This is a genomic window from Streptomyces sp. NPDC033845 (genome assembly GCF_055576225.1).
In genome coordinates this window covers 1-99811 of record NZ_JBVIRI010000023.1, presented here as the reverse complement: position 1 = coordinate 99811, position 99811 = coordinate 1, and the positions used below count along the sequence as shown (strand labels likewise).

The window sequence follows — 99811 nt, the reverse complement described above, 5'->3', positions numbered from 1 at the left end:
AATGGACAGGTCCACCCCGTCCAGGACCTTGTGCTCCCCGTATGCCTTGCGCAGACCGGTAGCCGTGATGGCCGTCATGACAATCCTCCTCTGAACGGGCCGACTTGTACACCGTTCAAGTGTGACGATAGGGGTGACTTGCACGCCGTGCAAGTCCGTTCTTGAACTTTGTGCAATCCGAAATCCTGATCTATCGTGGGCCGCATGCCGCGTGACACGTTGACCCGCGAACAGATCGTTCGGGCTGCTATCGAGCTACTGGATGCCGAGGGCCTCGAAGGGCTGAACATGCGCAGCCTGGGCAAGCGGCTCGGCTCCGCCGCCACCGCGGTCTATTGGCACGTGAAGAACAAGGACAATCTCGTCATCCTCGCCGGGGACGAGGTCTGGAACGAGATCGAACTACCCGACCTGGACGCCGTGGACTGGCGTACCGCGGCCGCCTCGATGGCCAACGACCTCTACGCGATGATCTCCCGGCATCCGTGGCTGGTGATGGCCTTCGCCTCCCAGCCGCTCTACGGCCCCAACAAGGCCCGCCACGACGACCACAGCCTCGGGGTCTACGAGAAGGCCGGCTTCACCGGCGCGGAGGCCGACCAGGCCACGGCCGCGGTCTTCATGTTCGTCCTGGGCAGCACGCTCGGCATGTCGGCCTCGGTCTCGGTGAACAGAAGGCTGAGTCAGGGGGGCGGGAACGCCCAGGCCCTCATCGAGGAGGCCATGGCCCAGGCGACCGAGATCGCCTCGCGGTTCCCGCGGCTGCGCGCCCGTATCGGCGCCTATGCCGGCACCGACTACGCCGCAGCTCCGGAGAAAAGCTTCGAGTTCGGCCTCCAGTCCGTCCTGGACGGTCTGGAGGAGCGGCTCTCGACCCGTCTGCATCGCTGACTCCCCTGCTGTGGCCGGGCTTCCGGTGGATTCCGGTTCCCGTTCCCTCGTTCTGAACACCACGTTAGGGGGCGGGCATATCGGACCGTTATCGGCGGGCTATCCGGTCGTTCCGGAAAGCCGGAAATCCCCGCCGGCACACGGCCGACGGGGAATCCTCACGGGCGGAAAGCGGAAGGAACGGGAAAGCCGTCAGACGGAACGGACCGCCAGGGAGCGGACCCCGGTGAACTCGGGCGAGCCGAAGAAGGTCGGGGACTCCACCCGGAGGTCCGGATAGCGGTCCAGCAGCAGGTTGAAGGTGATCCGGGTCTCCACCCGGGCCATGGCCGCGCCGATGCAGTAGTGCGAGCCCCGGCCGTACCCCACGTGCTGGTTGGGCGCCCGGGTCACGTCGAAGACGTCCGGGTCCCGGAACTGGCGCGGGTCGCGGTTGGCGGCGCCCAGCTGGAGGGCGACCAGCTGGTTCTTGGGGATCTTCACCCCGCCGAGCTCCACGTCCGCCTCGGTGGCCCGGTAGGAGACCGTGGCCGGGGTGAAGTAGCGCATGACCTCCTCGAACATGCCGGGGACCAGGGACCGGTCGGCCCGCACCTTGGCCGCCTGCTCCGGGAAGGTCTCCAGGCAGAGCATGGTGTTGCCGATCAGGATCGGGCTGGTGAGGTGGCCGGCGCCGAGTACGGCCACCGCGAAGTTGATGATCTCGTCGTGCGCCATCGGGGTGCCGTCGAGGTACTCGAACTCGACCATCAGGCTGAGCAGGTCCTGCTTCGGTTCCTTGCGGCGCTCGTCGATGATGTCGCTGAGGAAGTCGCGGAGCGGCAGCAGCGGGTTGAGCAGCGAGTCGAAGTACTCCTCGCCGCCCGCGCCCACGGTGCTCATCTCCACCGGGGTGTCCATCGTCTGGTCCACGGCCTTGAACATGTGGCGGTCCTCGGGCGGGGTGCCCAGCAGCTCGCTGAAGAGGATCCCCGAGAGGTCGTCGATGAAGTCGCCGAGCAGGTCGAAGCGGTCCCGGCCGGCCAGTCTGTCGAGGAGCTGCCCGCCGAGCCGGGTGATGCGCAGTTCCAGGTCGTCCATGGCCTTGGGGCTGAAGGCCTTGCCGACCTGCCGGCGCATGTGGATGTGCTCCGGGCCGTTCATCTGGGCCATGTCGCCCTTGATGAGCTTGGCCTGCTCCTCGTCGATGTCGAACAGTCTGGTCGAGTCGGCCGAGTACGAAGCGGAGTCGTTGAGGACCGCCAGGACCTCCGGGTAGCCGGTGACCTGCCAGACCCCGAGGGCCTCGTCGAACACCACCTTCTCTTCCGGCAGCTGTCCCCGCAGCCAGTACTTCTCCGGGCCGAAACCCCACCGGTCGGCGAACTCGGTCATTCGAATTTCCCTTTGCTAGAGGTTGCTTGAGTCCATGCCGAGGGGGTGCCCGGCGGATTCCGCCGGGCACCCCCGGGGCGGCCTACCGGTAGAGGACGTTGAAGGAGCGGACGCCCAGCATGTCGGTGGACGGGAAGAAGGTGACCGGGTTGTCCGGGTCGCTGGCGAACTTCGGGAAGCGGTCCAGGATCGAGTTGATCGCGATCTTCCCCTCCAGCCGCGCCAGCCGGGTGCCCAGGCAGTAGTGCACCCCGTAGCCGAAGGAGATGCTCGCGTTGGGGGTGCGGGCCGGGTCGAACACGTTCGGGCGGTCGAACTTCTTCGGGTCGCGGTTGGCGGCGCTCACCCACGGGAGGATCATCTGCTCGGCCGGGATGGTGACCCCGCCGATCTCGACCTCGCGGGTGGTCACCCGGGACAGGGTGGCGGCCGGCGGGAGCAGCCGCAGCGCCTCCTCGATGGCACCCGGGACCAGCGAGCGGTCCTGGCGGACCCGCTCGAAGACCTCCGGCTCGGTGTCCAGGCAGGCCATCGTGTTGCCGACCATCATGGTGCTGGTGATGTGACCGGTGATCAGCAGCACGTTGGCGATGTTGACGACCTCGTTGTCGGTGAGGGTCTCGCCGTCCTGCTCGGCCTGGATCAGATAGGTCAGCAGATCCTCGCGGGGCTGCTTGCGGCGCTGGGCCACCTGGTCGGCCATGTAGTCGAGCATCGGCTTCAGCCGGGCCTCGGCCGCGTGGATCTGGTCCTCGATGCCGTCACCGCCGGCCACGAAGTCCAGGCCGGCCATGTTCTCGATGATGTCGAAGGCGACGCCCTTGAACAGGTCCCGGTCGCTGAGCGGGACGCCCAGCATCTCGGCGATCACGATGACGGGCAGCGGGTAGGCGAGGTCCGCCACCAGCTCGAAGCTGCCCTTGTCGTGGACCTCGTCGATCAGCTCGTCGGTGATCTTCTGGATGCGGTCCTCAAGGCCGTTGATCACACGTGGGGTGAAGGCGTGGCCGATCAGCTTCCGGTACTTGTTCTGCTCGGGTGGGTCCATCTGCGAGATGTCCCCCTCCTGGAACTTCGGGTCGACCTGCACCGCCGCGTACTTGGCGGTGGCCGCGGAGAACGTCTCGTGGTCCGCGAGGATCTGCTCGACCTCGTCGTACCCGTAGGCGCACCACGCGCCGATCTCCTCGTCGAACTCGACGGCCCCGGCCGGGCGGACGCCGCGCAGCCACTGACGGGTGGGGTGGACGTTCCACCGCTCGATGACCTCAGACACTGATGCTTCCTCTTCCTCTCTGGATTCCGGGAGTTGCCGAGATCGCGCTACTGGGAGACGGCCATGGCGTCCTGCAGGCTCTTGGGCCGCAGGTCCGTCCACCGGTCCTCGACGTAGCCGAGGGCCTCCGCACGGCCCGCCGGGCCGAAGACGGAGCGCCAGCCGGCCGGGACCTCGGCGAAGGCGGGCCACAGCGAGTGCTGGTCCTCGCCGTTCACGACGACGTGGAAGCGGCCGCTCTCATCGTCGAACGGGTTGCTACTCATACCTGAACTCCATTTCCATCCGACTGCTTTACGGAAACTTCTCGGCCGACGATCCGGCAAATCTCGGCAGCGGGTTCCGGAAGCACCATTTCGTGGTGGGTGGTCTCGATGTCGAACTGCTTGACGGTGCCCGTGATGAACGGCTTCCACAGGTCGCCGAACCGTGCCTCCGGGTTGGGCACGGCATTGAAGAAGAGCGCGTCCCCGTGGAACACCGGGGAATCGAATCCCGGGATCAGCGAGGTGTGGTTGAGGATGACCCGCACCGCGTTGTCCAGGAAGGACTCGTACTCCTCCGAGCCGGCCTGGCCGGTGAGCTGCTCCTGGAAGTACTCCCGGAGCGCCCCCGCGGTGGGGGTGGCCTGGGTGACCAGGTAGGTGCTGGGCACGCTGTCCAGCATGGCCAGGACGGCCACCTCGTGCCCGAGCCGCTGGAGTTCGGCGGCGATCGCCTGGGCGAACGTGCCGCCGATGGAATAGCCGGCCAGGTGGAAGGGGCCTTCCGGCTGGATCCGGAGGATCTCCCCGACATAGTCGAGGATCATCTCGTCGATCGAACCCGGGAGTTCGGTCCGGCCGTCGAATCCCTTGGCCTGGATTCCATGGATGGTCTGGTATTCCGGAAGGCGTCCGGCGAATCCCAGATAGGGCCAGCATATTCCGCCGCCCGGGTGGACGAACCAGAGCGTGGAACCGTCCGACCCCTCTCCGCCCTTGATGGAGAGGACCGGGCCGAAGGGGTCCCCGGTGCCGCCGGACGAGCCCTCGGCCTCCAGATAGCCGGCCAGGTCGGCCACCGTCGGGGAGTCGAACACCGCCCGCAGCGGCAGGTTGACGCCCAGCACCACCCGGATCCGGGAGATCAGCTTGGAGGCCAGCAGCGAGTGGCCGCCGCGGACGAAGAAGCTGTCGTCGATGGTGACCGAGTCCAGCTTCAGCACCTCGGCGAACAGACCGCAGAGGATCTCCTCGCGCGGGGTGCGCGGGGCGCGGCCGGCCGACTCCCCGGCGTAGTCCGGGGCGGGCAGGGCCCGCTTGTCCAGCTTTCCGCTCAGGGTCAGCGGCACCGCGTCGATGACCACCAGGGCGGCGGGCACCATGTGCTCCGGCAGCCGGTCCCGGAGCAGCGCCCGGACCTCGGCGAGCAGCGGTTCGGCCGCGACCGGGGTGCCCGCGGCTCCGCCGTCGGACTCCCCGGCGGCCGGCACCAGGTAGCCGACCAGCCGGCGGTCCCCGCGCTTGTCGTCCACGACGACCACGGCCCGGTCCACACCGGGGTGGGCGGTCAGGGCGGCCTCGATCTCGCCGAGCTCGATGCGGAACCCGCGGATCTTGACCTGGTCGTCTGCGCGGCCGTGGAAGACCAGTTCCCCGGTCTCCGTCCAGGCCACCACGTCACCGGTCCGGTACATCCGCTCGCCGGGCCGGCCGAACGGGCAGGCCACGAACCGTTCGGCGGTCACCGTCGGCTTGCCGAGGTAGCCGCGGGCCAGGCCGGGGCCGGCGATGTACAGCTCGCCGGGCACGCCCACCGGGACCGGCGCCAGCGCGGCGTCCAGCACGTACACCCGGGTGTTGTGGATGGGGGTGCCGATCGGGAAGACCTTCTCCCCGGCGGCCATCGGGGCGCCCATGGTGGCGCACACGGTGGTCTCGGTCGGACCGTAGACGTTCATCATCCGGCGGCCCGGGGCCCAGGCGGCGACCAGTTCGGGGGCCGGCGACTCGCCGCCGACCAGCAGGGAGACCACGCTGGTCAGCGAGTCGGTGGGGAGGGCGGCCAGCATCGCCGGGGGCAGCATCATGTGGGTGACCCGGTGCCGGTCGACGGTGTCGGCCAGCGGCAGGCCGGGGGCCAGCTCCGCCTTGTCGGCGACCACCAGGGCCGCTCCGGAGAGCAGCACGGTGAACATCTCGCAGACCGACACGTCGAAGCTGGGCGAGACCAGCTGGAGCATCCGGCTGTCGGCGGTGACGGCCATCCGCTCGGTGTGGGCGGCGACCAGCGAGGCGATGCCCCGGTGGGTGACCACGGTGCCCTTGGGGCGGCCGGTGGAGCCCGAGGTGTAGATGACGTACGCGGCGCTGTCGAGGGTCTGGTGGCGCCGGACCGGGGCCGGCCGGGCGGCCGCGGCGACGGCGGGCCCGTCCACCCTCAGGGTGGGCAGGCCGTGCTCCGCGAGGGCCCCTTCGAGAGCGGCCTCCGCGGCCTCGTCGACCACGGCGAGCCGGGCCCCGGAGTCCTGGATCATGTAGGCGATCCGCTCGGCCGGGTAGGTGTGGTCCACCGGCAGATAGGTGCCGCCGGCCTTGGAGACCCCGAGCAGGGCGGTGACCAGGTCCGGGGAGCGGAGGGTGGCCACGGCCACCACGGTCTCCGGTCCGGCGCCCGCCGCGCGCAGGGCGCCGGCCAGCCGGTCGGCCCGCTCGTCGAGCTCCCGGTAGGTGATCCGCTCCTCCTCGAAGAGGACGGCGACGGCGTCCGGGGTGCGGGCGGCCTGCCGTTCGAAGAGGTCGGCGACGGTGCCGTCGGCGGTCACCGAGGCGGTGCCGTTGAACCCGGCGAGCAGTCGCTCCCGTTCGGCGGGCGGGACGGTGTCGAGCGCGCCGAGGGGCACGTCGGGGTCGGCGGCCAGCTGGTTGAGCACCCGGGCGAAGCGGGCCGCGATGCCTTCGGCGGCGGCCGTCCCGAACAGGTCCTCCTGGTACTCCATGACCACGTGCAGGGAGTCGTCGGCGGCGGCCGCGATGCCCAGCGGGTAGTGGGTGCCGTTGCCGGTGCTGACCCCGGTGATCGCGATCCCGCCGTTGGCGGAGGTGTCGGCGAGGCCGTCCCGGTCCATCGGGAAGGACTCGAAGACCACCACGGTGTCGAAGAGGGTGCCCAGTCCGGTGGAGCGGGTGATCTCGGTGAGGCCGACGTGGTGGTGGTCCATCAGCGGGCCCTGACGGTCCTGGAGGCCGGTGAGGACCTGGCGCAGGGTGTGCCAGGGGGACAGTTCGGCGCGCACCGGGAGGGTGTTGATGAACAGGCCGACCATGGACTCCACGCCGGGCACGGCCGGCGGGCGGCCGGAGACGGTGGTGCCGAACACCACGTCCTGGCGGCCGGTGAGGCCGCCCAGCACGACCGCCCAGGTGCCCTGGACCAGGGTGTTCAGGGTGACGCCGAGGTCGGCGGCGCTGCGCACCAGCTCGCGGGCGGTCTCGGAGGACAGCGGGATCTCGATCTGGCCGACCCGTTCCGGGTCGACCTCGGAGCCGGCGCCGGGGGCGATGAGGGTGGGCTCCTCCACCCCGGCGAGCTCGGTGGCCCAGGCCCGGCCGGACTCCGCGGCGTCCTGCTCGGTCATCCAGGCGAGGAAGTCGCGGTACTTGCGGGCCCTGGGCAGGACGGCGGTGTCGCCGGCGGAGCCGTAGAGCCGCAGCAGCTCCTGCATCAGCACGCTCAGCGACCAGCCGTCGAGGAGGGCGTGGTGCGAGGTGAGGACCAGCTCGGCCTCCTCGGCGCCGGTGAGCGCCAGGGAGAGACGGAGCAGCGGCGGGCGGGTGGGGTCGAAGCGGGCGGCCTGGTCGGCGGCGAGGAACCGCTCCAGGGCCTCGGCCCGCTGGGCGGCCGCGAGGTCGCGGAGGTCGGTGAACTCCCAGGGGAGTGCGACCTCCTCGACGACCAGGGCGACCTGGTTGCCGGCGGCGTCGGAGACGAAGGCGGTGCGCAGGTTGGCGTACCGGTCGAGGAGGGCCTGGCCGGCGGCCCGCATCCGGGCCGGGTCGACCGGTCCGGACAGGTCGTAGACCACCTGGACGTGGTAGGCGTCGTAGGTGGAGTCGGCCATCAGGGACTCGAAGAGCAGGCCGGACTGGAGCGGGGTGAGCGGCCATACGTCGGTGAGGGACGGGTGGCGGCGCTCCCAGGCCTCCAGTTCGCTCTGCCGGACGGAGACGAGGGGGACGTCGGAGGGGGTGAGGCCGCCGGCGCCCGGCTGGGCGGCGTGCCGGGCCAGGCCTTCCAGGGCGGTCCGCCAGAGGGCTGCGAGTTCCTCGACCTCGGTGCGGGAGAGGACTCCGGCGGGGAATCCGAAGCGGACGCCGAGCTGGGGGCCCTCGGGGGTGTCGGTGACGGCCGCGTTGATCTCCAGGGTGGACATCACGGGCATGTCGGCGTCGGGGACGGCGATCAGCTCGGTGCTGCCGGGGGCAAGGGTCCAGCCCAGGCCGCGGAGCTCCTCGGGCATGTCGGTGGTGGAGAACCGGCCGAGGTAGTTGAAGGCGATCTGGCCGGTGCCGTGGTCGCGGAGCTGCTCGGCGGTGTCCTCGTTGAGGTAGCGGAGCAGGCTGTAGCCGAGGCCCTTGTCGGGGATGCGGAGCAGCTGTTCCTTGACGGCCTTGAGGACCCGGCCGGTGGCGGGGCCGCCGGCGAGGGCCTCGGCCAGGGTGTCGGGGTCGGCGATGCCGGTGTCGAGGCGGACCGGGAACATGCTGGTGAACCAGCCGATGGTGCGGGAGAGGTCGGCGCCGGGGACGGCGCCCTCCTCGCGGCCGTGGCCCTCCAGCTTGACGAGCAGCGAGGACTCCTCGATGCCGCGGCCGCGGCGCCACTGGGCGACGGCCAGCGCCAGGGCGCTGAGCAGTCCGTCGTTGACCCCGCCGCGGAAGGCGGCCGGGACCTCGGTCAGCAGGGCTTCGGTGACATGGCCGGGGACCTTGAGCCAGACGTGCTCGACGGTGGAGACCACGTCGACGGCGGGGTCGATGTCGCGGGAGCCGAGCAGCGGGTCCGGCCCTTCGACCTGGGACTTCCACAGGGCGAGTTCGGCGGTGCGGGAGGGGCTGGCGGCCTCGTCGGTGAGGGCCTTGGTCCAGCGGCGCACCGAGGTGCCGACGGCGGGGAGTTCGGGGGTGCGGCCCTCGCGGACGGCGCCCCAGGCCTCGGCGAGGTCGGGGAGCAGGATGCGCCAGGACACCCCGTCCACGACCAGGTGGTGGAGGATCACCAGGAGGCGGCCGGCGCCGGTGCCCGCGTCGAACCAGACGAACCGGGCCATGGTCCCGGCGGCCGGGTCGAGCAGGCCGGTGGCGGTGTCGAGTTCGGCGGTGGCGCGGGCCAGCCAGGCCTCGTCCCAGGCGCCGTCCCAGGCGATGCGGTGGATCAGGGCGGACACGTCGACGGTGCCGGGGGCGGCGACCTCCAGTCCGCCGTCCACCAGGGTGGAGCGGAGCAGGTCGTGCCGGTCCCAGACGGCGGCCAGGGTGGCGGTCAGTCCGGCCTCGTCGATGCCGGCCGGCAGGTCGGCGACCGTGGACATGGTGAACCGGTCGAATCCGCCGCCGAGTTCCATCAGATAGCGGGCCACCGGCAGCAGCGGCATGAAGCCGGTGCCGCCGCCCTCCAGTTCCTCCAGGACCACGGCCGCACCGATCCGGTCGGCCGCGATCAGGGCCAGCTCGGCCACGGTGCGGGACTGGAAGACCTCGCGGGGGCTGACCTCGACCCCGCGGGCCCGGGAGCGGGAGACCACCTGGATGGAGCGGATGCTGTCCCCGCCGATGGCGAAGAAGTCGTCGTCCACCCCGACCCGGTCCACCCCGAGGACCTCGGCGAACACGGCGGCCAGCACGGTCTCCGTCTCGTTGGACGGACCCCGGTAGGCCTCCCCCTTGAAGACGGGGTCGGGCAGGGCGTTGCGGTCGAGCTTGCCGTTGGGGGTCAGCGGCAGCCGGTCCAGGACCACGAAGGCGGACGGGACCATGTACTCGGGCAGCCGGGCGGAGACGAACTTGCGGAGCTCCGGCACCGTGACTCCGGCGGTCAGGTCCATGCTGTTCTTCTTGGCCGGGGCGTCCTCGTCGGCGCCTCGGGCCGGGACCACGTAGCCGACGAGCTGCTTGGCGTCGCCCTTGGCGGTGCGGACCAGGACGGCGGCCTGCTCGACCCCGGGGTGGGCGCCGAGCGCGGCCTCGATCTCCCCGGGCTCGATCCGCAGGCCGCGGATCTTGACCTGGGAGTCGCCGCGGCCGACGTACTCCAGCTCCCCGTCGGCGTTCCAGCGGGCCAGGTCCCCGGTGCGGTACATGCGGGAGCCGGCCGGGCCGAACGGGTCGGCGACGAACCGCTCCGCGGTGAGCGCGGGGTTGCCCCGGTAGCCGCGGCCCACGGTGGCGCCTGCGACGTAGAGCTCGCCGGGGACCCCCGGCGGGACGGGGGCCAGGCCGTCGCCCAGGACGTAGGCGCGGACGCCCGCCAGGGGTGCGCCGATGGGGGCGCCGGCGGTGCCCTCCCGGGGCCGGTCGGCGGGCAGGGCGTGGGTGGTGGCGTAGAAGGACTCGGTCTGGCCGTAGCCGTTGACCACGCGGACCCCGGGGAAGGCCTCCCGGGCGCGGTCGACCAGGGAGGCCGGGAGGGCCTCGCCGGCGAACACCAGCGTCTGGACCTCGGTGCGGCCGGCGATCTGGTCGACGAGTTCGGCGAAGACGGAGGGCACGGAGCTGATGACCCCGCCGGACCAGCTGTCGCGCTCGCCGAGCTCCAGGACGTCGCGGACCACCTCGACGCTGCCGCCGGAGGTGAGCGCGGTGAAGATCTCGAAGACGGAGACGTCGAAGTTGACGGAGGTGCCGGCCAGGATGCGGGCGTCCGGACCGGTGCCCAGGGCGGCGGCCAGGCCCGGCAGGGCGCTGGTCACGTTGCCGTGGGTCACCGCGACGCCCTTGGGGACGCCGGTGGATCCGGAGGTGTACATCACGTACGCCAGGTTGTCGGGGTGCGGGGCGCCGGCCACAGCGGCCGGGCCGGACCCTGTCAGGTCGCCTGTCAGGTCGAGTTCGGTGAGGAACAGGCGCGGTGCCGGGTGCTCGGGCAGGACCCGGGCGGCCTCCTCGTCGAGGAGGAGCAGTTCGGGGGCGGCCTGGTCGAGCATCAGGGAGAGCCGGGCGCTGGGGAAGCGCGGGTCGATGGGCAGGTAGGCGGCGCCGGACTTGAGGATGCCGAGCATGGCGGCGACCAGGTCCGCGGACCGGGAGAGGGCCAGGCCCACCACGGACTCGGTGCGGATCCCGCGGTCCCGCAGGGCGCGGGCGATCCGGGCGGCCCGCAGGTCCAGCTCCCGGTAGCTGAGGGTCTGCTCGCCGAAGACCACGGCGGTGGCGTCGGGGGTTTCCGCGGCCCGCTGCTCGAACAGTGCGGTGAGGGTGGCCGGCGCGGTGGGGGCGGCGGGCAGGGCGGGGGCGGAGTAGCCGGCGAGGAGTTCGGCCTCGCCGTCCACCAGGACGTCCACCGAGGCGATCCGGCGGGCCGGGTCGGTGACCAGCTGGCGGACCACGGCGGTGAAGCGGTCGGCGAGCTTGACGATGGTGGAGCGGTCGAACAGGTCCTTGGCGTACTCCAGGTAGCCGATGACTCCGACGCCGGGGATGTCCCCCATGTTGAAGAAGAGGTCGAACTTCGCCGTCTCGGTGAAGGAGGGCTCCCAGGTGACGGCCAGGCCGCGCATCGCGAAGTCCTCCCGGGTGATGTTCTGCCACGCGAACATCACCTGGAACAGCGGGTGGTAGGCGGTGGAGCGCTCCGGGTTGAGGATCTCCACCAGCCGCTCGAAGGGGGCTTCCTGGTTGTCGTAGGCGGTGAGGGCCTTGCCGCGGACCTGCTGGAGGACCTCCTCGAAGGAGGGGTTGCCGGACAGGTCGGCGCGCAGCACCCAGGTGTTGACGAAGAAGCCGACGAGGTCGGCGAGTTCGGCGTCGGTGCGGTTGGCGATCGGCGAGCCCATGGTGATGTCGTCGCCGCTGCCGAGCCGGCCGAGGAGGACCGACAGGGCGGACTGCAGGACCATGGAGGCGGTCGCGGAGTGGGTGCGGGCGAGTTCCTCGACGGCGGCCGACAGCTCCGGGTCGAGGCCGAACTCGACGACCTCGCCGCGGTGGCTGGGGGACGGCGGGCGGGGCCGGTCGGTGGGCAGCGGGAGCGGCTGCGGGACTCCGGCGAGCTCCTCCCGCCAGTAGCCGGCCTGGGCGCTGAGCAGGCTGTCCGGGTCCTCGGCCTCGCCGAGGAGCTCGCGCTGCCACAGCGTGTAGTCCACGTACTGGACGGGGAGTTCGGGCCAGTCGGGGGCGTGGCCGTCCAGCCGGGCGGCGTAGGCGGCGCCCAGGTCGCGGGCGAGCGGGGCCATCGACTCGCCGTCCACGGCAATGTGGTGGATGACCAGGACCAGCCGGTGCTCCTCGGCCCCGGAGCGCACCAGGGCGGCCCGGACGGGGATCTGGGTGGCCATGTCGAAGGGGTCCTCCAGGACCTCGGCGACGGCCTCGGCGACCCCGGTGGGGCGGACGTCGACCAGCGGGATGTCCAGGGACACCTCGGCGGTGGGCACCACCCGCTGGTGGGGGTGGCCGTCGGCGTCCTCGGCCATCAGGGTGCGCAGGGTCTCGTGCCGGGCGACGAGGTCGCGTACGGCGGCCCGCAGGGCCTCCGGGTTGAGCACGCCGGCCAGCCGCAGCACGAAGGAGTGGTTGTAGGTGGCGGAGGGGCCTTCGAAGCGGTCCACGAACCACAGCCGGCGCTGGGCGTAGGAGAGCGGGATCCGTTCGGGGCGGGACTCGGCCCGGCGCAGCGGCGGGCGGGCGGGGCCGCCGGCGGTGAGGTGGCGGCCGAGTTCGGCGACGGTGGGGGCGTCGAACACCAGCCGGACGCGGACCTCGGCGCCGAGCACGGCGCGGATCCGGTTGACCAGGCGGGTGGCGAGCAGCGAGTGGCCGTTGCGGGCGAAGAAGTCGTCGTCGATGCCGATCCGGTCGACGCCGAGGACCTCGGCGAACAGCCGGCACAGGACCTCCTCGTCGTGGTTGCGGGGGGCCCGGTAGGCGACTCCGGTAAACTCCGGTTCGGGCAGCGCGGCCCGGTCCACCTTGCCGTTGGGCAGCAGCGGGAACCGGTCGAGGGTGACGAACGCGGAGGGCACCAGGTGGTCGGGGAGCCGGGCGGAGGTGTATCCGCGCAGGTCCTCGGGGGCTTCGGTGCCGGCCGGGACCAGATAGGCGGCGAGGTACTTCGAGGGGGTGGCGCCGGGCTTGACCTGGCTCTCGCGGGCCACCACGAGGGCCTGGCCGACCAGGGGGTGGTCGGTGAGGACCGCCTCGACCTCGGCCGGTTCCACCCGGACTCCACGGATCTTGACCTGGCCGTCGCCGCGGCCCACGTACTCCAGGGTGCCGTCGGCGGTCCGGCGGGCCAGGTCCCCGGTGCGGTACATGCGGGAGCCGGCCGGGCCGTACGGGTCGGGGACGAAGCGTTCGGCGGTGAGGGCGGACCGGCCGCGGTAGCCGCGGCCCAGGGAGGCGCCCGCGACGTAGAGCTCTCCCGTGACGCCCGGCGGGACCGGGGTCAGGCCGGCGCCCAGGACGTACGCGCGGACGTTGCCCAGGGGGGTGCCGATCGGGGCGGCGGCGCCGCCGGTCCAGTCCTCCTCTGCGCCGAGCGAGAAGGCGGTGGCGTAGAAGGACTCGGTCTGGCCGTAGCCGTTGACCACGCGGACCCCGGGGAACGCCGCGCGGGCGCGGGCCACCAGGGCGGCGGGCAGGCCCTCGCCGGCGAAGACCAGGGCGCGGGGGCTGATCCGGCCGGGGAGGTCGTCGAGGAGTTCGGCGAACGCGGAGGGCACCGAGCTGATGACGTCGGCGGCCCACTCCTCGCGTTCGGCGAGGGCGAGGACGTCGCGGACCAGTTCCACGCTGCCGCCGGAGCTCAGCGCGGTGAAGATCTCGAACACCGACACGTCGAAGTTGACGGAGGCGCCGGCGAGGATCCGGGGGGCGGGTCCGGTGCCGAGGGCGTCGAGCAGCCCGGGCAGGGCGTTGGCGATGTTCCGGTGGGTGACGGCCACGCCCTTGGGGGTGCCGGTGGAGCCGGAGGTGTACATCACGTACGCCAGGTTGTCCGGGTGCGGTGCGGTGACGGCGGTCCCGGACTCCCCCGCGAGGTCGTCGAGGTCCGCGAGGTCGGCGAGGTCGGCGAGGTGCAGTCGGGGGATGCCGGTGGGCGGCAGGACCCCTTCGGCGGCCGGCTCGGTGAGGATCACCGAGGGCGCGGCGTCGGCCAGGATGAACTCCAGTCGGCGGCTGGGGTATTCGGGGTCGACGGGGACGTACCCGGCGCCGGACTTCAGGACCCCGAGCAGGGCGGCGACCAGGTCGGGGGTGCGGGGCAGGGCCACGGCGACCACCGCTTCGGCGCCCACTCCGCGGCCGGCCAGGGCGCGGGCGATGCGGTCGGAGCGCTCGTCGAGTTCCCGGTAGGTCAGCGTCCGGCCCTCGTGGACCACGGCGGGCGCGTCGGGGGTGGCCGCCGCGCGGGCGGCGAACAGCGCGGGGACGGTGGTGTCGGGGACCGGGACGGTGGTGTCGCCGAAGCCGTGCAGGATCTGCTCCCGCTCGGCGGGGGCGAGCACGTCCACCGCGCCGACCGGCATGTGCGGGGTGGCGACGAGCTGGGCGAGGACCCGTTCGAAGCGTTCCGCGAGGGTGTCGACGGCGGCCCGGTCCAGGACGCCCCGCTGGTACTGGAGGGACAGCTGGAGGTTGGGGTCGGCGTCGGCCATGACGGTCAGCGGGTAGTGGGTGCCGCTGAAGGGGGTGATGCCGGTGATGGCCACCCCGGAGGAGGCGTTGGCCTCGCTGAGGCCGACATGGTCCACCGGGTAGGACTCGAAGACCACGATGGTGTCGAAGAGGGTGCTGGTGCCGGCGGCCCGGTAGATCTCGGTGAGCCCGTAGTGGTGGTGGTCCAGGAGTGCGCCCTGCCGGTTCTGGAGGGCGTGCAGCAGTTCGGCGAAGGTGTCGCCGGGGGCGGCGGGCACCCGGACCGGCAGTGTGTTGATGAACAGGCCGACCATGGACTCCACGTCCGGGACGGCCGGCGGGCGGCCGGAGACGGTGGCGCCGAAGACCACGTCGGGGCGGCCGGTGAGCTGGCCCAGCAGGACCGCCCAGGCGCCCTGGACCAGGGTGTTCAGGGTGACGCCGAGGTCGGCGGCGGTGGCGGACAGGCCGAGGGAGAGCTCGGCGGACAGCGGGACCTCGACATGGCCGACGTCGTCGGTGCGGGTGTCGGCGCCCTTGTCGGGGACCAGCAGGGTGGGCTCGTCGAACCCGTCGAGCTCCTGGGACCAGGCGCGGGCGGCCGCGTCGGCGTCCTGCTCGGCCAGCCAGGACAGGAACTCGCGGAAGCCGCGGACCCGGGGCAGGCCGGAGGGGTCGCCGGCCGAACCGTACAGGCGCAGCAGGTCCTGCATCAGCCAGGGCACCGACCAGCCGTCGAACAGCACGTGGTGGGCGGTGAAGACCAGAGCGGAGCGGTCCGGGCCGCGGCTGACCAGGGTGATCCGGAGCAGCGGCGGGGCGACCGGGTCGAAGCGGGTGTTGCGGTCCTCGGCCAGGAACTCCTGGAACGCGGACTCGTCCCGGCCGGTCATGTCGAGGTGCCGCCAGGGCAGTTCGACCTCGTCGAGGACCAGCTGGACCAGGTCGCCGGCGTCGTCGGAGACGAAGGCGGTGCGCAGGTTGGCGTACCGGTCGAGGAGGGCCTGTCCGGCGGCCCGCATCCGGGCCGGGTCGACCGGTCCGGACAGGTGGTAGGCGAACTGCATCTGGTAGGCGTCGTAGGTGGCGTCCGAGAGCATGGACTCGAAGAGGAGTCCGTTCTGCAGCGGGGTGAGCGGCCAGACGTCGGCGAGCGAGGGGTAGCGGGCCTCCCAGCGCTCCAGTTCGTGCTGGCGGACGGCGACCAGCGGGACGTCGGAGGGGGTGAGGCCGCCGGCGTCGGGGCGGGCCGTGTGCCGGACCACGCCTTCCAGGGCGGTCTGCCAGAGCTCGGCGAGCTCCTCGACCGCGGTGCGGTCCAGGATGCCGGTGGGGAAGCCGAAGCGGGCGGTGAGCTGCCCGGACTCGGTGACCAGGGCGTTGATCTCCAGGGTGGACATCACGGGCATGTCGGCGTCGGGGACGGCGATCAGCTCGTTGGTGCCGGGGGCCTGGGTCCAGCCGAGGGCGCGGAGCTCCTCGGAGACGGCGGAGTTGAAGACGCCGAGGTAGTTGAAGGCGATCTGGCCGGTGGGGTGCGCGGCGAGTTCGGCGGCGGTGTCCTCGTTGAGGTAGCGGAGCAGGCCGTAGCCGAGGCCCTTGTCGGGGATGCGGAGCAGCTGTTCCTTGACGGCCTTGAGGACCCGGCCGGTGGCGGGGCCGCCGGCGAGGGCCTCGGCCAGGGTGTCGGGGTCGGCGATGCCGGTGTCGAGGCGGACCGGGAACATGCTGGTGAACCAGCCGATGGTGCGGGTCAGGTCGGCGCCGGGGACGGCGCCCTCCTCGCGGCCGTGGCCCTCCAGCTTGACGAGCAGCGAGGACTCCTCGATGCCGCGGCCGCGGCGCCACTGGGCGACGGCCAGCGCCAGGGCGCTGAGCAGTCCGTCGTTGACCCCGCCGCGGAAGGCGGCCGGGACCTCGGCGATCAGGGCGGAGGTGACGCTGGCGGGGAGCTTGACCCAGACGTAGTCGACGGTGGAGATGACGTCGACGGCGGGGTCCACGTCGCGGGAGCCGAGCAGCGGGTCCGGCCCTTCGACCTGGGACTTCCACAGGGCGAGTTCGGCGGTGCGGGAGGGGCTGGCGGCCTCGTCGGTGAGGGCCTTGGTCCAGCGGCGCACCGAGGTGCCGACGGCGGGGAGTTCGGGGGTGCGGCCCTCGCGGACGGCGCCCCAGGCCTCGGCGAGGTCGGGGAGCAGGATGCGCCAGGACACCCCGTCCACGACCAGGTGGTGGAGGCTGATGAGGAGGCGGCCGGCGCCCTGTCCGGCGTCGAACCAGACGAACTGGGCCATCACCCCGGTGTGCGGGTCGAGGCGGCCGGTGGCGGCGTCGAGTTCGGCGGTGGCGCGCTCGTACCAGGCCTCGTCCCAGTCGCCGTGCCATTCCACCCGGGTGAGCAGCGGTTCCGGGTCGAGGGTGCCGGGGGCGGCGACCTCCAGTCCGCCGTCCACCAGGGTGGAGCGGAGCAGGTCGTGCCGGTCCCAGACGGCGGCCAGGGTGGCGGTCAGTCCGGCCTCGTCGATGCCGGCCGGCAGGTCGGCGACCGTGGACATGGTGAACCGGTCGAATCCGCCGCCGAGTTCCATCAGATAGCGGGCCACCGGCAGCAGCGGCATGAAGCCGGTGCCGCCGCCCTCCAGTTCCTCCAGGACCACGGCCGCACCGATCCGGTCGGCCGCGATCAGGGCCAGCTCGGCCACGGTGCGGGACTGGAAGACCTCGCGGGGGCTGACCTCGACCCCGCGGGCCCGGGAGCGGGAGACCACCTGGATGGAACGGATGCTGTCCCCGCCGATGGCGAAGAAGTCGTCGTCCACCCCGACCCGGTCCACGCCCAGGACCTCGGCGAACACGGCGGCCAGCACGGTCTCCGTCTCGTTGGACGGACCCCGGTAGGCCTCCCCCTTGAAGACCGGCGCGGGCAGGGCGTTGCGGTCGAGCTTGCCGTTGGGGGCGAGCGGCAGCCGGTCCAGGACCACGAAGGCGGACGGGACCATGTACTCGGGCAGCCGGGCGGAGACGAACTTGCGGAGCTCGGCCATGGAGACGCCGGCGGTGAGGTCCACGTGCAGGTCGCCGATGCTGTCGACGGCCGTGCCCTCGCCGGTGCCGGCGAGGACGCCGACCGGGACCACGTAGCCGACGAGCTGCTTGGCGCCGCCGCGCTCGTGGACGGTGACCACGGCCTGGGAGACGCCGGGGTGCGCGGTCAGCGCGGCCTCGATCTCGCCGGGCTCGATCCGCAGGCCGCGGATCTTGACCTGGGAGTCGCCCCGGCCGGCGTACTCCAGCCGGCCGTCGGCGTTCCAGCGGGCCAGGTCCCCGGTGCGGTACATGCGGGAGCCGGCCGGGCCGAACGGGTCGGCGACGAACCGCTCCGCGGTGAGCGCGGGGCGGTCGTGGTAGCCGCGGCCGACCACGCCGGAGACATAGAGCTCGCCCACCACACCGGGCGGGACGGGGGTCAGGCCGGCGCCCAGGACGTAGGCGCGCATGTTGCCGAGCGGGTCGCCGATGGGCACGCTGCCGGCCGGGTCCCAGTCGTCGGAGCCGTCCACCGTGAAGGTGCCGGCGTAGAAGGACTCGGTCTGGCCGTAGCTGTTGACCACCCTGACCCCGGGGAAGGCCTCCCGGGCGCGGGCGATCAGCGAGGCGGGGAGGGCCTCGCCGGCGAACACCAGCGTCTCCACCTCGGTGCGGCCGGCGATCTGGTCGAGGACCTCGGCGAAGACGGAGGGCACGGAGCTGATGACGCTGCCGGACCAGCTGTCGCGCTCGGCGAGCTCCAGGACGTCGCGGACCACCTCGACGCTGCCGCCGGAGGTGAGCGCGGTGATGATCTCGAAGACGGAGACGTCGAAGTTGATGGAGGTGCTGGCCAGCATCCGGGAACCGGGGCCGAAGCCGACGACGGCCGCCAGCCGCATCACCCCGTTGACCACCCCGTGGTGGGTGATCGCCACGCCCTTGGGGGTGCCGGTGGAGCCCGAGGTGTACATCACGTACGCCAGGTTCTGCGGGTCCAGCGGGACGGTGGCCCGGGAGCCGTCGCCGCCGTCGCCGCCGTCCAGGGACAGGTCCTCCAGGAGCAGTACGGGCGCCTGGTGCTCGGGCAGTCCGGTGACGGTGGCGGAGTCGGTGAGCAGCAGCACCGGGGCGGCCTGGGACAGCACCTGGCTGAGCCGGCGGCTGGGGAAACGCGGGTCGACCGGCAGGTAGGCGGCACCGGACTTCATGATGCCGAGCATGGCGACGACCAGGTCGGCGGAGCGCGGCAGCGCCAGCCCGACCAGGGTCTCCGGGCGCACCCCGCGCTCCAGGAGGCCGCGGGCCAGCCGGTTCGCGCGCTCGTCCAGCTCGCGATAGGTGAGGGTGTCCGTGCCGAAGACCACGGCGACCGCGTCCGGGTCCATGGCGGCCTGCGCCTCGAACAGCTCGGGGACGGTGACCTTGGGGGTGGAGGCGGCGGTGTCGGCGAACCGGGCCAGCCGCTCGCGTTCGCCGGGCAGCAGCACGTCGGCGGCGGAGACCGGGGCGGCCGGGTCGGCGAGGACCTGGCGGAGGACGGCCAGCAGCCGGGCGCCGATGTTCTCCACGGTGGAGCGGTCGAACAGGTCGGTGGCGTACTCCAGGACGCAGCGCATGCTGTCGTCCGCGGAGTCCACGGCGAAGTTGAACTCCAGGTCGAACTTGGCGGTGTGGGTGGGGACGGCCTCCAGCGCGCCGGTCACCCCCGGCAGGTCCAGGACCAGGCGGTCGTTGCTCTGCCAGGTGAACATGACCTGGAACAGCGGGTTGTAGGCGGTGGAGCGCTCCGGGTTGAGGACCTCCACCAGCCGCTCGAAGGGGGCGTCCTGGTTGTCGTAGGCGGCGAGGGCCTTGTCCCGGACCCGCTCCAGGACCTCGTCGAAGGAGGGGGCGCCGGACAGGTCGGTGCGCAGCACCCAGGTGTTGACGAAGAAGCCGACCAGGTCGAGGAGGGCCTCGTCCACCCGGCCGGCGATGGTGGCGCCGAGCGGGATGTCCTCGCCGGCGCCCAGGTGGTGGAGCAGGACGGCGAGGGCGGCCTGCATCACCATCGGGGTGCTCGCGCCGTGCTTGGCGGCCAGCGCCTCGGCGGCGGCGACCAGCTCGGCGCCGACGGGGAAGTCGACCATGTCGCCGCGGTGGCTGATCATCGCGGGGCGGGGCCGGTCCAGGGGCAGCCGCAGCTGCTCGGGGGCGCCGGCCAGTTCCTCCCGCCAGTAGGCCAGCTGGGCGGATATGACGCTGTCGGGGTCGCTCTCGGCGCCGAGCATCTCGCGCTGCCAGAGGGTGTACTCCCCGTACTGGACCGGGAGTTCCTCCCAGTGGGGGGTGTCTCCGTGCACCCGGGCGGTGTAGGCCTCGGCCAGGTCGCGGGAGAGCGGCAGCATCGACTCGCCGTCGGCCGCGATGTGGTGGATGACCAGGACGAGGACGTGCTCGTCGGCGGAGGCCCGGACCAGGCGGGCCCGGACCGGGATCTCGGCGGCGAGGTCGAAGTGGTGGACGGTCTCCTCGGCGATCACCGCGTCCAGCTCGCCGGGCCCGGCGAGGACCAGCGGGACCTCCAGGTCCAGCCGGTCGGCCGGGACCACCTGCTGGGCCGGCACACCGTCCTCGTCGACGACGAAGACGGTGCGCAGGCTTTCGTGCCGGATGACCACGTCACGCAGGGCGGCGGAAAGCGCGTCCTGATCGAGCGTTCCGTTCAGACGCAGCAGGAACGGAACGTTGTAGGTCGCCGACGGCCCCTCGAACCGGTCGATGAACCACAGGCGCCGCTGGGCGAAGGACAAGGGGATCATTTAGCGTCTACTCCTCGATCAGTCGTCCTGCGCAGACGTGGCATGGGGGCAGCAGGACACCACTAGTGACGGCTGAGGGTCAGTCAGCCCGTCGTGTGACGTTCGATGACCGCGGCCATTCCCGCCACGGTCGGCAGCTCGTACAACTCCTGGGTGGTCACCCGGAATCCGAGTTTGTTGTCCACGAGTGCCAGGAGGCGGGTGGCCCGCAGTGAATTCCCGCCGAGTTCGAAGAACGAGTCGTCGCGTCCGATCTCGGGCCGGCCGAGGGCGTCGGACCAGACCAGGGCGAGATTGCGTTCCAGCTCGTTCGCGGGCGGCGCGTAGGCGCGGTTCGGCTTGCCTGGGGCCGCGTCGTGCAGCAGCTGGGCGGTGTCCACCTGGCCGTACACGTCCCGGGGGATGCGCGGCACCGGGACGATCCGCACCGGCACGTCCAAGCTTCCCACGTTTTCCGCGATCGCGGCACGAACTGAGTCCTGTTGTGCCAGGTCGGATATGTAGGCGACCAGGATTTCACTCACCCGCAACGTCTGCGGGACGAGTTCGTCCACCATCGCCGGGTTCTTCAGGTCGATTCCCGCCACCAGGTAGTGGTGGTCGGTGGAAACGGCGTGCAGGAAGAGGCGCAGACCGGTGTCGGGGTCGATGGAGCGGAATCCGCGGTGTTCGGCGGCGGCCGCGGACTGCGCCCTGTTCATTCCGACTCCGGACCACATGCTCCAGGCCAGGCAGTGGACGGTGCGGCCGCGTTCGTGCCGCCAGTGGTCGGCGAATCCGGTGAGGAAGCTGTTCGCCGCGGAATAGGCGCCGAAGGAATGCCCGCCGAATTCGCCGTTGACGGATCCGAACAGCACCAGGGAGGCGTTCGGGCGGCTCTCCAGGACGGTCGCGAGGGCCAGCGTGCCGGCCACCTTCGCACCGTAGTGCAGGTCGAAGGTCGCCCGGGTCTCGTGGGCCAGGGTGTGCTTCTCCAGCTCGGTCCACTGCCCGGTCGGGTCGGCGGCCGCCAGGTGCAGCACCCCGTCCAGCGGGCGGCCCCAGCGGGCCTCCGCCCCGGCGACGGCCCGCTCCAGGGCCTCCGCGTCGGCGACGTCGAGCTGTTCGTACGCGACCTGCCCGAAGGCGGACAGGTCGGCGAGCCGGTCCGCCCGCTCGCCCTCGGCGGGCGAGCGCCCGACCAGCAGCAGCCGGATCCCGAAGGCCGCCGCGAGATAGCCGGCGATGTCCTGGGCGATCCCGCCGAGGCCGCCGGTGACCAGGTACACGCCGCCGGGGACGAAGCCGCCGCCGGCCGGGGCGGTGTCCTCCTCGGGCACCGGGACCAGCTTGGGCGTCAGGCGCTGCCCGTCGCGGGCGGCGAACACCCCGGTCCGGGTGCGGTCGGTGAGCTCGGCGCGGATCGCGGCCGGCCAGTCCACCGGGCAGGGGGTGACGTCGATCTGCCGGACCGGCAGCGGCGCGGCCTCGGCGGTCGCGGTGCGGATCAGGCCGGGCAGGGCGCAGGAGCCCAGGTCGACGGTGTCGCCCTGCTGGACGTACAGCGCGCCCTGGGTGACGACCAGCAGCAGCGGGCGGCCGAACTCGCCGTCGGCGAGGACCGACAGCAGGGCGGTGAACTCCTCGGTGGCGGAGTCCAGTCGGGCCGCGGAGGTCCCGGAGCGGCTCAGCATGGGCAGGGCCAGCACCACCGTGCCGAGCTCCCCGTGCCGGGCGGTGGCCTCGGCGAGGACCCGGCGCAGGGCGGGGCGGTCGGCGAGCGGCAGGCGGTAGCGGTCGGGCCCGTCCTCGGCGTAGAGGCCGCCGCGGCGGCCGGTGACCACGGTGCCCCGCAGGTCCAGCCAGCGCAGGTCCTGCTCGGCGCCCAGCGCCAGGGTCACCCCGGCGGCCGCTCCGGCCTCCTCCGGCTCCACGGCGGCGGCCTCGGGCAGCCGCACCCACTGGCGGCCGAACAGCCAGGTGTCCGGGCCGTCCTCCTCGGCGGCCGGGTCGGCGGCGGCCAGCCGGTCCTCGAAGGCCCCGGCGCGCAGGGCGGTGAGCAGGGCGGCCCGCTGGACCTTGCCGCTCCCGGTCTTGGGGAACTCGGCCTCGGTGACGGGCACGATCAGGTCGGGCGAGACCCCGGCCTCGCGGACCAGGACGGCACGGACCTGCTCCCCGGTGCGGGCCAGGGTGTCGGCGTCCCAGCCGGTGGGCACGTAGAACACCGCGAGGTCGTCGGAGCCGGCCCCGGGCTCGCGGACGCCGACGGCGGCGGAGAAGGTGACCCGCACCCCGTCGACCCGTTCGACGACGCTCTCCAGCTCGTGCGCCATGTAGTTGATGCCGCGGACGATGATCTGGTCCTTCTTGCGTCCCGCGATGACCACCTCGCCGTCCCGGACGAAGGCCAGGTCGCCGGTCCGGAACCAGCCCTGGTCGTCATAGGACTCCCGGTTGGCCTCCTCGTTGGCGAAGTAGCCGCGCATGATGGTCGGCCCGGTGATGATCAGCTCGCCCATCCGCCCCTCGGGGAGGACGGCGCCCCGGTCGTCGACCACCCGGATCCGCACCCCGGGGATGGGGCGGCCGACCCGGGACAGCACCACGGCGTCCTGGTGGCCGGGGTCGAGGTGGCGGATGGTGCCACTGAGCGAGGCCGGGTCGATGGCGACCGTGCCGGCCGCCCGGTCCAGCCGGGACTGCCGGCTGTAGGTGACCCCGGAGCAGGTCTCGGACATGCCCCAGCAGGGGACCATGGCGTCGGCCGGCAGGCCGTGCGGGGCCAGCAGTTCCAGGAAGCGGTGGCTGGTGGCGGCGACCACCGGTTCGCCCGCGTTGGAGATCTCGCGGAGGCTGGACAGGTCCCAGGAGCCGGCGGCGATCTCCTCGGCCCGCTCGTTGACCAGCGCGAACGCGAAGTTGGGGGCCCACACGTTGGTGGCCTTGTAGCGGTCGATCCAGTCCAGCCACTGGAGCGGGTCGGCGAGGAAGTGGTGGATCTTCGCGTTGACGTGCTGCGCCTTCAGGAACACGTCGCGGACGTTGTAGTAGGCCACCGTGACGTGGTCGAAGGGCATCCAGATCAGGCTGACGTCGTCGGCGGTCAGCCCGCAGTGCGCGATCACGGCCAGTTCGCGGGCGGTGACGGTGGCATGGGTGTGCTGGACGCACTTGGGGACGCCGGTGCTGCCCGAGGTCAGCAGGTTCAGCACCCGGGAGTCGGGGGTGGCCGGGAACCAGTCCCCGTCCCGCTCGTGGGCGAGGAGCTCCTCGGTGGTGAGGATCCGGACGTCCGGCTCGCCCCAGAGCTCGCGTACGCCGGCCAGCGCGCCCGCGGTGGCCGCGTCGGTGACCAGCACCGGGCGGTCCAGCAGGTTCCAGGCGCCCAGCAGCTTGCGGTTGACCTCGTTGGGGGTGCCGTAGGAGGTGGCCACGGCCACCGGGGTGGGCACGAACCCGCCCAGCACACAGGCCCAGAAGGCGGTCAGATAGGCCCGGTTGTCGTCGAAGACGAACAGGGCGGCGTCACCGGGGCGCAGTCCGGCGGCCCGGAACCCGGCGAGCGCCCGCTCGGCCTCGGCGAGCAGCTCGGCGTACGGCTGGAAGGCGTCCGGCTCGCCGGCCCGCAGATAGACGGTGCCCTTGTCCGGGGCCTGCTCGGCGGCGGCCCGCAGGGCCTCCTGGAGGGTGGCCGGGGTGCCGGGGTCCAGCGGCAGGTCGCCGCCGTAGAGGTCGGAGGGCGGTCCGTCCGGGAGCGGCTCGGCCGCGGCGGACCCCTCCGCGGCGGGGGCGGCCGCGGGGGCGGTGGCCGGGGCGGGGGCGGCGGCCGGGGCCGCGGGGGCGACCGGGCCGGTGGCGCGCACCTTGCGGGCGACCGCCACCGCGTCGAAGACTCCGGGGACGGAGCGGGCGGCTTCGGTCAGCGCGGCGAGCGCGGCCTCCCCGAACCCGTCGGCCCCGTCGGCCCCGGCGGCCCCGGCGGACTGGCCGGACTGGCTGGGCCGGCCGGACTGGTTGGGCTGGTCGGTGGCGGTCATGCGGTCCTCCCGTTGAGCGCGGGCTGAAGGATCCTGGCGGCGATCACCGAGACCACCTCGGCGGGGGACTCCAGGAAGTAGAAGTGCCCGCCGTCGTAGAGCTCGGTGTCGAAGGAGGCGGTGGTGAAGTCCCGCCACCGCTCGACGTGTTCCAGGGGTGCGCGCGGGTCGGACCGGCCGGTCAGCGCGGTGATCGGAATGTCCAGCGGGGTGTCCCCGACCGGCTCGTGGAGCTCCCAGAGCGCGAAGTCCGCGCGGAGCGTGAAGAGGAGGGAGTCCATGACGTCCTCGTCCTCGGCGATCTCCGGGTCGAGGCCGCCGAGTGCCACGATCTCCGCGGCCAGCTCCTCGTCGGACAGGTCGTGCAGCTGCCGCAGCCCGCTCTCCCCCGGGGCCGGCTGGGCCGACAGGAACAGCTGCTCGGGGCCGCGGGCGCCGCGGTCCCGCAGCGCCTTGGTCAGCTCGTGGGCGAGCGAGGCGCCGCCCGAGTGCCCGAAGAAGGAGTACGGGCCGTCGAACACCGGGCGGAGCGCCTGGCCGAGAACCCTGACCAGCGGTCCGACCTCGGTGAACGGGTCCTCCGCGATGCGGTTCTGACGGCCCGGCAGCTGGATGGCGACCAGCTCGATCTGGGGCGGGAGCAGCTCGGCCCACTCGGCGTAGGCGGCGGCCCCGGCGCCCGCGTGCGGGAAGCAGATGAGCCGGTGGGTGGCTTCCGGGCGCTTCGCGCGCCAGATGTAGGGGGTTTCGGGGACCAGTTCCTGATTGTCCAACGGCAGCATCTGCTGGCTACTCCTCGCTCCGGCGAAGGTTTCAATACGGGAAGACGGCGGATCGGCATACCGGCGCGGGACACACCACGGCGCACGGCGTCATCGAAATTTCCGCGGATCTGAAGATCGACAGCATTGCTGTCCGAATGAACCCTAACGCTCCCCCCTGGCGCGAAACAGCCCGTGCAAGTCCGGTTATCGGGCCCTCACGACGCCCCACACCCTCATGCGGCCCCGCCCGTCGAGTCAAGGCCGTGTCCTGTCGACAGGACGGACCCGACAAGGTCTGGGACGGATCCGGGCGGTGCGTGGACAGCGCCCGGCCCGTCCCGCTTATCTCAGAGGAAATCACTGCGGATCGCGAGGGCATTTCGATGGAGTACGGGATTCTGGGACCCGTGGAAGTGCGGGACGGCGGGGACGTCGTTCCGCTCGTCGGCCCCAAACAGCGGACGGTTCTGGCGGCCCTGCTCATCGCCGAGGGTTCCCTGGTCTCGGACGCGGAACTCAGCCGATTCCTCTGGGGGGAGCATCCGCCGCGGACGCTCAACGCCCAGCTCTACACCTATGTCTCGCGCATTCGCCGGACACTCGGTCCGCGTGCGGTGATCACCCGTAGTCCGCACGGATATCTGATGGAGACCGGGAACGATTTCTTCGATCTCGCGGAATTCCGGCGGCTGGCGGACCTGGGCCAGTCGGAGCTGGCGGCCGGCCGCTTCGACCGGGCGGCCGGGCTGCTGCGGGAGGCCCTCGGGCTGTGGCGGGGGCCGGTGCTCGCCGATGTGTCGGAGCACCTGGCCGGAGCGGAGGGCCCGCCGATCGAGGAGGCCCGGATCTCGGCCCTGGCCGGGCGGGTCGAGGCCGACCTGGTGGTGGGCCTGCACCGGGAGGTGCTGCCCGAGCTGACCCGGCTGGTGGACCGGAACCCGCTGCACGAGCGGTTCCGGGCCCAGCTGATGACCGCCCTGTACCGCTGCGACCGGCAGGCCGAGGCACTGGCGCTCTACGACACCGGCCGCCGGATGCTGGCCGCCGATCTCGGCCTGGAGCCCGGCCCGCTGCTCCGCGAGGTGCACCGCGGCATCCTGTCCGCCGATCCGGCGCTGCACCGCCCGGCCTGACGCGGCACCGGCACCGGCTCCGGCGGACGGCACGGCTAGACGGTGACGCCGAGCCGCGCGAAGTACTCGTACTGGCTGGGGAGGGCGTCGACCAGGGTCCGGGCGGTGTCCCGGACCTCGGCGAACCGGTCGAGGGCGGCCTCCCCGTCGGCCCCCGACAGGGCCGCGGAGGGCCGCAGCGGGGTGGCTCCGGCGCCCAGCAGGATCGCCGCGTAGGAGTCGGGGGTGAGCGCGGAAGCGGCCGGCACCCCGGTCCGCCAGTGCTCGATCCGCAGGGCCAGGCCCCGGGGCAGCGGCTGGCTCTTGGTGTCCCGCCAGTACTGCGAGTCCTCCCGGGCGGCGCCCTGGTAGTGCAGGGCCAGGAAGTCCCGGGCCTCGTCCATCACCCGGGACACCGAGGCGTTGTAGGCCTCGGCGGACGCGGGCAGCACCCCGCCGGGGAGCAGCCGGACCAGCTCGGCGAGGGCGTGGTGCACGAAGGAGGCCTCGGAGCAGGCGAGCGGCTCGACGAACCCGGCGGCCGCCCCGATCGCCACGCAGTTGTCCTTCCAGGCGTGCCGGCTGCGGCCCACCCGGAGGTTGGTGTGGACGGCCTCCACCCCGGCGGCCTCCGGGCCGACGAAGGCCCGCAGGGTCTGCTCCGCCTCCTGCGGGGAGCAGTACTCGCGGGCGTAGACGTAGCCCGTGCCCAGCCTGTTGACCAGCGGGATCGTCCAGATCCAGCCGGCGCCGCGGGCGGTGGCGGTGGTGTACGGGGCGATGCCGCGGGCCCGCATGTCCGCCGGGACGCGCAGCGAGACGGCGCTGTCGTTGGGCAGGACGTCCTGGTAGGAGACGAAGGGGACCCGGAACTCCCGGTTGATCAGACGGCCCTGGAAGCCGGAGCAGTCCACGAACAGGTCCCCGGGGAGCTCCTCGCCGTCCCGGGTGACCAGCCGTTCGATCCGGCCGTGGTGGTCCCAGCGGACCTCGGCGATCTCCCCGGTGGTCCGGCGCACCCCGCGTCGGACCGCGTGGCCGGCCAGGAACCGGGCGAGCAGCCCGGAGTCGAGGTGGTAGGCGTAGGGCAGGTCCCCGCCGGTGCCGTCGAGGTGCCGGGGGCTGCGGCCGGCGTCGCACAGCGAGGCGGTGACGAAGCAGTCCCGGTCGAAGCGGCCGCTGGGGCCGTTGTGCAGCCACCACTCGGTGAGCGGGAGTCCGTCGGCCGACCGGTTCTGCTCGAAGGGGTGGTAGAAGTGCTGGCCGGGGCGGTTCCAGTCCTGGACCCGGACCGCCAGTTTGTAGGCGGCGTTGCAGGCGGGCATCCATTCGTCCTCGGCCAGTCCGAGGAAATCGAAGTACCGGCCGATATCACTGAAAGTGGTCTCGTCCCCGAGGGGCCCCGATCCTGACCCTGAACCCGATTCGGATCCTGATGCGGATCCTGATTCGACCAGCGTGACGGACATCCGGTCCTCGTATGCCGCCTTGAGATAGGCGGCGGTCATCCAGCCCGCGATCCCGCCTCCGACGATGACGACATTTTCGGGGCTCCGGTCACTCACGCCAAACACCTCGGTTCTTCCGGCCGTTCAGTAAGGCAGCCCAATGTGACATTCGGTTCTACGGAGCTTCTATATATCTCCTGTCAGCACCCGGCCGGCCGGCCCGCCGTCCTGTCGACAGGACGCGGCGGGCTGGCCATCATGAGGCCTGCCCCGGTAAGGAACCTGCGCTGCACCACCACTTTCGAAGGAAGGGCACACTCCCGATGGATTCGACCGAACTCGACGTGCGGGCCTATCAGACGGCGGAGCGGCTGCTGCGGCACCACCGGAAAGAACTGGTCCGCGGTGACAAAGTCACCCCCCGCTGGATTGAAGCCGGATCCCGTTTCTGGTACACGGTCGGGACCGCCGAGGGAAAGCGTTTCGTCCTCGTCGACCCGGCGACCGGGACCCGGGCCCCCGCCTTCGACCACGAACGGCTGGCGGCCGCGCTGTCCGCCGCCTCGGGGCAGGAAGTGGACGCCGCCGCCCTGCCGTTCCCGGCGATACAGCCGGTCACCGGCGCGGTCGAGTTCGACGCCTTCGGTGAGCACTGGCGCTGCCGGCTGGACCACTACGCGATCGAGAAGGCGGCGGGCGACCCGCCCGGCAACCCCCTCGCGGTGCCCGCGCCGGACCGCAAGCACGCCGTCCACCGGGCCGGGCACGATCTGCGCGCGCTGGCCCTGGACGGCACCCGGGAGTGGGCGCTGACCTCGGACGGCACCGAGGACCTGGACTACGGGGCGAACCCCGACTACCTCATGTACTCCACCCTGCTGGGGAAGATCGGGCTGCCGCACCTGCCGCCCGCCGTGGCCTGGTCCCCGGACTCGGCCCGGCTGCTGACCCACCGCACCGACCAGCGCGGGGTCCGGCGCACCCACCTGGTCGACACCCTGCCGGCCGACGGCGGCGAACCGGGCCTGCTCTCCCCCCGGTTCGCGGTGCCCGGCGACGAGAACGTCCCGCTCGCCGAGTTCGTGGTGTTCGACCTCGCCTCCGGGACCTCCACGGTGGCGCAGGGGGACCCGGTCCCCATGTCGATGATGTCGCCGATCTTCCAGAAGTGGGCCTGGTGGGCCGAGGACGGGTCGGCCGTCTACTACCTGAACCGCACCCGGGACGCCCGCACCCTGGGCCTGTACCGCCTGGACCCGGTCTCCGGGGAGGTCACCGCCCTGGTCACCGAGACCGGCGCGACCCGGGTGGACCCGGCCCAGCAGCAGCTCCAGCAGCCGCTGGTGCGGGTGCTGGCCGGCGGCCGCGAGGTGCTCTGGTACTCACAGCGGGACGGCTGGGGCCACCTCTACCTCTACGGGACGGGCCCGGAGGCCGCCGAACCGGTGCGGGTCACCTCCGGCTCCTGGGGCGTGCAGGAGATCCTGCACGTGGACGAGGAACGGCGGCTGCTCTACTTCACCGCCTCCGGGCTGGTCGCCGAGAACCCCTACCGGCGCACCGTCTGCCGGGTCGGCCTGGACGGCACCGGCTTCACCCGGCTCACCGGGGACGACCTCGACCACGCCGTGACCGTCGCCCCGGACGCGGGCTGCTTCGTCGACTCCGCCTCCACCCCCGGCATCCCGCCGGTGACCACCGTCCGGGACTGGGACGGCCGGGTCCTGGTGGAACTGGAGCGCGCCGACATCAGCGGGCTGGAGGCGGCCGGCTGGACCGCCCCCGAGCCGTTCACCGTCACCTCCGCCGACGGCACCACCGAGATCCACGGACTGCTGTACAAGCCGCACGGCTTCGACCCGGCGGGCAGCTACCCGGTCGTCGACACCCCGTACGGCCTGCCGACCGCCCCGCGCGTCAGCCCCGCCTTCGACCCGGGCTACTACGGCTACGACGCCGAGGTGCTCGCCGCCCTGGGCTTCGTGGTGCTGGCCGTGGACGGCCAGGGCTCCCCCGGCCGCGACAAGGCCTTCCACGACGCCAGCTACGGCAACCTCGGCGACGCCACCGGACTGCCCGACCATGTGGCGGCGATCCGCGAACTGGCCGCCACCCGCCCCTGGATGGACCTGGACCGGGTCGGGGTCACCGGCATGTCCTCCGGCGGCTACGCGGCCGCCCGGGCCATGCTCCGGTACCCGGAACTGTTCAAGGTGGGCGTGGCCGAGTCCGGGATGCACGACTTCCGGCTGCTGGAGGCGGGCCTCGGCGAGGCCTACCACGGCCCCGTCGGCGAGGCCGACTACACGGCCGCCTCCAACGCGGAACTCGCCGACCGGCTGGCCGGCAAGCTGCTGCTGGTGCACGGCGGACTGGACGACCGGGTCTCCCCGCAGCTGTCGCTGCGGCTGGCGGAGCGGCTGATCCGGCACGGCAAGGACGTGGAGCTGTTCCTGCTGCCCGGCTCCGACCACATCTACTTCGGCTACGAGCACCTGGTGAACCAGCGCCGCTGGGACTTCCTGGTCCGCAACCTGCTGGGCCTCGAACCCCCGGCCGGCTTCCGCCTCCCGCCGGTCCCGATCGACATGGAGGCGCTGGCCGAACTCTTCGGCTGACCCCCGCCCCGTACCGGCCCGGTACCCGCGAAAAGGTGCCCCGGCCCTGGATCACTCCAGGGCCGGGGCACCTTCGCGCGGGCCGCTCCGGTTCAGTCGACGAGCGCGCCCAGGGCCTCCTCGGTCCGCTGGAGCCAGACGGGGGCGCCGACCTCCTCGAACTTCCGCCGGGCGGCCAGCAGGTGCCCGCGGGCCTCCTCCGCCCGGCCCCGCAGCTGCGCCACCCGGGCCAGGGCCAGGCTGCTCTGCCCGGCGACCACGGGGCTCCGGATCTCCTCGGCCATGTCCCAGGCGTCCGTCAGCGTGGTCTCGGCGGTATCCAGGGCGCCCCGGCCCAGCCGGGCCTCGCCGAGGCCGACCAGGGCATGGGCCAGGCCGACCACGTCCGAGTGCTCCTTCACGATCCGGACGGTGCGCAGGAAGGAGTCCTCGGCCTCCGCCAGCTGCCCCAGGGCCAGTTGGACCCGGCCGAGCCGGTTGAGCGACTGCGCCATGATGCGGGTGTTGTCCCCGCCGGTGGCGGTCTCGACCTGGATGGCCTCCCGGGCGTAGCGCATCGCCGAGTCGAGCTGCCCCAGCTCCAGCTCGATCTGGGCCATGTTGTTCAGGGTGTGGGCCTCGCCCAGCCGGTCGTCGAGCTCGCGGAAGATGGGCAGGGCCTCGGCGCACCGGGCGGCCGCGCGCTCCAGCTCGCCGCGCATGCGGTCGATCATGGAGAGGCAGCGCAGGGTCATCGCCCGGCCGTTGCGGTCCTCCACCTCCTGGTACAGCCGCAGGGCCTGCTCGAAGTGCGGGGCGGCCGTGTCCAGGCTGCCCGCCATCTCCAGGGTTCCCAGGTTGTAGCGCATCGCCGCCTGGCCGAGCAGGTCGCCCATGTCGCGTGCGGCCCGCAGTGCCGTCTCGCAGCAGGTGCGCCAGTCGTCCTTGTAGTTGCGCATCGAGAAGAAGCTCGCCGAGGAGACGGTCAGGTCCCAGGCGATCTCGGACAGGTCCATCCTGGCCGCCTGCCGGACCGATGCGACCAGCCCGGGCCGCTCCGCCTCGTACCACTCCAGGGGGGACACCAGGAGCTCCTCCGTCAGCGAGGAGTCGACGCGCCGCCGCCGGACCTGGCTGTGGCTGACGGTGGTGTGCGGGTCCACCAGCCGGACGGCGTCCTCCGCGAGGGTCAGCAGGGTGCGGAGGAACCGGGTGGTGGCCGCCAGCCGCTCGGGTTCCGGCTCGTCCCGCTGGGCGCACTCGGCGGCGTACAGGCGGAGCAGGCCGTTGAAGCGGTAGCGGAGCTGGCCGGTGGCGTCCATGGTCACCACTTCGAGGAACTGGGCGTCCACGAGGTTCTCGATGAGCCGTTCCGCGTCGAGCACCTCGTTGTTGAGCAGGGCCGCCGCGACCCAGGCGGTGAAGTCCGGTACGTCGAGGAGGCCGAGCCGGCGGAACAGCCGGGCCGACTCCTCGGGGAGGTAGCGGTGGCTGAGCGCGAAACTGGCCCGGATCTGCGATTCGCCCTGGCTGAGCTCGTCCAGCCGGCGGCGCTCGTCGCTGAGCCGGGACACCAGGAACTTCACCGGCCAGTGCGGCTTCGACGCCAGCCGGGCGGCAGCGATGCGCAGGGCCAGCGGGAGCCGTTCGCACAGCTCGACCAGGCGGACGGCGTCGGCGCGGGCCGGTCCGATGCGGCGCTCCCCGACGATCGTGGTGAGCAGCCGGACGGCTTCCTCCTCGGACAGCACACCGAGGTGGATGCGGGCCTGGGAAGGCCAGGCCACCAGCTGCTCCAGCTGGTCGCGGCTGGTGACCAGGACCCCGCAGCGTCCGCTGCCGGGCAGCAGCGGGCGGACCTGGGTGTAGCTGCGCGCGTTGTCGAGGATGATCAGCACCCGCCGGTCGGCGAGCAGGCTGCGGTAGAGCGAGATCCGCTCCTCCAGCTCGGCGGGGACCTGTTCGGCCGGCACTCCGAGCGAGCGGAGGAAGCGGCTGAGCACCTCGTGGGTCTTGCTCGGGTCGTGGTGCTGGTCGTAGCCCCGCAGGTCCACGAAGAGCTGTCCGTCGGGGAAGTGCTCCGCGTTGCGGAAGGCCCAGCGGGTGGCGAGGCCGCTCTTGCCGACCCCGGCCGCCCCGGTGATCACCCCGATGGTCGAGGAACGGTCCTCCTCGGCACCCGCCACCAGGGCGTCCAGGGCGCGCAGTTCCTCCTCCCGACCGGTGAACCCGGGGATGTCCGGCGGCAGTTCCGACGGCACCGCGTAGACCGGTGCGGCCGGCGCGGGCTCGGCGGGGTGGGCCACGGCGGCCAGCGAGGGGTCGTCGCGGAGGATCGCGTCGTGCAGTTCCTGGAGGTCGGGGCCGGGCTCGATGCCGAGTTCGTCGATGAGCTGGCGGCGCGCGTCCCGGAAGGACTCCATCGCGTCGGCCCGCCGGCCGGACCGGTACTGGGCGAGCATCAGGTGGTGGCGGATGCGTTCGCGCAGCGGGTGTTCGCGGACCATCGCGGCCAGTTCGGGGATGAGTTCCTGGTGCTGCCCGAGGTCGAGGTGGACCAGGGTGGAGTCGTCGTAGGCGTTGAGCCGGTGCTCCTCCAGGCGTTCGATCTCGTCGTCGATGACCTGGCCGCCGACTCCGGCGAAGGCGGTTCCGCGCCAGAGGGCCAGCGCCTGGGCGTAGTGGTGGGCGGCTTCCTGGAGGCGGCCGTCCCTGGCGTGCTGCTCGGCCGACTGGACCAGTCGGGAGAACTCGACGGAGTCGACCCGGTGTCCCTCGGTCTTGAGCAGATAGCCGGGGTGGGCGGTGACGATGACGTCCTCGGTGATCCCGGCGGCCTTGAAGATCTTGCGGAGGGCCGCGACGCAGATGGCCACCTGGGTGCGTGCCGTGGTCGGCGGATTGTTGTTCCAGACGGTCTCGACCATCGTGTCGACGGATACGACGCGTCCCGGAGTGAGCAGGAGCAGCGCGAGGATGGTGCGCTGGCGGGCACCGCCGAGCGGTATGTCTCCTACCCCAGAGGTCACTTCGAGTGGCCCCAACACCTTGAAGCCGAGTTGTGCCCCCACCTCTCCCCCGTCCATTCAGTCCCGATCTGCAGCGAGCCCCAAATGTAGGACACCGGCAGGGGACTTCCCTCGGAAAGAGTCGTGGCCTCGTCACCTTCGGAGCACTCGGTCCGGGTGGTGACTCATCGCCTGTGCGGGAACGGAGCGTGGGCTCGAACATTCCCCCGGCGGGTGGGGTGGATCAGGTGGTGCGGTGGATCCGTGGAGCGGTTCGGTGCGGTGGTGCCGTGCGGTGGTTCGGCGGGTCCCGGTACGGCCCGGTCCGCTAGCCCCAGGGAGCCGGGTCCAGCTGCGGGCCCTTGGCGGCGGCGAGGGTCGGCTGGGCGTCCTGGACGGCGGTCGGCTTCGGCGCGCCCCAGGGTGCGGGATCGGCGGCGGCCAGGCCGGCCGAGGCGAATATCGCGGTGCCGGCGATGGCGGCGACGGTGAGGGTCTTGATGGCGGCGGTGAGGGTGTTGTTCAGCATGTCGGGCTCCTTCTCGTCCTGCGCCTCAGGTCTCTGAGCTGCGCGTTCTTCCTTCTGACGAGAAAATTACGGAGCCGTGCTTTCGGGCCGTTATCGCTCCGGCACCGGCCGGCGATAACGGCGATAACGGCGATATCAGGGGGAGGGATAACCCTCCCCGGGACGGAGGTTTTCCTGCTACCCCGGCCCCCTCCCGAGCCGAAGACTTGAGGCACGGCGGCAGAGCCACTGCCGCGGCAGTACGGGAGGTGACCCGGAATGACGACCGCATCCACGGTGCGCACAGCACCCACAGCACCCACGACACACACCGCACGCACCGCACACACCACGCACTCCGCACACACGGCCCACGCGGCCCATACGGCGAGCGCCCTGGCCACGCACCGCACCGCCCGTCGGACGCCGCCGTCGGACCTCGCCGAATGCCACGTCTGGTCGCTGCGGCCGCTGACCCGGCCGCAGTCCTGGTACGGACTGCTGGACAGCACGGAGCTGACCCGCGCCTCCGCCTTCGCCCATGAACTCGACCTGGCCCGCTTCGTGACCGGCCGGACCCTCGCCAAGGCGGCCATCGCCAGCCTGGTGGGCACCGGGCCCGAGGCCATCAGCCTCCGCACCCGCTGCCCGGGCTGCGGCGGTGCGCACGGCAAGCCGGAGGTGGTCGGCGCGGGCGCCGGCTGGGAGCTGTCGATCACCCACTCCGGGGATGTGGTGGCCGTGGCCCTCGCCCAGGGCAGTCCGCTCGGCATCGACGTGGAGCGCTTCGAGCCCTGGGGCGGCCCAGGTCTGCCCCCGGAGTACGAGCTGGTGCTCACCCCAGCCGAGCGGGCGGCCGTGGAACGGCTGCCCGAGCGGGACCGGGCACGGGCCGGACTGTCCTACTGGACGCGCAAGGAAGCCGTCCTGAAGGCCACCGGCGAGGGGCTGAACACCCCGATGACCGACTTCACGCTCACCGCACCGGGCGTTCCGCCGGCCCTGCTGCGCTGGCACGGCCGGTCCGCCCGGGCCGGGGCCGACCGGCCGGTGCCGGCCCTGACGGACCTGTCGCTGGGCGAGGACTACCACGGCGCGGTGGCCGTCCTCGGGGCCCGCGCGGTGCGGGCCACCGTGCACAGCGGGCCGGAGCTCATCGCGGGGACCCGGCCGCCGGTCCCGGCCGGACGGCCCCGGGAGCCGGTACGGGTGCTGGCGACCGAACGGGCCCTGCCGGACCGCGCGGCGGCCGCCCGGGTCCCGGCCGGAGCGGCCCGCTGACCGGCCGCACCGGCCGCTCCGGCCGGGACTCCCGCACCCGCCCCGCCCCCGGCCCCCGCCGCCGTCCCCGAAGCCCACCAGGCCCGCCGGACCCCCGTCCGGCACTCCGAAAGGCCCGCCCATGACCTTCCCGGCCCCCGCCGGCCGCTCCCCACCAGGCCGGTCCCGTCAGGGACGTACCGAAGCGAGCGCGGAGCACGAACCGCGGCGAGCGCAGCAAGTGCAGGAAGCGGAGCAGCAGTGGCGGAAACGCGCGTACCCGGCGGGTGACCCCCGCCGGGTACGGATGCCGAAGGTGTGCCGAGCCGGCCTACCGGCCGCTCCACACGGGTACCCGCGTCATCGATTCGACGTCGCCCGCCAGCCGGTCCAGGAACGGACCCGGGGCTTCGTGCAGGAAGAAGTGGCCGCCCGGAAACGCCACGAGCTCCCGGGTGCCCAGGATCTCGTCCGCGTCCCAGGGCCATGCGTCGTCCTCGGTGACCAGGGGGTCCCGCCCCCCGATGTAGACGCGCAGGTCGCAGGGGAGCGGGGAGTCCCGGCGGACCGTGTGCCGGGCCAGGATCTCCATGTCGGCGCGCAGCACCGGCAGGTAGAAGTCGAGGAACTCGGGGTTGTTCCGCAGTTCGGGCGGCAGGCTCCGGGACTGGTCGAGGAGTTGGAGCAGGGCGTCCTCGTCGTTCTCCGCGCCCTTCCGCCAGCGTTCCGGCGCGGGCCGGGAGGGTGCCGGTGAGGCGACGGCGACCAGGCCGCGGACCGGCCGTCCGCTGTAGTGGCGGAGTATCAGGCAGAGTTCCCAGCCGATCACCGCGCCCATGCTGTGGCCGAGGACGACCATGGGCAGGGCCGGGTTGGGGAGGGTCTCCAGTGCGGTGACGATCCCGTCCACCACCTCGGCCATCCGGGTCAGCGGTTCCTCGGTGATCCGGCTGCCGTGGCCGGGGAGTTCCACGGCGAGCACCTCGGTGCCGACGGGCAGTGACCCCGCCCAGTCGCGGTACAGGTGGGCCGCTCCCCCGGCGGGCGGCAGGCAGAGCAGGCGACGGCGCGCGGTGGCCGCGGTGGTCTGGGGGGCGTACCAGCTCTTCAGCCAGGCGGCTGGGCCCACGGGCGGACTGCCGTACATCGGTGGTGGTCTCCCTGTCGTTCGTCGGGTCCGGGTGCCGGGCCGCGCGATCCGCGGCCCGGCACCCGGTCATCGGGTCGCCGCTGGTTCGAGGGGTGCGAGGTCGAGGCGGTGGGCGCTCAGCCACTCGTAGTAGGGCAGCTGGTCGGCGTACAGCTCGGCCAGGCGCGGGTCCCGGCGGACGGTTTCGGCGGCGCTGCCGGTCCCGTCCGCACGACCGGCGGCGCCGCCGGTCTCGTGCACGGTCCATCCTGCCGGTTCGGCGGGGGCCGGCGGCAGCCCGGTCCGGGCGGCGTAGGCGGCGGCCAGTTCGGCCGGGCGGGTCAGCAGGTCCTCGGCGTGCAGCACCAGCGGGACGCTCCCGGTGGCCATCCGGGCCAGTTCGAAGAGTTCCCAGCAGTGGCCGAAGCCGATGTCCTCGGGGCGGGCGTCCGGGTTCCCGGCGTGGTGGGTGGCGATCACCTCGGCCGGGTCGCGGACCAGGAAGGTGTGCTGGACCCGGCCGGTGAGTCGGGGGTCGCGCAGCAGGCCGTGGTGGCGCGGCGCGGTGCTGTCCGCGAAGTGCACCGGGCGGGCCCCGGGGCCCTCGGCGAGTTCCAGCAGGGAGCCCAGGAGCGCGTCCGGGGTGCCGTAGGTGGCTCCGTGGTGGCCGTAGCCGCCGCGGGTGGCGAGCCGGGTGAACGGGTCGCTCAGCACCGTCAGGTCTCCCCGGTCCGCGATCATCCGCCCGAAGGCGGTGGCCCGGCAGCCGGGCGGGCTCCACAGCGCGGTCACCGGGAGCCGGTCGTGCAGTACGTGAATCATCCGGAAGGTCCACTCCGTCGCAGCTCAGAGGCAGGGCAGAGGCAGGCCGAGTGTTCCTCCGGCGGGTGCGCGGGAGCCAGCGGGCGGGCGGGACTTCGTCAGTTTCCGGGCAGCTGACAAAGACCCCTCCGGGCGGGCGCCGGGTCCGGCCGGCGCGATTAGATTTCGCCTTCCGCACGACGGCGGGACGCGACGAGAGACGGCTGCACGCCTCGGCGGAATGGGGCTCGATGGATCCGAGAACGAGCCCGGCCGGCGGTCCGGTGCGGCGGCTCACCGCCGAGGGCGTGTCCCTCTGGCTGGACGCGGCGGGCAGCCGCCTGCTGTCCTCCGGCCGGTGGGACCGGCTGGTCCGGGAGTACGGGGTGACCGGCGCCGCCCTGGCGTACGGGGAGCTCACCGCTCCGGCCGGGCTCGCCACCGGCGTCCCGGTCGGCCTGCCGGCCGGGGCGGAGGCTGCGGCCCGGGCGCTGGTGGTCCGGGAGTTGCGGGCGCTGTGCGGGGCGCTGGACCCGCGGTGGCGGGCGGGCGGCGGGACCGGGGGTCTGGTGTGCGCGCCGGTGGGTCCGGCCGGTACGGGCGGCGAGCCGGTGGCCGCGACCGCCGAGGCCGTCCGGCTGCACCGGGCGGTGGGCCGGCCCAATCTGCTGGTCGGCTTCGGCGCCGGCCCGGTGGGGACGGCCGCGTTCCGCGGTGCGCTGGCGGAGGGTGTCGGGGCCTGCGTCGGCCCGGTGTTCTCCGAGGAGGGGTACCGGCGGGTGCGGGACGCCTGGTTCGAGGGGCTGGCCGCGGCGCTGGCGGCGGGCCGGCCGCCGGCCGGGGTCCCGGCCGCGGTGCGGGTGCCGGTGGGCGCGGTGACGGCCCGGGTGCTGGCGGCCCTGCCGGAGCTGCCCGAGGACGGGGACGGGGAGGTGGCCCGAGCGGTGGCCCGGCAGGCCGGGATCGCGGTGGCCCGGCGGGTGTTCGCCGCGCACGAGGAGCTGTTCGACGATCCGCGCTGGCCCCGGCTGGCCCGGGCCGGGGCGCTGCCGCCTCGGCTGGTGTTCGGGCTGGACGCCGCCTCGGTGCCGGCCGGGTCCGGCGGTCTGGTGGCGGCCGGGGTGGTGCACGCGGTGACCGGTCCGGTCCTGGAGCGGCTGGCGGGCTCGGTGCTGCTGCTGGAGGGGGACACCCTCTCCGGCCGGCACCTCAGCGCCCGGGACGATCTGGAGCGGCTGGCCGGGCTCGGGGTGCGCTGGCCGGGACTGGCCCGGGAACTGGAGGCCTCGGCCGGGGTCTCGGAGCGCCGGGCCTGGCGGTCGCTGGTCGCGGCGGTGCGCCGGGAGCTGGAGCGGACGGATCGCGGGGGTGCGCGTTGACCCCGGCCGATGGTCTCGGCCGGGGTCGGGGGCGCGGTGCGGGGCGGTGGGGTGGGGGGTGCGGGGTGGTCGGGCCGCGGGCCGGGTCAGCCGGTGGCCGCCGTGCTCAGCGGGGAACCGGCCCGGGCGGGTACGGCCCGGCCGGGGAATCCGTCGGCGGTGAGTCCGAGCAGCGGGGCGGACTTGACGGCGGTCTCCTCGAACTCCTCCGCCGGGTCGGACAGGGCCACGACGGCGCCGCCGATCCCGTACCGGACCCGTCCCGGGGTGAGCAGCAGGGTGCGGATCACGATGGAGAAGTCGCAGGCGCCGGAGAGGGAGAAGTATCCGATGGCGCCGGCGTAGACCCCGCGCGGGCCGCCTTCCAGACGGTCGATGAGCCGCATGGTGCGCAGTTTGGGGGCGCCGGTCATGGATCCGCCGGGGAAGGCGGCGCGGACGCAGTCCACGGCGCCGAGCTCGGGCCGCAGCCGGGCGGTGATGGTGGAGACCAGCTGGTGGACGGTGGCGTAGCTCTCGATCCGGAAGATGTCCTCGGCCTCGACGCTGCCGGGCACCGCGCAGCGGCCCAGGTCGTTGCGGACCAGGTCGACGATCATCAGGTTCTCGGCGCGGTCCTTCTCGCAGGAGGCCAGTTCGCGGCGGATCTCGGCGTCCTGGGCGGCGGTGGCCCCGCGCGGCCGGGTGCCCTTGATCGGGCGGGACTCGGCGATGCCGTCGGCGCCGACCCGCAGGAACCGCTCCGGGGAGGTGCTGAGCACCTGGAGCCCGTCGAACTGGAGCAGCGCGGCGAACGGCGCCGGGTGGCTGTGGCGCAGGGCCCGGTAGGTCTGCCAGGGGTCGGGGCTGCCGTCCGCCTCGGCGAGGTTGGTCAGGCACACCTCGTACGTCTCGCCGGCCGCGATCTCGCTGCGGCACTCCTCGATCCGGTCGAGGTACCCGGCGCGGTCGTGGCGCAGCCGCAGGCCGGTGAGCGGGGCCTGACGGACCGGGACGGGTGCGGTGGCGGGCGGGGCGGCGGTCAGCAGGCGGGCGGTGCGGCCGAGCCAGTCGCGGGCGTCCCCCTCCTCGCCCTCCTCCGCGAGGGCCAGCAGGTAGGTGGTGCCGGTGTGGTGGTCGAGGACCACCGCGCGGTCGGCGAAGACCATGACGGCGTCCGGGTCCTCGGCGCGGTGCGCGGCCTCGCCGCCGCACTGGGCCTTGAGCTCGTAGCCGAGGTATCCGGTCCAGCCGAGGGTGAAGTCGAAGGGCAGCACGGGGATGTCGGTGCGGCACTGGCGCAGGTCGCGGTCGATCCAGTCGAGGAAGTCCTCGGCGACCAGCTGCTCGGGGACCCCGCCGGCCGAGTAGACGCAGACGGTGCCGCTGGTGACGTCGGCCTTGGCGATCCGGGAGAGGGGTCCGCCGGCGTTGCCGAGGTAGGAGAAGCGGCCCTGCGGGCCGTCGGAGCGGCTGCTGTCGAGCCAGAAGGCGTGCGGGCCGTGGCGGAACAGCCGGTCGTAGACGGATTCGTCGTCCCAGCGGGTGGTGAGGATGTCGGCGAGCACCCGCAGCCGGCGCACCGGGGCGGCCGCCGGGTCGGCGGCGGACGCGGGCACGGACGCGGGCACGGCGGCCGGCGCGGCGACGGGCACGACGGCCGGGGCGGTGGTGGCCTGGGCCGGGATGTGCAGGCGGACCGGGGCGGCGGTCCGGGGCGGCTCCGGCGCGGGGTCCTCCCCGGCGGCCGCGGTCAGGCCGTGGTGCTCCAGCACCAGCCGCCGGAAGTTGTCGATGAGTTCGGCGCCGTAGGCGGTGGACACCGACTCGGGGTGGAACTGGAGCCCCCAGCGCGGCCGGGTGCGGTGGCGCAGTCCCATCACCACCCCGTCCGGGCTCCAGGCGGTGGCCTCCAACTCGGCGGGCAGGTCGGCGACGGCCAGCGAGTGGTACCGGACCACCTCGAAGGGGGAGGGCAGCCCGGCGAACAGCCCGCTGCCGTCGTGGATCACCGGGGAGAGCCGGCCGTGCCGGGGTTCGGGGGCCCGGACCACCCGGCCGCCGTGGGCGTGGGCCAGCCCCTGGTGGCCGAGGCAGACGCCGAGCAGCGGCAGTGCGGAGTGGTCCAGGATGTCGCGGCAGATCCCGAAGTCGGCGGCCCGCTCCGGGGTGCCGGGCCCCGGGGACAGCACCACGGCGTCGAACCCGTCGAGCAGGTCCGGTCTCCAGGCCGCCTCGTCGTTGCGCAGGACCACCGGCTCCACCCCGGTGACCTCGGTGATCTGGTGGAACAGGTTGTAGGTGAAGGAGTCGTAGTTGTCGACCAGCAGGGTGCGCACGGCAGCAGTCCTCGCGAAGGGGTAGGGGCGTAAGCGCCGGGGGCGGGATGCGGTGTGGTGAGCGGTGCCGGGCTGGGTCACGGGGCGGGCACGATCGCCAGCAGGGTGTGGTCCACCGGGACGGCGTCCTCCTGGACCTGGCGGGACACCAGGGTCAGCAGCCGGTGGCCGGTCTCCGCGGCGAGCTGCTTGAGCAGGGCCAGGTCTCCGCGGGAGCTGAAGTGCAGCAGGGCGGAGCCGCCGGGGGTGAGCCGGCCGCAGACCTCGGCGAGGTAGCGGCGGTGGGCGGCGTAGCCGGGGTCCACATAGGCCCGGTCGTGGTCGGTGGCGTACTGGTGGCCGGCCGGGGCGAGCACGTAGTTGGAGCTCCAGAAGACCAGGTCGAAGCGCTCGTGCGGGTCGAGGGAGGCGAACAGGTCGCTGTGCACGGCCTGGACCCGGTGGGCGACCCCGTGCCGTTCGGCGTTCAGCCGGGTGTTGGCCACGGCCTGGGGGTTGATGTCCGCGGCCACCACCCGCTCGCAGCCGGCCAGGGCGCCCATCACCGCGATGACCCCGGCCCCGCTGCCGATCTCCAGCATGGAGCCGGTGCGGGGGGTCTCGACCGTATCGGACCAGCCCAGGAAGTCCAGGGCGATGGAGGTGGAGGGCGAGAAGGGGGGCGCGAACACCTCGTCGAGGAGGTCCCAGGTGCGGCCCCGCAGCTCGAACTCGCGCGGCCGGTCGGCCCGGTTGCGGGACTCGGAGCTGCGGGCGAGCGAGCGCTGGTGATCACGGACCACATGGGCGGGGCAGGCGGTGCGCGGTGCGTCGGCGGCGGTGACGACGGTGGCCTGGGACATGTATTCCCCCTCCTGGAATGTCACTTGAGAACCGGTCGAGTCGGCGTGAGAGGAGTCTGCTTCGGCCAGGCCCGCACGCAGAAGGTGAGCCCTCCACACAACAAGGGCCTCAGGGTGGTGTTCCCGCCACTGCCTGTGATGAGGAATCGGACCAATGCCTCACAAAACCTCTTCCAGACGGAATCTTCAACTCCCCTTTAACATCCACCCATTGACAATTGACCATGACCTGAGGCGTCGCCTAGATTCCCGGCAGAGCGCGGTTGTGCACCCCCCACACGTGAGGAAACAACCCATGGCCTTAGACGCCGAGCCGGTCCGATCCGGAATCCTGGGCGTACTGGAACTGCTCGCCCGCGAGGCCCCGGCCGGCGCCTACGAGGAACTCCTCGGCCCCGGCGCGGACGAACCGCTCGACCGGGCCTTACGGCTCGCGGCCGCCGTCCGCGACCAGCTCGGCCGCCGCCAGCAGCGGGAATCCGTGCTCGCCGCCCTGGTCGACACCGCGCACGACCTCACCCTGCCGTACGAACTGGACGCCCTGCTCAAGGTGATCGCCCGCCGGGCCCGGCTGCTGCTGAACCTGGACATGTCGTACATCAGCTTCCACGACGAGGACACCGGCGACAGCTACGTCCGCACCGCCGATGGCCACGCCACCCCCCTGACCATGGGGTTCCGGGTGCCGGACGGCTCCGGTCTGGGCGGCTCGGTGAAGAACAGCAGCGCCCCCTTCTGGAGCCCCGACTATCTGACCGACCCCCGGGTCACCCACCATCCGGTGATCGACGAAGTCGTGCGAGCCGAAGGCCTGCGGGCCATCATCGCCGTCCCGCTGGGCCACCGCGGCACCTCGCTCGGCGTCCTCTACGCGGCCGACCGCACCATCCGGCACTTCACCCCGGACGAGATATCCCTGATGGCCTCGCTCGGCGACCTGGCCTCGGTGGCCATCGAGAAGGCCCGGGTGCTGGCCCGGGCCCGCGCCGACATCGCCGAACTGGAGCGCTACACCTCGCGGGCCAAGTCCGAACTGGTCGCGGAACGCCGGACCAACGAGGCGCACGCCCAGCTCACCGATCTGCTGCTGGCCGGCGGCGACCTCGGCGGACTGCTGGCGCTGGCCGCCGGACACCTCGGCGGAACCGTCGCCGTGCTCGGCCCCGACGGACACCTGATGTCCTCCACCGGGCCGCTGCCGGAACCGCTGCCGGGCCCGGAGGGCATGGTCCGGCTGGTGATGGAGACCCATGTGAGCAGCCGACCGGTCCGGTTCGCCCCCGATGTGTGGCTGGCCCCGGTCGCGGCCGGGGCCGAGAGCCTGGGCTGCGTCCTGCTGCACACCCCGGAGCCGCTGTCCGAGGGCGGACAGCGGCTGCTGCGGCTCACCGCCGCCACCACCGGGGTGCTGCTGCTGATGCAGCGCAACACGGCGGTGGCCGAGAGCCAGGTCCGGGAGGAGTTCTTCGACGACCTGCTGACCGTCCCGGGCCGGCCGCTGCCCCAGCTCCGCGACCGGGCCCGGCGGCTCGGCATCGACCTCGAACTCCCCTACGCGGTGGCGGTGATCCGCCCCGAGGGCGGTCCGCAGGGCCGGGCGGTGGTGTGGGCCTCCTCGTACGCGCTGCGGGCCGGCGGGCTGTCCACCGTACGCGGCGGCTGCCTCACCGTGCTGCTGCCCTCCGACAACCCGGGGGCCACCGCCCGGCAGATCGCGGCCGAGCTGTCCCCGCTGCTCGGACACCCCGTCACCATCGGCGCCGCCGGCCCCACCAAGGGCCTGTCCGACATCGAGCCCGCGCACTCCGAGGCGGTCCGCTGTCTGGGCGCGCTGACCTCGCTCGGCGGCAGCGGCACCTCGGCCTCCGCCGACGAACTCGGCTTCCTGGGAATGCTGCTCGGCGACCACCACAGCGTCGACGGGTACATCTCCCGGACCATCGGACCGGTCATCGACTACGACGACCACCGCTACACCAACCTGGTACAGACCCTGGACGCCTACTTCCGCTCGGGCGGCAGCCCCACCCACGCCGCCGAGACCCTGCACGTCCACCCCAACACGGTCTCCCGGCGACTGGAACGGATCACCGCCCTGCTGGGCGAGGACTGGCAGGAACCGGCCCGCGCCCTGGAGGTCCAGCTCGCCCTGCGCCTCCACCACACCCGCGGCACCCTCCGCCCCACCCCTCCCGCACCCGCCCGGTCAACCCCGACCGGTCTGCACGCCCGGGCGGACCTGACGGGCCCGTCGGCCCCGACGGTCCACGGAGCTACGAGTCCGGGCGGCGGCCCGGGCGGAGAGGGTCAGGCCGACCGCATCCGGCCGCGGTAGCCCCCCGCCGGAAGGTCCACCGGACGCGACTCGGCGGCCACCGGCCGCACCCCGCCGGAAGGCCTGCCCACCGGCCGGGCGGCCGCCCGCGCCCGTCCGGCCGCCGCCCCCTCCAGGGCGCGCACCGCGTGCGCTGCGGAGGCCAGCGTGACGTGCCGGTGCCAGCCGGGGAACGACCTGCCCTCGAAGTCCCGCATGCCCACCCGCTCGGACACCTCGGCGAACTCCCGGTCCACCCGCCGGGACAGCTCGGCCAGCCGCAGCAGTCCGGCCGGCGGCGCGGTCACCAGATCGGTGAGCAGGAACCGGTCCGGCCGCCGGCGCGGATCGCTCCACTCCGCCAGCAGGGTCAGCGGCCGCCCCGGAGCACCCGGCCGGCCCGTCTCCACCCGCACCGCGGCGGCCAGGACGTTGCGCACCGAACCGTCGGCCCCGTCGGCGTAGCGGACCGGCCGGCGCAGCATCCGGGCGGCCTCCATCGCGGCCCCGGCCCGGGTCCGCGCCCGGCCGATCCCCGGCAGGTGCGGATCGGCCACGGTCAGCGGGACGCTGCCGCCGATCCGCATCACGAAGGGCAGCCCGGCGGCCGCACACCGCTGCGGGAGCTCCTCGGGCCCGCCGTGCACCGCGTCCAGCACCACCGGCATCCGGCGCAGCATGCCCGTACCGGCGAGGTCCAGCACCGAGCGGGCGGCGCAGTCGGCGAGGGTGGTCTCCTCGGGGAGGTGCAGGGACCAGCCGACCGGGGCGCTCACCCGCTCGCCGACCGCCCAGGCGCCGAACGCCTGCTGGCCGTTGACCATCTGGCCCAGCCGGGTGTCGAAGCGGCGTTCCACCCCGACCGTGTGCGCCCCCGACTTGGGGATCACCATCGGCTTGACCACCCAGGCCTGCGGATCCGCGGACCGCTCCAGATAGACGGCCAGCGCCTCCCGCACCTGGCGCCAGTCCCAGGTCGAGCAGCTGATGAAGTGGTGGAGGCTCTGCTCCCCCGCCGCGACACCGGCGTGGGCGGCGATGCTGCGCATGGACTTGCGGCCGGGCGCGGTGAGCAGTCCGCGGACGTACAGTTCCGCTTTCCGCCGCTGGTCCGCCCGGGGCAGCGAGTCGAAGACGGCGGCGCACACGTGCCCCGCCATGTCCTGCGCCGCGGCCCCCGCGCTCCACGGCCGTGTGCGCTCCGCCAGTCGCGAGCTGCCCATGCCCTCGCCTCTTCCGTCGTCCGCCAGGTCACCTCCAGCTTGGGTTCCGGCCCCCCTCCGCACGAGGGCCGCCAGTCACACTCCTGGCCCCGGCCGGTGGTGGGGACGTCACCACCCCCCGGCGCCCGGACGGGCCGCCGGGGCCCCGGAAACCCCTCCGGGTGTGGGCGGGCCACCCCCGCCCGGCACTGCCGCCCCGGCCGCACCAGCCGCCCCCGAAGCCCCGTACCGCCGGTAACCTCCGGGTGCGGGAGCAGGGACGCCCGGACGGGGGGCGCCCCTGGCGATCCGGCGGACCCGGCCCCGGCGGCGGCGCGCCGTACTCTCTTCGGGTGAGCCTGGAAGTGAAGATCCTCGGCAGTTCCGCCCCGGTGACCGGCGGCCGGCCCCTCGGCACGGCCGCGGCCGTGTGGTCCCTGGACACCACCCGCACCGTGGTGGGCGGGCATCGGGTCGCGGACGCCGCCGACCTGCTGGACCACGACGAACGGGAACGGGCCGACCGGCTGGTCCGGCCCGGCCACCGGGAGCGCTACCTCGCCTCCCACCTGGCGCTGCGGCTCCTGCTCGGCGACTACCTGGGACTGCCGCCGCAGGAGGTACGGCTGGCCCGGGAGGCCTGCCACGGCTGCGGCGGCCCGCACGGCCGGCCCGTACTGGCCCCCGGCTCCGACCCCGCCGCCGCCCGCACCGGCGACGCCCCCCTGCACTTCTCCCTCTCGCACAGCGGGGACTCCGCCTATCTGGCGTTCGCCGGGGTGCGGCTCGGCGTGGACGTGGAGGCGATCCCGGCCATGAGCGCGGTCACCGACATCATCGGAACCCTGCACCCCCGGGAGACCGCCGAACTCTCGGCCCTCCCGCCCGCGGAACGCCCGGCCGCGCTGGCCCGCGTCTGGGCCCGCAAGGAGGCCTGCCTGAAGGCCACCGGCGCGGGCCTGACCAACGGCCTCGCCGAACCCTACGTAGGCTCCGCCACCCCCCCGCCCCTCCTCCCCTCCTGGACCCTCACCGACCTCCCCGCCCCACCCGCCTACGCCGCCGCCCTCGCCACAGCCACCCCCTGACCCCCACCCGGGCGGTCCCGTGGTGCGCACGGGACGGCGCGCACCGCCCGGGCGGCGAGCCCGACGGGGGCCCGGTCCCGTGGTGCGTAGGGGAAGGCGCGCACCGCCCGGGCGGCGAGCCCGTGGCTCGCCCGGGGTGCGGGCGTGTCCTACCGCCGGGCGGACCACCCTTCGTGCGGCCCGCACGCCCCGCGGCCAGCATCGCGTCATGAACCCCCTCTCCGTACTGCTCCCCGCCGCCGCCCTGTTGGCGGTCGCGGTCCTGCCCGTCCGGCACCCCGCCGCGGGCGACCGCTCCGACGCGCCGACCGCCCCGTACGTCATCGTCCTCAAGGACACCGCCCCCCGCGCCCTGACCAGGGCGATGGCCGCCGAGGCCACCGAGGCCGGCGAGGACGTCGGCCAGGTCTACGGCGCCGCCCTCAACGGCTTCGCCGTCCGCACCACCCCGGCCCGCGCCGCCGAATACGCCGCCGACCCCCGGGTGGCCCGGGTCGAGCCCGACACCCGGTTCACGGTCTCCGACACCCAGCCGGCCGCCCCCTGGCACCTGGACCGCCTCGACCAGCCGGCGCTGCCGCTGGACGGCTCGTACACGTACGGCGGGACCGGTTCCGGCGTCACCGTCTACGTCCTGGACACCGGGATCGCCACCGCCCACCGGGAGTTCGGCGGCCGGGCGGTGGCCGGCCACAACGCGGTCCGCGGCGAGGGCCCGGCGGACTGCAACGGCCATGGCACGCATGTGGCGGCGACCGTCGGGGGCGCCACCCACGGTGTCGCCAAGGGCGTGCGCCTGGTGTCGGTGAAGGTCGCCGACTGCGAGGGCGACGGCACCCTGTCCTCGCTGCTCTCCGGCCTCGACTGGATCGTCCGGCACCACGCCGCCGGCGGCACCACGATCCCGCCGCGGCCGGCCGTCGCCAACATGAGCATGGGGGGCGACCGGAACCGGACCCTGGAGTCCGCGGTCCGCCGGGCCGTCGCCTGGAACATCACCTTCACCGCCGCAGCCGGCAACGACGGCCGTGACGCCTGCACCACCAGCCCGGCCGCCGTCCCCGAGGCGCTGACGGTCGGCGCCACCGACTCCCGGGACCGGCGGGCCGGGTTCTCCAACCACGGCCGCTGCGTGGACCTGTTCGCGCCCGGCACCGGTGTCGAGTCGGCCTGGATCGGCGCCCCGGACGCCGTCCGCGCCCTGTCCGGCACCTCGATGGCGGCACCGCAGGCGGCGGGTGCGGCCGCCCTGGTGCTGGGCGCCAGGCCGACCGCGACCCCGGCGCAGGTCGCGGCCGCCCTGCTCGGGGACTCCGTTCCGGACACCGTGGCCGGACTGCCGTCCGGGACGGCGAACCGCCTGCTCCAGGTGCCCGTGGCCCGCACTCTTCCCGCCCCGTCCTGATGGGACATCAATTTCTGTGCGCTTCGGGCGAAAGCAAGTCATTGACTTCTCATGACGGCGACGCGTCAATGTCGGCCACCGCACCGGCTCGGCCTCCCCCACACAGCGGGTGGGGGGAGGGGTTCGTCATGACGAAGGAGTCGCGACCCAGTGAGTACCAAGACGTTCCGACGAAGAGTGCTGGCCGGGGCGGGAGCGCTCTCCCTGACCCTGACGGGCGCCGTGGTGGGCCTGGCGGGGACGGCGCAGGCCGCGACCAAGACCACACCGGTGTTCATGAAGTGCGACGCCCCGGCGCCGCAGCCGGACGGTGAGGGCGACCAGAACTTCACCGTCACCCTCCCGGACGGCGCCAAGGCCGGCGATGTCGTCCCGATCACCATCGACCCGGGCGAGACCCCGGTCGTGCCGATGTTCAGCATCGACACGGTCAACACCACCAAGGCGCACCTGCGGGTCGGCGGGTCCGCTCAGGTGGTCACCAGCCCGCCCGTGCCGAGCAAGCAGGAGGCGGGCAAGAAGGCGGACCCGCCGCCGTTCAGCGGCACCGTCAAGATCCCTGACGGTACCGAGGGCACCACCGTCCAGGTCACCATCGACCAGGTGATCACGGACGCCGACCTCGGCGGCACGGTCTACACCACGACCTGCCTCCCCACGCCGCGGCCCAGCGCCCCGGTGGGCTCCGTCGCGGTCGAGGCCCTGCCCAAGGACCCGGTCACCACCAAGCTGACCCCGAACAGCGGCAAGGCGGGCACCGAGGTGACCGTGGCCGGCGCCAACTTCCCGGCCGGCGCGGTGACCTGCTCGGCCTCCCTGGGCGGCACGGCCACCGGTGACACCGGCACGGGCAGCGCGAACGCCTCCGGGGTCGCCTCCTGCACCCTGACCGTCAGCAAGAAGGCCGACGCCATCCAGATCGACGGCTCGACCGGCGCGGCCAAGGCCTTCGTGTTCATCGAGGACCAGCCGGGCGTGAAGAACCCGGTCGACGTGGAGGTACTGCCCGGTCCGCTGGGCATCGGCCCCAAGGACGGCTTCCCGGCCTCCGACTGGGGCAAGGTCACGATCAACGGCAAGCCGCAGTCGATCGTCGGCCAGTTCAACGCCGCTTCCGTGCAGGACTTCCGCGGCGGCAGCCTCGGCTGGGACGTCACCGCGACCCGTACGCCGTTCCTGAACGAGACCACCGGGCACTCCATGGCCACCGCGCAGATCGGCATCCAGCCGAGCTGCACCGTCACCAACCCGGCGAGCCCGAGCACCTGCTCCGCCGGAACGCCCGGGGCGATCACCGACACCCCGATGAAGGTGGCCTCCCAGGCCGCCGGCGGCGACCAGCTGACCGGCGGCGAGTTCTCCGTCGGCGGCGCCGGAATGATCCAGCTCCCGCCGTTCATGTTCGCCGACACCTACCAGTCGGTCGTGACCTTCTCGGTCGCCTGACCGGTCCGTTCCCGGGTGGTGCGGGGCTCCGGCCCCGCACCACCCACCCCCTTTTTCCGGGAGCCCCCGCATGCCCACCCGCACCCGAACCCGCGTCCGCCTCCGCGCCCTTCCGCGCCTCCCGCGCCTTCCCCTCGTCGCGGTCCTCCCCCTGCTCCTGGCCGGCGGGCTGATATCCGCCCCGGCCGCCGCGGCGGCGGACAACGGCAGCTGGGGCGTGTTCCCCACCCCGGCCGCGGGCGCGCAGATGCCCGACCGGGCCTACTTCTTCCACCAGGGCGCGGCGGGCACCACCGTCAGCGACAGCGTGACCGTCCAGAACGCCTCCGACCGCGAGCTGACCTTCCGGGTCTTCGCCACCGACGCCGTGAACACCCCGGTGGGCGGCGCGTTCGCCCTGCTGCCGGTGGAGACCCCGCCCAAGGACCTGGGCCGCTGGACCGCCCTGGGCCCGGAGGCCGCCGGGACCGTCACCGTCCCGGCGAAGGGCCGCAAGGACATCCCCTTCACCATCAAGGTCCCCGAGGACGCCACCCCCGGCGACCACGTGGGCGGCATCGTCGCCCTGGGCACCGCCATCGAGGGCACCGAGGGACAGGACAAGGTCAAGGTCGGAGTCCGGCGGTCGGTCGGCGCCCGCGTCTACTTCCGGGTGCCCGGCCCGGTGACCCCCGGCCTGAGCGTGGAGAACCTGCGCACCGAACGCACCGCCCCGCTCGTCCCGTGGACCGGCAAGGCCCCCGTCACCCTCTTCTACACCCTGGTCAACCGGGGCAACATGGTCCTCTCGCCGAAGGTGTCGGTCCGCGCCCAGGGCCTCTTCGGCCGTACGGTCCTGGACCGCCCGGCCCGCGACCTGCGCCTGTCGCTCCTCCCGGGCCAGCGGGTGGAACTGACCGAACCCTGGCCGGACTCCCCCCAGCTGGACCGGGTCACGCTCTCCCTGACCGCGACCGCCACCGAGCACCCGGACCTGACCGCCGAAGCCGACACCGGCTTCCTGGCCGTCCCCTGGCCCGCCCTCGGCACCCTCCTGGTCCTGGCCGGCGCCACCCTGGCCCTCCTGGCCCACCGCCGCCGCACCGCCCGCCCCGACCCCACCCCGACCCCCGCCCCCGACCTCACCCCGGCCCCCTGACCGCACGGCCGACCCTCCCCGGGACGGCCGGAACCCCCGGCCGGTGAGGGGTGGCCGGGGGTTCTGGGGTCTCGGGGCGGGGACGGTCAGTGGTTGCGGGGGAAGCCGAGGTCGACGCCGGCGGAGCCCTCGGAGGGGTCGGGCCAGCGGGTGGTGACGACCTTGCCGCGGGTGTAGAAGTGGATGCCGTCGTTGCCGTAGATGTGGTGGTCGCCGAACAGCGAGTCCTTCCAGCCGCCGAAGGAGTGGTAGCCCACCGGCACCGGGATCGGCACGTTCACGCCGACCATGCCGGCCTGGACCTCCAGCTGGAAGCGGCGGGCCGCGCCGCCGTCGCGGGTGAAGATCGCGGTGCCGTTGCCGAACGGCGAGGCGTTGATCAGGGCCACCGCCTCCTCGTAGGTCTCGGTGCGCAGCACGCACAGGACCGGGCCGAAGATCTCGTCGCGGTAGGCGTCGGAGTCGGTCTTGACGTGGTCGAGGAGCGAGAGGCCGATCCAGTGGCCGTTCTCGTTGCCCTCCACCGTGTAGCCGGTGCCGTCCAGGACCACCTCCGCGCCCTGGGCGGCGGCGCCCTCCACGTACGAGGCGACCTTGTCGCGGTGGGCCGCGGTGATCAGCGGGCCCATCTCGGAGGTGGGGTCGTTGCCCGGGCCGATCTTGATCTTCTCGGCGCGCTCGCGGATCTTCTCGACGAGCTCGTCGGCGATGGAGCCGACCGCCACCACGGCGGAGATGGCCATGCAGCGCTCGCCGGCCGAGCCGTAGGCCGCCGAGACGGCCGCGTCGGCGGCGGCGTCGAGGTCGGCGTCCGGGAGGACCAGCATGTGGTTCTTGGCGCCGCCCAGGGCCTGCACCCGCTTGCCGTTGGCGGAGGCGGTGGTGTGGATGTGGCGGGCGATCGGGGTGGAGCCGACGAAGGAGACGGCCGCGATGTCGGGGTGCGCGAGCAGCGCGTCGACGGCGACCTTGTCCCCGTGCACCACGTTCAGCACACCGGCGGGCAGCCCCGCCTCGCTCGCCAGCTCGGCCAGCTTGTTGGCGGCCGACGGGTCCTTCTCGCTGGGCTTGAGGATGAAGGTGTTGCCGCAGGCCACGGCCAGCGGGAACATCCACATCGGGACCATCGCCGGGAAGTTGAACGGGGTGATGCCGGCGACCACGCCCAGCGGCTGGCGGATCGAGGAGACGTCCACCCGGTTGGAGACGGAGGTGGACAGCTCACCCTTGAGCTGGGTGGTGATCCCGCAGGCCAGCTCGACGATCTCCAGGCCGCGGGCGACCTCGCCCAGCGCGTCCGAGTGCACCTTGCCGTGCTCGGCGGTGATCAGCTCGGCGATGGCGTCCCGGTTGGCGTCCAGCAGGGCGCGGTAGGCGAAGAGCACCTTGGTGCGGGCGGCCAGCGAGGACTGGCCCCAGGACAGGAACGCCTCCCGGGCGGTCCGGACCGCGGCGTCGACCTCCTCGGTGGAGGCGAGGGCGACCCGGGTGGTGACCTCACCGGTGGCCGGGTCGGTGACCGGGCCGTAGTTGCCCGACGCGCCCTCGACGGTCTGGCCACCGATCCAGTGGTTGACGGTCTTCATTGCTTGCTCCTCCGGATTTCGTTCCTGCGGCCGGTGGCCTTCACAGGTGGCGACGTCGATCGGCGGCTTGCCTGTCGTACTCTTCGCGGGCCTCGATCGCGGATCCGCGGGTCGCGGTCTCGGCCACGGGAACATCCCACCACGCCTGCGCGGGGGGAGGGCCCGACACAGTGTCGGGCGTTCGGGTCTGTGTGTAGACACATGTGGGACGGTCCGACCGACGGGCTTCGGCCAGGGCTTCCCGCAGGTCACGGACGGTACGGGCACGGATGACGGTCATTCCGAGGGAGGCCGCGTTGGCCGCGAGGTCCACCCCCGGCAGGGTCTCGGGGCGGAAGCCGGTGCCGAGCCGTTCACCTCCCACCGACTCCGAGAGACCGCCGATGGAGGCATACCCCTGGTTGTCCACGATCACCAGCTTCAGGGGGATTCCCTCCTGGACGGCGGTGACCAGCTCGGTGGGGTTCATCAGATAGGTGCCGTCGCCGACCAGCGCCCACACCGGGCGGCCGGGCTCGGCGAGGGCCACGCCGATCGCGGCGGGGATCTCGTATCCCATGCAGGAGTAGCCGTACTCCACGTGGTACTGGAGCGGGGACCGGGTCCGCCACAGTTTGTGCAGGTCCCCCGGGAGCGAGCCGGCCGCGTTGACCAGGACGTCCTCGGCGCCGACCAGCTCGTCCAGGGCGCCCAGCAGCTGGGCCTGGGTCGGCGCGGTGTCCGGGTCGGCGGCCCGGAAGGCCAGGTCCACCCGGCGCTCCCAGTCCGCCTTGGCGGCCGTGTACTCCTCCTCGTACGCCCGGTCCGTACGGTGCCCCGAGAGCAGTCCGCGCAGTTCCCGCAGGGCCTCCCGGGCGTCCGCGACCAGCGGGGCGGCGGCGAGCTTGTGGGCGTCGAACGGGTCCAGGTTGAGGCCGAGGAAGCGGACGGCCGGGTTCTGGAACAGGGTCGCGGAGGCGGTGGTGAAGTCGGTCAGCCGGGTGCCGGCCGCGATGACCAGGTCGGCCTCGTGGGCCAGGGCGGCGGCGGTGGCGGTCCCGGTGTGGCCGATGCCGCCGATCTCGGCCGGGTGGTCGTGCGGCAGGGCGCCCTTGCCGGCCTGGGTGACGGCCACCGGGATGCCGGTGGCCTCGGCGAACGCGGCCAGCTCCGCCTGCGCCCCGCTGTGCCGGATCCCGCCGCCCGCGATGATCAGGGGGCGTTCGGCGGACCGGACCGCGGCGGCGGCCGCTTCGAGTCCCGACCGGTCCGGGCGCGGCCGGCGGACCGGCCAGACCCGCTCGGCGAAGAACCCGGCGGGCCAGTCGTGGGCCTCGGCCTGCACGTCCTGGGGCAGGGCGAGGGTGACGGCCCCGGTCTGCACGGGGTCGGCGAGCACCCGGGCGGCCTGCAGGGCGGCGGGGATCAGCGCCTCGGGGCGGGTGATCCGGTCGAAGTAGCGGGAGACCGGGCGGAGCGTGTCGTTGACCGACAGGTCCCCGGCCCAGGGGAGTTCGAGCTGTTGCAGCACCGGGTCGGCGGGGCGGGTGGCGAAGGTGTCGCCGGGCAGCAGGAGCACGGGGATCCGGTTGATGGTGGCGAGGGCGGCTCCGGTGACCAGGTTGGTGGCGCCGGGGCCGATGGAGGTGGTCACCGCGTGGGCGGACAGCCGTCCGCTGTGCCGGGCGTAGCCGACGGCCGCGTGCACCATGGCCTGCTCGTTGCGGCCCTGGAGGTAGGGCATCTCGGCGGGGCCGGTCTCCAGCAGGGCCTGGCCGATGCCGGCCACGTTCCCGTGGCCGAAGATCCCCCAGGTGGCGGCGATCAGCCGGTGCCGGCGGCCGTCGCGTTCGGTGTACTGGCGGGCCAGGAAGGCGATCAGGGCCTGTGCGGTGGTCAGCCGCACGGTGCCGCCCGCCGCCGCGCCCGCGGCCCGTGCCGGACGGGTGGGGCGGGTGGGGCCCTGGGGCTGCGCGGGCTGCGCGGGGTGCACAGGGTGCGTGGGCTGGGTGGAGGTCATCGGGGCGGGTCCTCCTGTGCGGGACGGTGGAAGGGCAGCCGGGGGTCGGCGGGCAGACCGGGCCAGGTGTCGCGGATCCAGGTGTGCCCGGGGTGGTCGCGGATCAGCCATTCGCGGGTGGCTCCCGGGCCGGCCATCACGTTCAGGTAGTACATGTCGTGTCCGGGGGCGGCGACGGACGGGCCGTGCCAGCCGTCCGGGATGAGGACCGCGTCCCCGCTGCGGACCTCGGTGAGCAGTTCGGTCCCGCCGGCCGCGGAGGGGCTGACCCGCTGGTAGCCGTAGCCGGGGGTGTCTCCGTGCGGGGCGATCTCGAAGTAGTAGATCTCCTCCAGTTCGGACTCCTCGCCGGGGTGGTGCTCGTCGTGCTTGTGCGGCGGGTAGGAGGACCAGTTCCCGCCCGGGGTGAGCACCTCCACGGCGATCAGCCGGTCGCAGGGGAAGGTGCCGGCGGCGGCGAAGTTGTTCACCTGGCGGGAGCAGTTGCCGCGGCCGCGCAGTTCCACGGGGACCTCGCGGGCCGGGCCGTAGCGCGCGGGCAGCCGGTGCTCGCAGCGCGCCCCGGCGAGCGCGAAGCGGCCGCCGGCGGCCGAGCGCACCTCGCCCCGCGCGTCGCGCGGCAGATAGGCGAAGTCGCTCACCGCCCCGAACACGTCCGCCCTCCCCCGCAGTTCGAAGACCGTGCCGGACCTCCCGGCGCCATCGGGGGCGGCGGCCGCCCCCGTGGGGTCCGGGCCGGTGCAGCGGACCCGGGCGGACCCGGCCAGCGGCAGCACGATCCATTCGGTGTCCCCGCAGTCGAAGGCGTACTCCTCGCCCGGCGCGAGCTCCAGCACCCGCAGCCGGGTCAGTTCCATGGCGTGTTCGGCGACCACCGGCATCAGACGAGCACCTCCGCGACCTCGGCCGGATACGGCATCGCGCTGGAGCAGGCCAGCCGGGAGGCCACGATCGCCCCCGCCGCGTTGGCGTACCGCATCACCCGCTCCAGGTCCCAGCCGGCGAGCAGCCCGTGGCAGAGCGCCCCGCCGAACGCGTCCCCCGCGCCGAGTCCGTTGACCACCTCCACCTTCAGCGGCGGCACCTCCGCGACCGTGCCGTCCCGGTGCACGGCGAGGACCCCCTCGGGGCCGCGTTTGACCACCGCCAGCTCCACCCCGGCGGCCAGCAGGGCGCGGGCCGCCGCGTACGGTTCGCGCTCCCCGGTGGCGATCTCGCACTCCTCGGCGTTGCCGACGGCGACCGTCGCCCCGGCCAGCGCCCGGGCGTACGGCTCGGCCGGGTCGGCGTCCCACAGCACCGGCCGCCAGTCCAGGTCGAAGACGGTGGTGCCGGACTCGGCGCGGGCGTCGAGGGCGGCCAGGGTGGCGGCGCGGCTGGGTTCCGCGCTGAGCCCGGTGCCGGTCATCCAGAACACCCGGGCGGACCGGATCGCGTCCAGGTCGAGTTCCCCGGGGTGGATCTCCAGGTCGGGGGCCTTGGGTTCGCGCCGGAACAGGATCGGGAAGCGGTCCGGCGGGTGGATCTCGCAGAAGGTGAGCGGGGTGGGGTAGGCGGCCACCTCGGACACCCAGCGGTCGTCGACCCCGAACCGCCGGAGCTCGGTGCGCAGATAGCTGCCGAAGGGGTCGGCTCCGGTCCGGCTGACCAGTGCGGTGCGGCGGCCCAGCCGGGCGGCGGCGACCGCCACGTTGGCCGGGGATCCGCCCAGGAACCGCGCGAAGGTCTCCACCTCGGCCAGTGGTACGCCGCTGCTCAGCGGGTAGAGATCCACCCCGATGCGGCCCATGGTGATGAGGTCGAACGGATCCGCCGGATCCGCCGGATCGAACCGGTCGGTCGTCACTGTCAAGTCCTCCAGTCTCCAGACGCGATGCACCCTAAGGTGGCCGTTATGACGTCCTCCCCGCCCGCGTTGACCCGTATCCGTGTCGGTTCGGCACCGGATTCCTGGGGAGTGTGGTTCCCGGACGACCCCCGGCAGACCGGCTGGTCCCGGTTCCTCGACGAGGTCGCCGAGGCCGGTTACGAGTGGATCGAGCTCGGACCGTACGGCTATCTCCCCGCCGACCCGGCCCGGCTGACGGAGGAGACGGCCGCGCGCGGGCTGCGGGTGTCCGCCGGAACCGTCTTCACCGGACTCCATCACGGGCCCGCGGTCTGGGCCGAGACCTGGGCGCACGTGTCGCGGGTGGCGGCCCTCGCCCAGGGGGTGGGCGCCGGACACCTGGTGGTGATCCCCTCGTTCTGGCGGGACGACAAGACCGGTGCCGTGCTGGAGGACCGCACGCTGACCGCCGGGCAGTGGCGGGACCTGGCCGGGCAGACCGAGCGGCTGGCCCGGGAGGTGCGGGAGCGTTACGGGCTGCGGATCGTGGTGCACCCGCACGCGGACACCCATGTCGACACCCCGGAGAACGTCGCCCGGTTCCTGGACGCGACGGATCCGGAGCTGGTGTGGCTGTGCCTGGACACCGGGCACTACGCGTACTGCGGCGGGGACAGCGTGGAGCTCATCGAGACCTTCGGGGAGCGGCTCGGCTATCTGCATCTGAAGCAGGTCGATCCGCGGGTCCTGGCCGAGGTGCGGGCGGCGGAGCTGCCGTTCGGGCCGGCGGTGGCGCGCGGGGTGATGTGCGAGCCGCCCTCGGGGCTGCCCGCGCTGGAGCCGGTGCTCGCCGCCGCCGAGCGGCTGGGCACCGAGCTGTTCGCGATCGTGGAGCAGGATATGTATCCCTGCCCGCCCGACCGGCCGCTGCCGATCGCCCGGCGGACCAGGGACTATCTGCGCTCTTGTGGCGCCCGTTGAGGAGGTCGCCCTCGTGACCAGCACGTCCAGCACAGCCAGCACAGCCAGCACCCTGGGCATAGCCGTGATCGGTACCGGGCGGATGGGGGCCGACCACGTCCGGCGGATCGGGCATTCGGTCGGCGGTGCCCGGGTGGTGGCCCTGGCGGACCCGGACGGCGACCGGGTGAAGGAGCTCGCCGAGGAGATCGGCGGGGCGTCCGCGCACACGGATCCGCTGGCCGCGCTCGCCGCGCCGGGGGTGGACGCGGTCCTGATCGCCTCCCCGGGGGCGGCCCATGAGGAGTCGCTGCTGGCCGCGTTGGAGCGCCGGCTGCCGGTGCTGTGCGAGAAGCCGCTGACCCCGGATCCGGCGGGGGCCCTGCGGATCCTGGAGGCGGAGGCCCGGCTGGGCCGGCGGCTGGTCCAGGTGGGGTTCATGCGGCGGTTCGACGCGGAGTACCTGCGGTTGAAGGAGCTCCTGGACGGGGGCGGGATCGGGCGTCCGCTGTTCCTGCACTGCCGGCACCGCAACGCCTCCTCCCCCTCCTTCTTCACCAGCGAGATGCTGATCGCCGATTCGGTGGTGCACGAGGTGGACGCCGCCCGCTGGCTGCTGGGGCAGGAGGTGACCGCGGTGTCGGTGCTGTCCCCGGCCCCTTCCTCGGCCGCCCCCGAGGGGCTGGCCGATCCCCAGCTGGTGCTGCTGGAGACGGCCGGCGGGACCGTGGTCGACGTGGAGGTCTTCGTCAACTGCGGGTTCGGCTACCAGGTCCGGTGCGAGGCGGTCGGGGAGTCGGGCAGTGCGCTGATCGGCGAGGAGCGGGGGATGGCGGTGGAATCGGCGGGCCGCCGTTCCTCGGAGATCCCCCAGGACTTCACGGTGCGCTTCGCGGACGCCTACGACCGGCAGCTGCGGCGGTGGGTGGCCGCGGCCGCCCGCGGCGGGGTGGACGGTCCGGACGCCTGGGACGGCTACGCGGCGGCCGCGGTGTCCCAGGCGGGGCTGACCGCGCTCCGCACCGGCACCCGGACCCCGGTGGAGCTGGCCGAGCGGCCCGCGCTCTACCGCTGACGCGTCTCCTTCATCTCCCGGCTCCTGTGCCGCTTCCGTCACAGGGGTCGGGAGTTCGTCACGCATGTCCGCATTACGCGGGTCTTCCGTCACAGGCATACGACAGCCCCTCCCCTGCCTTCACCGAGCGTCGTTCTCCGGGCACAACTTGAGTGATCGTCAGCGCCCGCGCCCCGGCTCCCCCGACGGCCTCCCGGCCGCCGCCGGGCGTGGACTAGGAGGTGTGCCATGACCGACCGGAAGCTGTGGTCGTACAAGGAGATCGCCGCCCATATCCGGGTGCAGCCGGATACGGTGCGCTCCTATCGCAAGCACGGGCTGCTGCCCCCGCCGGACCATGTGGAGGCGGGCAAGCCCTACTGGTACGCCGACACGATCCGCACCTGGGTGGCGCAGCGCCCGGGCAACCGGGGCCGGCGCGAGGACTGACCCCCGCCCCGGCCCCGAGCGGGCCCCGAGCGGGCTCCGATCCCCGCCCGGGGCCCGCTCGGGCCCCGGGCCGGGCCGGGCCCGGTCAGCCGACCCCGGCCGGGACCTTCCCGGGCCCGGCCGGTGCCGCGGTCTCGGCGGGTGCCGGTGCCGGTTCCCCCTCGCTCAGCCCGAACCGCTCGTGGAGCCGGCGCAGCGGTCCCGGGGCCCACCAGGTGGCCCGGCCGGTCAGCTTCATCACCGCGGGCACCAGCAGGCTGCGGACCACCATCGCGTCCATCAGCACGGCCAGCGCGATGCCGAGCCCCAGCATCTTGGTGTTGGTGACCCTGGAGGTGCCGATGGCGACCATCACCACCGCCAGGATCACCGCGGCCGCCGTGATCACCCCGCCGGTCCGGGCCAGTCCGGTCCGGACCGCCCCCTCGTGGTCCCCGGTGCGGTCGAACTCCTCCTTGATCCGGGATATCAGGAACACCCCGTAGTCCATCGACAGTCCGAAGGCGATGCAGAACATCAGCACCGGCAGTGTGGTCTCGATGTCGCCGGTGGCGGTGAAGGAGAGCAGTCCCGACAGATGGCCCTGCTGGAACACCCACACCACCGCGCCGAACATGGCGGTGAGGCTGAGCGCGTTGAGCAGCACCGCCTGGAGCGGGATGAGGATGCTTCCGGTGAGCAGGAACACCAGCAGCAGGGTGGCCGTCACGATCAGGGCCAGGGCCCAGGGCAGCCGGTCGGCGATGGCGTCCTGGGCGTCCACCAGTACGGCCGCCTGTCCGGTGACCGCGGTGTCGAAGGGGGCCTCGGTCCCGCGGACCTCGCCGACCAGGTCCTTGGCCTGCTGTCCGGCGGCCTCACCCTCCCCGAGGACGGTGAAGTAGGCGTAGGAACCGGAGGTCACCGGCCCCTCGGCGCGGACCGCTCCGGGCAGGTCGGCCAGCGTGGCCCGGTACCGCTCGTACTGGGCGGGGCTGGCCGGGCCTTCGGCCAGCACCACCAGGCCGTCTCCCGGGTTGCCCGGGAACCCGTCCCGGATCTGCTGCTGGACCAGGTGCGAGGCGGCGGTCTTCGGGAGCTGGCGGTCGTCCACCGTGCCGAACTCCACGCTGAGGAAGGGCAGCCCGAGGAGCAGCAGCCCGGCGGTGGTGGCCACCGCGAACAGCGGGGCCCGCCGCATCACCAGGGTGGCCGTCCGGGCCCAGCCGCGCCCCTCCGCGGCCTCGCCGGCGCCCTCCACTGCCTCGCCACCGCTCTCCCGGCTCCCTCCGGGGCTCCGGTCGCGCCTCCATATGCGCCTGAGGTCGAAGGAGTTGACCCGGTGCCCGAGCAGGACCAGCGCGGCCGGCAGCAGGAGCAGCGCCGCCGCGGCGGCGATCAGGACCACGGCGATGCCCGCGTAGGCGAAGGAGCGCAGGAAGTACATCGGGAAGAGCAGCATCGCGGAGAGAGCCACCGCGACGGTCAGCGCCGAGAACAGGACGGTCCGCCCGGCGGTCCGCAGGGTGGCGCCGACGGCGGCCACCGGCTCCCGGCCGGCCGCGAGCTCCTCCCGGAAGCGGCGCACGATGAACAGGGCGTAGTCGATGGCCAGGCCCAGGCCGAGGGCCGTGGTGAGGTTCATCGCGAAGACGGAGACCTCGGTGAACTCGGTCAGCCCGCGGAGCACCGCGTTGGTGCCCAGGATGGCGATGATGCCGACACCCAGCGGCAGCAGGGCCGCGATCGCGCTGCCGAAGACCAGGACCAGCAGGACCAGGGTGACGGGGAGGGCGATCAGCTCGGCCCTGAGGAGGTCCTCCTGGATGGTGGCGGTGACCTCCCGCTGCACGGCCGCCCGGCCGCCGAGGGAGACCGTGACGGGCCCGTGGGTGCCCTCGAACTCGGGGGCGATCCGGTCGAGGACCTCGGTGGTGGTCTTCTCGTCGCCCTGGACCCGGGCCGCGATCAGGGCTTCCCGCCCGTCCTTCGAGCGCAGGGTGGGCAGCCGGTCCCGCCAGTACGAGCCGACTCCGGTGATCCCCGGCTCGGCGGCCAGCCGGGCGGCCAGCCGCCCGGCCTCGGCGGCCACCGCCGGATCGTCGACCCCGGCGGTGCCGGCGGAGGCTCCGGCCCGGACCAGCAGCAGCAGATTGGGCTGGGAGGCCGGGAACTCCCGCTCCAGCGCCTCCGAGGCATAGCTCGACCGGGCGTTCGGGTCCTCCCAGCCGCCGCTGCCCATCCGGTCGGCGACCCCGCCGCCGGCCACCACGGCCAGGGCCGTGAACAGGAGGGCGAGCAGCAGCGAGAGGCGGGGCCGGGCGGTGACGAAGCGGGTGAAGGCGCCCTCCCCCGCCCCCCTCGGCGTCTTCTTGACTTCAGGCATGACTCGGTGTCCCCTTCACCGTGATTGCCAGTCGGAATACACTGGCAAACACGAGCAGTCGCTCGCGTTCACCCAGAATGCGAGCGAGCTCTCGCGTTTGTCAATCACCCTTGGGAAGGAAGGGATGCGCCGTGCCCCAGGAGAAGCCGGCCGCCAAGGCCGCCGCGCCGCGCCGCCAGGCCCGCGGCGAGCGCCGGATCGCCCAGCTCCTGGAGGCCGCCGCCGGGGTGTTCTGCCGGAGCGGCTACGCCGCCGCGAGCACCAACTCCATCGCCAAGGAGGCGGGCGTCTCGCCGGGCACCCTCTACCAGTTCTTCCCGAACAAGGAGGCCATCGCGGTGGAGCTGGGCGGCCAGCTGCTCCAGCGGGCGCACGAGACCCACGGCCGCGCCTTCCTCCCGGAAAACCTCCGGAAACCGCTGCCGGAGCTGCTGGACGCGGTCCTCGACCCGGTGATCGCCTTCAACTGCGAGAACCCGGCCTTCTGGGCCCTGATGCACGGCTCCGGGGTCCCCGGGGTGGCCCAGGGCCACGAGAGCCTCCACGGCGGCCTGCTGACCCGCGTGGAGGGCGTCCTGCGGGGCTTCTGCCCCGACTCCTCGGACACGGAGCTGGAACTGACCGCCCATATGATCCTGGGCATCTTCAAGTCCTCGCTGGACCTGATCCTCGCCAGCGAGGGCGAGGATCGGGCCGCGTACGTGGCCGAGCTGAAGACCGTGCTGCTGCGCTATCTGGAGCCGATGCTCACCACGACTCCGACTGCCCCCTGACCCGCCCGGCCCGGTCCCTTCCCGCCCGGTCCCTTCCCGCCCGGTCCGTTCCCGCCCGGTCCCCTCCGGCCCGGTCGGCACCGCCCCGCAGCCGCAGCCCCACCAGCGGGAAGACCAGCACGGACAGCATTCCGGCGCCGACCAGCGCCGCCGCCTCCCCGGAGCCCAGCACCCCGCCGTCCACCCCCAGCGTGGTGATCGCGACCACCAGCGGCAGCGCGGTCGCGGAGAACAGCGAGAGCGCGCCCCGGGCCGGCCGGTCCAGGTCCCGGGGCGCCAGCAGCCACACCGGCAGCCCGCGGACCAGCAGGAACAGCAGCAGGAACACCGGGAGCAGCAGCAGGGTCCGGCCGCCGGCCAGCAGCGCGTCCAGGTCGAACTCGATGCCGGTGACCACGAAGAACAGCGGGACCAGGAAGCCGAAGCCCATCGCCTCCACCTTGGACAGCACGGTCTCGCTGCTCTCGGGCGCCGCCCCGTGCAGGACCAGCCGGGTGATCAGTCCGGCCGCGAAGGCGCCGAGCAGGACGTCGAGCCCGAGCAGCTCGGCCAGTCCCAGCATCAGGACGAGCATCAGGACCACCAACCGCACCGCGAACTGTCCGCTGCTGTGCAGGGTCTTCGCGATGACCCCGGAGAACCAGGTGGCCTTGGGCCGCAGGGCCCAGAACACCGCCAGCCCGGTGAGCAGCGCGAACACCACGAGCAGTACGGCCGACTGCAGCGGGGCGCGGCCGCTGAGCAGCAGGGCCATGGCGATGATGGGCCCGAACTCGCCCACCGCCCCGAAGGCCATCATCACCGACCCGAACCGGCCCTTGAGGTCCCCGGAGTCGCGCAGGACGGGCAGGATCGTGCCGAGGGCGGTGCTGGTGAGCGCGGTGCCGATGTAGACCCCCTTCTCGAAGCCGCCGCGGGCCAGCAGCAGTCCGGCCACCAGGCCGAGCACCAGGGCCGCGCCCCAGGCCCAGCCGGCCCGTCTGAGGGTGTCGCCCCTGATCCGGTCGAACTGGATCTCGTATCCGGCGAGGAAGATCAGCATGGCCAGGCCCAGCTCCGAGAGGACGTCCACGACCTCGCCGGTCGTCGCCCAGCCGAGGACGTCGGGGCCCACCAGGATCCCGAGCAGGATCTCGAAGATGACCAGCGGTACGGCCGCCCAGCGGGACAGTCCGTATGCCAGGAGCGGCGCGAGCACCGCGATGGACATGATCACGATCAGGGTGCCCACATGCGCCATACGCGCCATTTACGTACGATTCTGGGCACCTGTCCACCGCGAAGGGCCCGACCTCCCCCCGACTTATACCCCCTAGGGGTATAGTCTCTTCTTGACGGGTGGACCGTGGAGTGCGGGAGCGCACGCCCGGCCGGCCGACGACCGACGACAGACGCCCCGAAGAGGAGAACGACATGACCGCCGAGACGGACACCCAGACCACCACCGTCTACCGGGTGACCGGCATGACCTGCGGGCACTGCGAGGGCGCGGTGACCACCGAGATCTCCGCCCTCCCCGGCGTCAGCTCGGTCAAGGCCGTCGCCGCCACCGGCGAGGTCACCGTGGTCTCCGCCGCCCCCCTCGACGAGGAGGCGGTGCGCGCCGCTGTCGACGAGGCCGGGTACGAGCTGGCCGGCCGCGCCTGACCCCCCGCACCGCCCTCTTCCGCAGTGCCCCGCCGGGCCGTGCCGGCCAGTAGCCACTGGTCCGGTACGGCCCGGCCCTCTCTCTGGAGCCGGACCATGAGCAGCACCCGCGAGGTGGAGCTGACGATCGGCGGGATGACCTGCGCCTCCTGCGCAGCCCGGATCGAGAAGAAACTCAACCGGATGGACGGGGTCACCGCCTCGGTGAACTACGCCACCGAGAGGGCCAGGGTGTCCGTCAGCGGGGACACCGGGGTCGCCGACCTGATCGCCACCGTGGAGCGGACCGGCTACACGGCGGCCGAGCCCCCGCCGCCGGCACCGCCCGCCCCCGGCCCGGCCCCCGGGACCGGGCGGACCACCGGCGCCGCCGGGACGGCCGGGACCGGTCCGGACGGCGACCCGGAGACCGCCGCGCTCCGGCAGCGGCTGCTGGTCTGCGCCGTCCTCAGCGCGCCGGTGGTGCTGCTCGCGATGGTCCCGGCCCTCCAGTTCGACAACTGGCAGTGGCTCTCGCTGACCCTGGCCGCCCCGGTGGTGGTCTGGGGCGGACTGCCCTTCCACCGGGCCGCCTGGACGAACGCCCGGCACGGTGCCGCGACCATGGACACCCTGGTCTCGATCGGCACCCTGGCCGCGTTCGCCTGGTCGCTGTGGGCCCTGTTCTTCGGGCACGCCGGCGAGCCCGGCATGCGGCACGGGTTCGACCTCACCGCGACCCGCGCCGACGGAGCGGGCACCGTCTACCTCGAAGTCGCCGCCGGAGTGATCACCTTCATCCTCCTCGGCCGCTATCTGGAGGCCCGCTCCAAGAGGAAGGCCGGCGCCGCCCTGCGCGCCCTGCTCGACCTCGGCGCCAAGGACGTGGCCGTACTGCGCGGGGGCGCCGAGGTGCGGATACCGGTCTCCGAACTGGCCGTCGGGGACCGGTTCGTGGTCCGCCCCGGAGAGAAGGTCGCCACCGACGGCACCGTCCTCGAAGGTTCCTCCGCCATCGACGCCTCGCTCCTCACCGGCGAGTCCACCCCCGTCGAGGTCACGGTCGGCGACCCCGTCACCGGCGCCACCCTCAACGCCGGGGGCCGGCTGCTGGTCGAGGCCACCCGCGTCGGCGCCGACACCCAACTCGCCCGCATCGCCCGGCTCGTCGAGGACGCCCAGAACGGCAAGGCCCAGGTCCAGCGCCTCGCCGACCGGATCTCCGGGGTCTTCGTCCCCGCCGTGCTCCTCATCGCCCTGGGCACCTGGACCGTCTGGCTGCTGACCACCGACGACCCCACCGCCGCCTTCACCGCCGCGGTCGCCGTCCTGATCATCGCCTGCCCCTGCGCCCTCGGACTGGCCACTCCCACCGCCCTGATGGTCGGCACCGGGCGCGGCGCCCAACTCGGCATCCTCATCAGGGGACCCGAGGTCCTGGAGTCCACCCGCCGCGTGGACACCGTCCTCCTCGACAAGACCGGCACCGTCACCACCGGCCGGATGACCCTGCTCGCCACCCACACCGACCACCCCGGCACCGACGCCCCCGGCGAGGAGGACGAGGTCCTGCGGCTGGCCGGCGCCCTGGAGAACTCCTCCGAACACCCCATCGCCCGCGCCGTCGCCACCGCCGCCGCCGAGCGCACCGGCCCGCTGCCCGTCCCCGAGGACTTCGGCAACCTCCCCGGGCTCGGCGTCCAGGGCACCGTCGACGGACACCGCGTCCTCGTCGGCCGGGCCCGGCTCCTCGACGAGCGCGGCATCCTCCTGCCGCCCCGCCTGGACACCGCCCGCGGCACCGCGGAGGCCGCCGGCTCCACCGCCGTACTGGTCGCCGTGGACGGCACCGCCCGGGCCGTACTCGAAGTCGCCGACGCCGTGAAGGACACCAGCGCCGAAGCCGTCACCGCCCTGCGCGCCCTCGGGCTCACCCCGGTCCTCCTCACCGGCGACAACCGGACCGTCGCCCGCCATATCGCCGACCAGGTCGGCATCGACCAGGTGATCGCCGAGGTCCTGCCCCAGGACAAGGCAGAGACCGTCCGGACCCTCCAGGCCCAGGGCCGCAGCGTCGCCATGGTCGGCGACGGGGTCAACGACGCCGCCGCCCTCGCCCAGGCCGACCTCGGCATCGCCATGGGCACCGGCACCGACGCCGCCATCGAGGCCGCCGACCTCACCCTGGTGCACGGTGACCTCCGCACCGCCACCGACGCCATCCGGCTCGCCCGACGCACCCTCAGCACCATCAAGGGCAACCTCTTCTGGGCCTTCGGCTACAACCTGGCCGCCCTTCCGCTCGCCGCCCTCGGCCTCCTCAACCCCATGATCGCCGGGGCCGCCATGGCCTTCTCCTCGGTGTTCGTGGTGACCAACAGCCTGCGGCTGCGCGGGTTCCGGTAGTGGATCTCCTTCGCCGGTTGCACACAGGTCCTTCACGGGAGACGCAGATCACAGTGATGGCAACGTAACCATCCGGGGTCGGCGCGGGTCTAATGGGGCAGTGCCAGGAACGTCTTGGGGGACGTTTGACGGAAGTCCTGGGGGACGACCGGGCACCAGCAGGCCGGGACACGTGCCCACGGGAAGCTTTGAGCGGCCCACCCGACACGTACGGGTCCCGGCAGACCACCGAACGCCTCGGCTCGGATCCCGTGGGGGGAATCCGTACCGGGGAAACGGAAAGCGCCCCGACCGTCGACCCGTGGGGGGATCGACGGCGGGGCGCTTTTCTCTGCCCTGGGGCCGGCCTGCCCGGTGGCTAGCGGGCCTCGACCGGGACGAAGTCGCGCAGGACCTCGCCGGTGTAGATCTGGCGCGGGCGGCCGATGCGGGAACCCGGCTCCTTGATCATCTCGTGCCACTGGGCGATCCAGCCGGGGAGCCGGCCGAGCGCGAACAGCACGGTGAACATCTCGGTCGGGAAGCCCATGGCCCGGTAGATCAGACCGGTGTAGAAGTCCACGTTGGGGTAGAGGTTGCGCTCGACGAAGTACTCGTCGGCCAGCGCGTGCTCTTCCAGCTTGAGGGCGATGTCCAGCAGCTCGTCGGACTTGCCGAGGGCCGAGAGGACGTCGTGCGCCGCCGCCTTGATGATCTTCGCCCGGGGGTCGAAGCTCTTGTAGACGCGGTGCCCGAAGCCCATCAGGCGGACGCCGTCCTCCTTGTTCTTCACCTTGCGGATGAAGCTGTCCACGTCGCCGCCGGAGGCCTGGATGCCCTCCAGCATCTCCAGCACCGACTGGTTGGCGCCACCGTGCAGGGGGCCCCACAGGGCGCTGATGCCGGCCGAGATCGAGGCGAACATGTTCGCCTGCGAGGAGCCGACCAGACGGACCGTGGAGGTCGAGCAGTTCTGCTCGTGGTCCGCGTGCAGGATCAGCAGCTTGTCGAGCGCGTTGACCACGACCGGGTCGAGCTCGTACTCCTGGGCCGGCACGGAGAAGGTCATGCGCAGGAAGTTCTCGACGTACCCGAGGTCGTTGCGCGGGTAGACCACCGGGTGGCCGACCGACTTCTTGTACGCGTACGCGGCGATGGTCGGGAGCTTGGCGAGCAGCCGGATCGTCGAGAGGTGGCGCTGCTTCTCGTCGAACGGGTTGTGGCTGTCCTGGTAGAAGGTGGACAGCGCGCTGACCACCGAGGACAGCATGGCCATCGGGTGCGCGTCGCGCGGGAAGCCGTCGTAGAACCGCTTGACGTCCTCGTGCAGCAGCGTGTGCTGGGTGATCTCGTTGCGGAAGGACGCGAGCTGGTCGACGGTCGGCAGCTCGCCGTTGATCAGCAGGTACGCGACCTCGATGAAGGTCGAACGCTCGGCCAGCTGCTCGATCGGGTAGCCGCGGTAGCGCAGGATGCCCTGCTCACCGTCGAGGTACGTGATCCCGGATTTATAGGCGGCCGTGTTCCCGTAGCCACTGTCCAGGGTGACCAGCCCGGTCTGGGCCCGGAGCTTCGAGATGTCGAAGCCCTTGTCACCGACGGTGCTGTCGACCACCGGGTAGGTGTATTCGCCGTCCGCGTACCGCAGTACTACAGAGTTGTCGCTCACGTCATCCCTCACCGACGTAGTGCCTCTTCTTCGAGGTGCCCTGACTGCCTCTACCTTCCCCCATTTGGCGCAGGATGGTGCACTCGGGGTCGGCCTTTGGTGCTTCCGACGGCACTCAGTGCCGCCAACCCGCCCATCCTGCCCCCTCCGCCCCGGTTGCGGAAACCCTAGGTGATGTTTCCCACCGGTATACGGCCGGACAGCCTAGGGGCCACGGCGGTGTACCTCCGGCCTGCGGAAACCGTACGCACAGCCTGGGCCAGGGCCTTGCGGGAGCCCACCAGGACGACCAGTTTCTTCGCCCTGGTCACCGCCGTGTACAGGAGGTTCCGCTGGAGCATCATCCAAGCCCCGGTGGTGACCGGGATCACCACAGCCGGGTATTCACTCCCCTGGGAACGGTGGATGGTGACGGCATAGGCGTGGGCCAGCTCGTCCAGCTCGGCGAACTCGTAACCCACCTCCTCGTCTTCGTCGGTCCGGACAGTCAGCGTCTGCTCGTCCAGGTCGAGGGCGGTGACCACCCCGACGGTGCCGTTGAAGACCCCGTTGGCGCCCTTCTCGTAGTTGTTGCGGATCTGGGTGACCTTGTCCCCCACCCGGAACACCCGGCCGCCGAACCGCTTCTCGGGCAGCTGCGGGCGGGCCGGGGTGACGGCCTCCTGGAGCAGGCCGTTGAGGTGACCGGCTCCGGCCGGGCCTCGGTGCATGGGGGCGAGGACCTGGATGTCCCGGCGGGGGTCCAGGCCGAATCTGGCCGGAATTCGACGGGCGGCCACGTCCACGGTGAGCCGTCCGGCCTCCTCGGTGTCCTCCTCGGGGAACAGGAAGAAGTCCGGGAGCCCGTCGGTGAGCGGGGGCAGTCCGGTGTTGATCCGGTGGGCGTTGGTGACCACCCCGGACTGCTGGGCCTGCCGGAAGATCCGGGTCAGCCGGACGGCGGGCACCGGCCCGCCCTCGGCCAGCAGGTCCCGCAGCACCTCCCCGGCCCCCACCGAGGGGAGCTGGTCCACATCCCCGACCAGCAGCAGATGGGCCCCCGGCGCCACCGCCTTGACCAGCTTGTTCGCCAGCAGCAGGTCCAGCATGGAGGCCTCGTCCACCACCACCAGGTCGGCGTCCAGCGGCCGCTCCCGGTCGTACGCCGCGTCCCCGCCCGGCTTGAGCTCCAGCAGCCGGTGCACGGTGGAGGCCTCGGCCCCGGTGAGCTCCGAGAGGCGTTTCGCGGCCCGGCCGGTGGGGGCGGCCAGCACCACCTTGGCCTTCTTGGCCCGGGCCAGCTCCACGATGGAGCGGACGGTGAAGGACTTGCCGCAGCCGGGTCCGCCGGTGAGCACCGCCACCCGGCGGGTCAGCGCGAGCTTCACGGCCTCCCGCTGCTCCGGGGCGAGTTCGGCTCCGGTCCGGCCGGCCAGCCAGCCGAGCGCCTTGTCCCAGGCCACGTCCCGGAAGGCGGGCATCCGGTCCTCCTCGGCGTTCAGCAGCCGGCGCACCTGCCCGACCAGGGAGAGCTCGGCCCGGTGGAAGGGCACCAGGTAGACGGCGGTGAGCGGGGGGCCGCCCTGCGGGTCGGGGACCTGTTCGCGGACCACGCCCTCCGGGTCGGCGGCCAGGGCGGCCAGGCATTCGATGACCAGCCCGGTGTCCACCTGGAGGAGCTTCACCCCGTCCGCGATCAGCCGTTCCTCGGGCAGGAAGCAGTGGCCCTGGTCGGTGGACTGGGACAGGGCGTACTGCAGCCCGGCCTGGACCCGCTCGGGGCTGTCGTGCGGGATGCCGACGGACTGGGCGATCTTGTCGGCGGTGAGGAAGCCGATGCCCCAGACGTCGGCCGCCAGCCGGTAGGGCTGGTTGCGGACCACCGAGATGGAGGCGTCCCCGTACTTCTTGTAGATGCGGACGGCGATGGAGGTCGAGACCCCGACCCCCTGGAGGAAGACCATGACCTCCTTGATGGCCTTCTGCTCCTCCCAGGCCTCCGCGATCTTCTTGGTGCGCTTGGGGCCGAGGCCGGGCACCTCGATCAGGCGTCCGGGCTGGTCCTCGATGATCTGGAGGGTGTCCTCGCCGAAGTGCTGGGTGATGCGGTCGGCGAACACCGGGCCGATGCCCTTGACCAGCCCGGAGCCCAGATAGCGGCGGATGCCCTGGATGGTGGCGGGCAGCACGGTCCGGTAGTTCTCCACGGTGAACTGCTTGCCGTACTGCGGGTGGGAGCCCCAGCGGCCCTCCATCCGCAGGGACTCGCCCGGCTGGGCGCCGAGCAGCGACCCGACGACCGTGAGGAGGTCGCCGGCACCGCGGCCGGTGTCCACCCGGGCGACGGTGTAACCGCTCTCCTCGTTGGCGTAGGTGATCCGCTCCAGAACCCCTTCGAGCACTGCCATGTTCGACATGCCTGGAAAGTTACCGCCCCCGGCCGACACCCCGCCGTGGCCTGTGGAAAACCAGAAGGGGGTCCGGCCTCGCGGCCGGACCCCCTCACGGTTACCCCTCCCTCGTCGGGACTTCCCGATCCCCCCGGATCCCTCCCCGGAAGTGCCGACGCAACGTATGACCACCGACCCCCGCCTACGGTTGCACGCCCGGCGGGTATTTATTCTTTCGTGACCCTGGCGGCCCCCCGGCCGCATCCGAGGTGCCGCGAAAACGCCACAGAAGTAGCGTTTCAGACATGAGCGAACCTTCCTTCCAGGACGACGTCCTCCACGAGCTCGGCGACGACCGGCTGACCGAGATCGCCTCCCTCCTCGGCACCGACGCGGCCGGGGCCCGCGACACCGTCGCCACCACGGTCGGCGCCATGACCGGCGGCCTCCAGGAGCGGGCCGGCACCGACGACCAGGACGGCCAGGAGGTCCGGGCGGCCTTCGCGGAGGTCTCCGAGCCCCCGCTGGAGGGGGTGGCCACCCTCGGCGGCGGCCTGCTGGGCGGCGGGATGATGGCGGGGGTGCTCGCGAAGGTGAGCAAGCCGGTGGCCAACGCGGTCTCCAAGAAGACCGGCATCCCGGCCCCGACCATCAGCCGGGTCATCGAACTGCTCATCCCGGTGCTGCTGGCCGTCCTCGCCAAGCGCGCCTCCGGCAAGGGCGCCGGCGCCCCCCAGGCCGGGGCCGCCCCCGGCACCTCCCCCGCCGCCCCGGGTTCCGGCGGCCTCGGCGACCTGCTCGGCCAGATCCTCGGCGGCGGCAAGAAGTAGCCCGTCCGGGGGCCCGCTCCCCCCTCGGGCCCCCTACCATTCGTGCCATGGCTGACGCTGACACGGTGCGGCTGCGCGAGCCGGAGCCGGGCGACCTGGGCTGGATCGTCCAGCGGCACGGCGCGCTCTACGCCGCCGAGTACGGCTGGAACAGCGACTTCGAGGGACTGGTGGCCCGGATCGTCGCCGACTTCGCCCAGGACCACGACCCCTATCTGGAGCGGGTCTGGATCGCCGAGCTGGCCGGCCGCCCGGTCGGCTCGGTGATGTGCGTACGCGAGGACGGGGCGCCCGGCACCGCCCGGCTGCGGCTGCTGCTGGTCGACCCCGAGGGCCGCGGCCACGGCATCGGCTCCCTGCTGGTGGACACCGTGGTGGACTTCGCCCGTTCGGTCGGCTACCGCGAGCTGGTGCTCTGGACCAACGACGTCCTGGTCTCCGCCCGCTCCCTCTACCTGCGCGCCGGGTTCACCCTCACCGCCGAGAAGCCGCACCGCTCCTACGGGGTCACCCTGACCGGACAGGACTGGCGGCTGCCGCTCCAGGAGAACTCCCCGCGCTGACCCGGGTCCGGCCACCCGTCCGCCCCGGCGCCAGCGAGGTCAGCGCCACCCCGCCGACCAGCAGCAGGGCCGCCACCCAGCGCGTCCCGGACACCCCCTCGCCCAGCACCAGGGCCGCCGAGGACATACCGAACACCGGCACCAGCAGCGAGAACGGCGCCACCGAACTCGCCGGATAGCGGCGCAGCAGGTACCCCCAGGCGCCGAACCCGAACACGGTGGACACCCAGGCCACGTACACCAGCACGCCCAGCCCCGACCAGTCCAGCGCCCGCAGCGCCGCCAGGTCCCGCTCCGGGCCCTCCAGCAGCAGGGACAGCGCCAGCAGCGGCAGGACCGGCACCGTGCACACCCAGATCATGAAGTTCAGCGCGTCGGGCGGGGAGGCCCGGCGGGTCAGCACGTTCGACACCCCCCAGCAGACGGCCGCCGCGATCACCAGGAGGAACCCGAGCACCGGCCCGGAGGCCCCCTCGTCCGCCGCGGCCACCCCGATCCCGGCCAGCGCCACCGCCATCCCGGCCACCCGCACCGGCCCCGGCCGCTCCCGGAGCACCACCGCCGCGAACAGTGCCGTGAACACCGCCTGGGCCTGGAGCACCAGCGAGGACAGCCCGGCCGGCATCCCGGCGTCCATCCCCGTGAACAGCAGCCCGAACTTGGCCACGCCCAGGGCCAGTCCGACCCCCAGCACCCACTTCCAGGCCACCTTGGGCCGCCCCACGAAGAACACCGCAGGCAGGGCCGCGACCAGGAACCGGAGGGCGGACAGCAGCAGCGGCGGGAAGTGGTCGAGACCGATCTCGATGACCACGAAGTTGAAACCCCAGACGGCGGCGACGAGCACGGCGAGTGCGGTGTGTACGGGACGCATGTCCCGAGCATCGGCCCCAGGACGATGTAGCACCAGCGCGGATCCCTTCCGGGTTCGATGCAGCAACGCTTACGATTCACGGATGCTCGACCTCGCCCGGCTGCGCGCTCTGCACGCCGTCTCCGTCCACGGTTCGGTCGCGGGCGCGGCGGCCGCCCTCGGCTACACCCCCTCCGCCGTCTCCCAGCAGATCGCCAAGCTGGAACGGGAGACCCGCACCACCCTCACCGAGCGCCGCGGCCGCGGGGTGGCCCTCACCGAGGAGGCCCGCCACCTGGTCGACGCCGCCCGGGAGCTGCTCGCCATCGTGGAGCGCGCCGAGACCACCCTGGAGGAGCGCCGCGGGCGGCCCGGCGGACTGCTGACGGTCGCCGCGTTCGCCTCGGCGGCCCGCGGGCTGCTGCCGGGGGTGCTGGCCGAACTGGCCCGCGAGCACCCCGCCCTGGAGGTCCGGCTGACCGAGGTCGACCCGCACCTGTCGGTGGACCTGGTGGCCCGCGGGGTGACCGATCTGGCGGTGGCGCACGACTGGGACATCGCCCCGCTGCCCGCCCCCGAGGGCGTGGAGCAGGCCGTGATCGGAGACGACCCCTGCGATCTGGTGGTGCCCGAGGGGCATCCCTTCACCGCTCGGCCGGTGGTGCGGCGGGCCGATCTGGCCGGCCAGCGCTGGGTGTGCCAGCCGCCCGGCCGGGTATGCCACGACTGGCTGGTGCGGACCATGCGGGCGGTAGGCCACGAGCCGGACATCCTGCACGTGGCGGAGGAGAACCACACCATCGTCGCCCTGGTCGCGGCCGGGCTCGGGGTGGCCGTGGTCCCCCGGCTGGGCACCGGCCCGCTGCCCGCGGGGGCGGTGGCCGTGCCGCTGCGGCCGCACCCGGTGCGCCGGGTGTACGCGCTGTGGCGGACCGGGGCCGCCCGCCGCCCGGCGATCACCGAGGCCGTCCGCACCCTGCGGGACCACTGGCCGCGGGTATCGCCCCTTCCGGGGGACCTCCCGAGTGTCCGGCCGGACCCGGCGGCGGCCCCGCAGTAGGGTCCGGCGCGTGCCGTACCAAGCCTCCCGCCGGTCCCTGCTCACCGCGGCCGCCCTGGCCGCCGTCGCGGCCACCGGGGTCGCCTCCGCCGCCTCCCGGGGCCACGGGTCCCCCGGCGGCGCCGGAAGCCCCGCGCCGGGCCCCGGCGGGCCGGGCGACGACGGCCGCGCTCCCGGCCGTCCCGGGGGCGGCCCGGGCCCCGGACGGGCCGCGCTGCGCCGGCTGGTGGCCCGGATGAGCCTGGCCGAGCAGGTCGGGCAGTTGTTCGTCTCCCGGGCGTACGGGCATTCCGCCACCGACCCGGACCCGGCGGACGCCGAGCAGAACCGGGCGCTGTTCGGGGTGCGGACGGCGGCCGAGCTGGTCGCCCGCTACCACCTGGGCGGGGTCATCTACTTCGGCTGGGCCCACAACACCCGCGACCCGCACCAGATCGCCGCCCTGTCGGCCGGGCTCCAGCGGTCCGCCCGGGGCAGCGGGGCGGGGGTCCCGCTGCTGCTGTCCACCGACCAGGAGCACGGGATCATCGCCCGGATCGGCCGGCCGGCCACCCTGCTGCCGGGGGCGATGGCCCTGGGCGCGGGCGGTTCCACGGCGGCCGCCCGGCGGGCCGCCCGGATCGCCGGCACCGAGCTGGCCGCGATGGGCATCCGGCAGGACTACGCGCCGGTCGCCGACGTCAACGTGGATCCGGCCAATCCGGTGATCGGCGTACGGTCCTTCGGCTCGGACCCGGCCGCGGTCGCCGGGTTCGTCGCCGCGCAGGTGCGCGGCTACCAGGCCGCGGGGGTGGCGGCCACCGCCAAGCACTTCCCCGGGCACGGGGACACCGGGACGGACAGCCATGTGGGGCTTCCGGTGATGCGGCACAGCCGGGAGGCCTGGGAGGAGCTGGACGAGCCGCCGTTCCGGGCGGCCGTGGAGGCCGGGGTGGACGCGGTGATGACCGCGCACATCGTGTTCCCGGCGCTGGACCCCTCGGGCGATCCGGCGACCCTCTCGCGGCCGATCGTCACGGGCATCCTCCGTGAACGCCTGGGCTTCACGGGGGTGGTGGTCACGGACGCCCTCGACATGGCGGGGGTCCGCCAGAAGTACGGGGACGAGCGGGTGCCGGTGCTGGCCCTGAAGGCGGGCTGCGACCAGCTGCTGAACCCGCCGGACCTGCCGCTGGCGTACCGCAGCGTGCTGGCCGCCGTGGAGTCCGGCGAGCTCTCCCGGGAGCGGATCGCGGAGTCGGTGCTGCGGATCCTGGAGCTGAAGGCCCGCCGGGGCCTGATCCCCGCGGACCTGGCGGAGGGCAAGGACGCGGGCACGGACGCGGGCACGGGCACGGACGCGGCCCCCGGCACCGCCCCGGGCACGGCCCCGGACACCGAGGCCGACACCGCCGCCGTGGTGGACGCGGCGGTCGGGATCCCCGCCCATCTGGCCGCCGCAGACGCCATCGCGGCCGCCACCACCACCCTGCTGGCCAATCCGCGGGGGCTGCTGCCGCTGGACCCGGCCGCCCGGCCGGCCCTGCTGGTGACGGGCGCCGACCCGGCCTCGCCCAGCGGCACCACCGGCCCGCCGACCACGGTGCTGGCCCGCGAGCTGACCGCGCTGGGCTGCCGGGCCACGGCCGTGCCCACGGCCCGCGCGGTGGCGGCCGCGCCGGGGCACGCGGCGGTGCTGGTGTGCACGTACAACGTGCCGGAGGGGGAGAGTCCGCAGCGGACCCTGGTGGCCGAACTGCTGGCCACCGGAGTCCCGGTGGTGCTGGTCGCGGTCCGCAACCCCTACGACCCGGCCCGGCTGCCGGACTGTGCGGCGGAGCTGGCCACCTACTCCTGGACGGATGTGGAACTGCGGGCGGCCGCCCGGGTGCTCACCGGTGCGGTCCGGCCCTCGGGCCGGCTGCCGGTGCCGGTCCCGGGCCGCTACCCGCTGGGCCACGGGCTGGCGTACGTCAGGCACGCCGGCCCGTGACCCGGAGGGGCTCCGGCCCTTACGGCCGCAGCTGCGGCTCCCGCTCGCGGTCCACGCGGTCGAGGGTCGCGTCCGCCTTGGCGAGCGGCTTCGCCGTCCGCGCGTCGGCCTGGACGGCGGCCGGGGCGACCCCGGCCCACTGCAGGATCTTCGCGGTGGCGAGGGCCTTCTCACCCTCCATCAGCTGCGCCACGTTGGCGCCGTGGTTGGCGCCGGGGGCGGTCATCACATAGCTGTCCCGGGCGCCGTAGCCGAGCCGGAAGGGCTCGGAGCCCCACGGGTCGTTCTGTCCGTAGACGAAGAGCATCTGGTGGGCGTTGTTGCGCACCCAGTTGTCCACGTCGGCCATCACCCAGGGCTGGAACTTCATGGGGATCGAGGCCGGGACGAAGTTGCGCGGCGGCTGGTAGCCGTAGCGGCTCAGGTTGCCCAGGTGGGGCTGCTTGATGTCGGGCGAGCCGAGCTGGGTGCCGGCCTGGTAGTAGTACGGGGTGTAGGTCTCCAGGCCCTGGTCGGAGTAGGCCGAGAAGCCGGAGATGCCGTCGATGCTGTCCCAGATCTCCTGGTCGGAGGCGGTGGCGGCGACGGCCGGGATGCCCTCGCAGTCGGCCAGCTTGCTGTACTGCCAGAACGCCCACACGTAGTCGAGGACCACGGCCTCGAAGGCCTTGTCGAGGGTGCCGACGGTGGTGAAGGTCCAGCCGTTCTCGGCGGCCGCGGCCGCGTACCTGGCCTCCAGCGGGGCCCGGCGCACCAGGGCCTCGCGCTGCACCGCGTTCAGCTTGTCGCGGCACTCCTTGGTGCCGACCTTCCTGAAGAACCGGTCGTAGGCCGAGTCCTCACGGTCGACCACGTCGTTCGGCGCCACGTAGGCGACGACGGCGTCCATGTCGCGGGGGTAGAAGCGCTCGAAGTAGGTGGCGGTCATGCCGCCCTTGCTGCCGCCGGTGGCCAGCCACTTCTTGGCGTAGACCTTCTTCAGGGCGGTGAAGATCCGGTGCTGGTCGCTGGCGGCCTGCCAGATGTCCAGCTTCGACCAGTCGGCCGGGGCCGGACGGGACGGGGTGAAGAAGCGGTACTCCATCGACACCTGGTTGCCGTCGACGATGGTCGTCGGCTCGCTGCGGCGCGGGTTGGTGTTGAGGTTGTAGCCGGAGGTGAAGAAGACCGTGGGGCGGTTGGTGTCCTTGTGCAGCAGGGTGATCCGCTGCTTGAAGGTGCCCTGCCACGGCTTCCGGTGATCCACCGGCTGCTCGTAGTTCAGTACGAAGAAGCGGTAGCCGGTGTACGGCTTCTCCTCGATCAGGCTCATCCCCGGTATCCCGAGGATCCGGTCCTTGATGTCCGTGCCGTTCCCGGGCCCGGCGGCGGTGGCCGCCGAGGCCGTGAATCCGGCCGCGCTCATGGTGCCGATCAGCATCACGAACGACAACAGCCATCGGAGTGCCTTGCGCATGCACCCTCCCCTTGAGTCCACTGTGGTCGCCGTGAACCTACTGGGGTCAACGGGCCGGTGAACAGACCCGGTTGGGCCGAGGGTTCAGCAGAGGATCCAGCCAGAGGCGACCGAGCCGGTGCCGACCTCCCCGCGAACGTACACACAGCGGGTGGGCGCGAAGACCGAGACCGGGCCGGCGAACCGGGTGAACCGGCCGCTGTCCACCACCGGGACCCCGCCGCGCGGCTGGACGCTCACCAGCATCCGCTGGCGTCCGGCGGACGGCCGGCGCGGGAGGGTGACCGCGCAGACGTGGGTGCGGGTCTTGTGCACCCGGACCTGACCGGTGGAGAACGGCAGGGTCTTGACGACCCGTCCGGCGCAGCCGCCGCCCGCCGCCTGCGCGGACGGGGCGGTCACCAGCCCCGCCGCGGCGATGCCCAGCACCGCCGCCAGCGCGGCCAGCGCCCTGGCCGGCCGTCCCGTCCCGCCCCCGTGGATCACGGTTCCCCCCGATGTCGGTCCTCGCGTCGTACGTACCACCCCCGGCGCACGGCTGCCCGTACGCATGTACGTACGACGCAGCGCCCCCGGGGTTGGTTCCGCTCGGCCGGGAAGGCGGCCGAAGGTGGCCGGATCAGGCCGCCGCGCGCTCGTCCTCGCCGACGAAGGCGCGCCACAGCCGGGCGTAGCGGCCGTCGTGGGCCAGCAGCTCGGCGTGCGTGCCGTCCTCCACCACCCGGCCGCGGTCCATGACCACCACCCGGTCGGCGCGGGCCGCGGTGGTCAGCCGGTGGGCCACCACCAGGGTGGTGCGCTTTCCGGCCAGCCGGTCGGTGGCCCGGTTGACCAGGGCCTCGGTGGCCAGGTCCAGGGCGGCGGTGGCCTCGTCCAGCAGCAGGACGTCCGGGTCGACGAGTTCGGCGCGGGCCAGGGCGATCAGCTGGCGCTGGCCGGCCGACAGGTTGCGGCCGCGTTCGGCGACGGTGTGCAGATAGCCGCCGTCCAGGGTGGCGATCATCTCGTGGGCGCCGACCGCGCGGGCGGCGGCCTCCACCTCGGCGTCGCTCGCGTCCGGCCGGCCGTAGGCGATGGCGTCCCGGACCGTGCCCGGGAACAGGTAGGCCTCCTGGGGGACCACGCCGAGCCGGTGCCGGTAGCCGGTGAGGTCGAGCTCGCGCAGGTCCTGGCCGTCGGCGGTGACCCGGCCGGAGGTCGGGTCGTAGAACCGGGCCACCAGCTTGACCAGGGTGGACTTGCCGGCGCCGGTCTCGCCGACGAAGGCCACGGTCTGTCCGGCGGGGATCTTCAGGGCGATCCCGGACAGCGCCTCCCCCGGCTCGCCGCGCTCCTCGGCGGTGGCGTACGCGAAGTGCACGTCCTCGAAGGCGATCTCGCCGCGGAGCGCGGGCACCTTCCGGGGCTCCGGCGGCAGCGGGGTGCTGGTGGGCTCCCGCAGCAGGCCCTGGATCCGGCCCAGCGAGACCGAGGCCTGCTGGTATCCGTCGAAGACCTGGGAGAGCTGCTGGACCGGGGCGAAGAACAGGTCGATGTAGAGCAGGTAGGCGACCAGGGCGCCGGTGGTGAGGGTGCCGGCCTCGACCCGGCCGGCGCCGACGATCAGCACGGCGGCCGCGGCCACCGAGGCCAGCAGCTGCACGAAGGGGAAGTAGACGGAGATCAGCCACTGGCCGCGGACCCGGGCCTGCCGGTAGGAGTCGCTGCGCTCGGCGAACCGGGTGGCGCCGGAGCGCTCCCGGCGGAAGGCCTGGACGATGCGGAGGCCGGAGACGGACTCCTGGAGGTCGGCGTTGACCAGGCTGACCCGGTCCCGGGCCAGCTCGTAGGCCTGGACGGACTTCCGGCGGAAGTAGTAGGTGCCCAGGACCAGCGGCGGCAGGGTGGCGAAGACGATCAGGGCCAGCTCGACGTCCAGGACCAGCAGCGCGATCAGGATGCCGAAGAAGGTGAACACCGAGACCACGGCGGTGACCAGGCCGGTCTGGAGGAACGTGGAGAGGGCGTCCACATCGGTGGTCATCCTCGTCATGATCTTGCCGGTGAGTTCGCGTTCGTAGTAGTCCAGGCCGAGCCGCTGGAGCTGGGCGAAGATCTTCACGCGGAGCGAGTAGAGGACCCGCTCGCCGGTCCGGCCGGTCATCCGGGTCTCGGCGAACTGGGCCGCCCACTGGGCGAGGACCACGGCCAGCGCGAGTCCGGCGGCCAGCCAGACGGCGGCGAGGGCGAGCTGCTGCACGCCCTGGTCGATGCCGTACCGGATCAGGACCGGCAGCAGCAGGCCGGCGCCCGCGTCCACCGCGACCAGCCCGAGGCTGATGGCGAGCGGGGCCCAGAAGCCGCGCAGCAGCCGGCGCAGGTTGTAGCTCTCCTCGGGGGCGGCGGCCCGCTCCTCGTCGACGCCGGGGGTGTCCTCGGCCGGCGGGAGCGCGGCCACCTGGGCCAGGAGTTCGGGGGTGGCGGGCATCCCGCCGGCCGCCCCGGCCATGGTGTGCGGCGGTCCGGCGGCGGGCCCGCCGGCCGGCAGGGCGGGCCCGGCGGCCGCCTCGGCCTCCCGCTCGCCGCGCTTCCACAGTTCGGGGGTGATCTCGTCGAGGACCCGGCGCTTGGCGCTGACCGGCTCGGCGTCGATCTCCGCCTCCAGCTCCAGGTCCCGCTCCAGCAGCTCGCAGTCCAGGCCGGACGTCGCTTCCAGGGCCGGGTCCGGGGTGCGGGGGGAGCCGGCGGCGAGCGCGTCCGGGTCGGTCAGCAGCCGCCGGAACAGGGCGGAGTCGCGCTCCAGCTCGGCGTAGGTGCCGACCGCGGAGAGCCGGCCCCGGTCGAGTACGGCGATCCGGTCGGCCAGCGCCAGGGTGGAGCGGCGGTGCGCGATCAGCAGGGTGGTGCGGCCCGCCATCACCGAGCGGAGGGCCTCGTGGATCTCGTGCTCCACCCGGGCGTCCACGGCGGAGGTGGCGTCGTCCAGGAGCAGCAGCCGGGGGTCGGTGAGGATGGCCCGGGCCAGCGCGATGCGCTGCCGCTGGCCGCCGGAGAGGGTCAGCCCGTGCTCGCCGACCTTGGTGTCCCAGCCGGCCGGGAGGGCCTCGATGAACCCGTCGGCCCGGGCCGCGCGGGCGGCGGCCCGGATCTGTTCCTCGGTGGCGCCGGGGTTGCCGTAGGCCACGTTGGCGCGGACGGTGTCGGAGAACAGGAAGGAGTCCTCGGGGACCAGTCCGATGGCGGCGCGCAGCGAGTCCTGGGTGAGCTCGCGGACGTCGTGGCCGCCGACCCGGACGGTGCCGGAGGTGGTGTCGTAGAACCGGGGCAGCAGCAGCGAGACGGTGGACTTGCCGCTGCCGGAGGCGCCGACCACGGCGAGGGTCTCGCCGGGTTCGATGGTCAGCGAGAAGCCGTCGAGGACGGGCCGCTGCGGGTCGTAGCCGAAGGAGACCCGGTCGAACTCGACTCCGGCGGGGGCGTCGGCGGGCAGCTCCACGGTGCCGTCGGCCATGGTGGGCCGGGTGTCGATGAGCTCGGCGACGCGTTCCACGCCGGCCCGGGCCTGCTGGCCGACGGTCAGCACCACGGCGAGCATCCGGACCGGTCCGACCAGCTGGGCCAGATAGGTGGAGAAGGCGACGAAGGTGCCGAGGGTGACCTGGCCCCGGGTGGCCATCCAGCCGCCGAGGCCCAGCATGGCGACCTGGCCGAGGGCGGGGACCGCCTGGAGGGCGGGGGTGTAGCGGGAGTTCAGACGGATGGTGCGGAGCCGTCCGGCGAACAGCCGGCGGCCGGCCTCCCGGAGCTTGCCGGTCTCCTGCTCCTCCTGGCCGAAGCCCTTGACCACGCGGACCCCGGTGACGGCCCCGTCCACCACTCCGGCGACGGCGGCGGCCTGCCCCTGGGCGTACCAGGTGGCGGGGAACAGCTTGCGGCGGCTGCGTTTGGCGATGAACCAGAGGGCGGGGGCCATCAGCAGGGCCACCAGGGTGAGCAGCGGCGACAGCCACAGCATGATGCCCAGGGACATCGCGAAGAGCAGGAAGTTGCCGATGGTCATGGGCAGCATGAACAGCAGGCCCTGGATCAGCTGGAGGTCGCTGGTGGCGCGGCCGACGACCTGCCCGGTGGAGAGTTCGTCCTGCCGCCGGCCGTCGAGCCGGGCGAGGGTGTCGTACATCTCGGTGCGCATGTCGTGCTGCACGTCGAGGGCGAGCCGGCCGCCGTAGTAGCGGCGGACGTAGGTGAGGACGTAGACGAGGACGGCGGCGGCTATGAGCATGCCGGCCCAGGGGCCCATCGGTCTGGTGTGGTCCCCGATGACGTCGTCGATGATGACCTTGGTGACCAGGGGCACCACCGCCATGACGGCCATTCCGGCGAGCGAGGATCCGAGGGCGAGGAGTACGTTCGCCTTGTACCGCCACGCGTAGGAGGCCAGCCGCCTCCCCCAGCCCTGCTCTGTCCCGGCCTTCTCTGCCGCCGCCACCTGCTGCCTCCCCGCGTATGCCTGCTCTGCCGCATCCCCCAACGCGGTCGGGCCCGGATTTCATCCCACCGCAACAATCGGGCGGGCGCGCGCGGGGGCGCGCGGGGTGCGCCCGCGCGGGTCAGAGGTGGGTGGGGGCGAACAGGTCGAGGGTGGTGGGGAGGACGACCACCGAGGGGCCGGGGGCGGCGAGGGCTTCGGCGAGGTCCTCGCGGAGGGTCTCCGGGGTGCTGGTGGTGGCCGGGATCCCGAAGGAGGCGGCGAGGGCAGCGAAGTCGGGGCGGGCGAGTTCGGTGGCGGTGCTGCGGCCGTAGCCGGCGTCCATGTAGGAGCGGAGGATGCCGTAGCCGCCGTCGTCCACGATCAGCCAGGTGACGTCCAGGTCGTGCTGGCGGGCGGTGGCGAGGTCGGCGAGGGAGTACATGGCTCCGCCGTCGCCGGAGACGGCCAGGACGGGGGTGCCGGGTTCGGCGACACAGGCGCCGAGGGCGGCGGGGAAGGCGTAGCCGAGGCCGCCGGCCCCTTGGGCGGAGTGCATGGTGTTGGGGTGCTTGGGGTCGAAGGCGGACCAGGCCCAGTAGGACAGGATCGTCATGTCCCAGAAGGACGGGGAGCGGGCCGGCAGGGCGGCCCGGATCGAGCCGAGCAGCCGCTGCTCGCGGTCCAGGTCCTGGGTGGCGAGGCGGGCGGCGATCTCGTCGAGGACCAGCCGGACGCGTTCGGGGGCGGTGGGGTCCGGGCGCTCGTCCACGGTCTCCAGCAGGGCCTGGAGGGCGAGCCGGGCGTCGGCGTGGATGCCGAGGCCGGGGTGGTTGGACTCCAGTTTCCCGAGGTCGGCCTCGATCTGGACGACCCGGCCGGTGGGGAAGAACGTGTGGTAGTTCGAGGAGAGCTCGCCGAGGCCGGAGCCGACGACCAGCAGGACGTCGGCGTCCTCCAGGAAGTCGGTCATATGGCGGTCCTCCAGCCAGGACTGGAGGGAGAGCGGGTGGGTCCAGGGGAAGGCGCCCTTGCCGCCGAAGGTGGTGACCACGGGGGCGTTGAGCCGCTCGGCGAGCTGCTTCAGCTTGCCGGCCGCGTCCGCGCGGACCACCCCGCCGCCCGCGATGATCACCGGCCGGACGGCCTGCTCCAGCCAGTGGGCGGCCAGCGCGGTGAGCTCGGGCCGCGGGGCGAGCTCGTGCGGGGTCGCGTCCACGGCGGTGACCTGCGGGATCAGGGTCGGGGCCTGGAGGACGTCCTCGGGGATCTCCACGAACACCGGGCCGTGCGGGGCGCTCAGCGCCGATTCCCAGGCCTCGGCGATCACGGAGGGGATCTGGGAGGGGGTGCGGACCGTGTGGACGGACTTCACCACCTCCCGGAAGGAGGCCGCCTGGTCGCGGAGCTCGTGCAGATGGCCGCGCCGGCCGCCGCCCAGGCCCGCCACCGGGACCTGTGAGGAGATCGCGAGGACCGGCGCGGAGGCGGCGGCCGCCTCCGCCAGGGCGGGCAGGGCCATCAGCGCGCCCGGGCCGGTGGAGAGCAGCAGCGGGGCGGCCTCGCCGGTGATCCGGCCGTAGGCGTCGGCGGCGAAGCCCGCGTTGTTCTCCGTACGGAGTCCCACCAGGCGCAGGTCGGAGCGGCCGACGGCGTCGAAGAGGGCGAGGGCGTGCTGCCCCGGCAGGCCGAAGACGGTGGTGGCGCCGAGGCCGCGGAGCGTCTCCACGACCAGGTCCCCGCCCGTCCGGCCCGGCGGCGGCGCGAGGGCGGCCGCCTTCTGGGCTTCGGTGGGTCGGAGTACCAGGTCGTGGTCGTGCGTCACTTCGCTTACTTGCCCTTCGCCTGCGCGATCTGTCGCGACATGATCGTGGTGAGCTCGTACGCGGTGTGCGAGGCCGCGACCGAGGTGATCTCGGCGTGATCGTACGCCGGGGCGACCTCGACCACGTCGGCCGAAACCAGGTTGCAGGAGGACAGGCCGCGGATGATCTCCAGCAGCTCGCGGGAGGTCATGCCGCCCGCCTCGGGGGTGCCGGTGCCGGGCGCGTGGGCCGGGTCGAGCACGTCGATGTCGATGGAGATGTACAGCGGGCGGTCCCCGATGCGCTGCCGCAGCTGGTCGGCGACCTCGTCGGCGCCGCGCCGGTAGACATCGGCGGAGGTGACGATGCCGAAGCCCATCTTGGCGTCGTCGTCCAGGTCCTGCTTGCCGTAGAGCGGGCCGCGGGTGCCGACGTGGGAGAGCGCCTCGGTGTCGAGGATGCCCTCCTCGACGGCCCGGCGGAACGGGGTGCCGTGGGTGTACTCGGCGCCGAAGTAGGTGTCCCAGGTGTCCAGGTGGGCGTCGAAGTGGAGCAGGGCGACCGGGCCGTGCTTCTTGGCGACCGAGCGGAGCAGCGGCAGGGCGATGGTGTGGTCGCCGCCGAGGGTCATCAGACGGGAGCCGCCCGCGAGGAGCTCGTCGGCGGCGGCCTCGACGGTCTCCACCGCCTCGTTGATGTTGAAGGGGTTCACGGCGATGTCGCCGGCGTCGGCGACCTGGGCCAGGGCGAAGGGGGAGGCGTCCTGGGCCGGGTTGTACGGGCGCAGCAGGCGGGAGGCCTCGCGGATGGCGTTGCCGCCGAAGCGCGCGCCGGGGCGGTAGGACACACCGGAGTCGAAGGGGACGCCGACGACGGCGACGTCGGCGGAGCCGACCTCGTCGAGGCGGGGCAGCCGGGCGAAGGTGGCCGGGCCCGCGTAGCGCGGGATGCGGGAGGAGTCGACGGGTCCGCGCGGCTGCGTGCTCATGGGGGGTGCCCTTCCTGAAGGTCCTGTGAGTGCGGTGCTTCGAGCGTAAACGGACACCCCGGGCACGTGGAGTGTACGTTCCATCCATCAGGCGTCCCCGATATGTATGGAGTATCCATGGAAGCCCCGCCCACTCCGCCGGTCCCGCTCGGCGCGCTGCTGTCGGAGCGGGAGCTGGGGCTGCGCCCCCTCGCCGGGCCCGCCGGGCCGGCCGGGGCCGAGGTGCACGGGGTGCACGCCTCCGAGATGGCCGACCCCTCGCCGTACCTGCTGGGCGGCGAGCTGCTGCTCACCGCGGGCGCCGCGCTGGAGGACCCCGACGCGTACGTCGCCCGGCTCGCCCGCGCCGGCACGGCGGCCCTCGGCTTCGGGGTGACCCCGGTGCACGCGACCGTGCCCCGGGAGCTGGTGGCGGCCTGCGACCGGCACGGGCTGCCGCTGCTGGAGGTGCCCGCCGGGACCCCGTTCACGGCGGTGGCCCGCGCGGTGTGGCGGCTGATGGCGGAGTCCCGGACCCGGGAGCTGCGCCGGGTCGCCGAGGCCCAGCAGTCCCTGGCCGCGGCCGCCGCCCGCCCGGACCCGGTCCCGGCCGTGCTGTCCCGGCTGGCGGCCGCCCTCGACGGCCGCGCGGAACTGACCCTCCCGGCCCTCCCGCCCGGCGGCGCCTTCGCCGGGCGGCCGCCGGCCCGCCCGGCGGCGATGCGCGAGGAGGCCCCGGGCGGGCAGGGCGCCCCGGGCGGGCCCGCCGACCGCTCCGGCGGCGCCGCCCCGGCGACCGATACCGCCCCGGACCAGGCCGCGGGGTCCCCCGGTCCGGCCGCGCGGGGGGCCGGCCCGGCGGCGCCGGGCGGGCAGGGCGCCCCGGACGGGCCCACCGGCACCGCCCCAGCGGCCGACGGCACCCCGGACCGGGACGCACGGTCCGCAGGCCCGGCCGAGGGGTCCGTCGACTCGGCCGGCCGGTCCGCCGAACAGGCCGCACGGTCCACGGACCCGGCCGTACGGTTCACCGGCCCGGCCACGGCGTCCACCGGACAGGCCGTGCGGTCCGCCGGGCGGGAGGTGCCGGAGGTGGTCGGGGCGGTCCTGCGCGAGCTTGCCGGGCGGGTCGGCGGGACGGGTCCGGCCACGGCCACCGCCGAGGAGGGCGGCTGGCACGTCTCCGCCTACGCCCTGGGCCGTCGCACCCCTGCCCCGGCCGGCGGAACGGGCCCGGCCGGCGGCGATCCGGCACCCGGTGGTTCCGGGCGCGGGCCGGTGCTCGCGGTGGCGGCGCCCGGGCGCGGGGGCGGGGACCACACCCTGGCCGCGGTGGCGGCCGTCCTGCTGACCCTGCTGCTCACCGAGCGGGCGGCCGCGCCGGGGCCGGAGGCCGCCGCCCTGACCCGGGTGCTGCTCGGCGACCCGGCGGCCGGGGCCTCGGCACTGCCCGGCACCGGCCCCTGGACGGTGGTGCACGCGCGGGGCGGCGACCCCGCGGCCCTCGCCGCCCTCGCCGCGGACCTCGGCACCACCCTGGCCGCCCCCGGCGCCGGGGGCGGGCCGGACCCCGGTCCCGTACGGCTGATCGCCGATCGGGAGCCGGCCCCGCGGCCCGGCCTGCGGCTCGGGGTGAGCGCCCCGGCCACCGCCGCGGACCTGCCCGCGGCCGACGCCCAGGCGGCCGACGCGCTGCGCCGCGCCGAGGCCGCCCGCGCACCGCTGGCCCGCCACCACGGCGGCGGGCTCGCCTCGCTGGTCCCGCCCGCCGTGGCCGAGGCGCACGCCCGCGCCCTGCTCGGCCCGCTCGGCCCGGTGCTGCGCGAGACCCTCCGGGCCTGGCTGGCGCACCACGGCGGCTGGGACCGTACGGCCACCGCCCTCGGCGTGCACCGCAACACCGTCCGCCAGCGCATCGCCCGCTGCGCCGACCTGCTGGACCGGGACCTGGACGATCCGGACGTCCGGATGGACCTGTGGTTCGCCCTCTCCTCTCCCGGTTCCTCCCCCGGCTCCTCTCCCGGTTCCTCTCCCGGATGACCGGTGTTCGAGCCACCCGCGACCCGGTCGAGGGAGCGTGGAGCCGTGGTTTCAGCCGTCCCCGGCGGCGGTGGGCACGGGCCGGCCGGGGCGGGGGCTATGGACAGCCGGGGTGACTGCCGGGTAACTTAATCTGAGCAAGCGCTTAGCCATGGCGGCGGACCGCCGCGACCGAAGGGAGCCGGCCGTGCGCCGTACGGTATTCAACGAGGACCACGAGGCCTTCCGGGAGACCATCCGGGCCTTCATCGAAGCCGAGGTCGCCCCGGTCTACGACGAGTGGTTCGCCGCCGGCCAGGTGCCGCGCGACTTCTACCTCAAGCTCGGCGAACTGGGCCTCTTCGGGATCAACGTCCCCGAGGAGTTCGGCGGCGCCGGCCTGGACACCCACAAGTTCGAGGCCGTGCTCTACGAGGAGACCTCCCGCGCGGGCGTCGCCTTCGGCGGCTCCGGCGTGCACGTGCTGCTCGCGCTCCCCTACATCAAGATGCTGGCCAACGACGAGCAGAAGAAGCGCTACCTGCCGAAGTTCGTCACCGGCGAGGAGATGTGGGCCCTGGCGATGACCGAGCCGGGCACCGGCTCCGACGTCGCGGGCATGAAGACCACCGCCAAGCTCTCCGAGGACGGCACCCACTACGTCCTCAACGGCGCCAAGACCTTCATCACCGGCGGCGTGCACGCCGACCGCGTGATCGTCTGCGCCCGCACCTCCGCCCCGCGCGAGGACGACCGCCGCTTCGGCATCTCGCTGTTCGCCGTGGACACCAAGTCCGAGGGCTACTCCATCGGCCGCAAGCTGGACAAGCTGGGCCTGCGCACCTCCGACACCGCCGAGCTGGCGTTCGTCGACGTCAAGGTGCCGGTCGAGGACCTGATGGGCGAGGAGAACAAGGGCTTCCACTACCTCGGCGCGAACCTGCCGTCCGAGCGCTGGGGCATCGCCTTCGGCGCGTACGCGCAGTCCAAGGCGGCCGTCCGGTTCGCCCAGCAGTACGTGACCGAGCGCACCGTCTTCGGCAAGCCGGTTGCGCACTTCCAGAACACCAAGTTCGAACTGGCCGGCTGCCAGGCCGAGGTGGACGCCGCCGAGGCCGTCGCCGACCGCGCCCTGGAGGCCCTGGACGCCGGCGAGCTGACGGCCGCCGAGGCCGCCTCCGCCAAGCTGTTCTGCACCGAGGTCGCCCACCGGGTCATCGACAAGTGCCTCCAGCTGCACGGCGGCTACGGCTACATGAACGAGTACCCGATCGCCCGCCTCTACGCCGACAACCGAGTCAACCGCATCTACGGCGGCACCAGCGAGGTCATGAAGTCCATCATCGCCAAGTCGATGGGCCTGTAAGCCCCCTTGGACGACTCGCACGGCGGCGCGCGCGGCGACGCTCACGGCGGCGCGCTCACGGACCTCCTCGATCTGCTCGACCTGGAGCGGATCGAGGAGGACATCTTCCGCGGCACGAGCCGGCCCTCGCTCGTGCCGCGCGTGTTCGGCGGCCAGGTCGCCGCACAGGCCCTGGTCGCGGCCGGCCGCACCGTGCCCGCCGACCGCACCGCGCACTCGCTGCACTCCTACTTCCTGCGGACCGGCGACGCGGGCGCGCCCATCGTCTACTCCGTGGACCGGATCCGGGACGGACGCTCCTTCACCACCCGCCGGGTGGTCGCGGTGCAGCACGGCCGGCCGATCTTCCACCTCTCCGCGTCCTTCCAGACGTACGAGGAGGGGCTGGACCACCAGGCCCCGATGCCGGCCGCCCCGGACCCCGAGTCCCTGCCCACGGCCGCCGAGTCGCTGCCGCGCTACCGGGAGCTCTTCCGCGACCCCGGCACCGTCGAACGGCTGATCGCGGCCCGCGCGGCCGTCGACCTGCGGTACGCCACGACCCCGCCGTGGGGCAGCGTCGGCACCCCGGTGGAGCCGCGCTCGCAGGTCTGGTTCCGCACCCGGGACAAGCTCGCGGCCGACGATCCGCTGCTGCACCTGTGCCTGGCCACCTACGTCTCGGACATGACCCTGCTGGACTCGGTCCTGCTGGCCCACGGCCGGGGCGGCTGGGCGGTCGGGGACGTGGTGGGGGCCTCGCTGGACCACGCCATGTGGTTCCACCGCCCGTTCCGGGCCGACGAGTGGCTGCTGTACGACCAGGAGTCGCCGACCTCCCACGGCGGCCGCGGCCTGGGCCAGGCCCGCATCTGGACCCACGACGGCCACCTGGCCGTCACCGTCATCCAGGAAGGCGTCATCCGCACCCCCCGCCCCTGACCGGGGGCGTCCGTCACGGGGTGTCGGGGGTCAGGCCCGCCGTGTGGAGGAGGTAGGCGACCAGGGGGTCGTAGTGGCGGGGGTCGCGGACGTGGTCGTCCAGGGGGACGGCGACCTGGAGGGTGCCCTCGGACTCGGCGAGGAAGAGGGCCGGGTCGTTGCAGTCGGCGTAGCCGACGGCGTCCAGGCCGCGCTGGGCCGCGCAGCCCGCCCAGCCGTGGTCGGCGACGACCAGGTCGGGCTGGGGACGGCCGGCGGCGGCCAGCCCGTCCAGGATCGCGGCCATCGGTTCCGGCGAATGGGTGTGCCACAGGGTGGCGCCGCGCTCCAGCACGGCCACGTCGGCGAACTGCCAGACGAAGCCCTCGTCCGCGGTGAGCCCGGACGGGATGACCACGATCTCGCAGCCGGCGGCCCGCAGGGCGGCCGCGGTCGCCCGGTGGACGTCGAGCAGGCCGCCCGGGTGGCCGGTGGCGAACAGCACCGTCTGCCGGTCCAGGGCCGCCTTGTGCAGCCGGGCCGCCATCCGGTCCAGCGCGGCCACCGTCAGTTCGGGGTCGATGGTGTCCTGCCCGTGTCTGAACGCCGGGTCGTCGATCACCCCGCAGCGTTCGGCCATCACCGCGAGGACGTCCTGCTCGTCGGTCCAGCGGTCGCCCAGCTCCAGGCCCAGCCAGTAGTGGCGGTCGCCGTTGGCGAGCTTGCGGTAGTGGGAGAGGTTGTTCTCCCGGGGGGTCGCCACATGGCCCGCGATCCGGGTCCGGACGAGGTGGTCGATGAGTTCCGCGCGGCTGGGTATCGGCATACGCCCATTCTGCCGCCGCCCGCCCGGACGCGTCTGTTCCGCCCAAGCCCCGGACAGCCCGCCCGCGGTCAGCCGGTCAGGGCCGCGAAGGCGCCGTCGGCGAGGCGGCGGAGGAGGGCTTCGGTGGCTTCGCGGCCGGGGGAGCCCAGGTGCGGGGTGGAGTTCAGCAGGCCGAAGACGGCGTGCACGGCGACCCGGGCCTCGGCCTCGGGGGCGCCGGGGTGGAGCTCGCGGACCACGTCCACCCACAGCTCCACGTACTGCCGCTGGAGCTGGCGCACCAGCTTGCGGTCGGCCTCGCGCAGCCGGTCGAGCTCGCGGTCGTGGAGGGTGATCAGGGCCCGGTCGTCCAGGGCGAAGTCGATGTGGCCGTCGATCAGGGAGGCGAGCACCGCCGACGGGTCCCCGGCGGCGTCGGCGACCCGGTGGCGGCCGCCGGTGAGGAGCCGTTCGCTGATGCCGACCAGCAGTTCGGCCAGCATGGCGTCCTTGCCGGCGAAGTGCCGGTAGAGGCCGGGGCCGCTGATGCCCACGGCCGCGCCTATCTCGTCGACCCCGACGCCGTGGAAGCCGCGCTCGGCGAAGAGACGAGCGGCCTCGTTGAGGATCTGCTCGCGACGGGTCGGGGCGGCCGCTGATGTGCTCATGGGAATCCATTCTAGACAGGGGCCGTTAGCGGTCGTTAACCTAGGTGGGTCATGCGTTAACGCTCATTAACCGAGGGCAAGGGGGCTCACGGGATGCAGCAGGCACCAGTGCTTCACAGCGCCGCGGATCCGGCGTCCGAAGCCTGGCGGACCAACGAGGCCGCCCACCGCGCACTCGCGGAGGACCTCCGGACCCGCCTGGACACCGCCCGTCTCGGCGGCGGGGAGAAGGCCCGCGCCCGCCACACCGCCCGCGGGAAGCTCCTCCCCCGGGACCGGGTGGACGCCCTCCTGGACCCCGGGTCCCCGTTCCTGGAGCTGGCCCCGCTGGCCGCCGAGGGGATGTACGGGGGCGCCGCCCCGGCCGCCGGGGTGATCGCCGGGATCGGCCGGGTCAGCGGCCGCGAGTGCGTGATCGTCGCCAACGACGCCACCGTCAAGGGCGGCACGTACTACCCGATGACGGTGAAGAAGCACCTGCGCGCCCAGGAGGTGGCGCTGGAGAACCGTCTCCCCTGCCTCTACCTGGTGGACTCCGGCGGCGCCTTCCTGCCGATGCAGGACGAGGTGTTCCCGGACCGCGAGCACTTCGGGCGGATCTTCTACAACCAGGCCCGGATGTCGGGGGCCGGCATCCCGCAGATCGCCGCCGTCCTGGGCTCCTGCACGGCCGGCGGGGCGTACGTCCCGGCGATGAGCGACGAGGCCGTCATCGTCCGCGGCCAGGGCACCATCTTTCTGGGCGGCCCGCCGCTGGTGAAGGCCGCCACCGGAGAGGTGGTCACGGCCGAGGAGCTCGGCGGCGGCGAGGTCCACTCCCGGACCTCCGGGGTCACCGACCACCTCGCGGAGGACGACGCGCACGCGCTGCGGATCGTCCGGAACATCGTGGCCACCCTGCCCGAGCGTGGCCCGCTGCCCTGGCCGGTGGAGCCGGCCGAGGAGCCCAAGGCGGACCCCTTCGGGCTGTACGGCGCGGTCCCGGTGGACTCCCGCACCCCCTACGACGCCCGCGAGATCATCGCCCGGATCGCGGACGGCTCCCGCTTCCAGGAGTTCAAGGCGGAGTACGGGCAGACCCTGGTCACCGGCTTCGCCCGGATCCACGGCCACCCGGTGGGCATCGTCGCCAACAACGGCATCCTGTTCTCCGAGTCCGCCCAGAAGGGCGCCCACTTCATCGAGCTGTGCGACCAGCGCGGCATCCCGCTGCTGTTCCTCCAGAACATCTCCGGGTTCATGGTCGGCCGGGACTACGAGGCGGGCGGCATCGCCAAGCACGGCGCGAAGATGGTCACCGCGGTGGCCTGCACCCGGGTCCCCAAGCTGACCGTGGTGGTCGGCGGCTCCTACGGGGCGGGCAACTACTCGATGTGCGGGCGGGCGTACTCCCCGCGGTTCCTGTGGATGTGGCCCAACGCCAAGATCTCCGTGATGGGCGGCGAGCAGGCCGCGTCGGTGCTGGCCACCGTCAAGCGGGACCAGATCGAGGGCGCCGGCCAGGAGTGGCCGGCCGCGGAGGAGGACGCCTTCAAGGCCCCGATCCGCGCGCAGTACGAGGAGCAGGGCAACGCGTACTACGCCACCGCCCGGCTCTGGGACGACGGGGTCATCGACCCGCTGGAGACCCGCCAGGTGCTGGGTCTGGCGCTGACCGCGTGTGCCAACGCCCCGCTGGGCGAGCCCGGCTTCGGCATCTTCCGAATGTGAGGACTTCTTCCATGTTCAGCACGGTCCTTGTGGCGAACCGGGGCGAGATCGCGGTCCGGGTCATCCGCACCCTGCGCGAGCAGGGCGTGCGTTCGGTGGCCGTCTTCAGTGACGCGGACGCCGACGCCCGGCATGTGAGGGAGGCCGACACGGCCGTCCGGATCGGCCCCGCGGCCGCCTCGGAGAGCTATCTGTCGGTGCCGAAGCTGATCGAGGCGGCCCGCCGCACCGGCGCCCAGGCGGTCCACCCGGGATACGGGTTCCTCGCCGAGAACGCCGCCTTCGCGCAGGCCTGCGCCGAGGCCGGGCTGGCCTTCATCGGGCCGCCCGCCGGGGCGATCTCCCTGATGGGCGACAAGATCCGCGCCAAGGAGACGGTGCGGGCGGCCGGTGTGCCGGTGGTGCCCGGCTCCTCCGGCAGCGGGCTCACCGACGCCGAACTGACCGACGCGGCCCGGGAGATCGGGATGCCGGTGCTGTTGAAGCCCTCGGCGGGCGGCGGCGGCAAGGGCATGCGGCTGGTCCGCGAGGAGGCGCTGCTCGGCGAGGAGATCGCCGCGGCCCGCCGGGAGGCCCGTTCCTCCTTCGGGGACGACACCCTGCTGGTGGAGCGGTGGATCGACCGGCCCCGGCACATCGAGATCCAGGTGCTGGCGGACGGCCACGGGAACGTGGTGCACCTGGGCGAGCGCGAGTGCTCGCTCCAGCGCCGCCACCAGAAGATCATCGAGGAGGCCCCCTCCGTCCTGCTGGACGAGAAGACCCGGGCCGCGATGGGCGAGGCCGCCGTGAACGCGGCCCGCTCCTGCGGCTATGTGGGCGCGGGCACGGTGGAGTTCATCGTCCCCGGCGAGGACCCGTCCGCCTACTACTTCATGGAGATGAACACCCGCCTCCAGGTCGAGCACCCGGTGACCGAGCTGGTCACCGGCCTGGACCTGGTGGAACAGCAGTTGCGGGTGGCCTCCGGCGAACCGCTGGGCTTCGACCAGTCCGAGGTCCGGCTGGCCGGCCACGCGGTCGAGGCCCGGGTCTGCGCGGAGGACCCGGCCCGCGGGTTCCTGCCCTCCGGCGGCACCGTCCTGGCCCTCACCGAGCCCTCCGGCGGTCCGGTCCGCACGGATTCCGGACTGCTGGCCGGGGTGCCGGTCGGCAGCAGCTACGACCCGATGCTGTCCAAGGTCATCGCGTACGGGCCGGACCGCGCGAGCGCCCTGCGCACCCTGCGGGCCGCCCTGGCCGACACCGTGATCCTGGGCGTCCAGACCAACGCGGGCTTCCTGCGGCGGCTGCTGGCCCACCCCGACGTGGTCTCCGGGGACCTGGACACCGGCCTGGTGGAGCGCGAGCTGGAGCGCATGCTGCCGGCCGGGGTCCCCGGCGAGGTGTACGCGGCGGCCGCCCTGCTGGCCGCCGCACCCCCGGCCCGGGCCGGGAACGGCGGCTGGGCGGACCCGTTCGACTCCGCGAACGGCTGGCGGCTCGGCGGCACCCCCGCCTGGACCGTCCACCACTTCCGGCTGCCCGGCCAGGAGCCGGTGGAGGTCCGCACCCGCCCGGCCGGCCCCGGCCTGGAGGTCCTGCTGCCGGGGGCCGCGGCCCCGGTGCCGGCCCGGACCGTGCACCTGGCCCCCGAGCGGGTCACCGTCGAGGTCGACGGGCTCACCCACGCGTTCGCGCACGCCGCCTCCCCCGAGGGGCGCTGGCTCGGCCGGGACGGCGACTCCTGGCACGTCCAGGCCCACGACCCGGTGCAGGCCGGCCTCGCCGGGGCCGGCCGGTCCGGGGCCGACACGCTGTCCGCCCCGATGCCCGGCACCGTCACCGTGGTCAAGGTGGCCGTCGGCGACACCGTGGCCGCCGGGCAGAGCCTGCTGGTGGTGGAGGCCATGAAGATGGAGCACGTCATCTCCGCCCCGCACGCCGGCACCGTCACCGAACTGGACGTGTCGCCGGGCAGCACCGTGGCCATGGACCAGGTGCTCGCCGTGGTCACCCCGGCCGGGGAGGAGTCCGCGTGAACGGCCTGCCGATGGGGGTGCCCGCCGAGGGGCTGCCCGCCCGGGTCCGGATCCACGAGGTCGGAGCCCGGGACGGACTCCAGAACGAGAAGGACGCCGTCCCGACGGCGGTGAAGGCCGAGTTCGTGCACCGGCTGGCCGCCGCGGGTCTGACGACCATCGAGGCCACCAGTTTCGTGCATCCCAAGTGGGTGCCCCAACTGGCGGACGCCGAGGAGCTGTTCCCGCTGCTCGGCGATCTGGGCGGGGTGGACCTGCCGGTGCTGGTGCCCAACGAGCGCGGGCTGGACCGGGCCCTGGAGCTGGGCGCCCGGCGGATCGCCGTGTTCGGCTCCGCCACCGAGACCTTCGCCGCCCGCAACCTCAACCGCACGGTCGCCGAGTCCCTCGCCATGTTCGAGCCGGTGGTGGACCGGGCCCGGCGGGAGGGCGTGCACGTCCGCGGCTACCTCTCGATGTGCTTCGGGGACCCCTGGGAGGGTCCCGTGCCGATCGCCCAGGTGGCCTCCACCGCCAGGGCCCTGCTGGACCTGGGCTGCGAGGAGCTGAGCCTGGGCGACACCATCGGCGTCGCCACCCCCGGCCATGTGCTGGCCCTGCTCCGGGCGCTGAACGGGGCGGGGGTCGCCACCGACCGGATCGGCGTGCACTTCCACGACACCTACGGCCAGGCCCTGTCCAACACCCTGGCCGCGCTCCAGCACGGGGTCACCACCGTGGACGCCTCGGCCGGCGGCCTCGGCGGCTGCCCGTACGCGAAGAGCGCCACCGGCAACCTCGCCACCGAGGACCTCGTGTGGATGCTCGACGGTCTCGGCATCGAGACCGGAGTCGACCTGGCCGCCCTCACCGCCACGAGCGTGTGGATGGCCGAACAGCTGGGCCGTCCCAGCCCCTCCCGTACCGTCCGCGCCCTCTCCCACAAGGAGTAGCCACACCATGTCCCTCGACCACCGGCTCACCCCCGAGCACGAGGAACTCCGCCGTACCGTCGAGGAGTTCGCCCACGACGTCGTCGCCCCCAAGATCGGCGACCTCTACGAGCGCCACGAGTTCCCCTACGAGATCGTCCGCGAGATGGGCCGGATGGGCCTGTTCGGCCTGCCGTTCCCGGAGGAGTACGGCGGCATGGGCGGCGACTATCTCGCCCTCGGCATCGCCCTGGAGGAACTGGCCCGGGTGGACTCCTCGGTGGCCATCACCCTGGAGGCCGGGGTCTCGCTGGGCGCGATGCCGATCTACCGGTTCGGGTCCGAGGAGCAGAAGCGGCAGTGGCTGCCGAAGATGTGCTCCGGCGAGGTGCTGGGCGCCTTCGGGCTGACCGAGCCGGGCGCCGGGAGCGACGCCGGCGGCACCCGCACCACCGCCGTACGGGACGGCGACGAATGGGTGATCAACGGCTCCAAGTGCTTCATCACCAACTCCGGCACGGACATCACCGGCCTGGTCACGGTCACCGCCGTCACCGGCCGCACCGAGGACGGCCGCCCGCTGATCTCCTCGATCATCGTGCCCTCCGGGACCCCCGGGTTCACGGTGGCCGCCCCCTACTCCAAGGTGGGCTGGAACTCCTCGGACACCCGGGAGCTGTCCTTCGACGGGGTCCGGGTGCCGCTGGCGAACCTGGTGGGCCAGGAGGGCCGCGGCTACGCCCAGTTCCTGCGGATCCTGGACGAGGGCCGGATCGCCATCGCGGCGCTGGCCACCGGTCTGGCGCAGGGCTGTGTGGACGAGTCGGTGAAGTACGCCAAGGAGCGCACCGCGTTCGGCAAGGCGATCGGCGACAACCAGGCCATCCAGTTCAAGCTGGCGGACATGGAGATGCGGGCGCACATGGCCCGGATCGGCTGGCGGGACGCGGCCTCCCGGCTGGTGGCCGGGGAGCCGTTCAAGAAGGAGGCGGCGATCGCCAAGCTGTACTCCTCCACGGTGGCGGTGGACAACGCCCGCGAGGCCACTCAGATCCACGGCGGGTACGGGTTCATGAACGAGTACCCGGTGGCCCGGATGTGGCGGGACTCCAAGATCCTGGAGATCGGCGAGGGGACCAGCGAGGTGCAGCGGATGCTGATCGCCCGCGAGCTGGGGTTCACCGGCTGAACGGGTCCTGACGGCCCGTCCGCGGCCGGAGGTCCCGCCCCCGGGCGGGACTTAGGGCCCCCTTACCCATCAATGGCGAACTTAGGTTACCCTCACCATTGATGTGGGTCGTGTCGCACGGCCTGCGTCCGCACTTCCGTACGCACGCACGCCAGCACCACGAAAGCAGCCGCCGCCATGCCCCAGCCCCGTGCCGCCCTCTTCACCCGCCGCGGAGCCCTCGCCGCCGGAAGCGCCCTCTGCCTGGGCGCCGTCCTGGTCGGCTGCGGCTCGGGCGACAAGGCGGACCAGGGCGGGGCATGGTCCTTCAAGGACGACCGCGGGGTGACCGCCTCCACCAAGGGCACCCCGAAGAACGTGGTCGCCTTCGTCGGCACCGCGGCCGCCCTCCACGACTTCGGCGTCGAGGTCAAGGGCGTGTTCGGCCCCACCAAGACCGCCGACGGCAAGGCCGACGTACAGGCCGGCTCGCTGGACGTGAACAAGGTCGAGGTCATCGGCAACACCTTCGGCGAGTTCAACATCGAGAAGTACGCGGCCCTCAAGCCGGACCTGCTGGTCTCCAACGTGTGGGAGAAGGACACCCTCTGGTACGTCCCGGAGGAGTCCAAGGACAAGATCGCCAAGCTGGCCCCGAGCGTCGGCCTGTTCGCCGGCCCCGACACCACCATGGCCAAGGCCATCGCCCGCAACGGCGAGCTGGCCCAGTCCCTGGGCGCCGACCTGAAGGCCGCGAAGACCACCGAGGCCAAGGCCCGCTTCGAGGCCGCCTCCGAGCGGCTGCGCAAGGCCACCAAGGCCAACCCCGGCATCAAGGTGCTGATCGGCTCCGGCTCCGCCGAGCAGTTCTACGTCTCGCTGCCCGAGAAGTCCGCGGACACCAGGTACTTCCAGGAGCTCGGCGTCGAGTTCGTCACCCCGAAGAACCCGGACAAGGGCGGCTTCTTCGAGCCGCTGTCCTGGGAGAACGCCGGCAAGTACCAGGCCGACCTGATCATGCTGGACAACCGCACCGGCATCCTCCAGGACAAGGAGCTGCGCGCCGGCAAGCCCACCTACGCCGGCCTGCCCGCCGTCAAGGCCGGCCAGATCACCCCCCGGGTGACCGAGCCGATCTTCTCCTACGACGCCTGCGCCAAGATCGTCGACCAGCTGGCCGCCGCCATCGAGAAGGCCAAGAAGGTCAGCTGACCATGACCGGCAGCACCGAACCCGAGTCGGCCGCCGAAGCCGGCGAAGCCGCCGAGCAGCACTTCCGGTTCTTCGCGCTGGAGGTGCTGCGCACCCGGCGCCTCGGCCGCTCCTTCCTGCGGGTCACCTTCGGCGGGGAGTCCCTCGCCGGGTTCCGCTCCGGGGGCCGCGACCAGAGCCTCTCGCTGTTCCTGCCGCCCGTCGGCCGCGAGCACACCGTCCTGCCCTCCACCGGGGAGGACACCTGGTTCGCGGCCTGGCGGGCCATGCCGGAGGAGGACCGCCCGGTGATGCGCTCGTACACGGTCCGCGCCCAGCGGCGGACCGACTCGGGCGCCGACGAGGTCGACATCGACTTCGTGCTGCACGGGGACTCCTCCCCGGCCTCCCACTGGGCGGGGCGGGCGGTGACCGGCCGCCGGATCCTGGCGATCGGCCCGGCCGTGGCCCAGAACAAGTCGGTCCGCTTCCAGCCCCCGGCCGGCACCGACTCGGTGTGGATGTACGCCGACGAGACCGCGCTGCCCGCCGCCGCGGCCATCCTGGAGCAGTTGCCCGGGGACACCGCGGTGACCGCCGTCCTGGAGGTCCCGCACCCGGACGACCGGATCGCCCTCGCGGCCCCGGCCGACACCCGGATCCACTGGATCGTCCGGGAGTCCGCCGGGTCCGGGCGCACCGGGCGGGTGCTGGAGGCGCTGCGGGCCGCCGTGCCGCCCGCGGGCGGCACCCCGTACGCCTGGATCGCCGGCGAGGCCGGCACCGTCCGGGAGGTCCGGCGGCACCTGGTCCGGGACCGCGCCCTCGACCGTCGGGCGGTCCGCTTCACCGGCTACTGGCGGCTCGGCTCCAGCGAGGAGCAGCTGCTGGCCGAGGCGTACGCCGGTCAGGCCCCCAGCGAGGAGCCGGAAGCGGCCCTCTAGACGGCCTGGCCGCCCCGCCCCCCCCCGACGTCCGGGCACGCGCCGATACGGTCCCTCGGCGCGTGCCCGGTCTCCCGCTACGGCCAGGGCACCTCGGGGGCCCGGTAGTAGCCGATGTCCTGGGCGTCCATGCGCGGGCCGTGCCAGGCCAGCCGCCGGGCGTAGCCGTTCCAGTCCCGCTTCGCCGCCGGGGACCAGCCGAGTTCGGCGATGCCGAGCACCCGGGGGAAGGCCATCCGCTCCAGTTCGGCGCGGGTGGCGATGGTCTCCGTCCAGAGCGGGGCCTCCACCCCGAGCACCGCGGACTCCGGGACCCCGCCGAGCAGCCGGCCCGGGTCCCAGTCGTAGGCGCGGCGGACCGGGACGTATCCGGCCCAGGCCAGTCCCAGCGGGGTGTCCTTGTCGTACTTCATGTCCAGGTAGGCCCGGTCGGCCGGGGAGAGGATCACCCGGTGCCCGGCCGCGGCGGCCGCGGCGATCCGGTCCCGCTCGGCCGCCGGGGTCCGGTCGTGGCCCCACCACTGGAGGACGGCGCCCGGGGCCGGGCGGGCCGAGGCCAGCTGGTGCCAGGCGATCACCGTCTTGCCCTGGTCGGCCACCGCCGCCTGGGCCCGGTCCATGAAGGCCGCGTAGTCGGCGGCCGGGGTGGCGTGCGCCTCGTCGCCGCCGATGTGCAGATAGCGGCCCGGGGTCAGCTCGGCGAGCTCCCGGAGCACGTCCCCGACGAACTCGTAGGTCTTCTCCTCGGCCACGCAGAGCGAGCTGAATCCGACCTTGATCCCGGTGTACCGGGGCGGGGCCTTCCCGTCGCAGTTGAGCTCGGGGTAGGAGGCCAGGGCCGCGTTGGTGTGGCCCGGCATGTCGATCTCGGGGATCACCTCCACGTACCGCTCGGCCGCGTACTCGACGAGTTCCGTGTAGTCCTCGCGGGTCCAGTGCCCGCCGGGGCCGCCGCCGACCCCGCCCACCCCGCCGTAGGAGGCGAGCCGGGGCCAGGAGGCGATGTCCAGCCGCCAGCCCTGGTCGTCGGTGAGGTGCACGTGCAGTTTGTTGACCTTGTACTGGGCGAGCTGGTCCACGTACCGCTTCACCTGGGGCACGGTGAAGTAGTGCCGGGCGATGTCGATCATCGCGCCCCGGTAGCCGAACCGCGGGGTGTCGGTGATTCCGCCGCCGGGCACCTCCCCGGCGCCGGTGGCGGGGACCAGCTGGCGCAGGGTCTGTCCGGCGTAGAACAGCCCGGCCGGGGTGCGGGCGGTCAGGGTGACGGCGGACCGGGCGGACTCCAGCCGGTAGCCCTCCTCCCCCAGTTCCTTCGCGGCCGGGTCCAGCCGGAGCAGGATCCCGTCGCCGGTCCGGCCGTCCGCCACCGGCAGCGGCAGCCCGCTGGGCCCGCGCAGCTGCTCGGCCAGCCGTTCGCCGAGCTGGCGGACCTCCTCGGAGCCGTGCCCGGTGCGGACCACGGTGCCCGCGGTCAGCCGGTAGCCGGAGCCGGGGGCGCCGGGGCGGACGGCCGCGGGCGCCGGCAGGATCCGCTCGTGGGGCGGGGGTTCGGCGTAGCGGGGCAGCTCGCCGGATTTCGCGTCCTCGGCCCGGCCGGACTCCGAGCAGGAGGAGGCCGCGGCGAGGACCAGCAGGACGCAGAGGGTGCGCAGGACCGGTTTCATGGCCTCAGGTATAGACCAACTCCCCGGCCCGGAAGGAGAGAAGGGACGGTGCGAGAATCCCGGGATGGCGGAAATCATCCAGAAGGACGGCACCTGGACGTTCGACGGGGACTCGGTGCGGATCGTGCCGGGCCGGGACAAGGGGACCGGTCTGCTCCGGCAGACCCTGGGAGAGGTGGTCGTCCCGCTGCGGGCGATCGCCGGGATCAGCCACGAGGCGGGACGCAAGGCCGGCCGGCTCCGGCTGCGGCTGCGCGACGGGGCCGATCCGCTGCTGCACCTGACGGCGGGGCGGCTGCCCGAGCCCTCGGACCCGTACCGGCTGGTCGTGGAGACGGACCGGTCGGGGGTGGCCGACTACTTCGTGGACGAGGTCCGCAACGCGCTGCTGCTGGACCGGATCGACCCGGGCCCGGCGGACGGCTGGCTGCTGCCGGGGCCCCCGGTGCCGATCACGGTGGGCGCCGGGGACGGGACGGCCGCCTTCGACGGCTCCCGGGTGTCGCTGGAGTGGAACTGGAAGACCGAGGACTCCAAGTCCTCCGGCGGCACCCGCTCCTTCCCGCTGGCGGACATCCGGGCGGTGGAGTGGTATCCGGCGCTCGGCCTGGAGAACGGCTGGCTGCGGTTCACCCTGGCCTCGGCCACCGCGAAGGCCCCGGCCCCCAAGTACGACCCGCACGCGGTGGAGCTCTTCGGGTTCAAGAAGGACCCGCTGATGGCGCTGGTGGGCGCGGCCGTGCTGGCCCGGCTGCCGCACCCGTCCGCGCCCGCGGAGCGGGCCGCCCCGGCCGGGCCCCCGGAGCCGGCGGCCCTGGCCGCCGCGCCCGCCGCGCCCGGCGAGGACCATGACGCGCTGCTGCGGCGGCTCCGCGAGCTGGGCGAGCTGCACGCGGCGGGGATCCTCACGGCGGAGGAGTTCGCGGCGGCCAAGGCGGCCGTGATCCGCAGGTTCTGAGCCCTTGATGGTCTGGACCTTTAAGATCCTGCCCGATTTCGGGCAGGATCTTTGCGTTCCGAACCGTGAGACGTCAGTATCTACGGGTGCTCGATCGCCGTCCGTCCCATGACGACCTCGTCGACCACCTGGTGCGCAGCACCTCGCTCCAGCGGGGCGAGGCCGCCCGGGTGGTGCTCGACGTGCTCGCCTACTTCGACGAGACGACCGAGGAATACGTGCGCCGGCGCCACCGTGAGCTCCAGTCGGGCGGCGCCGTGAACGCGGAGATCTTCGAACGGATCGCGGCGGAACTGCCGCACCGCGCCGTGGCGCCCCCGGAGCTCTCGCTCCGGCAGCTGCGCCGCATCGTCTACGGCTGAGCACCGACCGAGAACCTCAGGAGGGGCAGAACCATATGTGCGGAATCGTCGGATACATCGGCAAGCGTGACGTCGCGCCGCTGCTGCTGGAAGGGCTGCAGCGACTGGAGTACCGGGGT

The 99811-nt window shown here is 73.4% G+C and carries 60 protein-coding genes and 2 pseudogenes; 31 read left to right on the top strand and 31 right to left on the bottom strand.

Annotated features, from left to right (window positions below; translation table 11 throughout):
- The first annotated feature begins 204 nt into the window (after positions 1-204).
- A complete protein-coding gene (locus tag ACZ50K_RS32365) occupies positions 205-891 on the top strand; it encodes a TetR/AcrR family transcriptional regulator (RefSeq protein ID WP_468909757.1) in 687 nt (228 codons plus the stop codon).
- 192 nt (positions 892-1083) lie between these two features.
- Here ACZ50K_RS32365 and ACZ50K_RS32360 read toward each other — a convergent pair whose 3' ends face one another.
- The 6 genes from ACZ50K_RS32360 to ACZ50K_RS32335 all read right to left on the bottom strand — a co-directional run bounded on the left by ACZ50K_RS32360 (position 1084) and on the right by ACZ50K_RS32335 (position 25008).
- Positions 1084-2265: a cytochrome P450 gene (locus ACZ50K_RS32360; protein WP_468909755.1), complete on the bottom strand. Its 1182-nt coding sequence runs from the start codon at positions 2263-2265 to the stop codon at positions 1084-1086.
- A gap of 82 nt (positions 2266-2347) precedes the next feature.
- Positions 2348-3541, bottom strand: a complete 1194-nt coding sequence (locus tag ACZ50K_RS32355) for a cytochrome P450 (protein WP_468909752.1) — start codon at positions 3539-3541, stop codon at positions 2348-2350.
- Positions 3542-3588: 47 nt separating this feature from the next.
- On the bottom strand, positions 3589-3807 hold the full coding sequence (locus ACZ50K_RS32350; protein ID WP_468909749.1) for an MbtH family protein: 219 nt from the start codon (positions 3805-3807) through the stop codon (positions 3589-3591).
- On the bottom strand, positions 3804-20207 hold the full coding sequence (locus tag ACZ50K_RS32345; RefSeq protein WP_468909747.1) for an amino acid adenylation domain-containing protein: 16404 nt from the start codon (positions 20205-20207) through the stop codon (positions 3804-3806). Before ACZ50K_RS32345 ends, ACZ50K_RS32350 begins: the two co-directional genes overlap by 4 nt.
- A gap of 83 nt (positions 20208-20290) precedes the next feature.
- The gene (locus tag ACZ50K_RS32340) at positions 20291-24226 is read right to left on the bottom strand and encodes an SDR family NAD(P)-dependent oxidoreductase (RefSeq protein ID WP_468909744.1); all 3936 of its coding nucleotides are present in this window, start codon (positions 24224-24226) and stop codon (positions 20291-20293) included.
- The gene (locus tag ACZ50K_RS32335) at positions 24223-25008 is read right to left on the bottom strand and encodes a thioesterase II family protein (RefSeq protein WP_468909741.1); all 786 of its coding nucleotides are present in this window, start codon (positions 25006-25008) and stop codon (positions 24223-24225) included. The genes ACZ50K_RS32340 and ACZ50K_RS32335 overlap by 4 nt, the downstream gene beginning before the upstream one ends.
- Before the next feature lie 389 nt (positions 25009-25397).
- Between ACZ50K_RS32335 and ACZ50K_RS32330 the strand changes: the two genes are divergently transcribed.
- Positions 25398-26123 carry an AfsR/SARP family transcriptional regulator gene (locus tag ACZ50K_RS32330; protein WP_468909739.1) on the top strand — a complete coding sequence of 242 codons (726 nt, stop codon included), beginning with the start codon at positions 25398-25400 and terminating at the stop codon, positions 26121-26123.
- Positions 26124-26158: 35 nt separating this feature from the next.
- Here ACZ50K_RS32330 and ACZ50K_RS32325 read toward each other — a convergent pair whose 3' ends face one another.
- The gene (locus ACZ50K_RS32325) at positions 26159-27667 is read right to left on the bottom strand and encodes a tryptophan halogenase family protein (RefSeq protein ID WP_468909736.1); all 1509 of its coding nucleotides are present in this window, start codon (positions 27665-27667) and stop codon (positions 26159-26161) included.
- A 206-nt stretch (positions 27668-27873) separates the two neighbouring features.
- On the opposite strand from ACZ50K_RS32325, the gene ACZ50K_RS32320 reads away from it, so the two are divergent.
- A complete protein-coding gene (locus tag ACZ50K_RS32320; RefSeq protein ID WP_468909733.1) occupies positions 27874-30168 on the top strand; it encodes a S9 family peptidase in 2295 nt (764 codons plus the stop codon).
- Between the two features lie 92 nt (positions 30169-30260).
- Here the strand turns inward: ACZ50K_RS32320 and ACZ50K_RS32315 are convergent, their stop codons facing one another.
- Entirely contained in the window at positions 30261-33176 is a 2916-nt protein-coding gene (locus ACZ50K_RS32315; protein WP_468909730.1) for an AfsR/SARP family transcriptional regulator, read from the bottom strand.
- 307 nt (positions 33177-33483) lie between these two features.
- Complete coding sequence (locus ACZ50K_RS32310; protein WP_468909727.1) at positions 33484-33684, bottom strand: hypothetical protein; 201 nt, start codon at positions 33682-33684, stop codon at positions 33484-33486.
- A 258-nt stretch (positions 33685-33942) separates the two neighbouring features.
- Here ACZ50K_RS32310 and ACZ50K_RS32305 point away from each other — a divergent pair, with 258 nt between their 5' ends.
- Positions 33943-34944: a 4'-phosphopantetheinyl transferase family protein gene (locus tag ACZ50K_RS32305; RefSeq protein ID WP_468909725.1), complete on the top strand. Its 1002-nt coding sequence runs from the start codon at positions 33943-33945 to the stop codon at positions 34942-34944.
- A gap of 310 nt (positions 34945-35254) precedes the next feature.
- Here the strand turns inward: ACZ50K_RS32305 and ACZ50K_RS32300 are convergent, their stop codons facing one another.
- Entirely contained in the window at positions 35255-36070 is an 816-nt protein-coding gene (locus ACZ50K_RS32300; RefSeq protein WP_468909722.1) for a thioesterase II family protein, read from the bottom strand.
- A 69-nt stretch (positions 36071-36139) separates the two neighbouring features.
- Positions 36140-36874: a sulfotransferase family protein gene (locus ACZ50K_RS32295; RefSeq protein WP_468909720.1), complete on the bottom strand. Its 735-nt coding sequence runs from the start codon at positions 36872-36874 to the stop codon at positions 36140-36142.
- A gap of 230 nt (positions 36875-37104) precedes the next feature.
- On the opposite strand from ACZ50K_RS32295, the gene ACZ50K_RS32290 reads away from it, so the two are divergent.
- Positions 37105-38232 carry a beta/alpha barrel domain-containing protein gene (locus ACZ50K_RS32290; RefSeq protein WP_468909717.1) on the top strand — a complete coding sequence of 376 codons (1128 nt, stop codon included), beginning with the start codon at positions 37105-37107 and terminating at the stop codon, positions 38230-38232.
- Positions 38233-38318: 86 nt separating this feature from the next.
- Here ACZ50K_RS32290 and pabB read toward each other — a convergent pair whose 3' ends face one another.
- Together pabB and ACZ50K_RS32280 are read right to left on the bottom strand one after the other, a co-directional pair.
- Entirely contained in the window at positions 38319-40550 is a 2232-nt protein-coding gene (gene pabB / locus ACZ50K_RS32285; protein WP_468909714.1) for an aminodeoxychorismate synthase component I, read from the bottom strand.
- Between the two features lie 77 nt (positions 40551-40627).
- Positions 40628-41392, bottom strand: coding sequence for a 50S ribosomal protein L11 methyltransferase (locus ACZ50K_RS32280; RefSeq protein ID WP_468909711.1), 765 nt, complete (start codon positions 41390-41392; stop codon positions 40628-40630).
- A gap of 295 nt (positions 41393-41687) precedes the next feature.
- Between ACZ50K_RS32280 and ACZ50K_RS32275 the strand changes: the two genes are divergently transcribed.
- Positions 41688-43727, top strand: coding sequence for a helix-turn-helix domain-containing protein (locus ACZ50K_RS32275; protein ID WP_468909708.1), 2040 nt, complete (start codon positions 41688-41690; stop codon positions 43725-43727).
- Positions 43728-43807: 80 nt separating this feature from the next.
- Here the strand turns inward: ACZ50K_RS32275 and ACZ50K_RS32270 are convergent.
- Positions 43808-44929, bottom strand: a pseudogene (locus ACZ50K_RS32270) (IS701 family transposase); the annotation flags it as partial.
- 332 nt (positions 44930-45261) lie between these two features.
- Between ACZ50K_RS32270 and ACZ50K_RS32265 the strand changes: the two are divergent.
- From ACZ50K_RS32265 to ACZ50K_RS32250, 4 genes are all read left to right on the top strand, one after another.
- Positions 45262-45996: a 4'-phosphopantetheinyl transferase family protein gene (locus ACZ50K_RS32265; protein ID WP_468909706.1), complete on the top strand. Its 735-nt coding sequence runs from the start codon at positions 45262-45264 to the stop codon at positions 45994-45996.
- 208 nt (positions 45997-46204) lie between these two features.
- Complete coding sequence (locus ACZ50K_RS32260; protein ID WP_468909704.1) at positions 46205-47401, top strand: S8 family peptidase; 1197 nt, start codon at positions 46205-46207, stop codon at positions 47399-47401.
- A gap of 150 nt (positions 47402-47551) precedes the next feature.
- Positions 47552-48847: a hypothetical protein gene (locus ACZ50K_RS32255; RefSeq protein ID WP_468909701.1), complete on the top strand. Its 1296-nt coding sequence runs from the start codon at positions 47552-47554 to the stop codon at positions 48845-48847.
- A gap of 70 nt (positions 48848-48917) precedes the next feature.
- Positions 48918-49985, top strand: a complete 1068-nt coding sequence (locus ACZ50K_RS32250) for a WxL protein peptidoglycan domain-containing protein (protein ID WP_468909699.1) — start codon at positions 48918-48920, stop codon at positions 49983-49985.
- A gap of 86 nt (positions 49986-50071) precedes the next feature.
- Here ACZ50K_RS32250 and ACZ50K_RS32245 read toward each other — a convergent pair whose 3' ends face one another.
- Genes ACZ50K_RS32245 through iolC form a run of 4 tightly spaced genes read right to left on the bottom strand, consistent with a single transcriptional unit; the run spans position 50072 to position 55359 of the window.
- Entirely contained in the window at positions 50072-51571 is a 1500-nt protein-coding gene (locus ACZ50K_RS32245) for a CoA-acylating methylmalonate-semialdehyde dehydrogenase (protein WP_468909696.1), read from the bottom strand.
- A 40-nt stretch (positions 51572-51611) separates the two neighbouring features.
- Positions 51612-53570: a 3D-(3,5/4)-trihydroxycyclohexane-1,2-dione acylhydrolase (decyclizing) gene (gene iolD, locus ACZ50K_RS32240; RefSeq protein ID WP_468909693.1), complete on the bottom strand. Its 1959-nt coding sequence runs from the start codon at positions 53568-53570 to the stop codon at positions 51612-51614.
- Positions 53567-54451, bottom strand: a complete 885-nt coding sequence (gene iolB / locus ACZ50K_RS32235) for a 5-deoxy-glucuronate isomerase (protein WP_468909691.1) — start codon at positions 54449-54451, stop codon at positions 53567-53569. The genes iolD and iolB overlap by 4 nt, the downstream gene beginning before the upstream one ends.
- Complete coding sequence (gene iolC, locus ACZ50K_RS32230) at positions 54451-55359, bottom strand: 5-dehydro-2-deoxygluconokinase (protein ID WP_468909766.1); 909 nt, start codon at positions 55357-55359, stop codon at positions 54451-54453. Before iolC ends, iolB begins: the two co-directional genes overlap by 1 nt.
- A 105-nt stretch (positions 55360-55464) precedes the next feature.
- Between iolC and ACZ50K_RS32225 the strand changes: the two genes are divergently transcribed.
- The 3 genes from ACZ50K_RS32225 (at position 55465) to ACZ50K_RS32215 (ending at position 57862) form a co-directional block, all read left to right on the top strand.
- Positions 55465-56379, top strand: a complete 915-nt coding sequence (locus ACZ50K_RS32225; RefSeq protein ID WP_468909688.1) for a sugar phosphate isomerase/epimerase family protein — start codon at positions 55465-55467, stop codon at positions 56377-56379.
- Positions 56380-56392: 13 nt separating this feature from the next.
- Entirely contained in the window at positions 56393-57433 is a 1041-nt protein-coding gene (locus ACZ50K_RS32220) for a Gfo/Idh/MocA family protein (RefSeq protein WP_468909685.1), read from the top strand.
- 228 nt (positions 57434-57661) lie between these two features.
- Positions 57662-57862, top strand: coding sequence for a helix-turn-helix transcriptional regulator (locus tag ACZ50K_RS32215; protein ID WP_468909682.1), 201 nt, complete (start codon positions 57662-57664; stop codon positions 57860-57862).
- 85 nt (positions 57863-57947) lie between these two features.
- Here ACZ50K_RS32215 and ACZ50K_RS32210 read toward each other — a convergent pair whose 3' ends face one another.
- A complete protein-coding gene (locus tag ACZ50K_RS32210; RefSeq protein WP_468909679.1) occupies positions 57948-60227 on the bottom strand; it encodes an MMPL family transporter in 2280 nt (759 codons plus the stop codon).
- A 131-nt stretch (positions 60228-60358) separates the two neighbouring features.
- On the opposite strand from ACZ50K_RS32210, the gene ACZ50K_RS32205 reads away from it, so the two are divergent.
- On the top strand, positions 60359-61000 hold the full coding sequence (locus tag ACZ50K_RS32205; protein ID WP_468909677.1) for a TetR family transcriptional regulator: 642 nt from the start codon (positions 60359-60361) through the stop codon (positions 60998-61000).
- On the opposite strand, the gene ACZ50K_RS32200 is transcribed toward ACZ50K_RS32205, so the two are convergent.
- A complete protein-coding gene (locus ACZ50K_RS32200) occupies positions 60975-62240 on the bottom strand; it encodes a cation:proton antiporter (RefSeq protein WP_468909763.1) in 1266 nt (421 codons plus the stop codon). The two genes, ACZ50K_RS32205 and ACZ50K_RS32200, sit on opposite strands and share 26 nt — an antisense overlap.
- Positions 62241-62413: 173 nt before the next feature.
- On the opposite strand from ACZ50K_RS32200, the gene ACZ50K_RS32195 reads away from it, so the two are divergent.
- Both ACZ50K_RS32195 and ACZ50K_RS32190 read left to right on the top strand, forming a co-directional pair.
- The gene (locus ACZ50K_RS32195) at positions 62414-62647 is read left to right on the top strand and encodes a heavy-metal-associated domain-containing protein (protein WP_468909674.1); all 234 of its coding nucleotides are present in this window, start codon (positions 62414-62416) and stop codon (positions 62645-62647) included.
- A 96-nt stretch (positions 62648-62743) separates the two neighbouring features.
- On the top strand, positions 62744-65032 hold the full coding sequence (locus ACZ50K_RS32190; RefSeq protein WP_468909671.1) for a heavy metal translocating P-type ATPase: 2289 nt from the start codon (positions 62744-62746) through the stop codon (positions 65030-65032).
- Positions 65033-65390: 358 nt separating this feature from the next.
- On the opposite strand, the gene ACZ50K_RS32185 is transcribed toward ACZ50K_RS32190, so the two are convergent.
- Positions 65391-66680: a citrate synthase gene (locus ACZ50K_RS32185; protein ID WP_468909668.1), complete on the bottom strand. Its 1290-nt coding sequence runs from the start codon at positions 66678-66680 to the stop codon at positions 65391-65393.
- A gap of 167 nt (positions 66681-66847) precedes the next feature.
- Positions 66848-69076 carry an SF1B family DNA helicase RecD2 gene (gene recD2, locus ACZ50K_RS32180; protein ID WP_468909665.1) on the bottom strand — a complete coding sequence of 743 codons (2229 nt, stop codon included), beginning with the start codon at positions 69074-69076 and terminating at the stop codon, positions 66848-66850.
- Positions 69077-69354: 278 nt separating this feature from the next.
- On the opposite strand from recD2, the gene ACZ50K_RS32175 reads away from it, so the two are divergent.
- Positions 69355-69879, top strand: coding sequence for a DUF937 domain-containing protein (locus ACZ50K_RS32175; RefSeq protein WP_468909662.1), 525 nt, complete (start codon positions 69355-69357; stop codon positions 69877-69879).
- Positions 69861-70442: pseudogene (locus tag ACZ50K_RS32170) on the top strand (GNAT family N-acetyltransferase); the annotation flags it as partial. The gene ACZ50K_RS32175 and the pseudogene ACZ50K_RS32170, both read left to right, overlap by 19 nt.
- On the opposite strand, the gene ACZ50K_RS32165 reads toward ACZ50K_RS32170, so the two are convergent.
- Positions 70387-71316: an EamA family transporter gene (locus tag ACZ50K_RS32165; RefSeq protein WP_468909659.1), complete on the bottom strand. Its 930-nt coding sequence runs from the start codon at positions 71314-71316 to the stop codon at positions 70387-70389. The pseudogene ACZ50K_RS32170 and the gene ACZ50K_RS32165 overlap by 56 nt on opposite strands.
- An 82-nt stretch (positions 71317-71398) precedes the next feature.
- On the opposite strand from ACZ50K_RS32165, the gene ACZ50K_RS32160 reads away from it, so the two are divergent.
- Complete coding sequence (locus tag ACZ50K_RS32160) at positions 71399-72355, top strand: LysR family transcriptional regulator (protein ID WP_468909657.1); 957 nt, start codon at positions 71399-71401, stop codon at positions 72353-72355.
- 10 nt (positions 72356-72365) lie between these two features.
- On the top strand, positions 72366-74327 hold the full coding sequence (locus ACZ50K_RS32155; protein WP_468909654.1) for a glycoside hydrolase family 3 protein: 1962 nt from the start codon (positions 72366-72368) through the stop codon (positions 74325-74327).
- A 19-nt stretch (positions 74328-74346) separates the two neighbouring features.
- Here the strand turns inward: ACZ50K_RS32155 and ACZ50K_RS32150 are convergent, their stop codons facing one another.
- The 5 genes from ACZ50K_RS32150 to speB form a co-directional block, all read right to left on the bottom strand.
- Positions 74347-75783, bottom strand: coding sequence for a S28 family serine protease (locus tag ACZ50K_RS32150; RefSeq protein ID WP_468909651.1), 1437 nt, complete (start codon positions 75781-75783; stop codon positions 74347-74349).
- Positions 75784-75867: 84 nt separating this feature from the next.
- Positions 75868-76269: a hypothetical protein gene (locus ACZ50K_RS32145; RefSeq protein WP_468909648.1), complete on the bottom strand. Its 402-nt coding sequence runs from the start codon at positions 76267-76269 to the stop codon at positions 75868-75870.
- 133 nt (positions 76270-76402) lie between these two features.
- Complete coding sequence (locus tag ACZ50K_RS32140; RefSeq protein WP_468909645.1) at positions 76403-80251, bottom strand: ABC transporter ATP-binding protein; 3849 nt, start codon at positions 80249-80251, stop codon at positions 76403-76405.
- A 121-nt stretch (positions 80252-80372) separates the two neighbouring features.
- Positions 80373-82055, bottom strand: coding sequence for a thiamine pyrophosphate-binding protein (locus ACZ50K_RS32135; RefSeq protein ID WP_468909642.1), 1683 nt, complete (start codon positions 82053-82055; stop codon positions 80373-80375).
- Between the two features lie 5 nt (positions 82056-82060).
- Positions 82061-83023, bottom strand: coding sequence for an agmatinase (speB, locus tag ACZ50K_RS32130; protein ID WP_468909639.1), 963 nt, complete (start codon positions 83021-83023; stop codon positions 82061-82063).
- 117 nt (positions 83024-83140) lie between these two features.
- Here speB and ACZ50K_RS32125 point away from each other — a divergent pair, with 117 nt between their 5' ends.
- The 3 genes from ACZ50K_RS32125 to ACZ50K_RS32115 all read left to right on the top strand — a co-directional run bounded on the left by ACZ50K_RS32125 (position 83141) and on the right by ACZ50K_RS32115 (position 87308).
- Positions 83141-85042, top strand: coding sequence for a PucR family transcriptional regulator ligand-binding domain-containing protein (locus tag ACZ50K_RS32125; protein WP_468909636.1), 1902 nt, complete (start codon positions 83141-83143; stop codon positions 85040-85042).
- A gap of 187 nt (positions 85043-85229) precedes the next feature.
- The gene (locus tag ACZ50K_RS32120; protein WP_468909634.1) at positions 85230-86387 is read left to right on the top strand and encodes an acyl-CoA dehydrogenase family protein; all 1158 of its coding nucleotides are present in this window, start codon (positions 85230-85232) and stop codon (positions 86385-86387) included.
- Between the two features lie 6 nt (positions 86388-86393).
- Complete coding sequence (locus ACZ50K_RS32115; protein ID WP_468909631.1) at positions 86394-87308, top strand: acyl-CoA thioesterase; 915 nt, start codon at positions 86394-86396, stop codon at positions 87306-87308.
- A gap of 13 nt (positions 87309-87321) precedes the next feature.
- Here the strand turns inward: ACZ50K_RS32115 and ACZ50K_RS32110 are convergent, their stop codons facing one another.
- Both ACZ50K_RS32110 and ACZ50K_RS32105 read right to left on the bottom strand, forming a co-directional pair.
- Positions 87322-88113 carry a phosphatase gene (locus ACZ50K_RS32110; RefSeq protein WP_468909628.1) on the bottom strand — a complete coding sequence of 264 codons (792 nt, stop codon included), beginning with the start codon at positions 88111-88113 and terminating at the stop codon, positions 87322-87324.
- Between the two features lie 68 nt (positions 88114-88181).
- Positions 88182-88760 (bottom strand): SACE_7040 family transcriptional regulator, encoded by a 579-nt coding sequence (locus ACZ50K_RS32105; RefSeq protein WP_468909626.1) that lies wholly within the window; start codon positions 88758-88760, stop codon positions 88182-88184.
- Positions 88761-88853: 93 nt separating this feature from the next.
- Between ACZ50K_RS32105 and ACZ50K_RS32100 the strand changes: the two genes are divergently transcribed.
- The 6 genes from ACZ50K_RS32100 (at position 88854) to ACZ50K_RS32075 (ending at position 96705) form a co-directional block, all read left to right on the top strand.
- The gene (locus ACZ50K_RS32100) at positions 88854-90470 is read left to right on the top strand and encodes a carboxyl transferase domain-containing protein (protein WP_468909624.1); all 1617 of its coding nucleotides are present in this window, start codon (positions 88854-88856) and stop codon (positions 90468-90470) included.
- Between the two features lie 11 nt (positions 90471-90481).
- A complete protein-coding gene (locus ACZ50K_RS32095; protein WP_468909621.1) occupies positions 90482-92491 on the top strand; it encodes an acetyl/propionyl/methylcrotonyl-CoA carboxylase subunit alpha in 2010 nt (669 codons plus the stop codon).
- Positions 92492-92502: 11 nt separating this feature from the next.
- Entirely contained in the window at positions 92503-93423 is a 921-nt protein-coding gene (locus tag ACZ50K_RS32090) for a hydroxymethylglutaryl-CoA lyase (RefSeq protein ID WP_468909760.1), read from the top strand.
- Positions 93424-93430: 7 nt separating this feature from the next.
- Entirely contained in the window at positions 93431-94591 is a 1161-nt protein-coding gene (locus ACZ50K_RS32085; RefSeq protein WP_468909618.1) for an acyl-CoA dehydrogenase family protein, read from the top strand.
- A 177-nt stretch (positions 94592-94768) separates the two neighbouring features.
- Positions 94769-95782, top strand: a complete 1014-nt coding sequence (locus tag ACZ50K_RS32080; RefSeq protein WP_468909616.1) for an ABC transporter substrate-binding protein — start codon at positions 94769-94771, stop codon at positions 95780-95782.
- Between the two features lie 2 nt (positions 95783-95784).
- Positions 95785-96705: a siderophore-interacting protein gene (locus ACZ50K_RS32075; RefSeq protein ID WP_468909613.1), complete on the top strand. Its 921-nt coding sequence runs from the start codon at positions 95785-95787 to the stop codon at positions 96703-96705.
- Between the two features lie 77 nt (positions 96706-96782).
- On the opposite strand, the gene ACZ50K_RS32070 is transcribed toward ACZ50K_RS32075, so the two are convergent.
- Complete coding sequence (locus ACZ50K_RS32070; RefSeq protein WP_468909611.1) at positions 96783-98372, bottom strand: beta-N-acetylhexosaminidase; 1590 nt, start codon at positions 98370-98372, stop codon at positions 96783-96785.
- A 64-nt stretch (positions 98373-98436) separates the two neighbouring features.
- Here ACZ50K_RS32070 and ACZ50K_RS32065 point away from each other — a divergent pair, with 64 nt between their 5' ends.
- On the top strand, positions 98437-99330 hold the full coding sequence (locus ACZ50K_RS32065) for a DUF4429 domain-containing protein (RefSeq protein ID WP_468909609.1): 894 nt from the start codon (positions 98437-98439) through the stop codon (positions 99328-99330).
- An 86-nt stretch (positions 99331-99416) separates the two neighbouring features.
- Positions 99417-99692 carry a hypothetical protein gene (locus ACZ50K_RS32060; protein WP_468909606.1) on the top strand — a complete coding sequence of 92 codons (276 nt, stop codon included), beginning with the start codon at positions 99417-99419 and terminating at the stop codon, positions 99690-99692.
- Positions 99693-99811 lie beyond the last annotated feature (119 nt).

Bases quoted from the DNA above. Each gene is read 5' to 3' on its own strand.
- ACZ50K_RS32365 (WP_468909757.1), top strand. From the start codon at position 205: ATGCCGCGTGACACGTTGACCCGCGAACAGATCGTTCGGGCTGCTATC.
- ACZ50K_RS32360 (WP_468909755.1), bottom strand. From the start codon at position 2,265: ATGACCGAGTTCGCCGACCGGTGGGGTTTCGGCCCGGAGAAGTACTGG.
- ACZ50K_RS32350 (WP_468909749.1), bottom strand. From the start codon at position 3,807: ATGAGTAGCAACCCGTTCGACGATGAGAGCGGCCGCTTCCACGTCGTC.
- ACZ50K_RS32345 (WP_468909747.1), bottom strand. From the start codon at position 20,207: ATGATCCCCTTGTCCTTCGCCCAGCGGCGCCTGTGGTTCATCGACCGG.
- ACZ50K_RS32340 (WP_468909744.1), bottom strand. From the start codon at position 24,226: ATGACCGCCACCGACCAGCCCAACCAGTCCGGCCGGCCCAGCCAGTCC.
- ACZ50K_RS32335 (WP_468909741.1), bottom strand. From the start codon at position 25,008: ATGCTGCCGTTGGACAATCAGGAACTGGTCCCCGAAACCCCCTACATC.
- ACZ50K_RS32320 (WP_468909733.1), top strand. From the start codon at position 27,874: ATGGATTCGACCGAACTCGACGTGCGGGCCTATCAGACGGCGGAGCGG.
- ACZ50K_RS32310 (WP_468909727.1), bottom strand. From the start codon at position 33,684: ATGCTGAACAACACCCTCACCGCCGCCATCAAGACCCTCACCGTCGCC.
- ACZ50K_RS32305 (WP_468909725.1), top strand. From the start codon at position 33,943: ATGACGACCGCATCCACGGTGCGCACAGCACCCACAGCACCCACGACA.
- ACZ50K_RS32300 (WP_468909722.1), bottom strand. From the start codon at position 36,070: ATGTACGGCAGTCCGCCCGTGGGCCCAGCCGCCTGGCTGAAGAGCTGG.
- ACZ50K_RS32295 (WP_468909720.1), bottom strand. From the start codon at position 36,874: ATGATTCACGTACTGCACGACCGGCTCCCGGTGACCGCGCTGTGGAGC.
- ACZ50K_RS32290 (WP_468909717.1), top strand. From the start codon at position 37,105: ATGGATCCGAGAACGAGCCCGGCCGGCGGTCCGGTGCGGCGGCTCACC.
- ACZ50K_RS32280 (WP_468909711.1), bottom strand. From the start codon at position 41,392: ATGTCCCAGGCCACCGTCGTCACCGCCGCCGACGCACCGCGCACCGCC.
- ACZ50K_RS32275 (WP_468909708.1), top strand. From the start codon at position 41,688: ATGGCCTTAGACGCCGAGCCGGTCCGATCCGGAATCCTGGGCGTACTG.
- ACZ50K_RS32260 (WP_468909704.1), top strand. From the start codon at position 46,205: ATGAACCCCCTCTCCGTACTGCTCCCCGCCGCCGCCCTGTTGGCGGTC.
- ACZ50K_RS32250 (WP_468909699.1), top strand. From the start codon at position 48,918: ATGCCCACCCGCACCCGAACCCGCGTCCGCCTCCGCGCCCTTCCGCGC.
- ACZ50K_RS32245 (WP_468909696.1), bottom strand. From the start codon at position 51,571: ATGAAGACCGTCAACCACTGGATCGGTGGCCAGACCGTCGAGGGCGCG.
- iolD (WP_468909693.1), bottom strand. From the start codon at position 53,570: ATGACCTCCACCCAGCCCACGCACCCTGTGCACCCCGCGCAGCCCGCG.
- iolB (WP_468909691.1), bottom strand. From the start codon at position 54,451: ATGCCGGTGGTCGCCGAACACGCCATGGAACTGACCCGGCTGCGGGTG.
- iolC (WP_468909766.1), bottom strand. From the start codon at position 55,359: ATGGGCCGCATCGGGGTGGATCTCTACCCGCTGAGCAGCGGCGTACCA.
- ACZ50K_RS32225 (WP_468909688.1), top strand. From the start codon at position 55,465: ATGACGTCCTCCCCGCCCGCGTTGACCCGTATCCGTGTCGGTTCGGCA.
- ACZ50K_RS32215 (WP_468909682.1), top strand. From the start codon at position 57,662: ATGACCGACCGGAAGCTGTGGTCGTACAAGGAGATCGCCGCCCATATC.
- ACZ50K_RS32210 (WP_468909679.1), bottom strand. From the start codon at position 60,227: ATGCCTGAAGTCAAGAAGACGCCGAGGGGGGCGGGGGAGGGCGCCTTC.
- ACZ50K_RS32200 (WP_468909763.1), bottom strand. From the start codon at position 62,240: ATGGCGCATGTGGGCACCCTGATCGTGATCATGTCCATCGCGGTGCTC.
- ACZ50K_RS32195 (WP_468909674.1), top strand. From the start codon at position 62,414: ATGACCGCCGAGACGGACACCCAGACCACCACCGTCTACCGGGTGACC.
- ACZ50K_RS32190 (WP_468909671.1), top strand. From the start codon at position 62,744: ATGAGCAGCACCCGCGAGGTGGAGCTGACGATCGGCGGGATGACCTGC.
- recD2 (WP_468909665.1), bottom strand. From the start codon at position 69,076: ATGTCGAACATGGCAGTGCTCGAAGGGGTTCTGGAGCGGATCACCTAC.
- ACZ50K_RS32175 (WP_468909662.1), top strand. From the start codon at position 69,355: ATGAGCGAACCTTCCTTCCAGGACGACGTCCTCCACGAGCTCGGCGAC.
- ACZ50K_RS32165 (WP_468909659.1), bottom strand. From the start codon at position 71,316: ATGCGTCCCGTACACACCGCACTCGCCGTGCTCGTCGCCGCCGTCTGG.
- ACZ50K_RS32160 (WP_468909657.1), top strand. From the start codon at position 71,399: ATGCTCGACCTCGCCCGGCTGCGCGCTCTGCACGCCGTCTCCGTCCAC.
- ACZ50K_RS32150 (WP_468909651.1), bottom strand. From the start codon at position 75,783: ATGCGCAAGGCACTCCGATGGCTGTTGTCGTTCGTGATGCTGATCGGC.
- speB (WP_468909639.1), bottom strand. From the start codon at position 83,023: ATGAGCACGCAGCCGCGCGGACCCGTCGACTCCTCCCGCATCCCGCGC.
- ACZ50K_RS32125 (WP_468909636.1), top strand. From the start codon at position 83,141: ATGGAAGCCCCGCCCACTCCGCCGGTCCCGCTCGGCGCGCTGCTGTCG.
- ACZ50K_RS32110 (WP_468909628.1), bottom strand. From the start codon at position 88,113: ATGCCGATACCCAGCCGCGCGGAACTCATCGACCACCTCGTCCGGACC.
- ACZ50K_RS32105 (WP_468909626.1), bottom strand. From the start codon at position 88,760: ATGAGCACATCAGCGGCCGCCCCGACCCGTCGCGAGCAGATCCTCAAC.
- ACZ50K_RS32100 (WP_468909624.1), top strand. From the start codon at position 88,854: ATGCAGCAGGCACCAGTGCTTCACAGCGCCGCGGATCCGGCGTCCGAA.
- ACZ50K_RS32095 (WP_468909621.1), top strand. From the start codon at position 90,482: ATGTTCAGCACGGTCCTTGTGGCGAACCGGGGCGAGATCGCGGTCCGG.
- ACZ50K_RS32090 (WP_468909760.1), top strand. From the start codon at position 92,503: ATGGGGGTGCCCGCCGAGGGGCTGCCCGCCCGGGTCCGGATCCACGAG.
- ACZ50K_RS32085 (WP_468909618.1), top strand. From the start codon at position 93,431: ATGTCCCTCGACCACCGGCTCACCCCCGAGCACGAGGAACTCCGCCGT.
- ACZ50K_RS32080 (WP_468909616.1), top strand. From the start codon at position 94,769: ATGCCCCAGCCCCGTGCCGCCCTCTTCACCCGCCGCGGAGCCCTCGCC.
- ACZ50K_RS32075 (WP_468909613.1), top strand. From the start codon at position 95,785: ATGACCGGCAGCACCGAACCCGAGTCGGCCGCCGAAGCCGGCGAAGCC.
- ACZ50K_RS32070 (WP_468909611.1), bottom strand. From the start codon at position 98,372: ATGAAACCGGTCCTGCGCACCCTCTGCGTCCTGCTGGTCCTCGCCGCG.
- ACZ50K_RS32065 (WP_468909609.1), top strand. From the start codon at position 98,437: ATGGCGGAAATCATCCAGAAGGACGGCACCTGGACGTTCGACGGGGAC.